General features: G+C 72.8%; 74 protein-coding genes, 1 tRNA gene, 1 rRNA gene, 2 pseudogenes and 1 riboswitch. Of the genes and pseudogenes, 55 read left to right on the forward strand and 23 right to left on the reverse strand.

Going from position 1 to position 94,325, the window contains the following annotated elements:
- Positions 1-9 precede the first annotated feature (9 nt).
- The 3 genes from rrf to D7193_RS32165 all read left to right on the forward strand — a co-directional run bounded on the left by rrf (position 10) and on the right by D7193_RS32165 (position 3,710).
- Positions 10-126: ribosomal RNA gene (gene rrf, locus D7193_RS32150) — 5S ribosomal RNA — on the forward strand.
- A gap of 1,485 nt (positions 127-1,611) precedes the next feature.
- Entirely contained in the window at positions 1,612-2,691 is a 1,080-nt protein-coding gene (locus D7193_RS34475; RefSeq protein WP_377456385.1) for a tetratricopeptide repeat protein, read from the forward strand.
- The gene (locus D7193_RS32165; RefSeq protein ID WP_120783448.1) at positions 2,688-3,710 is read left to right on the forward strand and encodes an HAD-IIA family hydrolase; all 1,023 of its coding nucleotides are present in this window, start codon (positions 2,688-2,690) and stop codon (positions 3,708-3,710) included. Before D7193_RS34475 ends, D7193_RS32165 begins: the two co-directional genes overlap by 4 nt.
- Before the next feature lie 69 nt (positions 3,711-3,779).
- On the opposite strand, the gene D7193_RS32170 is transcribed toward D7193_RS32165, so the two are convergent.
- Positions 3,780-4,118: an SCP2 sterol-binding domain-containing protein gene (locus tag D7193_RS32170; RefSeq protein ID WP_120783449.1), complete on the reverse strand. Its 339-nt coding sequence runs from the start codon at positions 4,116-4,118 to the stop codon at positions 3,780-3,782.
- A gap of 113 nt (positions 4,119-4,231) precedes the next feature.
- On the opposite strand from D7193_RS32170, the gene D7193_RS32175 reads away from it, so the two are divergent.
- The 5 genes from D7193_RS32175 to D7193_RS32195 all read left to right on the forward strand — a co-directional run bounded on the left by D7193_RS32175 (position 4,232) and on the right by D7193_RS32195 (position 11,179).
- Positions 4,232-4,999 carry a phasin family protein gene (locus D7193_RS32175; RefSeq protein ID WP_120783450.1) on the forward strand — a complete coding sequence of 256 codons (768 nt, stop codon included), beginning with the start codon at positions 4,232-4,234 and terminating at the stop codon, positions 4,997-4,999.
- A 121-nt stretch (positions 5,000-5,120) separates the two neighbouring features.
- A complete protein-coding gene (locus D7193_RS34780) occupies positions 5,121-5,387 on the forward strand; it encodes a hypothetical protein (RefSeq protein ID WP_377456384.1) in 267 nt (88 codons plus the stop codon).
- Between the two features lie 13 nt (positions 5,388-5,400).
- Entirely contained in the window at positions 5,401-6,255 is an 855-nt protein-coding gene (locus D7193_RS32185) for a TlyA family RNA methyltransferase (RefSeq protein WP_120783451.1), read from the forward strand.
- Positions 6,256-6,316: 61 nt separating this feature from the next.
- Entirely contained in the window at positions 6,317-7,201 is an 885-nt protein-coding gene (locus D7193_RS32190; RefSeq protein WP_120783452.1) for an NAD kinase, read from the forward strand.
- Positions 7,202-7,447: 246 nt separating this feature from the next.
- Positions 7,448-11,179, forward strand: coding sequence for a S8 family peptidase (locus tag D7193_RS32195; RefSeq protein WP_120783453.1), 3,732 nt, complete (start codon positions 7,448-7,450; stop codon positions 11,177-11,179).
- A gap of 60 nt (positions 11,180-11,239) precedes the next feature.
- On the opposite strand, the gene D7193_RS32200 is transcribed toward D7193_RS32195, so the two are convergent.
- A complete protein-coding gene (locus D7193_RS32200) occupies positions 11,240-12,226 on the reverse strand; it encodes a helix-turn-helix domain-containing protein (RefSeq protein ID WP_120783454.1) in 987 nt (328 codons plus the stop codon).
- A 79-nt stretch (positions 12,227-12,305) separates the two neighbouring features.
- On the opposite strand from D7193_RS32200, the gene recN reads away from it, so the two are divergent.
- The 9 genes from recN to D7193_RS32245 all read left to right on the forward strand — a co-directional run bounded on the left by recN (position 12,306) and on the right by D7193_RS32245 (position 25,111).
- Positions 12,306-14,063 (forward strand): DNA repair protein RecN, encoded by a 1,758-nt coding sequence (recN, locus tag D7193_RS32205; RefSeq protein WP_120783455.1) that lies wholly within the window; start codon positions 12,306-12,308, stop codon positions 14,061-14,063.
- A gap of 119 nt (positions 14,064-14,182) precedes the next feature.
- On the forward strand, positions 14,183-15,361 hold the full coding sequence (steA, locus tag D7193_RS32210) for a putative cytokinetic ring protein SteA (protein WP_120783456.1): 1,179 nt from the start codon (positions 14,183-14,185) through the stop codon (positions 15,359-15,361).
- 25 nt (positions 15,362-15,386) lie between these two features.
- A complete protein-coding gene (locus D7193_RS32215) occupies positions 15,387-16,325 on the forward strand; it encodes a copper transporter (protein ID WP_120783457.1) in 939 nt (312 codons plus the stop codon).
- 49 nt (positions 16,326-16,374) lie between these two features.
- Entirely contained in the window at positions 16,375-17,241 is an 867-nt protein-coding gene (locus tag D7193_RS32220) for a hypothetical protein (RefSeq protein WP_120783458.1), read from the forward strand.
- 1 nt (position 17,242) lies between these two features.
- Positions 17,243-18,937: a murein biosynthesis integral membrane protein MurJ gene (gene murJ / locus D7193_RS32225; protein WP_120783512.1), complete on the forward strand. Its 1,695-nt coding sequence runs from the start codon at positions 17,243-17,245 to the stop codon at positions 18,935-18,937.
- Positions 18,934-20,103 (forward strand): glycosyltransferase family 4 protein, encoded by a 1,170-nt coding sequence (locus tag D7193_RS32230; protein ID WP_120783459.1) that lies wholly within the window; start codon positions 18,934-18,936, stop codon positions 20,101-20,103. Before murJ ends, D7193_RS32230 begins: the two co-directional genes overlap by 4 nt.
- Complete coding sequence (locus D7193_RS32235; RefSeq protein WP_241563710.1) at positions 20,103-22,607, forward strand: hypothetical protein; 2,505 nt, start codon at positions 20,103-20,105, stop codon at positions 22,605-22,607. Before D7193_RS32230 ends, D7193_RS32235 begins: the two co-directional genes overlap by 1 nt.
- 159 nt (positions 22,608-22,766) lie before the next feature.
- A complete protein-coding gene (locus tag D7193_RS32240; RefSeq protein WP_120783460.1) occupies positions 22,767-24,506 on the forward strand; it encodes a CTP synthase in 1,740 nt (579 codons plus the stop codon).
- Positions 24,503-25,111, forward strand: a complete 609-nt coding sequence (locus tag D7193_RS32245; protein ID WP_120783461.1) for an NUDIX domain-containing protein — start codon at positions 24,503-24,505, stop codon at positions 25,109-25,111. Before D7193_RS32240 ends, D7193_RS32245 begins: the two co-directional genes overlap by 4 nt.
- 62 nt (positions 25,112-25,173) lie before the next feature.
- Here D7193_RS32245 and D7193_RS32250 read toward each other — a convergent pair whose 3' ends face one another.
- Positions 25,174-25,491 carry a TM2 domain-containing protein gene (locus D7193_RS32250; RefSeq protein ID WP_338324153.1) on the reverse strand — a complete coding sequence of 106 codons (318 nt, stop codon included), beginning with the start codon at positions 25,489-25,491 and terminating at the stop codon, positions 25,174-25,176.
- A gap of 239 nt (positions 25,492-25,730) precedes the next feature.
- On the opposite strand from D7193_RS32250, the gene ald reads away from it, so the two are divergent.
- From ald to D7193_RS32295, 9 genes are all read left to right on the forward strand, one after another.
- The gene (gene ald, locus D7193_RS32255) at positions 25,731-26,846 is read left to right on the forward strand and encodes an alanine dehydrogenase (protein WP_120783463.1); all 1,116 of its coding nucleotides are present in this window, start codon (positions 25,731-25,733) and stop codon (positions 26,844-26,846) included.
- A 9-nt stretch (positions 26,847-26,855) separates the two neighbouring features.
- The gene (locus D7193_RS32260) at positions 26,856-27,848 is read left to right on the forward strand and encodes a site-specific tyrosine recombinase XerD (RefSeq protein ID WP_120783464.1); all 993 of its coding nucleotides are present in this window, start codon (positions 26,856-26,858) and stop codon (positions 27,846-27,848) included.
- Positions 27,849-28,064: 216 nt separating this feature from the next.
- Positions 28,065-28,988 (forward strand): ParA family protein, encoded by a 924-nt coding sequence (locus D7193_RS32265; RefSeq protein ID WP_120783465.1) that lies wholly within the window; start codon positions 28,065-28,067, stop codon positions 28,986-28,988.
- A 35-nt stretch (positions 28,989-29,023) separates the two neighbouring features.
- Complete coding sequence (locus D7193_RS32270; protein WP_377456383.1) at positions 29,024-30,037, forward strand: segregation and condensation protein A; 1,014 nt, start codon at positions 29,024-29,026, stop codon at positions 30,035-30,037.
- A gap of 341 nt (positions 30,038-30,378) precedes the next feature.
- Positions 30,379-31,128, forward strand: a complete 750-nt coding sequence (gene scpB / locus D7193_RS32275) for an SMC-Scp complex subunit ScpB (protein ID WP_120783513.1) — start codon at positions 30,379-30,381, stop codon at positions 31,126-31,128.
- Positions 31,115-31,885, forward strand: a complete 771-nt coding sequence (locus tag D7193_RS32280) for a pseudouridine synthase (protein ID WP_120783466.1) — start codon at positions 31,115-31,117, stop codon at positions 31,883-31,885. The genes scpB and D7193_RS32280 overlap by 14 nt, the downstream gene beginning before the upstream one ends.
- A 189-nt stretch (positions 31,886-32,074) precedes the next feature.
- Positions 32,075-32,755: a (d)CMP kinase gene (gene cmk, locus D7193_RS32285; protein ID WP_120783467.1), complete on the forward strand. Its 681-nt coding sequence runs from the start codon at positions 32,075-32,077 to the stop codon at positions 32,753-32,755.
- 76 nt (positions 32,756-32,831) lie between these two features.
- Positions 32,832-34,235, forward strand: a complete 1,404-nt coding sequence (der, locus tag D7193_RS32290; protein WP_120783468.1) for a ribosome biogenesis GTPase Der — start codon at positions 32,832-32,834, stop codon at positions 34,233-34,235.
- A gap of 294 nt (positions 34,236-34,529) precedes the next feature.
- A tRNA-Pro gene (locus D7193_RS32295) sits at positions 34,530-34,603 on the forward strand.
- A gap of 75 nt (positions 34,604-34,678) precedes the next feature.
- On the opposite strand, the pseudogene D7193_RS32300 reads toward D7193_RS32295, so the two are convergent.
- From D7193_RS32300 to D7193_RS34480, 3 genes and pseudogenes are all read right to left on the reverse strand, one after another.
- A pseudogene (locus D7193_RS32300) lies at positions 34,679-35,325 on the reverse strand (tyrosine-type recombinase/integrase); the annotation flags it as partial.
- Positions 35,326-35,362: 37 nt separating this feature from the next.
- Positions 35,363-36,040: an SUKH-4 family immunity protein gene (locus D7193_RS33610; RefSeq protein WP_277749937.1), complete on the reverse strand. Its 678-nt coding sequence runs from the start codon at positions 36,038-36,040 to the stop codon at positions 35,363-35,365.
- A pseudogene (locus tag D7193_RS34480) lies at positions 36,026-36,587 on the reverse strand (site-specific integrase); the annotation flags it as partial. The pseudogene D7193_RS34480 and the gene D7193_RS33610, both read right to left, overlap by 15 nt.
- A gap of 145 nt (positions 36,588-36,732) precedes the next feature.
- On the opposite strand from D7193_RS34480, the gene D7193_RS34485 reads away from it, so the two are divergent.
- The 3 genes from D7193_RS34485 to D7193_RS32325 all read left to right on the forward strand — a co-directional run bounded on the left by D7193_RS34485 (position 36,733) and on the right by D7193_RS32325 (position 38,476).
- The gene (locus D7193_RS34485; protein ID WP_241563714.1) at positions 36,733-37,161 is read left to right on the forward strand and encodes a hypothetical protein; all 429 of its coding nucleotides are present in this window, start codon (positions 36,733-36,735) and stop codon (positions 37,159-37,161) included.
- A gap of 253 nt (positions 37,162-37,414) precedes the next feature.
- Entirely contained in the window at positions 37,415-37,978 is a 564-nt protein-coding gene (locus D7193_RS32315) for a hypothetical protein (protein ID WP_120783469.1), read from the forward strand.
- 54 nt (positions 37,979-38,032) lie between these two features.
- Entirely contained in the window at positions 38,033-38,476 is a 444-nt protein-coding gene (locus D7193_RS32325; RefSeq protein WP_158674896.1) for a hypothetical protein, read from the forward strand.
- A 29-nt stretch (positions 38,477-38,505) separates the two neighbouring features.
- On the opposite strand, the gene yidD is transcribed toward D7193_RS32325, so the two are convergent.
- Positions 38,506-38,727, reverse strand: coding sequence for a membrane protein insertion efficiency factor YidD (yidD, locus tag D7193_RS32330; RefSeq protein ID WP_120783471.1), 222 nt, complete (start codon positions 38,725-38,727; stop codon positions 38,506-38,508).
- Between the two features lie 543 nt (positions 38,728-39,270).
- Positions 39,271-40,113, reverse strand: coding sequence for an IclR family transcriptional regulator (locus tag D7193_RS32335; protein WP_158674897.1), 843 nt, complete (start codon positions 40,111-40,113; stop codon positions 39,271-39,273).
- A 165-nt stretch (positions 40,114-40,278) separates the two neighbouring features.
- On the opposite strand from D7193_RS32335, the gene D7193_RS32340 reads away from it, so the two are divergent.
- The 7 genes from D7193_RS32340 to D7193_RS32370 all read left to right on the forward strand — a co-directional run bounded on the left by D7193_RS32340 (position 40,279) and on the right by D7193_RS32370 (position 49,202).
- Positions 40,279-41,526 carry an ABC transporter substrate-binding protein gene (locus D7193_RS32340; protein WP_158674898.1) on the forward strand — a complete coding sequence of 416 codons (1,248 nt, stop codon included), beginning with the start codon at positions 40,279-40,281 and terminating at the stop codon, positions 41,524-41,526.
- A 75-nt stretch (positions 41,527-41,601) separates the two neighbouring features.
- Complete coding sequence (locus D7193_RS32345) at positions 41,602-42,555, forward strand: carbohydrate ABC transporter permease (protein ID WP_120783474.1); 954 nt, start codon at positions 41,602-41,604, stop codon at positions 42,553-42,555.
- Positions 42,552-43,382 (forward strand): carbohydrate ABC transporter permease, encoded by an 831-nt coding sequence (locus tag D7193_RS32350; RefSeq protein WP_120783475.1) that lies wholly within the window; start codon positions 42,552-42,554, stop codon positions 43,380-43,382. The genes D7193_RS32345 and D7193_RS32350 overlap by 4 nt, the downstream gene beginning before the upstream one ends.
- Before the next feature lie 8 nt (positions 43,383-43,390).
- The gene (locus D7193_RS32355) at positions 43,391-44,572 is read left to right on the forward strand and encodes a mandelate racemase/muconate lactonizing enzyme family protein (protein WP_120783476.1); all 1,182 of its coding nucleotides are present in this window, start codon (positions 43,391-43,393) and stop codon (positions 44,570-44,572) included.
- Positions 44,569-45,780, forward strand: a complete 1,212-nt coding sequence (locus D7193_RS32360; protein ID WP_120783477.1) for a fumarylacetoacetate hydrolase family protein — start codon at positions 44,569-44,571, stop codon at positions 45,778-45,780. Before D7193_RS32355 ends, D7193_RS32360 begins: the two co-directional genes overlap by 4 nt.
- Positions 45,777-47,306: an aldehyde dehydrogenase family protein gene (locus D7193_RS32365; protein ID WP_120783478.1), complete on the forward strand. Its 1,530-nt coding sequence runs from the start codon at positions 45,777-45,779 to the stop codon at positions 47,304-47,306. Before D7193_RS32360 ends, D7193_RS32365 begins: the two co-directional genes overlap by 4 nt.
- A gap of 318 nt (positions 47,307-47,624) precedes the next feature.
- Entirely contained in the window at positions 47,625-49,202 is a 1,578-nt protein-coding gene (locus D7193_RS32370; protein WP_147434486.1) for an alpha/beta hydrolase-fold protein, read from the forward strand.
- A gap of 313 nt (positions 49,203-49,515) precedes the next feature.
- Here the strand turns inward: D7193_RS32370 and D7193_RS32375 are convergent, their stop codons facing one another.
- The 5 genes from D7193_RS32375 to D7193_RS32390 form a co-directional block, all read right to left on the reverse strand.
- Positions 49,516-55,701, reverse strand: a complete 6,186-nt coding sequence (locus D7193_RS32375) for a S8 family serine peptidase (protein ID WP_120783480.1) — start codon at positions 55,699-55,701, stop codon at positions 49,516-49,518.
- A gap of 15 nt (positions 55,702-55,716) precedes the next feature.
- Positions 55,717-55,878: a hypothetical protein gene (locus D7193_RS33615; RefSeq protein ID WP_158674899.1), complete on the reverse strand. Its 162-nt coding sequence runs from the start codon at positions 55,876-55,878 to the stop codon at positions 55,717-55,719.
- 81 nt (positions 55,879-55,959) lie between these two features.
- The gene (locus D7193_RS32380) at positions 55,960-58,914 is read right to left on the reverse strand and encodes an ATP-binding protein (protein WP_120783481.1); all 2,955 of its coding nucleotides are present in this window, start codon (positions 58,912-58,914) and stop codon (positions 55,960-55,962) included.
- A 100-nt stretch (positions 58,915-59,014) separates the two neighbouring features.
- Positions 59,015-59,338 (reverse strand): DMT family transporter, encoded by a 324-nt coding sequence (locus tag D7193_RS32385; protein ID WP_120783482.1) that lies wholly within the window; start codon positions 59,336-59,338, stop codon positions 59,015-59,017.
- The gene (locus D7193_RS32390; RefSeq protein ID WP_120783483.1) at positions 59,335-60,006 is read right to left on the reverse strand and encodes an FMN-dependent NADH-azoreductase; all 672 of its coding nucleotides are present in this window, start codon (positions 60,004-60,006) and stop codon (positions 59,335-59,337) included. Before D7193_RS32390 ends, D7193_RS32385 begins: the two co-directional genes overlap by 4 nt.
- 94 nt (positions 60,007-60,100) lie before the next feature.
- Here D7193_RS32390 and D7193_RS32395 point away from each other — a divergent pair, with 94 nt between their 5' ends.
- The 3 genes from D7193_RS32395 (at position 60,101) to D7193_RS32405 (ending at position 62,746) form a co-directional block, all read left to right on the forward strand.
- Positions 60,101-60,679: a TetR/AcrR family transcriptional regulator gene (locus D7193_RS32395; RefSeq protein ID WP_241563716.1), complete on the forward strand. Its 579-nt coding sequence runs from the start codon at positions 60,101-60,103 to the stop codon at positions 60,677-60,679.
- 108 nt (positions 60,680-60,787) lie between these two features.
- Positions 60,788-62,191 (forward strand): MocR-like pyridoxine biosynthesis transcription factor PdxR, encoded by a 1,404-nt coding sequence (pdxR, locus tag D7193_RS32400; protein ID WP_120783485.1) that lies wholly within the window; start codon positions 60,788-60,790, stop codon positions 62,189-62,191.
- Positions 62,192-62,254: 63 nt separating this feature from the next.
- Entirely contained in the window at positions 62,255-62,746 is a 492-nt protein-coding gene (locus D7193_RS32405; protein ID WP_120783486.1) for a carboxymuconolactone decarboxylase family protein, read from the forward strand.
- A 120-nt stretch (positions 62,747-62,866) separates the two neighbouring features.
- Here the strand turns inward: D7193_RS32405 and D7193_RS32410 are convergent, their stop codons facing one another.
- Both D7193_RS32410 and D7193_RS32415 read right to left on the reverse strand, forming a co-directional pair.
- A complete protein-coding gene (locus D7193_RS32410; protein ID WP_206612051.1) occupies positions 62,867-63,817 on the reverse strand; it encodes an NADP-dependent oxidoreductase in 951 nt (316 codons plus the stop codon).
- 269 nt (positions 63,818-64,086) lie between these two features.
- On the reverse strand, positions 64,087-64,995 hold the full coding sequence (locus D7193_RS32415; protein ID WP_120783487.1) for a ferritin-like domain-containing protein: 909 nt from the start codon (positions 64,993-64,995) through the stop codon (positions 64,087-64,089).
- An 828-nt stretch (positions 64,996-65,823) separates the two neighbouring features.
- On the opposite strand from D7193_RS32415, the gene D7193_RS32420 reads away from it, so the two are divergent.
- Both D7193_RS32420 and D7193_RS32425 read left to right on the forward strand, forming a co-directional pair.
- Positions 65,824-67,497 carry a M14 family zinc carboxypeptidase gene (locus tag D7193_RS32420; protein ID WP_158674900.1) on the forward strand — a complete coding sequence of 558 codons (1,674 nt, stop codon included), beginning with the start codon at positions 65,824-65,826 and terminating at the stop codon, positions 67,495-67,497.
- Between the two features lie 474 nt (positions 67,498-67,971).
- Positions 67,972-70,098 (forward strand): Xaa-Pro dipeptidyl-peptidase, encoded by a 2,127-nt coding sequence (locus tag D7193_RS32425; RefSeq protein WP_120783489.1) that lies wholly within the window; start codon positions 67,972-67,974, stop codon positions 70,096-70,098.
- 156 nt (positions 70,099-70,254) lie between these two features.
- On the opposite strand, the gene D7193_RS32430 is transcribed toward D7193_RS32425, so the two are convergent.
- Both D7193_RS32430 and D7193_RS32435 read right to left on the reverse strand, forming a co-directional pair.
- Positions 70,255-70,923, reverse strand: coding sequence for an ATP-dependent endonuclease (locus D7193_RS32430; RefSeq protein WP_241563718.1), 669 nt, complete (start codon positions 70,921-70,923; stop codon positions 70,255-70,257).
- Between the two features lie 112 nt (positions 70,924-71,035).
- Positions 71,036-71,539 (reverse strand): O-acetyl-ADP-ribose deacetylase, encoded by a 504-nt coding sequence (locus tag D7193_RS32435; protein ID WP_120783490.1) that lies wholly within the window; start codon positions 71,537-71,539, stop codon positions 71,036-71,038.
- Between the two features lie 148 nt (positions 71,540-71,687).
- On the opposite strand from D7193_RS32435, the gene D7193_RS32440 reads away from it, so the two are divergent.
- The 3 genes from D7193_RS32440 to D7193_RS32450 are packed head-to-tail and all read left to right on the forward strand — an operon-like array spanning position 71,688 to position 72,534.
- Positions 71,688-72,146, forward strand: a complete 459-nt coding sequence (locus D7193_RS32440; RefSeq protein WP_241563720.1) for a DUF2975 domain-containing protein — start codon at positions 71,688-71,690, stop codon at positions 72,144-72,146.
- A complete protein-coding gene (locus D7193_RS32445; protein WP_120783492.1) occupies positions 72,146-72,352 on the forward strand; it encodes a helix-turn-helix domain-containing protein in 207 nt (68 codons plus the stop codon). The genes D7193_RS32440 and D7193_RS32445 overlap by 1 nt, the downstream gene beginning before the upstream one ends.
- Entirely contained in the window at positions 72,349-72,534 is a 186-nt protein-coding gene (locus D7193_RS32450; protein ID WP_120783493.1) for a hypothetical protein, read from the forward strand. Before D7193_RS32445 ends, D7193_RS32450 begins: the two co-directional genes overlap by 4 nt.
- Before the next feature lie 96 nt (positions 72,535-72,630).
- Here D7193_RS32450 and D7193_RS32455 read toward each other — a convergent pair whose 3' ends face one another.
- Entirely contained in the window at positions 72,631-73,857 is a 1,227-nt protein-coding gene (locus tag D7193_RS32455; protein ID WP_120783494.1) for an epoxide hydrolase family protein, read from the reverse strand.
- Between the two features lie 251 nt (positions 73,858-74,108).
- Here D7193_RS32455 and D7193_RS32460 point away from each other — a divergent pair, with 251 nt between their 5' ends.
- From D7193_RS32460 to D7193_RS32480, 5 genes are all read left to right on the forward strand, one after another.
- Positions 74,109-74,900, forward strand: a complete 792-nt coding sequence (locus tag D7193_RS32460; RefSeq protein ID WP_120783495.1) for an alpha/beta fold hydrolase — start codon at positions 74,109-74,111, stop codon at positions 74,898-74,900.
- 36 nt (positions 74,901-74,936) lie between these two features.
- A riboswitch (ZMP/ZTP riboswitch) is annotated at positions 74,937-75,016 on the forward strand.
- 22 nt (positions 75,017-75,038) lie between these two features.
- The gene (locus tag D7193_RS32465; RefSeq protein ID WP_120783496.1) at positions 75,039-75,878 is read left to right on the forward strand and encodes a bifunctional 5,10-methylenetetrahydrofolate dehydrogenase/5,10-methenyltetrahydrofolate cyclohydrolase; all 840 of its coding nucleotides are present in this window, start codon (positions 75,039-75,041) and stop codon (positions 75,876-75,878) included.
- Between the two features lie 166 nt (positions 75,879-76,044).
- On the forward strand, positions 76,045-76,797 hold the full coding sequence (locus D7193_RS32470; protein ID WP_120783497.1) for a dienelactone hydrolase family protein: 753 nt from the start codon (positions 76,045-76,047) through the stop codon (positions 76,795-76,797).
- Between the two features lie 139 nt (positions 76,798-76,936).
- Positions 76,937-78,085, forward strand: a complete 1,149-nt coding sequence (gene hflX / locus D7193_RS32475; protein WP_120783498.1) for a GTPase HflX — start codon at positions 76,937-76,939, stop codon at positions 78,083-78,085.
- 158 nt (positions 78,086-78,243) lie between these two features.
- Positions 78,244-80,055 (forward strand): acyl-CoA dehydrogenase, encoded by a 1,812-nt coding sequence (locus D7193_RS32480; protein ID WP_120783499.1) that lies wholly within the window; start codon positions 78,244-78,246, stop codon positions 80,053-80,055.
- A gap of 43 nt (positions 80,056-80,098) precedes the next feature.
- On the opposite strand, the gene D7193_RS32485 is transcribed toward D7193_RS32480, so the two are convergent.
- A complete protein-coding gene (locus D7193_RS32485) occupies positions 80,099-80,815 on the reverse strand; it encodes a polyamine aminopropyltransferase (protein WP_120783500.1) in 717 nt (238 codons plus the stop codon).
- Positions 80,816-80,978: 163 nt separating this feature from the next.
- On the opposite strand from D7193_RS32485, the gene D7193_RS32490 reads away from it, so the two are divergent.
- Both D7193_RS32490 and eccB read left to right on the forward strand, forming a co-directional pair.
- On the forward strand, positions 80,979-81,983 hold the full coding sequence (locus D7193_RS32490) for a zinc-binding dehydrogenase (RefSeq protein WP_206612052.1): 1,005 nt from the start codon (positions 80,979-80,981) through the stop codon (positions 81,981-81,983).
- Positions 81,984-82,082: 99 nt separating this feature from the next.
- Complete coding sequence (gene eccB, locus D7193_RS32495) at positions 82,083-83,471, forward strand: type VII secretion protein EccB (protein ID WP_120783502.1); 1,389 nt, start codon at positions 82,083-82,085, stop codon at positions 83,469-83,471.
- Between the two features lie 15 nt (positions 83,472-83,486).
- Here the strand turns inward: eccB and D7193_RS32500 are convergent, their stop codons facing one another.
- The 4 genes from D7193_RS32500 to D7193_RS32515 all read right to left on the reverse strand — a co-directional run bounded on the left by D7193_RS32500 (position 83,487) and on the right by D7193_RS32515 (position 87,528).
- Positions 83,487-84,101 (reverse strand): methyltransferase domain-containing protein, encoded by a 615-nt coding sequence (locus tag D7193_RS32500; RefSeq protein WP_174242800.1) that lies wholly within the window; start codon positions 84,099-84,101, stop codon positions 83,487-83,489.
- 213 nt (positions 84,102-84,314) lie between these two features.
- Positions 84,315-85,181: a carbohydrate ABC transporter permease gene (locus D7193_RS32505; RefSeq protein ID WP_120783504.1), complete on the reverse strand. Its 867-nt coding sequence runs from the start codon at positions 85,179-85,181 to the stop codon at positions 84,315-84,317.
- The gene (locus tag D7193_RS32510; RefSeq protein WP_120783505.1) at positions 85,181-86,137 is read right to left on the reverse strand and encodes a carbohydrate ABC transporter permease; all 957 of its coding nucleotides are present in this window, start codon (positions 86,135-86,137) and stop codon (positions 85,181-85,183) included. The genes D7193_RS32505 and D7193_RS32510 overlap by 1 nt, the downstream gene beginning before the upstream one ends.
- On the reverse strand, positions 86,134-87,528 hold the full coding sequence (locus D7193_RS32515; protein WP_120783506.1) for an ABC transporter substrate-binding protein: 1,395 nt from the start codon (positions 87,526-87,528) through the stop codon (positions 86,134-86,136). Before D7193_RS32515 ends, D7193_RS32510 begins: the two co-directional genes overlap by 4 nt.
- 117 nt (positions 87,529-87,645) lie before the next feature.
- On the opposite strand from D7193_RS32515, the gene D7193_RS32520 reads away from it, so the two are divergent.
- The 4 genes from D7193_RS32520 to D7193_RS32540 form a co-directional block, all read left to right on the forward strand.
- Positions 87,646-88,686, forward strand: a complete 1,041-nt coding sequence (locus D7193_RS32520) for a zinc-binding dehydrogenase (protein WP_120783507.1) — start codon at positions 87,646-87,648, stop codon at positions 88,684-88,686.
- Positions 88,683-89,501 (forward strand): sugar phosphate isomerase/epimerase family protein, encoded by an 819-nt coding sequence (locus D7193_RS32525; protein WP_120783508.1) that lies wholly within the window; start codon positions 88,683-88,685, stop codon positions 89,499-89,501. The genes D7193_RS32520 and D7193_RS32525 overlap by 4 nt, the downstream gene beginning before the upstream one ends.
- 122 nt (positions 89,502-89,623) lie before the next feature.
- Entirely contained in the window at positions 89,624-90,937 is a 1,314-nt protein-coding gene (locus D7193_RS32530) for an MGH1-like glycoside hydrolase domain-containing protein (protein WP_120783518.1), read from the forward strand.
- Positions 90,938-91,490: 553 nt separating this feature from the next.
- Positions 91,491-94,325, forward strand: a 2,835-nt coding sequence (locus tag D7193_RS32540) for an ATP-binding protein (RefSeq protein ID WP_421930411.1), incomplete at its 3' end; no start/stop codon positions are given.

The raw sequence follows: 94,325 nt of genomic DNA on the forward strand, positions 1-94,325 counted from the left end.
CGATAGAGTTACGGCGGTCATGGCGGAGGGGAAACGCCCGGTCACATTCCGAACCCGGAAGCTAAGCCCTCCAGCGCCGATGGTACTGCACTCGTGAGGGTGTGGGAGAGTAGGACACCGCCGGACAATCTTCCAGTCGAGGGCCGCCCCAGCAGGGTCGGCCCTCGACTGCGTAGCGCCACAGATGGCGCAATCAGGAAGGATGTACCCGTGAGTTCAGGACCGCAGGGCGGCGACCGCCCCCGTCGTTACGACGACCGCACCGATCGGTCGGGCGAGCGTGACCGCGCGCCGCGGCGTGACGACCGCGACCGGGCGCCGTACCGCGGCGACCGGGACGACCGCGGCGGCCCGCGCGGGTACGACCGTCGGGGCGGCGACCGCCGTGAGGGCGGCTTCCGTGGCGGCGACCGCCGTGAGGGTGGTTTCCGTGGCGGTGACCGCGAGCAGGGCTTCCGCGGGGGTGACCGCCGCGAGGGTGGCTTCCAGGGTGGTGACCGTCGTGAGGGCGGTTTCCGTGGCGGTGACCGCCGTGAGGGTGGTTTCCGCGGTGGCGACCGTGACCGTGAGGGCTTCCGGGGCGGCGAGCGCCGCGAGGGTGGCTTCCGGGGCGGCGAGCGTCGCGAGGGTGGCTTCCGTGGCGGCGACCGCCGTGAGGGTGGTTTCCGTGGCGGTGAGCGCGAGCAGGGCTTCCGGGGCGGCGAGCGTCGCGAGGGCGGTTTCCGCGGTGGTGACCGTGAGGGCTTCCGTGGCGGTGAGCGCCGCGAGGGTGGCTTCCGGGGCGGTGACCGCGAGCAGGGCTTCCGCGGTGGTGACCGTGACCGTGAGGGCTTCCGCGGCGGTGAGCGTCGCGAGGGCGGCTTCCGTGGTGGCGACCGAGAGGGCTTCCGGGGCGGCGACCGCCGCGAGGGTGGCTTCCGGGGCGGTGAGCGTCGCGAGGGCGGCTTCCGGGGCGGTGAGCGTCGCGAGGGCGGCTTCCGCGGCGGTGACCGTCGCGAGGGCGGCTTCCGCGGCGGTGAGCGCCGCGAGGGCGGTTTCCGTGGTGGCGACCGTGACCGAGAGGGCTTCCGGGGCGGCGAGCGTCGCGAGGGCGGCTTCCGCGGCGGCGAGCGCCGCGAGGGCGGCTTCCGCGGCGGTGAGCGTCGCGAGGGCGGCTTCCGCGGCGGTGACCGCCGCGAGGGCGGTTTCCGCGGCGGTGAGCGCCGCGAGGGCGGTTTCCGTGGTGGCGACCGTGACCGAGAGGGCTTCCGGGGCGGCGAGCGTCGCGAGGGCGGCTTCCGCGGCGGCGAGCGCCGCGAGGGCGGTTTCCGCGGTGGCGACCGTGACCGAGAGGGCTTCCGGGGCGGCGAGCGTCGCGAGGGCGGCTTCCGCGGCGGCGAGCGCCGCGAGGGCGGTTTCCGCGGCGGTGACCGTGACCGAGAGGGCTTCCGGGGCGGCGAGCGCCGTGAGGGTGGCTTCCGTGGTGGTGACCGGGAGCAGGGCTTCCGCGGCGGCCGCCGCGAGGGCGACGACCGGCGTACCGAGGGGGGACCGGGCCAGGAGCGGGTCGCGGCGCCGGCGCTGCCGGACGAGATCGTCGCGACCGACCTGGACAAGGACGTCCGCGCCGAGCTGCTCTCGCTGGCCAAGCCGGTCGCCGAGACGGTCGCCCGGCACCTGGTCGCGACCGGCCAGCTGATCGACGACGACCCGGCCCAGGCGCTGGCGCACGCGCTGGCCGCCCGCCGGCTGGCGTCGCGGATCGCGGCCGTTCGGGAGGCGGTCGGCCTGGCCGCGTACCACGCTGGTGAGTGGCAGACCGCGATCGCCGAGCTGCGCACGTACCACCGGATGACCGGCCTGCAGAGCCACCTGGCCGTGCTGGCCGACTGCGAGCGCGCGCTGGGCCGTCCGGAGCGGGCCATCGACCTGTACCGCGGCGCGGACCGGAACACGCTCGACCCGGCCACCGCCATCGAGCTGCTGATCGTGGCGGCGGGTGCCCGCGGCGACCTGGGCCAGAAGGACGCGGCCGTCGCCATGCTCCAGGTGCGTGAGCTGACCAGCGAGGCGACCGAGCCGTGGGCCGCGAGGCTCCGCTACGCGTACGCGGACGCGCTGCTGGCGGTCGGCCGGCGCGAGGAGGCCCGGGAGTGGTTCTCCCGTGCCGCCGAGGTGGACACCGAGGGCGAGACGGACGCCGCGGAGCGGCTGCTGGAACTCGACGGCGTGACCATTGAGGGCGACGACGAGGACGAGGAGTCGGCCGACGACATCGCGGCCGGCCCGGGCGCGCCCGGCGCCGTGCCGGCCCGGCCGGATGCCGACCTCGCGGGCACGGACGACGACGAGGACGACGACCAGGACGTCGACGACGACGAGTCGGACGACGAGGACGACGACTACGACGAGGACGACGACGACTACGACGCGTCCGACGACGACGACCGGGACGACGACGACCGGGACGACGACGACTACGACGACGACCGGGACGAGGACGAGTCCGACGACGAGGACTACGACCAGGACGAGGACGCGGACGACGAGCCGGCGGCGACCGGAGCGGACGACGCGCCCCGGACGACCGGCGGCGGCCCGGTGACCGACGAGGACGCGGCCGGCCGGGGCGGACCCGACGACCCCGACCTGGCGGCGCGTGCCGGAGCGGAGGCTCCGGTCGACGACGAGACCGGCCCGGCGGTCCGGTGACGGTGGACGCCGGGGCGCGGCTGGTCGACGGGTACGCCCAGGTCGTCTTCGACCTGGACGGCGTGATCTACCTGATCGACCGGCCGATCCCCGGCGCCGTCGAGGCGGTCGGCCGGCTGCACGGCGAGGGGCGTGCGGTCGCGTACGCCACGAACAACGCCTCCCGCCGGTCGAGCGAGGTCGCCGACCTGCTCACCGGCATGGGTGTGCCGGCGCGGCCGGAGGAGGTCCTGACCAGCGCCGCGGCCGCCGCCGAGTTGCTGCGCGACCGGCTTCCCGCCGGCGCCCCGGTGCTCGTGGTCGGCGCGGAGGCGCTGCGCGCGGAGATCGCCGCGGCGGGCCTCAGCCCGGTCGACCGGGCCGACGAGGGGCCGCGCGCGGTGGTGCAGGGGTACGGGCCGCAGGTCGGCTGGGCCGACCTGGCCGAGGCGACCGTGGCGGTGCGGGCCGGCGCCATCTGGGTCGCCACCAACACCGACCGCACCCTGCCCAGCGGGCGTGGCCCGTTGCCGGGCAACGGCGCCCTCGTGGCGGTGCTGCGTACGGCGCTCGGGCGGGACCCGGACGTCGTGGTGGGCAAGCCCGAGTCGGCGCTGTTCGCCACCGCCGCCCGCCGCGTCGACGGGGGCCGCACGCTGGTGGTGGGCGACCGGCTCGACACCGACATCGAGGGCGCCCGGCGGGCCGGGCTGGACAGCCTGCTCGTGCTGACCGGCGTGAGCGACGTCCCGGAGCTGCTCGCGGCGGAACCGGCGCGGCGCCCCACGTACGTGTCCCGGGACCTCGCGGGACTGTTCGACCCGGCGGCCGTCGTGCGGGTGCCGGGCACCCCGGAGGCCGGCGGCTGGTCCGTGGTCGTAAGGGACGGCGCTCTCGACCTCAGCGGCGCGGGACGGCCCTTGGACGCCCTCGCCGCGCTCTGTGCCGCGGCCTGGGCCTCGGCACCGCAGGTGGCGACGGTCCGCGCCGGGTCACCGGACGCCACCGACGCGCTGGCCACGCTCGGCCTCCCGGCCTGAGCGTTGCCGAGGTAGCCGCCGAAGCGGCCGACGAGAGGACCGCGGGCCCGGCGGGACACGTCGCCCGGCTCAGAGCATCTTGCGCAGCTTCATGAGGTCGAACGGGTTGGCCTTGATCGAGACCCGGCGGGAGGCCACCGCGCGGGCGATGTCGAGGTCGCCGCGGACGAGCGCGACCAGGTCGTCGCTGCTGATGCTCAGTGCGATCTTGGCCTTCGGGTCGTCACCGTCGGTCAGGTCGACCAGGCGTCCGTCGGTCAGCCGGCCGTGGAACGCCGTCTCGAGGTCCGTGATCCGGCAGGCGAGTGTCCGGTCCAGGTCGACGCGTTCCCGCACCGCCTCGGCGTTGCGGTCCAGCCGGGCGGCGAGCTCCTGCAACGCCTGCCGACACTCGTCCACGCTGGCCACCCGCCGCCTCCTCACGCACGCCACGCCGTCCCCGGCACCGTACCGCACAGGGCGGTCCGGGGTGCCCGGTAGCGTGACACCTGCACACTGCCGCCCCGCGGAAGGACTCAGGCATGCAGGACGCGTGGCGCGCCTACCTCGAGCTGGCCATGGGCCTGACGGAGGCGCCCCGGAAGAAGGCTCAGGACGTGGTGCGTCGTGTCGTCGGCTCAGGAGGCGCGACCGCCTCCCAGCTGCAGGCGCTCGGCGAGGAACTCGTCTCCACCGGCATGGCGAACCGTGACGCGCTGACCAAGCTCGTCCGCTTCGAGGTCGACCGGGCGCTCGGCGCCGTCGGGCTCGCCACCGCCGAGGAGGTCGCCGACCTGACCCGTCGCGTACACGAGCTGGAGCGGCAGCTGCGCGAGGCGCGCGCGGCCGGCACCGCGGGCACCGGAACGGCCCCGGGCGCGACCGCGCGGCAGCCGTCCGCGGCCCCGGCCGCGCCCCCGCGCGCGCCCGCCCCGGTCACCGCCGCGCAGAGCGGTCCCGAGCCGTCGACCCAGGGCGGCCCCGCACCGTCGGCCCAGGGCGGCCCCGCACCGTCGGCCCAGCGCGGCCCGGAACCGGCCCCCGAGCCGGGGGTGCCGCCGGCGCCCGGCCCGGTCCCGTCCACCGGGTCGCTGTCCGCGCCGGTGTCGCAGCCGCCCGCGAAGAAGGCGGTCGCGAAGAAGGTCGCCAAGAAGGCCGTCGCGAAGAAGGCCGTGGCCAAGAAGGCCGAACCGGGCAAGGCCGTGGCCCGCCGGACGCCGGGCACGGTCAGCACCACCGACGGCGAGGCCGAGCCGGCCCGGCCGCCGAAGAAGGTCGCCCGCAAGCCGGAGCCGGGCGGTGCCGCATGACCCGTCCGAGCCCGCGGAGCCGGTCGTGACCGGCCCCTACCGCCCGGGGCCGCCGCCCGGCGCCCGCCCCGGCCCGCCGCCCGCCGGTGTGCCGGCCCGTCCCGGTCCGCCGCCCGGCGGTGTGCCGGCCCGCCCCGGCCCGCCGCCCGCCGGTGTGCCGGCCCGTCCCGGTCCGCCGCCCGGCGGTGTGCCGGCCCGTCCCGGCCCGCCGCCCGCGCGCCCGACCGCCGTCGACGACGATCCGGACGAGCGGGGGCACCCCGCGGTCGACGCGGCCGTCCAGGCGATGATCAACGCCTCCTCGCTCGCGCCGGCCGACCAGATCGCGCAGTACGAGGCCGCCTACGAGACGCTGCGCGAGACCCTCGCGAGCATCGACCAGGCCTGAGACCGGAGAACCGATGGCACGACGCAACCGGCTGGACGCCGAGCTCGTCCGCCGTGGCCTGGCGCGCTCCCGGGAACAGGCCGCCGCGCTGGTGGAGGCCGGCCGGGTCCAGCTGCGCGGGGTGCCGGCCCGCAAGCCCGCCGCGATGGTCGACCCGGCCGACCCGCTGCTCGTCACCGGCGAGGACCCGGTCTCGGAGTACGTGTCGCGGGGCGGCCACAAGCTGGCCGGCGCGCTGGCCGCGTTCGGCGGGCTGCCGGTCACCGGCCGGCGGTGCCTGGACGCGGGGGCGTCGACCGGCGGCTTCACCGACGTGCTGCTGCGTGCCGGCGCCGCCGAGGTGGTCGCCGTGGACGTCGGCTACGGCCAGCTCGCGTGGCCGCTGCGCACCGACGAGCGGGTACGGGTCTTCGAGCGGACCAACGTCCGGTCCCTCACCCCGGAGGAGATCGGCGGGCCCGTCGACCTGACCGTGGCGGACCTGTCGTTCATCTCGCTGCGGCTCGTGCTGCCGGCCCTGGCCGGGTGTACCCGTCCTGACGGCGACCTCGCGTTGATGGTCAAACCGCAGTTCGAGGTCGGCAAGGAACGCGTCGGCGCGGGCGGGGTGGTCCGCGACCCGGAGTTGCGCGCCGAGGCGGTGCTCGACGTGGCGGTCGCCGCCGCGCAGCTCGGGCTGGGCCTGGCCGACGTGGCCGCCAGCCCCCTGCCGGGGCCGAGCGGCAACGTGGAGTTCTTCGTATGGTTACGCCGGGACGCGCCACCGGCCGACCCGCAGCGGGTGCGGGCGGTGGTCGCGGCCGGGCCGCAGGGGCCCGGCACACCCGGCGACGTGCCGGGCACGGCGACGGAGGAGGTCGCAGGGTGAACGCGAGCAGCGGGCGTGGCGCCGCGGGCCGGACGGCCCGGACGGGCGGGAGGCGGGCGCGGTGAGCCGGACGGCCCTGCTGGTCACCCACACCGGCCGTCGGCGCAGCACCGAGCACGCCCGGGCGGTCGCCGCCGACCTCATCGCCGCGGGCTTCGAGGTCCGCGTCGTGGCCGAGGAGGCCGAGGACCTGGACCTGCCGGGCGTCGTACCGGTCACCGGGCCGCACGCCGCCGAGGGCGCCGAGATCGTCTTCGCGCTGGGCGGCGACGGGACGTTCCTGCGTGCGGCGGAACTGGCCCGTCCGGCCAAGGCGCCGCTGCTCGGCATCAACCTCGGCAAGGTCGGCTTCCTCGCCGAGGCCGAGATCGGCGACCTGGACAGCGCCGTCCGCGACGTGGTCGGGCGCAACTACACCGTCGACGAGCGGCTCACCCTCGACGTCACCGCCGAGTTCGAGGGCGGGCCGACCATCGAGTCCTGGGCGCTCAACGAGATCAGCGTCGAGAAGGGGGAGCGGGCCCAGATGCTCGAACTCCTGGTCGACGTGGACGGCCGGCCGCTGTCGCGGTACGGCTGCGACGGCGTGGTGTGCGCCACCCCCACCGGCTCCACGGCGTACGCCTTCTCCGGCGGCGGGCCGGTGGTCTGGCCGGAGGTGGAGGCGCTGCTGCTGGTGCCGATCAGCGCGCACGCCCTGTTCAGCCGGCCGTTGGTCACCGCGCCCACCTCGACGTTCGCGATCACCGTCGACCCGTTCACCACCCTCGCGGTGATGAGCTGCGACGGGCGGAGGGTGTACGACCTGCCCCCGGGCGCCCGTGTGACGGTGCGCCGCGGCGCGCTGCCGGTACGCATCGTGCGCCTGCGGGACCGCCCGTTCACCGACCGGCTGGTGGCCAAGTTCGGCCTGCCCGTGCAGGGCTGGCGCGGCTCGCGCAGCTGACCGGCCGGCGTCCACCGGCAGGCCGCCCCGACCTCCGGGGTGGCCCGTGGCGTCGCGTTCCTCCAGGCCCGACGGTCGGTCATCCGCCGGTCACCCGGGCGTACGGTCGCCGTCGCCCGCGTGTCCACCTGGCGACATGTCGCCGGTGCGGCGAGCCGCGGCTAGTGACCGCGAGGTGATCTCCGTCGCAGACTCCGATCGGTCGCCCCTGACGGGTGCCGATCCTGGAGTAGAGGAGCGCATCGCATGCACTGGCCTTCCCGCTGGCTCGCCGCCGGCGCGGTCGGGGCGTTGGTGGTCGGGCTCGCCGCACCGGCGTCCGCCGACCCGCCCGCCCGGCCCGCCGGTCCCGACCCGGCACCGCCCGCCCCGGGCGCCGCGTCCGCCCGGATCACCCTCATCACGGGCGACCGGGTCGACCTCGTCCAGGCCGCGCCCGGTCGCGTCGCGGCCACCGTCCACCCCGGACCGGGCCGCGAACGGGTCACCTTCCACACCGTGTCGGCCGACGGCGGGCTGCGGGTGCTGCCCAGCGACGTCGTGCCGTACGTCTCGGCCGGCGTGCTCGACGCCGACCTGTTCGACGTGGAGGAACTCGTCGCGCAGGGGTACGGCGACACCGCGCAGGGCAGCCTGCCGCTGATCGTCCGCTACCAGGAGCCGGCCGCCGGTCGGGTCCGGCCGCTGGCCGGCGCCACCGGCGCGACGCCGCTGGAGAGCATCAACGGCGCCGCCCTGCGGGTCGGCAAGGACGACCTCGGCGGGCTGTGGAGCGCCCTGCGGGCCGCGCCGGCGGCGCGTACGACCGCGGGCGCGCCGGTCCGGCTCGGCGCCGGCATCGCCCGCGTCTGGCTCGACGGGCGGGTCCACCCGGCGCTGGAGCACAGCGTGCCGCAGATCGGCGCGCCGGCGGCCTGGGCGGCCGGCCGGGACGGCAGCGGCGTCCGGGTCGCGGTGCTCGACACGGGCGTCGACGACACGCACCCCGACCTGGCCGGGCGGATCGCCGAGGAGCAGGACTTCAGCGGCACCGGAAGCGCGAGGGACGGGCACGGCCACGGCACCCACGTGGCGGCCACCATCGCGGGCAGCGGGGCCGCCTCCGGCGGGCTGCGCAAGGGCGTGGCGCCCGGCGCGAAGCTGCTCATCGGCAAGGTGCTCGACGACTCGGGCTCCGGCTACGACTCGTCGATCATCGCCGGCATGGAGTGGGCCGCCCACTCCGGCGCGAAGGTCGTGAGCATGAGCCTCGGCGGTGCGCCGACCGACGGCACCGACCCGATGAGCCAGGCCGTCAACGACCTCACGGCCGAGACGGGCGCGCTCTTCGTGATCGCCGCCGGCAACGAGGGCGCCGCGCGGACCGTGGGCTCACCGGGCGCAGCCACCGCGGCGCTCACCGTCGGCGCGGTCGACCGGAACGACGACCTGGCCGACTTCTCCAGCCGCGGCCCCCGGGTCGGCGACAACGGCCTGAAGCCGGAGATCACCGCGCCGGGCGTGGGGATCGTGGCGGCCCGCGCCGCGGGCACCACCATGGGTACGCCGGTGGGTGAGGCGTACACGACGGCGTCCGGCACGTCGATGGCCACCCCGCACGTCGCGGGCGCCGCCGCCATCGTCGCGCAGGAGCACCCCGACTGGCCCGCCGGCCGGCTCAAGGACGCGCTGGTCAGCACCGCGAAGAACAACCCGGAGCTGACGGTCTTCGAGCAGGGCGCCGGCCGCGTCGACGTGGCCCGGGCGTTGAGCCAGCGGGTGTACGGCTCGGCCACCGCCGACTTCGGCCGGCTCGCCACCGGTGCCGCGGCTGCCGAGCGGACCGTCACGTACACCAACGGGACCGGTGCGGCGCAGACCCTGCGCCTCGCGCTGGAGCTGCGAAACCTGGACAGCGGCGCCGCGGAGACCGACGGGGTGTCGGTCGGTGCCACCGAGGTGACCGTGCCGGCCGGCGGCAGCGTGGCTGTCCCGCTGCGGGCCGACCCGGCGAAGCTGGACCGCGGCCCGCACGGCGGGTGGCTGGTGGCCACCGGCGCGGACGGCGTCGCCGTGCGCACCGCCGTGGGGCTCACCCTCAGCGGCCCGATCCACACCGTCACCCTGCGGGCGCTGGACATGGCCGGCGAGCCCGGCGTGGCGCCGGTGCTCACCCTGTTCGGCGAGCATCCCGAGTCGGACCACCTCGGCTGGATCCCGGGCGAGGCGCAGGTGCAGGTCGAGGAGGGCCCGTACCTGCTGGAGGGCCTCATCGAGCACGGCGCGCCGCTCGACGAGCAGGTCACCCTGGTCACCGACCCGGAGCTGATGGTGGACCGGGACCTCACCGTGGTCCTCGACCCCCGCAAGGGCACCCCGATCCACATCGAGACGCCGAAGCCGGCCGAGCAGCGGGCGGCGATCAGCTTCTACGAGCACCGCGTCTTCGGCAACGGCCGGCAGATCGACCACGGCGTGATGACGTTCAGCACGGTCCAGCAGGTCAACGTCACGCCGACGCGACCGGTGCGCCAGGGCGAGTTCGAGTTCTCCTCCCGCTGGCAGCTGGTGGCGCCCATGGTGGACGCCCAGGTCAGCAAGGTCACCGGGCCGCTGGACATCAACCTGCTGCACCAGTCTCCGGCGCCTGCCGGCCGGCGGAAGCTGCCGCTGGTCTGGGCGGGCGACGGCACCCCGGCCGAGCTGGCCCGGGCCGGGGTCCGGGGGAAGGCGGCGCTGGTCGCCGGCAGCTACGACCGCGCCGAGGAGGACCAGATCGCCGACGCCGCGGCCGCGGGCGCCGCGACGCTGCTCATCGTCCGTCCGTCGGACAGCAGCGCGTGGACGGTGTGGCGGCCCGACGGCGAGCGCCTGCCGATCCCGTCGCTCGTCGTCGCGTACGACGACGGGCAGCGGATGATCCCGGCCGCGAAGAGCGGCCGCGCGACCCTGGACCTGACGCTGACCGTGGACAGCCCCTACCTGTACGACGTGTGGCAGGTGTCGAAGGGGCGGGTGCCGGACCGGATCGTGCACCGGGTGACCGCGGCGAACACGGCCGAGGTGACGGCCCACTACGGCGAGACCGGCGGGCTGGACTGGGCCACCGAGCAGCGCTTCGGCTGGCGGCCGTGGCAGGAGTACTCCTGGAACGACGACCAGCGGATGGTGCGTACCGGCACCACCCGGCAGGAACTCGTGAGCGCCGGTGACTCCTGGTGGCAGCAGCGGGTGCTGCACCGGCTCACCTGGTCCTGGGGGCCGCTGCTCGGCGGGCTGACCGAGCAGCCCCGACGGTACGACGCCGACGACCGGGTCACCGAGACCTGGCACGCGCCGGTGGTGCGCCCCGCGGTGCCGGCCGGCGGCGGGGTGCCGGTGCCCACGCGCACCGGGGACGTCCTCGACGTGCCGGTGGCCGAGTTCGTCGACGCCGCGGGCCACTACGCCCCGGCCGGCGGCGCCGAGGAGCAGGACACCGTGGTACGCCGGCTGAGCCGGGACGGGCAGCAGATCGCCGACCTCTCCGGCGGCTGGGCGCCCGTGCCGACCACCCCGGGCTCGGCCCGCTACCGGCTGGACGTCACCACGCAGCGGTCCTCCGACGAGTGGCGCCGGGCCACCCGCACGGAGACGGCCTGGCAGTTCACCTCCGCCACCCCGGCGAAGGACACCGCCCAGCCGCTGCCGCTGCTCCAGGTCGACTACCAGGTCCCCGCGGACCTGCGCGGCGAGGTGCGCGGCAACCGGCCGCACCAGCTGGGGCTCACCCTGCGCCAGCCGGCCGGCGTGCCGACGCCGGAGGGCACCGGCGTGCGGGTCGAGGTCTCGTTCGACGGCGGGACGACCTGGCGGGCGGCGCCCGTGAAGGGGTCGGGTACCCGGTTCACGGCGACGGTGCCCGCCGGGCACGGCACCGTGTCGCTGCGGGTGCACGCCGCCGACCGCGCCGGCAACAGCGTCGACCAGACCGTGGTCGACGCGTACGGGCTGCGCTGACGCGCACGGGGGTGGTACGGCCGCGGCCGTACCACCCCCGCCCGGCCCTGCCCGGATCCCTCAGATCCAGCCCCGCCGGGAGGCCTGGAAGGCCAGGCCGGGCCGGGTGTCCACGCCGGCGGCCGCCATGAGGTCGGCCAGCCGCCGCTGCACGGTGCGGCGGCTCACCCCGAGCTGGGAGGCGATGGACTTGTCCGGCACGCCGGCCACGAAGAGCGACAGCAACCGGGCCTCGTCGGCGTCCGGGCGGTAGCCGTCCGCGGCCCGTTCCTGGGCGGCCGCGGTGGACGAGCGCAGCGGCGTGGCCATCATCCAGTGGCTCTCGAACAGGGCCAGCAACGCGTCGAGCAGTTGGCTGCGGCCGATCACGGCGGCGCTCGGCTCGCCGCTGTCGCGGTCCGGCACCAGCGGGCAGACGGCCGTCCGGCCGTCCACGATGGCCAGCCGGACCGGCAGGCGGTCGAGCACGCGGGCCTGCTCGCCGGCGCGTACGCCCTGCTCGACGTCCTCCAGCGCGCCGGGTTCGAGGAGCATCTCGCGCTCGTAGATGGCCCGGTAGCGGACACCGCGGGCCAGCGCATCGAACTCCTCGAGGTTGTCCTGCCCCGGCATGGCCAGGGGGTTGGCCCGGCAGAACCAGAGCACCTCGGCGCGCGCGCCGTTCTGCAGGTCGCGCAGGCGTTCCCGCAGCGCGCCGGCGCCGGTGATCACTTCGACCAGGTGAGCGGCGTCGTGCCGCCGTACCCCGGCCCGGTACTCGTCGGTCAGCTGGTTGACCGCCGCGCGGGCGGCCTCCAGGGACTCCTGCTTGCGCAGCAGGGCCGCGCCGAGCGGCACGTCGGGCGCCAGTGGCCGCAGCGGGGCGTCCGGATCCGGGTCGGCCGGCGGCACGAGCCCCTTGCGGCGCAGGCCGTCCAGCCGTGCCTCGATCTCGGCCCGTGGCCGGCGCAGCCGCTCGACCAGCTCGTCGATCCGCGCCACGGTGAGCTGCACCAGGCAGCGGTAGACCTCCTCCTCGCCCGGGGGCAGGCCGATCACCTCCAACACGGGGCAGAACTGTACGGCGCGGCCGACGCGGCCTCGCCGGCTGGTCAACTGTCGGGGACCGCGTCTACTGTCGGTTGCTGTGCTGGAAGAGCTGCGCATCACCGGACTGGGCGTCATCGAGGACACCACGCTGCCGTTGACCGGCGGCATGAACGTCATCACCGGCGAGACCGGTGCGGGCAAGACGATGGTCGTGACCGGCCTCGGGCTGCTCTTCGGTGGCCGGGCCGACGCCGGGCGGGTGCGGGCCGAGCCGGGCCGCGCCGTGGTGGAGGGGCGGCTGCGCCTGACCGGCCGGGTGGCCGAGACCGTGCACGCCCGGATCACCGACGCCGGCGGCGAGCCGGACGAGGACGGCACGCTGCTGCTGAGCCGCACGGTCACGGTCGAGGGTCGCTCCCGTGCCCACCTGGGCGGTCGCAGCATGCCGGTGTCGATGCTCGGCGAGGTCGGCGAGCAGGTGGTGGCCGTGCACGGGCAGTCCGACCAGCTGCGGCTGCTGCGCCCGGCCGAGCAGCGGGCCGCGCTCGACCGGTTCGCCGGCCCGGAGCACGAGAAGCTGCTCGACGCGCTGCGCGAGGCGTACACCGGGTGGCGGCGGGTGGTTGACGACCTGGCCGACCGGCGGCGCAACGCCCGGGAGCGCAACCAGGAGGCCGACCTGCTGCGGCTCGGCCTCGACGAGATCAGCCGGGTCGACCCCCAGCCCGGCGAGGACGACGAGTTGAAGGCCGAGGCGCAGCGGCTGGAGCACGCCGAGGGGCTGCGCACCGCGGCGCAGCTCGCCCAGCAGTGCGTGGCCGGCGGCGCGGAGGCCGCCGACGACACCCCGGACGCGACGACGCTGCTCGGCACCGCGCGGCGCACGCTGGAGGCGCAGACGGGCACCGACCCGGCGCTGGGCGAGCTGGCGGCCCGCCTGGAGGAGGCGGCGACCCTCGTCACCGACGTCTCCGCCGAGCTGTCGGCCTACCTCGCGGCGCTCGACGCCGACCCGGCCCGCCTCCAGGCCGTCTACGAGCGGCGCGCCGCGCTGCGCGGGCTCACCCGCAAGTACGCCGACGACGTCGACGGGGTGATCGCCTGGGCCGAGCGGGCCCGCACCCGACTGTCCGAGCTGGACACCTCCGACGAGCTGCTCGACGAGCTGGAGCGCGAGGGGCAGCGGCTCGCCGCCGAGGTGGCCGACCTGGCCGGCCGCGTGTCGGCGTCCCGACAGGAGGCGGCCGTCCGCTTCGCCGAGCAGGTCACCGTCGAGCTGGCCGGGCTGGCCATGCCGCACGCCCGGATCGAGGTGGCGGTGCTGCCGCGGCCGGCCGGCCGGTCGGAGCCGGCGCTGACCGTGGGCGGGGTCGAGGTCGGCATCGGCCCGGACGGCGGCGACGAGGTGGAGCTGCGGCTGCTCGCCCACCCGGGCGCCCCGGCGCTGCCGTTGCAGAGGGGCGCCTCCGGCGGCGAGCTGTCCCGGGTGATGCTCGCCATCGAGGTGGTCTTCGCCGGTTCCGGCGGCCCGCCGACCCTGGTGTTCGACGAGGTCGACGCCGGTGTGGGCGGCCGGGCGGCGGTGGAGATCGGCCGCCGGCTGGCCCGGCTGGCCCGCAGCCACCAGGTGCTGGTCGTCACCCACCTGCCGCAGGTCGCCGCGTTCGCCGACCGGCACCTCGTGGTGGCCAAGGACACCGGCGGCGCCGTGACCACGAGCGGGGTGCGGGTGGTGGAGGACACCGAGCGGGCCCGGGAGCTCGCCCGGATGCTCGCCGGTTTGCCGGACTCGGATCTGGGTATCGCACACGCGGAGGAGCTTCTGGCCGTGGCGGCCAAGGAAAGGCGGCCGTGACCGCCGGTATTGTGAGCGCAAGCACACCGGGCCGCGCTCCGGTGTGCTTCCCTGGGTAGGCGGCCCTGCTCAGGCATGTCGCGACAGAAAAGCCTGCCCCACATGCCAGGATGGTCACGATGCGTCTACCCACGTTGCGCCGGACCCGGACCACGGAACCGGGCGTCGTCTGCGGCACCGCGCGCCTCGACCGGCGTACGAAGCGGCTGGTCGGCCGGCTGCGCCCCGGCGACATCGCGGTGATCGACCATGTCGATCTCGACCGGGTGGCCGCCGACTCCCTCGTCGCCGTGGGCGTCGCGGCGGTGCTCAACGCCAAGCCGTCGGTGTCCGGCCGCTACCCGAACCTCGGCCCCGAGGTGCTGATCGGCGCCGGCATCCCGCTCCTGGACGACCTGGGTGAGGGCATCTTCGAGCAGGTCCGCGAGGGCGACGCCGTGCGGATCGAGGGCAACACGGTCTACGTCCGCGACGAGCCGGTGGCGCACGGCACCCTCCAGGACGCCGAGACGGTGGCCAAGGCGATGGCCGACGCCCGGGAGGGGCTGTCGGTCCAGTTGGAGGCGTTCGCCGCCAACACCATGGACTACCTCAAGCAGGAGCGCGACCTGCTGCTCGACGGCGTCGGTGTGCCGGAGATCCAGACGCAGATCCAGGGGCGGCACTGCCTCATCGTGGTCCGCGGCTACGACTACAAGGCCGACCTGGACGTGCTGCGCCCCTACATCCGCGAGTTCAAGCCGGTGCTGATCGGTGTCGACGGCGGCGCGGACGCGCTGGTCGAGGCGGGCTACACCCCCGACATGATCATCGGTGACATGGACTCGGTCACCGACGACGTGCTGCGGTGCGGCGCCGAGGTGATCGTGCACGCCTACCCGGACGGGCGGGCACCGGGGTTGCCCCGGGTCACCGCGCTCGGCGTCCCGGCCGTGACGTTCCCGGCCGCGGCCACCAGCGAGGACCTGGCCATGCTGCTGGCCGACGAGAAGGGCGCCTCGCTGCTGGTCGCCGTCGGCACCCACGCCACCCTCGTCGAGTTCCTCGACAAGGGCCGCGGGGGTATGGCCTCGACGTTCCTCACCCGGCTGAAGGTGGGCGGCAAGCTGGTCGACGCCAAGGGCGTGAGCCGGCTCTACCGGCAGAGCATCTCCGGCTCGTCCCTGCTGCTTCTCGTCCTCTCGGCGATCGCCGCGATGGCCTCCGCGGTGGCCGTGTCCACGGTCGGCAAGGCGTACCTGGGCGTGGTCTCCGAGTGGTGGGACAATTTCGTGTTCCAGCTGGGCCAGTTCTTCTAGCTCCGACGATCAAGAGGCTGCAAGCGTGATCAACTTCCGGTACCACGTGGTGTCGCTCACCGCGGTGTTCCTGGCGCTGGCCATCGGCCTGGTCGTCGGCACCGCCGCCCTGAACGGCCCGGTGGCCGATTCCCTGAAGGAGCAGGTCACGGCGCTGCGCAAGGACAACCAGCAGATGCGCCAGACGGTCAACAACATGGAGAAGGAGCTGGAGTCCGAGGAGGGCTTCGCGGCGGAGATGTCGCAGGTCGTCCTTCCCGGCAAGCTCACCGGCCGCCGGGTGCTGGTGGTCAGCCTCCCGACCGGGCGGGAGCACACCGAGGGCGTGCTGAAGATGCTCCAGCTGGCCGGCGCCAACGTCACCGGGCGGGTCGACCTGCAGGACAAGTTCATCAACCCGGACAACAACAACAACCTGCTCGAACTCGCGGTCACCGCCGCCCGCCCAACCAGCGCGCAGACCAGCGGTCTGCCCGGCAACGGGCACGGCGTGGAGACCTCCAGCGCGCTGCTGGCCAGCGTGCTGCTCGACCGGGCGGGCACCGCTCCGGTCAGCGACGCCGACCGCAAGGCGGTGCTGGCCGCGTACACCAACAACGGCTACCTGACCACGGAGGACCCCGTCAGCGGTCCCGCCGAGGCGGTCGTGCTGGTCAGCGGCCAGCCGTACGTGGACAAGGACTCCGCGAAGAAGGACGAATCGGTCGTCAAGGTCGCCGAGCAGTTCGACCGGACGGGCGCGATCGTCGTGGGCGGCAACGGCTCGGCCGGCGGCAACCTGGTGGCGATCGTGCGCGGCGACCCGGTGCTCTCCCAGTCGATTTCGAGCGTCGACAACGCGAACACCATCCAGGGGCAGTTGGTGACCACCCTCGCGCTGGTGCAGCAGCTCGTCGAGAAGAAGGCCGGCCAGTACGGCGTCGGCGACAACGCCGCGTCGCTGCTGCCTAAACTGCCCCAGTGAGCGAACCGCGTACCCGGATGTCCGTCGACGAGCCGAGCGGGGTGACCGCGTGAGCATGCTGGGCCGACTGCTGACCGCTGGCGCCGGGGCGGTCGCCGCCCGGTACGTGCTGGGCGGGGTGCGCACCTCCCCGGCCGCGCCCGCGCTGGAGCGGACCAACTTCCGTGGCCGTACGGTCACCCTCGCGGCCGGGCCGGCCCTCGCCGCCGGTGCCACCGGCGCCGCCGCCCTGGGCGCGACCAGCGGGGCGTCCGGCGCCGCCGCCCTGGTCGCCGGCCTCGGCGCGGGCGCCGTGGGCCTCTACGACGACGTGGTGGGTGCCCGGCCGGAGCAGAAGGCGGCCAAGGGGTTCGCGGGCCACCTCGCCGCGCTGCGCGAGGGGCGGGTGACCGCCGGGCTCGTCAAGATCGTCGGGGTGGGCGCGGCCGGGCTGGGCGCGGCCGCCCTGCTCGCCGCCGACCCCCGGGTCGCCGGGCACCGGCGCCGGCAGCGGCAGGGGGCGTTCGGTCGCGGCGTCGACGTGCTGCTGGGCGCCGGGGTGGTCGCCGGCACCGCCAACCTGCTCAACCTGCTCGACCTGCGTCCCGGCCGGGCACTCAAGTCCGGCGTGCTGCTCGGCGCGCCGCTGGCCGGCGGCCCGCACGGCGGGATCGCCGCCGGCGCGGCCGGCGCGGCCGCGGGCTTGCTCCCCGACGACCTCGGCGAGGAGGTGATGCTGGGCGACAGCGGCGCGAACGCGCTCGGCGCGCTGCTCGGCGTCGCGCTCGCCGCGCGCACCGGCCCGCTCGGCCGGGCCGGGGTCCTCGCCGTCCTGGCCGGCCTGACCGCCGCCAGCGAGAAGGTCAGCTTCACGCAGGTGATCCAGCGGACCCCGGGGTTGCGTGAACTCGACGCGCTGGGCCGGCTCGCCGACTGACGTGACCAGACCGGCACCCCTCGCCGGCGCCGGCCGGGTGGCCGGAGCGGCCGCGCTCATCGCCGTCCTCACCGTGGCCAGCCGACTGGCGGGCTTCGGCCGGACCGCCGTGTTCACCTGGACGCTGGCGCGCACCGACCTCGGCGGCACGTACGTGGTGGCGAACAACCTGCCGAACTTCATCTTCGAGATCGTGGCCGGCGGGGCGCTGGCCAGTCTCGTCGTACCGCTGCTGGCCGGCGCCGTCGAGGCGGGTGACCGGCGCGGCGTGGCCGCCACCACCGGCGCCCTGCTCACCTGGACGGTGAGCCTGCTCGTGCCGCTCGCGCTCGTCCTGGCCCTGCTCGCTGACCCGCTGATCGGCCTGCTCGGCCCCGGGCTCAGCCCGGAGCAGCAGCAGGCCGGCGCCCGGATGCTGCTGCTCTTCGCCCCCCAGCTTCCGCTGTACGGGGTGGGCATCGTGCTCACCGGGGTGCTCCAGGCGCACCGGCGGTTCGCCTGGCCGGTGATCGCCCCGCTGCTGTCCAGCGTCACCGTCATCGCCGTCTACCTCGGTTTCACCGCCTGGCAGGGACGGCTCGCCACGGTCGGCTCGGTGAGCCCCGGCGGCGAACTGCTGCTGGCCGGCGGCACCACGCTCGGTGTGGTGGTGCTGTCGCTGTCCCTGCTGATCCCGCTGCGCCGGCTCGGGCTGCGCGTACGGCCCGGCTACCGGTTCCCCGGCGACCTGCGGGCGCGCGCCGGGCGCCTCGCCGTCGCCGGGGTGGTGACCGTCACCGCCCAGCAGATCGCCCTGATCGTGGCCCTCAACCAGGTCACCTACGGGGCCACCGCCAACCCGGGCGTCTACAACATCGCGCAGACCATCTACTTCCTGCCGTGGGCGGTGCTCGCCGTGCCGCTCGCGGTGGCCGCGTACCCGACGCTGGCAGCGGCCCGGGCGGCCGGGGACGAGCGGGCCTACCGGGAGACCCTCGCGCCGGCGGTGCGGGGCGTGGTGCTGTTCAGCCTGCTCGGCGCGGCGGCGCTGGTCGGCACCGCGGAGCCGGTGGCGCACTTCTTCTTCGACTCCCCGCAGGTCGCCGCGACCGCCGCGGCGGCCATCGCCGGCTTCGCCCCCGGCCTGCTGGGCTACGGCCTGTTCGCCGTCCTCACCCGGGCCCTCTACGCGCGCGGCGAGACGCGGGCGGCGACGGTCGCCACCGCGGTCGGCTGGCTGACCGTGCCGCTGCTCGCCGTGCTGTTCGGGCACCTGATGCCGGTGGCCGACCGGGTGTTGGCGGTGGCCCTGGCCACCTCGGCGGGCATGCTGGTCCTCGGCGGCCTGCTGATCGCGGCGGTGTTCCGGTCGGCCGGCCGTCACGCCCTGGCGGGCGTGGGTCGGGCCGGAGCCGCCGGTCTCCTCGCGGCCGTGGTCGCGGGGCTCGCCGGCGCGGCGACAGCCCGCGGGCTCGCCGACCTCGCCGGCGGGACCCCGACGACATCCGGGGCGCTCGTGCAGGGCATGCTGTCCGGTGTCGTGGTCGGCGCCCTGTTCCTCGCCGTCGCCTGGCTGACCGACGCGCGGGACGTGCGGCCGCTGCTCGCGGCGGTGGCCCGCCGGCTGGGCCGGCGGCGCACGCCGGCCGGCGCCGGCACGCACGAGGATCCGCGCCCCGGGGGACGCGGTGACGGGAAGGAGAGGGTGTCCGGGTGAGCGCGGCGACGGAACCGACACCCGGCTGGCCGGGCAGCGTGGCGCTGCTGCTCGCCTCCAGCACCGGCGGGGTGGGGCAGCACGTCCGGTCGGTGGCCCGGGGGCTCGCCGCCGCCGGCACCACGGTGCTGGTCTGCGGGCCGGCCGCCACCGAGGAGCAGTTCGACTTCACCGCCGCGGGCGCCCGGTTCCAGCCGGTCGAGATCCCCGCGAACCCGACCCCGGCCGACGCCCGCGCCGTCGCCGCGCTGCGCCGGGCGCTGGCCGCCAACCCGGTGGACGTGGTGCACGCGCACGGCCTCCGCGCCGGCCTGGTGGCGGTGCTCGCCCGGCCCGCCGCGCCGGTCGTCGTCACCTGGCACAACGCGGTGCTCGCCGGCGGGGTGCGCGGCGCCCTGTCCCGGCTCGTCGAACGCGTCGTGGCGCGGGGCGCCCGCGTCGCGCTCGGGGCCTCGGCGGACCTGGTCGACCGGGCCACGGCGCTCGGCGCGGCCGACGCCCGGCTGGCCCCGGTGGCCGCGCCGACGCTGCCCGCCCCGCGCCGCCGTCGCGCCGCGGTCCGCGCCGAGTTCGGCGTGCAGGGCGAGCAGCCGCTGGTCGTGTCGGTCGGCCGGCTGCACCCGCAGAAGCGCTACGACGTGCTGATCGACGCGGCGGCCCGCTGGCGGGCCCGCGTACCGCCCCCGGTCGTCGTGATCGCCGGCAGCGGTCCCGCGTACCTGCCGCTGGCCGCCCGGATCTCCGCCGCCCGGGCGCCGGTCACCCTGCTCGGCCACCGCACGGACGTGGCCGACCTGCTCGCCGGCGCCGACCTCGCGGTGGTGACCAGCGACTGGGAGGCCCGCCAACTCTTCGCCCAGGAGGCGCTGCGGGCCGGCGTACCGCTGGTGGCGACCGCGGTCGGCGGGCTGCCGGAGCTGGTCGGTGACGCGGCCGTGCTGGTGCCCCCCGGCGACGTGGACGCGGTCGACGCCGCGGTACGCGCGCTGCTCGACGACCCGCAGCGCCGGGCCGAGCTGGGCCGGCGGGGCGCCGCGCGCGCGGCCACGTGGCCCACCGAGGCGGACACGGTCGCCACGCTCGGCGCGCTCTACGCCGAACTGGCCCCGCGCGCCGCAGGCCCACCCGCCCCGGACGCCGGCACCTCCGCGACGGGGCAACGCTGATGGTGCGCCGCCTCGTTCCCGTCGTGCTGACCCTCCTGGTCGTGGTGCTGGGCGTCACGGCCCTCGCCGCCCGGCCCGAGCGCGGCACGCCGCAGCGCAGCGCCGACTTCGTGGTCATCGCCGGGGTGGCGGGGCTGCGCTGGGAGGACGTGGACCCGCAGACCACCCCCACGCTGTGGCGCATGGCGCAAAACGGCGCCATCGGCTCGCTGTCGGTCCGCTCCGCCCACCGGCCCACCTGCCCGGTGGACGGCTGGCTGACCCTCGGGGCCGGCGGGTTCGCCGCCTGGAACGGCAGCCGGGAGCCGGGCGGCTGCCCGCCGGCCCCGGTGACCGTGGAACAGCCCGACGGCATCGGCGCGAACCTGCCCGACCAGGAGGGTGTGGTCCACCACAACCAGGAGCAACTGCCGTGGGGCACCGTGCCCGGGTCGCTGTCCGAGTCGGTGCGCTGCTCGGTGGCGATCGGGCCGGGGGCCGCGGTGGCCGCCGCCCGGCCGTTCGGCCGCGTGGACCGGTACGCGCCGGCGCTGCCCGCCGACCCCGGCGACCTGCTCGGGTCCTGCGTGCTCAGCATCGTCGACCTGGGCACGGTCGACGGCACCACGCCGGATTCCCGCGCGGCGGCGGCCCGGACCGCGGACGCGCAACTGGCCCGGGTGCTCGCCGCGCGGCCGCCCAACTCGCTCGTGATGGTGGCCGGCGTCTCGGACACCAGCGCGCCGGCCCGCCTGCACGTGGCGGTCGCCGACGGCCCCGGCTGGAAGGGCTGGCTGACCTCGGCGAGCACCGGCCGGGACGGCTACCTCCAACTGGTCGACCTCGCGCCGACCGCGCTGGTCGCACTGGGCCGGCCCATGCCCGACCGGCTCTTCCTCGGCCGTCCGGCCGTCGCCGTCGACAACCGGCCCGCCGACCTGGCCGACGCGATCGCGCGGCCGGTGGACGCCGAGCGGGAGGCCGCCGCCCAGCGCGGCGTCGCCGGCTGGTTCTTCACCCTGCTCGCCGCCGCCCAGATGCTCCTGGCCGTCGCCGTCCTGCCCCTGCTGCGCCGGGCCCGCCGGCACGCCGGCCCGTACGGCCCGCAGCCGGTGCCGCGTCGCATCGTGGGGGCGGTGGAACTGCTGCTCGTGGCCGCCGCGCTCGCGGTGCCGGCCGCGCTGCTCGCCGACGCCGTGCCCTGGTGGCGGACGGCGGAGCCCGGCTGGGCCTTCGCCGGTACGACCGTCCTGCTGGTGCTGGCCGGCACGGCGCTGGTCCGGTTCGCCCCCGGGCACGGCAACACGCTCGGGCCGCTCGGCGCGGTCGCCGGCCTGGCCACCCTCGCGGTCGGCCTGGACGTGCTGACCGGCGCCCGGCTCCAACTGAACGGCGTGGTCGGCTACTCGGCGCAGGAGGGCGGCCGGTACGCCGGCCTGAGCACCGTGGGGCTGGGCGTGTTCCTGGCCGGCGCGTTGCTGAGCGCCGGCTGGCTCGCCCAGCGCCTGCCGAGGGGCTGGCGACCGGCGGCCATGGTGGCCGTCGGTGGCGTGGCCGTGGTGATCGTGGGCAGCCCGTACCTCGGGGCGGACCCGATCGGCGCGGTCGCGCTGACGGCCGGGCTGAGCGTCGCGGCGGCGATCAGCGCCGGCGGCTGGCTGTCGGCGAGCCGGCTGGCCTGGGCCGTGATGGCGGCGCTCGCGGTCGTCGTCGGCTACGCGGTGCTGGACGTACGCCGTCCGCCCGAGGAGCGGGGCAGCCTGGGCCGTTTCCTGGGCGCGCTCGGTGACGGCACGGGCGGGCTCGCCCTGCACCGCTCCAGCACGTCGAACTTCGACACCCTCGTGGGCAGCCCGCTGACCGTGCTGGCCCTGGCCGGCGCGCTCCTGGTGTGGTTCGCCCTGATGCAGCCCTGGGGCGGGCTGAAGCGGCTGTTCGGCATCTACCCGGCGGTGCGGGCCGCGATGGCGGGCACCGCCGTGGCGGCCGTCGTGGGCGGCCTGCTCGGCGGCGTGGCCCTGGACGTGGCCGGCGCCGCCGCCGCCCTCGTGGTGCCGATGGCCGCGCTGGCTTCGCTGCGGGTGCTGGACCACTCCACCGACCGGACCGTGCCCGCCGCCGGACGCCCGCAGCCCGACGGCGCGGGCGTGGCCGGCGAGGACGGCCCCGGCTCCGGCGGCGGGGGAGCCGGGGACGACGGCCCGTCGGGCGGGCCGCGCGGCGCGAGCGGGTCCGGGAACCGCGACGCCCGGCCGGACGATCCGGAGGCCACCGCTTCCGGCGGCCGGTCCGGGACGCCCGCGCCGGCCCCGTCGGAGGGCTCCGAGGCCACGCCGGCCGCGCCGGAGGGCTCAGGGTCCGTGCCGGCCACGCCGGAGGGCTCAGGGTCCGTGCCGGCCACGCCCGAGGGTCCGGGGTCCGTGCCGGCCGCGCCGGAGGGTCCGGACGGCGCTTCGGACGATCGGTCCGCCGTGCCGTCGCCGCGTCCGGCCGCCGGCTCGTCGCGCCCCGTGACCAGGCGCTGACGGTCCGTCGTGGCCGCGGCGGCGTGGCCGCGTGACCTCGGTGCGGCCTGCGTCCCGCCGCCGTCGAGGTGTTACCGTGGAATCCCGTGGATCGCGTGATCACTTTGCTGATCGGCTCGGCGGTCTGCACGACCGCTACGGACGACACGGGAGCAGGCCTTGGCCCCTTCAGCACGGACGACCAGGCACATCTTCGTCACCGGGGGGGTCGCCTCCTCGCTCGGTAAGGGGCTCACCGCCTCCAGCCTCGGCAACCTCCTCACCGCGCGGGGTCTCCGCGTGGTCATGCAGAAGCTCGACCCCTACCTCAACGTCGACCCCGGGACGATGAACCCGTTCCAGCACGGCGAGGTCTTCGTGACCGAGGACGGCGCCGAGACCGACCTCGACGTCGGGCACTACGAGCGGTTCCTCGACCGCGCGCTCTCCGGCAAGGCGAACGTCACCACCGGCCAGATCTACTCGGACGTGATCGCCAAGGAGCGGCGCGGCGAGTACCTCGGCGACACGGTCCAGGTGATCCCGCACATCACCAACGAGATCAAGTCGCGGATCCTCGGCATGGCCGACCCGGACGCCGACGGCCAGGTCCCCGACGTGGTGATCACCGAGGTGGGCGGCACGGTCGGCGACATCGAGTCCCTGCCGTTCCTCGAGGCGATCCGGCAGGTCCGGCACGACCTCGGCCGGGACAACTGCTTCTACCTGCACGTCTCGCTGGTGCCCTACCTGGCCCCGTCCGGCGAGCTGAAGACCAAGCCCACCCAGCACTCGGTGGCGCAGCTGCGCAGCATCGGTATCCAGCCCGACGCGCTGGTGCTGCGCTGCGACCGGGACATCCCGGACAAGGTCAAGCAGAAGCTGTCGCTCTACTGCGACGTGGACCGGGAGGCGGTCACCGCCGCGCCGGACGCGCCGAGCATCTACGACATCCCGAAGGTGCTGCACCGCGAGGGCCTCGACGCGTACGTGGTGCGCCGGCTCGGGCTCTCCTTCCGGGACGTGGACTGGAGCAGCTGGGACGACCTGCTGGACCGGGTGCACCAGCCCCGCCACACGGTGACCGTCGCGCTCGTCGGCAAGTACGTCGACCTGCCCGACGCGTACCTGTCGGTCAGCGAGGCGATCCGGGCGGCCGGGTTCGGCCACCGGGCCCGCGTGGAGCTGCGCTGGGTGCCCAGCGACGAGTGCGTCACCCCGTCCGGCGCGGCGGCCGCCCTCGCGGGCGTGGACGGCATCGTCATCCCGGGCGGCTTCGGCGTACGCGGCATCGAAGGCAAGATCGGCGCCTCCCGGTACGCCCGGGAGAACCGCATCCCGCTGCTCGGCCTCTGCCTCGGCCTGCAGTGCATGACCATCGACGTGGCCCGGCACCTGGCCGGCCTGGAGGGCGCCAACTCGCTGGAGTTCGACGAGGAGGCCCGGCACCCGGTCATCGCCACGATGGCCGACCAGGAGGACATCGTGGCCGGCAAGGGCGACCTGGGCGGCACCATGCGGCTCGGGGCGTACCCGGCGCGGCTCGCCGAGGGCTCGCTGGTCGCCGAGGCGTACGGCAGCACCGACGTCAGCGAGCGGCACCGGCACCGGTACGAGGTGAACAACGCCTACCGTGACGCGCTCACCAAGGCCGGCCTGCACATCTCGGGCACCTCGCCGGACGGGCGGCTCGTCGAGTTCGTGGAGCTGGACCGGAGCCTGCACCCGTTCTTCGCGGCCACCCAGGCGCACCCGGAGCTGAAGAGCCGGCCGACGCGGCCGCACCCGCTGTTCGCCTCGTTCGTGCGGGCCGCGATCACGTACTCCCAGGCCGACCAGCTCCCCGTGGACCTGGACGCGCCGGCCGCCGAGCAGGCGGCCCGCAACGGCGCCGCGGCGAAGGCGACCTCCGCGTCGTGAGCGCCGTCGAGCACCGCTACGAGGTCCGCTCCCGGGAGCAGCGCTGGTCCGGCCGGATCTTCGACGTGGTCACCGAGGAGGTGACCATGCCGGGGGGTGGCACCGGCCTGCGGGACATCGTCCGGCACGTCGGCGCGGTGGCGGTCGTGGCGCTCGACGACGCGGGGCAGGTGGTGCTGATCCGCCAGTACCGGCACCCGGTGGGCCGGCACCTGTGGGAACTGCCGGCCGGGCTGATGGACGTCTCCGGCGAGGACCTGCCCGCCGCGGCGGCGCGGGAACTGGCCGAGGAGGCGGACCTGACCGCCGGCCGGATGGACGTCCTGGTCGACCTGCACAGCTCGCCCGGCTTCACCAACGAGCTGGTCCGGGTGTTCCTGGCGCGCGACCTGGCCGAGGTGCCGCCGGAGCGGCGGCACGAGCGGCGCGACGAGGAGGCCGACCTCCAGGTCGTCCGGATCGACCTGGACGAGGCCGTCGGCATGGTGCTGGCCGGCGAGATCACGAACGCCTCGTGCGTGGCGGGGCTGCTCGCCGCGGCCCGGGCCCGTGACACCGGCTGGTCGGCGCTGCGCCGGGCGGAGGCGCCGTTGCCGCCCCGCTGACCCGGGTGACACGACAGGAAGGGCCGTGCGGCACGCCGCACGGCCCTTCGTCGCCTGCCCGGTCAGTCGCGCAGCGGGCGACCCTGCCCGTCGACGCCACCGTTCACGAGGATCAGGATGCCGTCGATGAAGCCCCAGATCCCGCCGATGCCGCAGGTGACGATCGTCACCACGAGCTGCAGCACGCCGGTCTTGGTGTGGCCCATGTAGAAGCGGCCGACGCCGAACGAGCCGAGCACGATGCCCAGGATGCCCGCGACGATCTTGCTCTTGTCCGAGACGCCCTGGGGGTGTCCGGGCTGATAAGGCTGATAAGGAGGAGTGGTCATGACGCGACACCATATAGATCCACTCGGGTCCTGTCCGCACCGGCATGCCAGAAGTGGGACGATGATGGATGAAACACTGTCCTGACGGCTGAGTCGGCGTCCGCCGCGGGCCGGGCCGACACCTGACAATCCGTCAGCGGCCACCGGCACCGGATGCCACTCTGCTGGCCCTCGCGAGGCCGCGGCGCGCCTAGACTGCCGCCGGCGGGACCGGTGGACCGCGGCGGCAAAGGGGCCGCCGCGCACCGCGCAGTCGGGGGAGAGCGGCCCCGAAGGAAGGTGTCTGCATCGTGAAGGTCGGAATCCCCCGCGAGGTCAAGAACCACGAGTACCGCGTGGCGATCACGCCCGCGGGCGTCAACGAGTTCACCCGCCACGGTCACGAGGTGTTCGTGGAGGCCGGCGCCGGGGTCGGCTCCAGCATCACCGACGACGAGTTCGCCGCCGCCGGCGCGAAGATCCTCGCCACCGCCGACGAGGTGTGGGACGCCGCCGAGCTCGTACTCAAGGTCAAGGAGCCCATCGCCGAGGAGTACCACCGGATGCGCGAGGGGCAGGTGCTCTTCACCTACCTGCACCTGGCGGCCTCGAAGGACTGCACCGACGCGCTGCTCGACCGCAAGGTGACCGGCATCGCCTACGAGACCGTCGAGCTGCCCGACCGCTCGCTGCCGCTGCTCGCCCCGATGTCCGAGGTGGCCGGCCGGCTCGCCCCGCAGGTGGGCGCGTTCTACATGATGCGCACCGGCGGCGGCCGGGGCGTGCTGCCCGGCGGTGTGTCCGGCGTGTACGCGGCCAAGACCGTGGTCATCGGCGCCGGCGTCTCCGGCATGAACGCCGCCGCGATCGCGCTCGGCCTGCAGTCCGAGGTGCTGCTGCTCGACAAGAACGTGGCCCGGTTGCGGCAGGCCGACGCCATCTACCGGGGGCACCTGCAGACCGTCGCCTCCAACGCGTACGAGATCGAGCGTGCCGTCCTCGACGCCGACCTGGTCATCGGCGCGGTGCTGGTGCCCGGCGCGAAGGCGCCGAAGCTGATCTCCAACGAGCTGGTCTCGAGGATGAAGCCGGGCAGCGTGCTCGTCGACATCGCCATCGACCAGGGCGGCTGCTTCGAGGACTCGCGCCCCACCACGCACGCCGACCCGGTCTACAAGGTCCACGAGTCGATCTTCTACTGCGTGGCGAACATGCCCGGCGCGGTCCCGAACACCAGCACCCACGCGCTGACCAACGTCACCCTGCCGTACGCGCTGGAACTCGCCAACCACGGCTGGCGCGAGGCGCTGCGCCGCGACCCGGCGCTGGCGCTGGGCCTCAACACCCACGACGGCCAGGTCACCTACGGCCCGGTCGCCGAGGCGCACGGCCTGGACGTCCTGCCGCTGGCCGACGTGCTGGGCTGAGGTGGCGGGCTGACCGGTACGACCGACAGGGCCGGCGCGGGCACGGCGCCCGCGCCGGCCCTGCGCCGTGCCGTGCGTGGCTACCTCGACCACCTCACCGTCGAACGCGGACTCTCCGCGAACACCCTCGCGTCGTACCGCCGGGACCTCGACCGCTACCTCACGACGCTCGCCGACGCCGGGGTCGACGACCTCGCCTCCGTGGGCACCGGCGTCGTCGAGTCGCACCTGGCCCGGCTGCGCACCGGCGACGACGAGCATCCACCGCTCGCCGTCTCCTCGGCGGCCCGGGCCGCCAGCGCGGTGCGCGGCCTGCACCGGTTCGCCGTCCGGGAAGGGCTCGCCGGGGCCGACCCGAGCCGGGACGTCCGACCGCCCACCCCGCCGCGCCGGCTGCCCCGCGCGCTGCCGGTGGACGACGTGGTCCGGCTGCTGGAGACCGCCGGCCCGGTCGCCGCGACCGGCGAGGGCGCGCCGCGCGCGCTGCGGGACCGGGCGCTGCTCGAGTTTCTGTACGGCACGGGGGCGCGCATCTCCGAGGCGGTCGGTGCCGCCGTCGACGACGTCGACCCGGACGAGGGGACGGTGCTGCTGCACGGCAAGGGCGGGCGCTCCCGGCTCGTGCCGATCGGCGGGTACGCCGTCGACGCGCTCCGCGCGTACCTGGTGCGGGCCCGGCCCGTACTGGCCGCCGCCGGCCGGGGCACCCCGGTGGTCTTCCTCAACGCGCGGGGCGGCGCGCTCTCCCGGCAGGGCGCCTGGACGATCCTGCGCCGGGCCGCCGAGCGGGCCGGCCTGCCGGTGGACGGCCCGACCGCGGTCTCACCGCACACACTGCGCCACTCGTACGCCACCCACCTGCTCGACGGCGGCGCCGACGTCCGCGTGGTGCAGGAGCTGCTGGGCCACGCCTCGGTGACCACCACGCAGGTCTACACCCTCGTCACCGTCGAGCGGCTGCGCGAGGTGTACGCCACCGCGCACCCGCGCGCCCGCGGCTGACGGCCCGACGCCGGACCGGTCCCGCCGGCCGTGACCGGCGGGGACGGGGCACCGCCCGACACGCCGAGCGGCTACTGAACGGCCTGCTGGTCGGTGGCGTACAGTCGGCTTCGGCGTGGATCCCCTGGAGCTGTCGGGCCGGGGAGCGCAGCGGCGCCGCGAGGGACGTCGGACGGCTCCGACGCCGGGTGGTCGTCGGGAGGGGGCAACGAGGACATGGCTGGCAACGAGGACCGTGCCGAGACGTGGACGTCGGAGCTCCGTGAGCAGCAGGCCGCGCTCGGTAACGACCTCGGCCCGGCCGACCCGGCCGCGTACACGATGCGCAAGCCGATCCCCGAACCCATGCCGACCGACCGGCACGGCCCGGCCCGCATCATCGCGATGGCCAACCAGAAGGGCGGCGTCGGCAAGACCACCACGACGATCAACCTGGGCGCCGCACTCGCCGAGTACGGCCGCCGGGTGCTGCTGGTCGACTTCGACCCGCAGGGCGCGCTGTCGGTGGGGCTGGGCGTCAACCCGCACAACCTCGACCTGTCGGTCTACAACCTGCTCATGCAGGACGACGTCACGGCCGAGGACGTCCTCATCAAGACCGACGTGGCCGGGCTGCACCTGCTGCCGGCCAACATCGACCTCTCCGCCGCCGAGATCCAGCTGGTCAACGAGGTCGCGCGGGAGATGGCCCTGGCGCGGGTGCTCCGGTCGGTCCGCAAGGAGTACGACTTCATCCTCATCGACTGCCAGCCGTCGCTCGGCCTGCTGGCGATCAACGCGCTGACCGTCGCGCACGGCGTGCTCATCCCGCTGGAGTGCGAGTTCTTCAGCCTGCGCGGTGTGGCGCTGTTGCTGGACACCATCGACAAGGTGCGTGAGCGGCTCAACTTCGACCTGGAGCTCGAGGGCATCCTCGCCACCATGTACGACAGCCGCACCACCCACTGCCGTCAGGTGCTCCAGCGGGTGGTGGAGGCGTTCGGCGACAAGGTCTACCAGACGGTCATCACCAAGACGGTCAAGTTCCCCGAGTCGACCGTCGCGGGTGCCCCCATCACCACGCTCGACCCCGCCTCGTCCGGCGCGCGCAACTACCGCCAGCTGGCCCGCGAGGTGATTGCGGCGCAGGCGGAGCGGTAGCCGGAACGCCGGGTGTCCGGGTCGTGGACTACGGTTTGCCGGTGACCGCACCGCCCCTCGACCCGCTCGCGCCGCACAGCGCCGCCGAGCCCGCGGCGGCCGCCGAGCTGGCCGCCGAGGTCGAGGGTGTCGTACCCGCCGACGAGGCCACCGTCGAGGAGGCGAGTGGCTTCACCGTCCGGCTCGCGAACTTCACCGGCCCGTTCGACCTGCTGCTCCAGCTGATCGGCAAGCACAAGCTGGACGTCACCGAGGTGGCCCTGCACCGGGTCACCGACGAGTTCATCGCCTACATCCGTGCCATGGGCGACCAGTGGGACCTGGACGAGGCGAGCGAGTTCCTGCTGATCGCCGCCACGCTGCTCGACCTGAAGGCGGCCCGGCTGCTACCCGCCGCCGAGGTCGAGGACGAGGACGACCTGGCCCTGCTGGAGGCGCGGGACCTGCTCTTCGCCCGGCTGTTGCAGTACAAGGCGTTCAAGGAGGCCGCCGCGCACCTCGCCGAGCGGGAGGCGATCGGCGGCCGGCGGTACCCGCGGGCGGTCGCCCTGGAGCCCCGCTACGCCGAGGCGCTGCCCGACCTGGTGCTCGGCATCGGCCCGGAGCGGCTGCGGACGCTCGCCGTCCGCGCGTTGACCCCGAAGCCGGTGCCCGAGGTGTCGATCGCCCACGTGCACATGGTCCGGGTGAGCGTCCGGGAACACGCGGCGATCATCACCGAGCGGCTGCGCCGGGCCGGCACCGCCAGCTTCTCGACGCTCTGCGCCGACTGCGAGGCCACCCTGGAGGTGGTGGCCCGCTTCCTGGCCCTGCTGGAGCTCTACCGGGAGGGGCTGGTGGCGTTCGTCCAGGAGCAGGCCCTGGAGGAGCTGACCGTCCGCTGGACCGGCCCTGCCGAGGGTGGGCCGGACCTCCAGATCGACGAGTACGCCGGCAGCCCGGCCGAGCCGGCCGCGGACCGGGCGACAGCGCCGGCCTCGGCGTCGGTCGGGGACGCGCCCGCGGTCGGGGACGCGCCCGCCGGGGACACGGGGACGAGCGAGGAGTGACCGCGATGAGCGACGAGGAACGCCGGGACTCCCTGGCCGACCAGGCCGCCGCCTGGATCCCACCGTGGGAGCGCCCGGCCCCGCCCACCCCGCGGACCCCCGACGAGGCCGCAGCCACCACGACGGGGGACCGCTCCGGCGACGCGTCCCCGGAGGCGCCGGAGGCCACCGGCACGTCCGACGAGCCGGAGGCCACCGGGGTCTCCGTCGAGCCGGAGGTCACCGGGGTCTCCGTCGAGCCGGAGGCCACCGGGGCCTCCGTCGAGCCGGAGGTCACCGGGGTCTCCGACGAGCCGGCTCCGGCCGCCGGGACGGCCGAGGCGCGCCCGGAAGAGCCGGCGCTGGACGCCCGCGGCGGGGAGCCGGAGACCGGGCCGGGGGAGCCGGTCCCGGACGCCGGAGCGGGGGCGCCCGCGGATCCCGGGTCCGCCGTCGACGCCCGACCGGCAGCCGGCGTGCCGGAGCAGCCGGCCGCGGGCGTACCGAAAAAGCAGTCGGCGGCCCGACGGCGGGCGAGCGTCGCCCCCGAGCCGGCGCCGCAGCTCGACGACGCGGAGCTGCGCGGGGCCCTGGAGGCGATCCTGCTCGTCGTGGACGAGCCGGTGAGCGAGGCGATCCTGGCCGAGGTGCTGGAGCAGCCGGCCGAGCGGATCGGGGCGATGCTGCGCGAGATCGCGGCCGGCTACACGGCGGGCGGCCACGGCTTCGAGCTGCGACGGGCGGCTGGCGGCTGGCGGCTGTACACCCGCCCGGAATACGCGACCTACGTCGAGCGGTTCGTGCTGGAGGGTCAGACGGTCCGGCTGACCCAGGCCGCGCTGGAGACCCTCGCGGTGATCGCCTACAAGCAGCCGGTGACCCGGTCGCGGATCTCCGCCATCCGGGGTGTCAACTGCGACGGGGTGATCCGTACGCTGGTGTCCCGGGGCCTGGTCGAGGAGTGCGGCACCGAAGCGGACAGCGGTGCCTTCCTCTACCGGACCACCACGATGTTCCTGGAGAAGCTGGGGTTGAACTCGGTGGACGACCTGCCGCCCCTGGCCCCCTTCCTCCCCGACGACGTAGAAGAGCTAACCGATGCGACGCGATAACCGTGCCCCGAAGCCCGACGCCCCCGTCTACGAGGGCGCCGAGCGCCTGCAGAAGGTGCTCGCCGCCGCGGGGGTGGGTTCGCGGCGTGCCTGCGAGGACCTGATCTTCCGGCGCCGGGTCACCGTCAACGGCCGCGTGGCCCAGCTCGGCGACAAGGCGGACCCGGCGCACGACGTCATCCACGTCGACGGCGAGCGGCTCCAGGCCGACGTCCGCCTGGTCTACGTGGCGATGAACAAGCCGCGCGGGGTGGTCACCACCATGGCCGACGAGAAGGGCCGCACCGAACTCGCCGACTTCATCGGCGCGCGGCTGGAGCAGCGGGTCTACCACGTCGGGCGGCTCGACGCCGACAGCGAGGGGCTGCTCCTGCTCACCAACGACGGCAACCTCGCTCACAAGCTCATGCACCCGTCGTACGAGGTGCTCAAGACCTACCTCGCCGAGGTGGCCGGGCCGATCCCGCGCAACCTGGGCAAGCGGCTGACGGCCGGCGTCGAGCTGGAGGACGGGCCGGTGCAGGTCGACTCCTTCAGAGTGGTGGGCACCCTGGGCAAAACCGCCCAGGTGGAGCTGACCCTGCACGAGGGGCGCAAGCACATCGTCCGGCGCCTGATGGCCGAGGTGGGACACCCGGTGTCCCGGCTGATCCGCACCTCGATCGGCCCGATCAAGCTCGGCGACCTGCGCACCGGGCGGCTGCGCCGACTGACCAACGCCGAGGTCGCCGCGCTGTTCAAGGCGGTGGGTGACTGACCCCGCCGCACGGGGTACGGCTGCCGGTAGGCTCCGTGGCGGCCGGGTGACGGCCGCGCGGTGGCGCGGGTCGCGCCCGGCGGCGTCCCGCGCGCTCCGGTCGGGAACGGCGGGCATCATGGGATCGGGACATCCGCTCGCGGCGCCGAACAGCGGCGATCCGTGAGGTACGGGCTGAGGAGGACGACGGTGGAGGAAAACGTGCGGGCCGGGCGATGCGTGGTCGCTGTGGACGGGCCGTCCGGTTCGGGAAAGTCCACCGTCTCCCGGCGGCTCGCCGCCGGTATCGGTGCCCGGTACCTGGACACCGGTGCGATGTACCGGGCGATCACCTGGGCGGTGCTGCGCTCCGGCGTCGACCTCACCGACGCCGAGGCCGTGGCGAAGGTCGCCGGTGAGGTGGACCTGCGCATCGGCACCGACCCCCAGGGGTACGGCGTGACCGCCGACGGTGTGAGCGTCGACAAGGAGATCCGCGGGCCCGAGGTGACCGCGTCGGTCTCCGCCGTGGCCGCCGTGCCGGCCGTGCGGGCGCTGCTGGTCGCCCGGCAGCAGGAGATGATCGCCAACGCGGGCCGGATCGTCATCGAGGGCCGGGACATCGGCGCCGTCGTGGCGCCCGACGCCGACCTGAAGGTGTACCTGACCGCCTCCGAGGAGGCCCGCGCCGCGCGGCGCAGCGCCGAGGACGCCACCGACGCGGTGGCCACCGCGGCCGACCTGGCCCGCCGGGACCGGCTCGACTCGACCCGCAAGACGTCGCCGCTGCAGCAGGCCCCGGACGCGGTCGTGCTGGACACCACCGCACTCGGCATCGACGAGGTCGTTCAGCGGCTGCGTGACCTGCTCAGCGAGCGGGGAGTGGCATGAGCGAGCGTAGCGAGCGAATCATCTGGCACGGTGCGGTCGAGCCTCGTGCCGGCGCCGACCGAAGGGAGGCGACGGCATGAGCGAGAGTGCTGGTTGGGTGGAGCTGCGGGAGCCGGACCTCGACGTCGAGGAGCCGAGCGGCCCGCAGCCGGTGGTGGCCGTGGTCGGCCGGCCCAACGTGGGAAAGTCGACGCTGGTCAACCGGATCATCGGCCGCCGGCAGGCGGTCGTGGAGGACGTGCCCGGGGTGACCCGGGACCGCGTTCCGTACGACGCCCAGTGGGCCGGGCGGGCGTTCACCGTGGTGGACACCGGCGGCTGGGAGCCGGACGCGCGCGACCGGGCGGCGGCGATCGCCGCGCAGGCCGAGGCCGCGGTGGCGACGGCCGACGTGGTGCTGTTCGTGGTCGACGCGATGGTCGGTTCGACCGATGTGGACGAGGCCGCCGTGAAGATGCTGCGGCGCAGCGCCAAGCCGGTGATCCTGGTGGCCAACAAGGCCGACAACGCCGCGATCGAGATGGAGGCGACCTCCCTCTGGTCGCTGGGTCTGGGCGAGCCGCACGCGGTGTCCGCGTTGCACGGCCGCGGGTCGGGCGAACTGCTCGACGCGATCATGGACGCGCTGCCGGAAGCGCCGCCCATCGTGGAGCACCGGCCGCGTGGGCCGCGCCGGGTGGCGCTGGTCGGCCGGCCGAACGTGGGCAAGTCCAGCCTGCTCAACCGGTTCTCCGGGGAGGAGCGGGCGGTCGTCGACTCGGTCGCCGGCACCACCGTCGACCCCGTGGACAGCCTGGTGCAGATCGGCGGCGAGACCTGGCACCTCGTCGACACCGCGGGCCTGCGCAAGCGGGTCGGCAAGGCCAGCGGCACCGAGTACTACGCGAGCCTGCGTACCGCCTCGGCGATCGAGGCGGCCGAGGTGGCGGTGGTGCTGCTCGACGCGAGCGAGCCGATCAGCGAGCAGGACCAGCGGATCCTCTCCATGGTCACCGACGCGGGCCGGGCGCTGGTGATCGCGTTCAACAAGTGGGACCTGGTCGACGCCGACCGGCGCTACTACCTGGACAAGGAGATCGACCGGGAGCTGCGCCGGATCCCATGGGCCATCCGCCTCAACCTGTCGGCGGCGACCGGCCGGGCCGTGGACAAGCTCGCCCCGGCGCTGCGCAAGGCCTTGGCGAGCTGGGAGACCCGGATCCCGACGGCCCGGCTCAACCAGTGGCTCACCGCGCTGGTGCAGGCCACGCCGCACCCGGTGCGCGGTGGTCGGGCGCCGCGGGTGCTCTTCGCGACCCAGGCCGGGGTGGCGCCGCCGCGTTTCGTGCTCTTCACCACGGGCCCGATCGACGCCGGCTACCAGCGGTTCGTCGAGCGCAAGCTGCGCGAGGAGTTCGGCTTCGAGGGCAGCCCAATCGAGATCTCGGTACGCCCCCGCAAGAAGGTGGGCCCGGGCGGCCGGGGCAAGGCGCACGGCTGAGGGCCGGCAGGCCGGGCGGCCTTGGGCCTCGCGCCTTGCCCACCCTCCTAGGATGCTTTAGGCGGGGTGCCGGCGGTCACGCGGCCTGACTGACACGAGTTCGCCGAAGTGGCGGTGTCCGGACGCCTCGGACACCGCTACTTCAGCGAAATGGAGTGGATCTCCGCCGCCTCGCGGCTGCGGGCGACGGGACTCGGCGGCCAGCGGGATGTTGCGGGTGGGGCCTGTGCGGACCGGCGCGCGAACCTGCGCTAAGCTGTACCGGCTGCCGCAGGGGAGACCTCGCGGGAGCATCGGGACGTGGCGCAGTTTGGTAGCGCACTTGACTGGGGGTCAAGGGGTCGTCGGTTCAAATCCGGCCGTCCCGACGCAGGTCAAAGGCCATCTGGAATCTTCCAGGTGGCCTTTTCTGATCTTGTATAGCAGGGAAGTACAGCAACGGCTCATTGATCGAGGCTCTCGCCGAGCTTCCGCAGGGCTTCCCGGGTGGCCTTGGACGAGACCTGGCTGTAGATCTCCACCGTGATCGAGAAGTCAGCGTGTCTGAGGATCGCCATCGCGATCCGGGGATGCACGTCCAGGTCGACCAGGAGCGAACAGCAGGTGCGTCGGGCGTCGTGGACGGTGATCTTCGGGACGCCGGCGCGGGTGATGCGGCTGTCGTAGGACCGGTTGACGTTCCGCGGCTCGACGGGAAGGCCGTAGCGGGTCGTGAAGATCATGCCGGTGTCGTGCCAGGCCTCGCCGTCCCTCTCCCTGGCCGCCTCCTGTTGCCGGTAGCGGTGCCGTAGCGCGGTGACGCAGATGGCCGGCAATGGTAGGGGAGCGTCGGACTCCTCGGTCTTGGTGGACCGGTGCAGCAGCCGGCCCGCGTACCCGCTGGAGTTGCTTTCGATGACCAGGCTGATGTCGTGGTTATCGCGGCAGTGCTCACAGAAATCCTCGCCGTGTGGGGTGCAGGGCTTGTCCCAGCCGTCCCACTCGATGTGGTCCCAGTTGAGACCGAGGACTTCTCCCTTGCGCAGGCCGAGCACGAGGACCAGGACTAGGCGGCGTACAGGTAGTCGTCGTCAGCGCGGGACGACTCGAGGCGCGCGGTCAGCGACAGAAGAGCATGTCTGCATCCATCAGTAGAGCCACCGGTCGAGCACTGCGGGCCAGAAGTGGGTTGTATGGTCGCCGTCCCCGAACGCGGGCGGGTCAAGGGCCGTGATCCGCTCCAACAGGTCGGCAAGCTCCGCGAGTGCTTGCTCTTCGGCCTGTTCGTCTTCGTCCCAGCGGTCGATGACGGTTGAGCTGGTCAGCCAGCTACCAACCAGGTGCAGCGAACACAGCCAGTGGATGATTGTTGAGTTGACGAACCAGGTGCTGCCGTCCGACAACCATGCCTGCACCTCACCGGTCCCCGGCGCGGCACCGTACCCCCAGTCCAGGTCGTCGGCGCTCGCCAACCGGTACATCGTCGGCTCCGCGTGGAATGACACCGCACTCACGAGGTCATCGATCAGCGGTACGCCACAGGAAACCAGCGCGGCCTTCTGCGGCTCGGGAAGCCGCCACGTCGCCACGTCTGGCTCGGTAGCACGCACTACCCGCCCAGTACCAGCCCAGGCCGTGACCGCTTCGGATGCGGGAGGCAACGGAAGATCATCATCGGGCACGCCAATGAGGGTAGTCCGGGCAAGATTCCAAGCACCCAGGGGTCGTGTAGCGGCCAGGCATCCGATCTTCGGCAGAAGTGGATGCGCCAAGCCTCTCGGCCGCTTCGCGGCAGTGGGTAGCAAACGAGTCTGCTCGATGCTCATGCCGCTGTCGGACAGCAGGGATACGAAGCTGTGCCGCAGCTCGCGGGGAGTTCGGTCGCGCGGGTCGAGGCCCGCTTTGGCGACGACGGGGCGGAAGGTCCGCCGCACGTTGTGCCGGTCGAGGGCCGTGCCGGTAGCGGAGGGGAAGACGAGGTGGTCGGCGGCGCGGCCGGCCCTGGCGCTCGCGATGGGTGGTGAGCGCGGTGTCGCGCCGGGCCGGCAGGGCCAGGGTGCGACGCGACTTCTTGGTCTTGGCGTACCCGTCGGCGTGAACCGAGCGCCAGACCTGGATGGACGGTGGCGCGGGTGGGTCGTTGCCCGGCTTGCCGGTGAGGTCGACGTGTGCCCAGGTAAGGGCGCGCAGTTCTTCGGTGCGCGCGCCGGTCAGCAGAGAGACCACGATGAAGGCGTGCAACGAGCTGTCTTCGGCAGCGTGCAGGAGCGTCAGGGCCTGATCGAAGGTCAGTGACTTGGACGGCCGCCCGGTGCGGCCGGACGGGACTGCGCAGAGTGCTACGACGTTGCGCTTGACCTTGTCCCGGGACACTGTAGGAGCAGGCGTCGGACGCTGTTGCCTCTGGTAGGTGCGCCGCGGGTCTCTTGGTTCCGCTACAACTCACCTGCGTCGAACCGTCGCCCGGCCTCTTTGCCGTGCCCGTCTCGTCAGGTGAGGAGCGGTTAGCTTCTAGGTCGTGAAGACGACGGGTTGGCTGCGGGCGTTGCTGGATCGGGGTACGAGGGATCGTCGCGAGGAGGCCGCTGACGCCAAGCCCTTCGCACCGGAGTGCATGTCGCTGCTCGAGTTGGCCCGGTTGCTGGCTGGTCGAAGGTACAGCGAGAGAGTTGCCAGTGCGTATGTCGAGGTAGTGACGTTCGCGTCGGCTGACGAGATCGTGGCGATGCTGGACGTGATGCTGGAGGAGGACTGGATGGGTCTTCCGGTCTGGGCGCGAAACCTCGCGTTCCGGCTGGCCTGCCTCCAACGGCCGGAGGATGTCGAGTTGTTGCGTGTGGCGGCTTGCGACCTCCATGCCTTCGGTCCTGACTGGGACGCCATAGCTGCGGAACTTCACCGTCGAGCAGACCGATTGGAGGCCGGGCAGGACGTGAGCCTTCCCTGACTCTTCTGCTCCTGAGCGGTTGCCCCTGGCTGTCGACAGCAACGGCGACGGCACCAGGGCCAGACGGGGATGGGTGCGGGCGGACAGCCGCGGATTGCCGCCCCGAGGTCAGAGAGAGACGCGGACCGGCCCGGACGGAGCGTCCAGACCTTACAAACGAGGGATCGAGTCGCCTGGAGGCGTCGGACTGATCGTCATCGGCCCGTGGCCGGACCGAGGTCGTGGGGTTACCCGAGGCCGCGACTGTCGGAGGATGGCCCTTCAATCGCTCGTGAGGTCACAGCGGGTCGTCGCTGCGCTGGCCGCCGCCCTTCTCGTACTAGCCGGTCTGACCTCTTGCTCGCCGGTAAGGAAGGGAATCACCGGCCTGACCGTGGACGTTGACGGCACACCGCTCGCGGCGGTGGCCTGGTGCGCGGAGCGGCCACCGGACGTCGTGGCGCTCTTGACCGAACCGGGCGCGGTCTCGCCGGCCTCATCCGGCATCGCAACGCCGTCCCCGATCTGGACTTCCGCGCTGCTGGTGCACCGAAGCTATGCCGTGCCACGCGAGGCGACCTCGCCCACCACGGTGCCCTTGGTTGACTTCCCGCGCCAGTCGGCCACCGACCCGGACGCCGCCTTCCGGATGTACGCAGCCGCTGAAGACAACAGCTTCACCTCAGTCCCGGTGTACTTCCGGCTCGGTGAGCTGGCCGTCCTCAAACCCGGATCGGTCATCATTACCGCGTGGAACAACGGCGACCAGGTCCAGCAGAGCATCACTCTCGAGGAGCTCGCGCGCCGCGTCCATGACTTGGGCGAATGTGCGCCGTGAGAGCCGGCCAACGAGCGGGCAGCGCAGGGCAGGATCCGGCCATACGATGCGCCGGTGATCCAGCAGACGAAGCGCCGCCCGCCGCGTCCGGTGATGGCGGCGCTGGCGGTCCTGATCGTGGGCTACGCCACCGTCATCGCTTATGGCCCGTGGACCGACGCCGCGAGCATCGTCGCCAGCCTGATCGCCACAGCCATCGCCGTAGGGTTGATCTATGGCCTGTGGCGGGGTAGCCCGCTGGCCCAGGGCATCGTCGTCCTGGCGATGGTCGGCAACCTGATATTCGGCTGCCTTGAGCACGCCAGGGTCGGCTGGTTGCGGGCAGCCAACATGGCGGCAGCCCTGGTCATCGCCCTATTGCTGCTGGTGCCTCAGTCGTCACGGCAATGGTTTGCTGCCCCTTCTGCGGACTCCGCCCCAGACCCCGTCCCTGCCAGCGACAAGGTGATTGACACCGAAGCGCTGTGGGAGGAAACGGACGCCAGCGAGCGTCGGTAGTCGCGCCTCCTCTACGACCAGCCGCGTTTTCATGCGCGCCCGGCTGGCAGCGGCACCGGGTCGGGGGTGCCAAACGCGACGATTGGCCGGCATCGGATCAGCCGGCGATGGACCATCCGGCAACCTCGCAGGACGCCGTATTGCTCGATAGCCGCCAACCCATACGCGCTGCACGTTGGCACGAACCTGCACCGCGCCGCCGTGCGCGACGAGATGTGCTGCCGATACCCCTTGACCAGCCCGATAGCCAGCCGGGTAGGGACGCTCGCAGACGGCGACCATTCCGCCGAGGGGGCTGGCCATTACCCCCCACACCGCACGGACGATTACCTCCGGCAACGATAACCAGGCAGCCAAGTCAGCCCTGCCGTCGGTGCAGGCGTAGCAGCACGCGCCACATGGTGGCTCCGCAACCGGCATGTCCCACCTCCGTGCCTCAACGACCATAGGTGATCATGCAGAACGGAGCGCGTCAAGGCTGTTCGGCTGAGCCTGGCGATACTGCCGCCGGGCACCTGAGGCTTGAGGTCTCCTCGATGAGTTACCAACTGAGTGACGACGGGCGCATGCGGCGGCGGACGTCGACGGACCCTAGTGGACTGAGGCGCTCAACCGGCCGGGAGCGCGGCTCAGCGCCGATGGCCCGGGCCCGGTGCGGGGACGACATAGCCCAGGCCGTGGCAGGTCGGCTCACCGAGACGGTGGCGCGCGGCCGAGTGACCTCGGCTGCTCCCGCGGACAGCGCGCCGTCGGCGGATCCGGCCGTACCGACGGCGCGAGCCTCGCGACAGCCGTCAGGCGGGGCTCCGGTCCGCGGACGGGTCCCGATCCCGTCCGCCCTGCTCACTCGACCGGGCGTCAGCCGCTTTGTCCTCGTGGTCGGTGGGCGGTGGGGTGTAGCCGAGTTCGTACGAGATCTCGTTGGCGGTCTCCATGAGGAGCGGAAGGTTGCTCTTCAACTGGTCGAGGCTCGCGATGACCTCGATCGCCGTGATCGAGGCGGCGGCTATGACGCGACCCCGTGAGTCCCGGATCGGTGCCGCCACGCACATGACGTATGCGTCGTGCTCGCCATTGTCGGTGGCCCAGCCTTGCTCGCGGATGTGGACGAGTTCGGCTTCGAGGGACTCGCGGTTGGCGAACGTGGTGTCGGTGAACCGTTCGAAGACGACGTGGGACAGCAGCCGGTCGCGTTCCTCGGGAGGCAGGTACGCCAGGATGATCTTGCCGACGGCGCTCGCGTAGATCGATACCGCTCGCCCCACCCGCGACGGCAGCTTGACGGCGTCGAACGCCGGGCTGTCGACCTTGTCGATGTAGACGATCTCATCGCCGGTCAGCTGCGCCAGGTGCACGGTGTGGCCGGTCTCGCGTTGCAGCGCACGCAGGTGTGCGGCGGCGAACTGGCGTAGGTCCATCGAGCCGAGCGCGAGTTCCGACAGTTCGATGAGCCCGCTGCCGAGCACGTAGGTCCCGGCGCCTGTCCGGCGTACGAATCGTGCCGATTCGAGCGTCTGCAGGATCCGCAGCGCGGTGGACTTGTGGACGCCCAGCACGTCCGCTGCCTCGGTGAGGGACAGCGGGTGCTCCGCGGATCGACGGATGAGGTCGATCGCGCGGCGAATCGATTGGGACAAGGCGATGTCTCCCCTCATGCGGCGGCTTCCGCCGTCGCTGGCATTGCATCATGTGCAATCGTAGTGCGTTCCACGTGCAACCGCCACTTGACACCGTTGCGTATGACGCTACGATCGTTGCAAATTTTCATCTGGACGACTCTGACCTGTTACAGGGGAGTAACGATGAGCAAGAAGCCCTCCCGCCTTGGCGTCGTCGGGGCGGCATGCGCCCTCGGCCTGGTCGCCACGCTCCTGACCGGCTGCGGCTCCGACAGTGGCTCCGGTGACGGCGTCACCAAACTGACCTTCGCCGCCTCGACATTCGGCGACCCGGGCCGAGGCCCCAAACTGACCGCGTGGCTCGATGAGTTCAACAAGAGCCAGGACAAGGTGCAGGTCTCGGCCGCCGCGGTGCCGTACCCGACCTTCGGTCAGACGGTGCTCACTCAGATGGGCAGCGGCAAGGGGCCGGACCTGGTCCGGTTCGACATGCCCGAGTTCGAGTCCGCCGCGGACGCCGGCCTCATCGCGCCGCTGGACAAGCTGATCGATGTCAGCAAGTACGAACTCATCAAGCAGCCCGACCAGTTCATGGTCCACGACGGCACCCGGCACGGGATCATCTTCGAAGCGTCCAACTACGCGATGTTCTACAACGCGGACCTGATCCCGACTCCGCCGACCACCTACGAGCAGTTCGCCTCCACGGCGAAGTCGCTGACCAAGGGCGACGTCTACGGCCTGGCGTTCCGGCAGACGGAGGCCGAGGAGGCCGGCGTCTGGCAGGACATCTTCAACTACGTCTACGGCTTCGGCGGCGCGTGGTCTGACGGCAAGAACCTGACGATCAACTCGCCGGAGAACCTCAAGGGACTGCAGGCGTACAAGGACCTGTACGACGCGAACGTCATCCCGCGCGGCGCGGACGCTGCCACGTTCCGGCGGATGTTCGCCGAGGGCAAGGTCGGGATGGAACTCAACAACGGGGGGTACGTGACCGCCACGCGCGGCCAGAACCCGAACTTGAAGTTCAGCGTCGCGCCCATCCCGTTCCCGGTGCGCAAGCAGGGCGCCATCCTCGCACCGATCGTGATCAACGAGGCGAGCCCGGCCAAGGAGGAGGCGGCGACCTTCATCCGCTGGGCGCTCGAGCCGCAGAACCAGGTCAAGCTGCAGGAGATCCTCGGCGCGAGCAGCGTCGCCACCACCACGGAGCGTAGCGCCGAGTCACTCAAGGAGACCCCGTTCCTGACCGTCTTCGACGAGCTCACCGAGAGCAGCCTGCCGCAGATCGTGTTGGGCTTCGAGGCCAAGACGCCGGACATCCGCAAGGTGGTCGTGCAGAACGTCATCGCGGCGCTGCAGGGCAAGGCGGACCTCAAGTCCGCGCTGGATCGCGCTCAGCAGCAGGCGACCGAACTGGTCGGCTGACAGCTCGACACGGCGACGCTGCCGGCGCGACGGTCCGTGCGCCGGCGGCGTCCTACCTCAGAAGGATCGAACCCGATGACTGTGCTCGAGCAGACCGGAGCACCGAAGACAATCCGCCGATCCGGGGGACGGCACCGACCGAGCCCGCTGGGCAGCAAGTGGACCCCGTATCTGTTCCTGGCCCCCGCCGCGCTGTTCATCCTCGTCTTCCAGGCGGTGCCCCTCGCCCAGGAGGTCTACCTCAGCTTCACGCGGACGACACTTCTCAACCCCACCCGTAGCGAGTGGGTGGGGCTCGACAACTTCAACCGGATCTTCGGCGACCCCGACTTCCACCGCACCTTGCTGATCACCTTCGTCTACGTGATCGCGTGTGTCGTCGGTGCGGTCGGCACCGGGCTGGTCGTCGCGCTCCTGCTCAACAAGGGCTTCCGGGGTCGCGGCGTGGCGCGGGCGCTCGTGACCGTTCCCTGGGCCGCCCCCGGCATCGCGGTCGCGCTCATCGCGACGTGGATGCTCAACGCGCAGTACGGGATCGTGAACCGGCTTCTCAACGCGATCGGTCTCGGCGTCCCGGGCGGTGCGATCCTGGACAGCCCGCGCTACGCGCTGCCGGCGGTGCTCGCGACGACCATCTGGCAACTGTTCCCGTTCACCTCCGTGGTGCTGCTCTCCGCGTTGCAGGCCGTTCCGCAGGACCTCCACGAGGCCGCCACGGTGGACGGCGCGGGACGGTGGGCGACCTTCCGTGCCGTCACCTGGCAGGTCATCAAGCCGACCGTGGGACTGCTGGCGCTGCTCATGACGATCTGGTCGTTGCGGCGGTTCGAGCTCATCTGGCTCATGACCAAGGGTGGGCCGGTCGGCGCCACCGAGACGCTCGTCATCGATCTCTACTCGCAGGCCTTCGACTCGAAGGAACTCGGTTCGGCGGCGGCCATCGGGATGGTCGGCGTCGTCATCTCGCTCATCGTCATCACCGGCAGCCGGCTGGTCGCCCGTGCCGTGGAGAAGGAGGACGTCCGATGAGGCGGTTCCGTCTCGGTCTCACCGCGCGGATCGTCGCCGTGCTCGTCGTGCTGGGCGTCGCCGTCTTTCCCCTGTACTGGATGCTCGTCACGGCGTTGTCGAGCAACGGCGACCTGTTCGCGGAGCGGCCCCGGCTCACCCCGGACATCGGCCGGTTCGGGGTGTTCGTCGAGGCGCTGGCCGAGGGCAAGGCGGCCGGTTGGCTGCTCAACAGCCTGGTCATCGCCGTGGGCACCATGGTGCTCTCCGTCGGTCTGGGTATCCCGCTCGGTTACGCCCTCTCTCGGTTCTCGTTCCGGGGCAAGGCCGTGCTGACCGTCGTGCTGCTGTTCACGCAGATGCTCCCCGAGGCGCTGATGGTCGTACCGCTGTTCGCGCTGTTTCGCCGCTTCGACCTGCTCGACTCGCTGACCGGGCTCGTGCTCGTGAACTCGGCCTTCGTCCTGCCGATCGTCGCGCTGATCCTCAAGGGCGCGATCGACGGCATCCCCAGAGAACTGGAGGAGGCGGGGCGTGCCGACGGGGCACGGCCGTTCACCGTTCTGACTCGTATCAACCTGCCGCTGATCGCCCCGTCGATCGCGGCGACGGCGGTCATCGCCTTCTTCCACGCGTGGAACGAGTACGTGTTCGCGGTCACGTTCATCTTCGATCCCGAGCTGCAGCCGGCCTCCGTCGGCATCGCGAACTTCATCGGCGAGCTGGGCACGCCGATCCAGACGGTGATGGCCGTCGCCTTCCTGTTCACGCTGCCGGCCGTGGCCTTCTACCTGTTGGCACAGAAGTACGTCGTCTCCGGCATGACCGCCGGTGCCGTGAAGGGTTGACCCGAAGAATGAAGATCGTCTCCGTCGAGACACTGGTCGTCGACTTCTACCGCACGAACCTCGTCATCGTGCGCGTCCACACCGACGAGGGAATCGTCGGGCTCGGTGAGGCCACTCTGGAGGGCAAGGAGCGCGCCGTCCAGGGGGCGATCGCCGAGGTCGCCGAAGCGGTCGAGGGCCTGGACCCGACCCGGATCTCAAAGATTCTCTACGAACTCGCGCGGGACTGGTACTGGCGTGGCGGACCGGTCATCATGACCGCGCTGAGCGCGCTGGAGATGGCGCTGTGGGACATCTCGGCCCGGGATCTCGGCGTTCCGGTCTCGCGGCTGCTCGGCGGTGCGACCCGCGACCGCGTGCGGGCGTACGCGAACGGCTGGTTCTCCGGGGCCGTCACGCCGGAGGACTACGCGGCCGCCGCGCGCAAGACGGTGGAGACGGGCTTCCGCGGCCTCAAGTGGGACCCGTTCGAAAACTACGACCTCACCATCACGACCCAGCAGCTTGACCGGGTGCTCGCCCAGGTGGACGCCGTCCGTGGCGCGGTGGGTCGCGACGTCGAGCTGTTCATCGAGGGGCACGGGCGGTTCGACGTCCGCCACGCGATCAAGATCGCCAAGGAGATCGCACAGTTCGACCCGGTGTGGTTCGAGGAGCCCTGCCCGCCGGACAACCTCGACGCGCTGGTCGACGTCCGTCGTGCGTCGCCCGTCCCCATCGCGGCGGGAGAGCGGTGGTTCGGGCGGCAGGGCTTCGCGCCGGCGCTCGCACGCCAGGCGGTCGACTTCGTCCAGCCGGATGTGACCCACGCCGGAGGGATCGCGGAACTCGTCTTCATCTCGACGCTCGCGGCCACGAACTATGTGGGATTCGCGCCGCACAACCCGAGTGGTCCGCTGAGCACGGCCGCGACGCTCCAGCTCGGGGCGACGCTGCCCAACTTCCGGTACCTCGAGATCATGGCGACCGACGTGCCGTGGCGTCCGGAAATCACCAACGAACGGCTGGTCCTGACAGACGACGGCGACGTGCTCATCCCGTCCGGCGTCGGGCTGGGCATCGAGGTGGACCTCGCGGCGATCGAGCGCCACCCGTTCACACCGCACCCGATGCGCATGTTCCAGGACGCCGTCTACGACATCCGTCCCCGCGACGAGCGGTCCTTCTTCAACCTGGAGAGCGGTTCATGACGGTGCCACCTCCACGGGCGGTGGACGGCGGGCCGCGCTGGTTCGGGACCGCCGCCGAGGCGCTTCCCGACGACGCCGAGCACAGCGTGCTCATCGGCCGGATCTGGGACCCGTCCGTCGACGGACCGTCACCCGTGGTCGTCCGGGACGGCGAGGTAATCGACCTCAGCCGTCACTTCCCGACCGTACGGGACATCTGTGAGCTGCCCGACCCTGCCGCCGCGGTGGCCGGGATCGACGGGCCGCGGGTGGGTCGCTTCGGGGAGATCCTGGCCAACACGGGTGCCGAGACCCGCGACTGGAATCGTCCCTGGTTGCTCGCCCCGGTCGACCTGCAGGCGCTCAAGGCCGCCGGCGTGACCTTCCCCGTGTCGATGATCGAGCGCGTCATCGAGGAACGGGCCCGGGGAGATCTCTCGCTCGCGGCGGACATCCGTAGCCGGATGCTCGCCGACATCGGTGCTGACCTGCACAGCCTCGCTCCCGGATCGGCGGAGGCGGAGCGACTCAAGAATCTGCTCGTCGCCGAGGGTGTCTGGAGCCAGTACCTGGAGGTGGGGATCGGACCGGACGCCGAGATCTTCACCAAGGGGCAGATCCTCTCCGCCGTCGGCACCGCCGTCCCGGTCGGTGTGCTCGCCGCGTCGACCTGGAACAACCCCGAACCCGAGGTCGCGCTCATCGTCCAGTCCAGCGGCCGGATCGTCGGCGCCACACTCGGCAACGACGTGAACCTGCGGGATGTCGAGGGGCGCTCGGCGCTCCTGCTTCCCCGTGCCAAGGACAACAACGCCTCGTGTGCGTTGGGTCCCCTGATCCGGCTCTTCGACGAGCGGTTCGGCCTGGAGCGGGTGCGTGAGCTCGAGGTGTGCCTGCAGGTCCGCGGAGTGGACGGCTTCCAGCTGGAGGCGATCTCGGAGATGACCCGGATGTCGCGGCACCCGGAGGCGCTGGTGCGGCAGCTGATCGGCCCGCACCACCACTATCCCGACGGGGCCGTCCTGATGCTCGGGACCATGTTCGCGCCCATTCAGGACCGGGACCACCCCGGTGAGGGGTTCACCCACAAGGTCGACGACGTGGTGCGGATCAGCTGCCCGGCGCTCGGCACCCTGGTCAACCGGGTGCGGCACGCGGAGGAGTGCGAGCCCTGGCAGTTCGGCGTCCGCGATCTCATGGGCAACCTGGTCAGGAGGGGACTGTTGTGAACGTGGTCACCACGGTCGATCCGCGCGACGGCCGGATTCGCTCGACCAATCTCGCGGAGACGGACGAGTCGCGGCTGGCGGCGATCGCCACCGCGGCTTCCCGGGCGGCGCAGTGGCTGGCCGGCCTGGGCAGACTCGGCAGAGCCCGGATGCTGGACGCCATCGCCGAGTCACTGGAGTTCCGACGCGTGGACCTGGTCGCGGCCGCGGCGGCGGAGACGGGACTGAGCCACGCGCGACTCGACCAGGAGCTCACCCGGGCCGCGGTCCAGTTCCGGATGTTCGGGGACGTGCTGCGCGATGGCGGCTACCTCGAGGCGGCCATCGATCACGCCGCCGACACACCGCTCGGGCGCGGCCCGGACCTGCGGAGGATGCTCGTCCCCCTCGGGCCGGTCGCGGTCTTCGGGGCCAGCAACTTTCCGTTCGCCTTCTCGGTCGCCGGCGGCGACACCGCCTCTGCTCTCGCCGCCGGCTCTCCGGTGATCGTGAAGGCCCATCCCTCCCATCCGCTGACGTCGCACACCTCCGGCGAGGCGATCGCGTCGGCCATCCGCGCCGCGGGTGGACCCGACGGTGTGATCGCCCTCGTGTACGGGGAAGCGGCCGGTCTCTGGCTGGTACGCCACCCCGCGGTCCGCGCGGCCGCCCTGACGGGATCCGTCGGCGCCGCGCGGGCCATCCAGGCGGCGATCGACGAACGACCCGATCCCATCCCTCTCTATGCCGAACTGAGCAGCGTGAACCCGATCGTGATCATGCCCGCGGCGGCTGCCGATCGGGCAGACCAGATCGCCGACGGTTTGTTCGCGTCCTTCACCGGGTCCGGGGGCCAGCTGTGCACGAAGCCAGGGCTGGCGTTCGTTCCGTCGGATCCGGGCGGCGACCGCCTCGTCGACGGCTTGCGGGCGAGAGTGGGCTCCGCAGGTGGCTCGGTCCTCTTGAACGAGCGCATCCGGGACGCGTTCGAGATTCGTGCCGCGGCGTTCGAGCGCGCCGGCGCTCGCGTGTCGGCGCGGCCGCGGGTGCAGCCCTGTGCGGGATTCACGGTCCCGCCGACGCTCCTGGAGGTCGGGCTGCCGGAGCTCACCGGCGAGATCACCGACGAGTGCTTCGGCCCGCTCATGGTCGTCGTCCGGTACCGCGAGGCCGCCGAGCTCGACGCCGCGCTCGCAACCGTGCCGCCGTCGCTGACCGGTTCCATCCACAGCGGATCGACCGACGATGTCGTCGTGGTGCGCAGGCTGGTCGACGCGCTGTCCGCCCGGTCGGGCCGCATCGTCTTCGACGGATATCCCACCGGGGTCCGCGTCTCGTGGGCCCAGCACCACGGTGGGCCCTGGCCGTCGACCAATTCGCTGCACACGTCGGTGGGTGCCACGTCGATCCGCCGATTCCTTCGCCCGCTGGCGTGGCAGGACGCTCCGGAATGGATTCTGCCGGAGGAACTGCGAGACGAGTTCACGGCCATCCCTCGGCGAGTCGATGGGAGGTTGGAGCCAGGGGTGGAAATCTCGCGGCCGTAGCGCCGCTGGTCACATGTGATCCGTAGTCGTGGCGATTCGTTATCGCTTTGGGAGCTGACCCCAGACAGATTCCTGCGCCAGAAACTGCTGGCGCCGCTCAATCCTGCCAAAAACTGTTTCGACTGCGATTATTCAAATATATCTGCAGCCGCGCCTTGACCCTCATAGAAATTCATGGTTCCATTTTCGACAGGGAGCGATGTTAACGCTCACAATGCGACAGCATCGCTCATTGCTGGTATCCGTTCACCTCACCATCGAATGGTCGGTCGGACCGCTCGATTCGGTCTGACCACGTGCCGAAGAGGGAGCAGGAACATGCCTGTTGCAATTCCCCGTCCCCAGCTGATGCCGGCGCCGAGGCGGCGGCTGATGCTCGCACTGCTGGCTGCCGCCACCGTTGCGGTCGGAGCGACCGCGACCCCGGCGGCCTCGGCCGCTCCGCCCGCGCCTCTGGGCCCGACCGTCATCCGCACCGACCAGCCGCCGACGGGGTACTCGGTCACCTTCCGGTACCGGGCACCCGAGGACGTCCAGCAGGTCCACATCTACGGCGACTGGTTCTACTCGCGGCCCGAGAACATCCCGTGCCAGGACTGCGGCGACGCCCGGCCGCCCGCCCAGTGGCAGCCCGGCGACGTCGCGGCGACGCCGTGGCACATCCAGGCCATGCAGAAGGGCTCCGACGGTGTGTGGACGTTCACCACACCGCTGCCCGCGGGCACCTTCCGCTACGCGTTCACCCACGACTGCACCAACGAGCTCGCCACCGGCTGCACTCTGCACGACGATCCGGCGAACCCCTGGCAGATCCAGCCGCAGTACCCGGGCGCCCCCGGCGCGGTCCGCAGCACGATCTACGTACCGACCAGCAACAAGTTCCCGACGTACGACACCGGCTACCAGGCGCCGGTCGCCAAGCTCGGCACGCTCGAGTCCCGGCGGTACCCCTCGCCGCTGTCGACCAACCCGCCGGGCGTGCACGACATCGTCGTCTACCTGCCGCACGGCTACGACCCCGACCGGGCCAAGCCGTACCCGACCCTGTACCTGAGCCACGGCAGCGGTGACCACTCGACCGCCTGGACCATGCAGGGCGTGGCGCACCTCATCCTGGAGAACGCGATCAGGGATCGGGCCGTGGAGCCCATGGTGATCGTGTCCACGGACTTCAACGGCCTGCCGGGCGGCAACGAGGGCTACGTCAACGAGCTGCGGAACAACATCTTCCCGTTCGTCGAACAGAACTACCACGTCTCGACCCGGCCGGAGGACCGCGCCTTCGGCGGCTTCTCCGCCGGTGGCAGCCGGGCGTACACCATCATGTACAACCACACCGATCTGTTCGGCTACCACGCCGCCTGGAGCGCGGGCGGACCGAACGCCACCCAGGCGCAGATCGACCGCATGAAGGCGGTCGCCGGCGGCATCATGATCGGCACCGGGCTCCAGGACCGCCTGGGCAACATCGCCGAGAACTCGCAACGCAACGCCGCCGCTCTGCGTGCGTCCGGCGTCGACCTCGACGAGTACAACGTGCCCGGCGTGCACACCTGGCACGTCTGGCGTCCGCTGCTGAACCACTACCTGCGTGCCCTGGCGTTCCGCGCCACCACCACCGGTCTCGGCGTGGAGACCGCGCCGGCGGGCACCTCGCACAACAGCAAGGTCATCGCGACCGCGACGGTAGGCTCGGTCAGCACCAGCATGTCCGCTCCGTCCGGCACGGTTGACTTCTACGCCGGCGACACGCACCTCGGGTCCGCCCCGTTGCACGACGGGGTCGCCCGGCTGAAGACGACCGTCCACGGCGAACTCGTCGGCCCGGTCGTCGCCCACTACCGTGGCGACAATCTGTTCAACGGTTCGCAGAGCCCGGCTGTCGACGCCCAGTGAGACCTGAGTCGACGCCGCCTCGCTAGGTGCGGAGGCGCCGGCCGCCCACTCCCGGTGACACTCCGGGAGCGGGCGGCCGGGGCGGCTCCACCTCGACAGTTGTCGCTGGTGAAGTCAGGCTCGCTCGTTCGTAGCGGTCAAGACGAGCTGGAAGAACAGGTTCGCGGCTTCGACCTCGAACGGGTAGTACCCGACCTGACATCACGTGCGCGAGTACGGGCTGGCCGCAAGCTCGGTAATCGTGGTCAGAGCCTCCCCGGCAATCCTTCTCCGAGGAGGCTCTGACCGCTGCTGGCTTACCGGTTCGGCTATCTCACAGGCGCGGGTCCTGCTGGACCTTCAGGGCGTTGAGGATCGGGTCGCGCTCGCCGATCTCGCTGCGGAGCTCGACCTTCAGATCGCCATCGGCGTGCTCGGCGGTCACCGTGTTCATGTCCGCGGTCAGCGCACCCGCCTTCGCCTGCACGTCGTGGTCGTGGAGGACGGCCTTGCCGTCGACCAGGACGTCGAACGTCCGCATGCCGGCCTTGACCTTCTCGATCTCCGCGAAGTCGAGGCCGATCTGGTACGTCCCGGCGGGCGCGTTCTTGAACACGTAGGTGAACGTCTTGCCGGTCCGCTGGGTGCGGAACAGCGCGTCGTCCTCGGTGCCGGCGATGTCGGCCGTGGTGGCACGTGCCGTGCCGCCGACGTAGCCCCACGGGCCGGAGCCGAACTCCTGGTCGGGCGACCAGACGAAGCCGTCGGCACCGACGTGCCCGGACCCGCCGACGTCGACGCCCTGCCAGTAGGCCGAGGTCGCCAGGCGGACGGGCGTGTACTGGGTCTCGCCCTTGCCGGCGTTCGACGCCACGAGCAGGTCCCCGACGAGCACGCCGGGCTCGACGTCGGCGTTGTCGGCGGTCGCCGTGACCGTGGTGGACTCGCCGACCGCGAGCGTGACCGTGCCGGTCGCGGCCGCGCCCGTGAGGGTCAGCCACGGAAGGTCGGCGGCCTCGTGCCCGCCGCTGGTGCGTTTCTGCTCGCTGAGCCGCACCTCGAGCGGGGCGGAGCCGGTGTTGGTCACGGTCACGTCGGCCGTCGCCTTCTGGTCCGGGCCGAGGAACCAGTCGAGGTCACCTCCGGTGACGGTCGCGACGCCCGTGGTCAGCGCCGTGTCGAGCACCTCGGCCTGGTCCTTCCTGGCGATGGTCACCGGGCGGCTGGCCGTGACGTAGTTCGGCGCCCAGACCTCCACGGTGTTCTCGCCGACCAGCGCCTGGGCCTTCCACCGGCCCTTCGCGTCGGCCGTGATGACCCGGTCACCGCTCGGCCCCCTGAGCGTGACGATCGCGCCCGCGATCGGCTTGCTGTCGTTCGCGTCGGTGACCGTGCCCTCGATCGTGCCCGCGGCCGGGAGGGTGTACTCGAGCCCCAGGCCGGCCGTGAGGACGGGCTGGTTGAAGGAGTACTGGCTCGCGGGGTTGCGCGTCAGGCTCTCCACGCCGACGGTCGCCGACGATCCGCGGGTGACGGGGTTGTCGCCGCCAATGCCGTCGCCGTACCCGATCTGGATGCGGCCGTCCGCGATCAGGGTGACCGAGAAGCTCACCCGGGCCGCACTGTCGCTGTAGAAGGTGGCGTTGCGCCACTCGATGACCTCAGCGGCCAGGCCGTCCACCTCGGTGGTGCCGAAGTAGATGCCCGCCTGGTCGTCGACGACCAGGTCGTCCCAGAACGGATAGATCGCGTCGAACTCGTACGGCGACGGCAGCGCCGTGTTGTTCCCCACGGCGCTGGCCTGGTCGAAGATCAGCTGGCCGTTCGTCGTCACGCACACGCCGTCCCAGGCCGTGTCGTAGAACGGGAACAGGAAGCTGGAGTCGAACCACAGCACGCCGCAGACGTCGTCGCCGTGCCACCCGGACTCCTCCGCGCCCTGGCGGTAGAGCCCGTCGGTCACCTTCATCGAGTACGAGCGACCGGCGGGGGCCACCGGCACGGGGCCCGGCTCCGGCTGCTCGGGCTGGGGCTCCGGCTCCGCCTTGTCGCCGCGCGGGTCGCGCGTCACCCGCAGCGCGGCGATGGTCGGAGCCCGTAGGCCCCTCGAACCCCGCAGCTCCACGGTCAACGGACCGCCCTCGTGCGTCACGACGGCGGTGCGCCAGTCGGCGGCGTTCGGCCCCACGGCCGCGGCCGCGTCGTACGCGTACTCCGTCAGCTCGTCGTCGACGAGGACGTCGAACACCCGCTTGCCCCGGTCCACCTGCGCGATCTCCGCGAACCCAAGGTCGACGGCGTAGGTGCCCTTCGGCGCGTCGGGGAACGTGTAGACCAGGTCCTTGCCCGGCGTGGTGCGCTGGGACTGGAACAGGGCGTCGTCCTCGGTGCCCCCGATCGCGGAGCCCGTGGAGACCGTCTTGTCCTTCCCGGCGTAGCCCCACGCCCCGTCACGGGCCGCCTGGTCGCCCGACCACGTGAAGCCGGAGGCGTCGGTGAACGAGGACCCGCCGGCGTTGACGCCGACCTGGTACGTCGTGGTCGTGAGCGTCACTGGGACGTACGTCTTGGACTGGCGTCCGGAGTCGGACCGCACCACGATGTTCGCGCCGAGGACCCCTGGCTTGGCGTCCTTCGAGGAGATCGAGACCTTGACCGTGGTCGACTCGCCCGGGGCAAGGGTGCCGCCGTTCGAGGAGAGCGACAGCCAGGGCAGGTCGGTGAGCAGGTCGTCCTCGACGTCGACGAGCACGATGTCGTCGGCGATCTGGTCCGCCGCCCACAGCGCCCCGGTCGAGTCGGTCTCGAGGCCGCCGCCCTGGCCCGCCTTCTGGCCGGGGAACCACCACGCGTTGACCAGCGAGCAGTCGTCGGGGTCGACCTGCAGCAGGCGGGTGGGCCTGTTCGAGGTGAGGTCGGTGTACCAGATGGTGTCGGACGCCTGGTTGTAGGCCAGGCCCATCACCTCGGGCAGCGGCGGGGCGCAGAAGGACAGCAGCGCACCCGCGTTGTCGTGCGACGTCCCGGCGACGGTCCCGATCATGCCGTTCGCCCGGCCGCCGACGTAGAACACGTCCTCCGTCGGGTTGTAGGCGAGCCCGGTCAGCTGCAGCGTGGACCAGTCACCCTTGATCTGCCGGGTCTCCTTTCCGGTCTTCCGGTCGAAGCAGTGGATGTAGCTGGCCGGGCTGTCCTCCATCTGGCACATGTCACCGGTCTTGGTGTCGAGCGCCATGTCGAACGCCCGGTACGTGGGGTTCCACGACGCGTCGAAGACCTTGCCGGTCGGCTTGCCCGTCACCGTGTAGGCGGTGTTGGTCCGCGCGTTGTAGTCGTGGACCCAGACGTCACCGTCGTACCCGATGCCGCTGGGCTCCTTCTCGGCGATCGTGCCGGGGATGGCGATCCGGGTGATGACGTCACCGCCGGAGGTCGTGCCGACCTTGCCGGCCGCCTCTGCTTCCGCGGCGCTCGCCGTCGCAGCCTTGCCGTCGACGTTCGACGGCTTCATGCCGCTCGCACCGGTCTTCCACGCGGTGAGGTCGATCGTGCTGTCCGCACCCGTCCCGGTGCGCGTGGTGGCGCCGACGGCGTCGAGCTCGGGGTGACGCGCGGCCTCGCCCAGGTTGTACGTGAGTGGGGCGGAACCGTTGTTGGTCAGCGTCAGCGTGCCCAGACCGTTCTGGTCGGTACCCAACACCGCGTCGAGGCCGTCGGCCTTCAGACCGGCGACACCCGTGGTCAGGCGCGCGTCGACCGTGGCGTTCGCATAGAGCTTGTCGAGGGAGAAGGGGTATGCCGCGGTCGTGTAGTTCGGCGCGTCGACCGTCATGGTGTAGTCGCCGACCGGAAGCTGGCGGTGCACGACGCCCGTCCCGTTGGTCGTGACGGTCTCGACGAGCCCGTTCTTGGTCGCGAAGGAGACCTTGGCTCCGGCCACCGGCAGCCCGTCGTTCTTGTCGACGACGGTCGCGTCGAGGTAGCCCCAGTCGGGGAGGTCGTAGGTGACGATCATCCCGTCGTGGAGCACCGGGGCGTTGTCGGAGAACCGGATGCCGTCCACGCCGGCCCAGCCCTGGATGCCGGTTGTGGTCTTGGCGCCGCCGGTCACCGGGTCGTCGGTGCCGATGCCGTCGCCGTACCCGAAGATCACCTTGCCCGAGCGGGTGAGCGTGGCCGAGAAGTTGACTGGCTCCGTGTACTCGGACCGGATCGGGTAGGCCCAGATCTTGGCGTTGCGGAACTCGACGACGAAGGCGTCCTCGCCGTCGACCTTGGTGGCCGCCGTGAAGACTCCTCCGCCGGGGGCGAACTCGACGGGGGTCTGCACCCAGAACGGGAAGACGCCCGCGCCGCCGCTGCCGGGACCGGTGGAGGTGTCCGGGGAGATCACCCCGCGCAGGCTGATGCCGAGCGAGTCGTGGCTCCCGTTGTAGAGCGCGATCGGGAACGGCAGCTTCACCGTCGCCCACACGCCGCTCGGGAACGCGACCGGGTCGGTGCCGCGCAGGTACTCGCCTTCGGAGACGGCGCAGCTGTAGCCGCCCTCGTCGACGACGAGCCCGACCGGGATCTCCGGCGACTCGTTCTGCGCGCCGACGGTCAGCGGGATGGTCGTGGGCGAGAAGCAGGCGTTGGGCTTGACGTTCAGCGTGTACCCGCCCTCGGGGACAGCGCTGATCGTGAACGCGCCGTTGGCGTCCGTGCGTACGGGCTTCAGCGGCGTGTCCTTGACGGCGACGTCGGCGTTCGGGACGGGCTGCTTCTTGTCGTCGACGACCCTGCCGCTGATGTCGTGCCTCGCGGCAGCCGTGAGCGGCAGCGTGACGGAGGTGTCCCGACCGAGGGAGATCGTGGCGTTGGCGGTCGCGGTCAGGTAGCCGAAGACCTTGGTGCTGAGCTGGTAGTCGCCGACCGGGAGGTTCGTCGTGAACCGGCCGTCCTCGTCGGTCCCGATCGACCGGCTGAACGGTCCGCTGATCGTCACCTCGGCGGCGGGGACCGGGGCGCCGTTGGCGGTGACGACACCGGTGAGGGTGCCGCCCTCCCGGGGCGCGAGCTCGAGCAGGCGGACGAGGTCGAGCCGGCCTTCGCCGTACTTGTTGTTGACGTCGGCGGTGCCGCCGCACTCGGTGTCGTCGACGTCGACGGCCGACTCGGCGAGCAGCCGGCGGGTCTCCTCGACCTGCCCGATGAGGGTCGGGTCGTAGCTCCACAGCGCCGCGACGGCGCCGGCGACGTGGGGAGCCGCCATCGACGTGCCGGACATCTCGGTGTAGCTGTTGTTCGGGTAGGACGACCGGACGGCGACGCCCGGAGCGGAGATCTCCGGCTTGATCCGGCCACCTTCACCCTCGCCCTTGCGGGAGAACGACGCGAGCGTGCCGCTGGAGTCGTACGCGCCGACGGAGTAGGCGCTCTCGGCGGAGCCGGGCGAGGAGACGGTGTCGCAGGCCGCGTACGGGGTGGTGTTGCCGGATGACCAGACGCTGAAGATGCCCGCGGCGCTCCAGGCCTCGTCGATGGCCCGGAAGAAGTCGTTGAAGTTGTGCTCGGCGTCCTGGCCCCACGAGTTGTTGATGACGTGGGGGCGCTTGGACGGGTCGGGGTTGTTCCCGTGGACGTCGGTCGGGGCGAGCAGCCACCAGCCGGACTCGAGCAGCGACTCAGGGCCGTTCGACGCGCAGCAGCCGTCCGTCGCGATCCACTGCGCGTCCGGGGCGACGCCGACGTGGTTGGTGCCGTCGTCGCCGACCATGGTGCCCATGGTGTGCGTGCCGTGGCCGTTGTCGTCGCACGGCACGCCCGTGCACGTGCCCCGGGTGGCCATCCAGTTGTAGTTGTGGTCGAACGTGCCGTCGGGCTTCGTGCCGCGGTACTGGTTCACCAGGGCGGGGTGGTCGAACTGGACGCCCGAGTCGAGGTTGGACACGGTGATGCCCGCACCGGTGGCGCCCATCGCCCACGCCTGCGGGGCGTGGATGGCGTCCAGACCCCACGAGACGGTGCCTGCCTCGGCGGCGGCCTTCGGCGCGGCGGGGCGGGCAGCCTGGTCAGCTGGAATCTTCTCGTCCACGGGCTCGACCAGCGCGACCTGCGGCGTCGCGTGAACCTCGGCGACCTGCCCGATCGAGGCCACGTTGAGGGCGAGGTTCTCGGTGCCCCCCTTGACGAGCACCGTGTTGGCGATCGGGTAGGAGGTGTACTTGACGCCTGCCCGGTCGAGTTCGGTGGAGACGGATGCCAGGGAGTCCTTCGCCGCTGCGGTCAGTGCGTCGTAGACGAACTGACCGCGAGCGGTCCAGTCGGCGATCTTCTTCGCCGGCGCGAGGTCGGCCTTGGTGCCGAACGTGATCCAGAAATCGGAGACCGGCTCCGTGCGGAAGCGGTCCTTCAGGTTCGACGCGATCTTCTTGGCGGCCGCGCCGGGATCCGGCTCGGCGGCGGACGCGGGTGGTGCCTGGATCATGCTCAGGCCGACCGCTACGGCCAGCGAAGCCGCGAGGGCTTTGAGTCTCATGTGGGGTCCTTCGGCCTACAGGGGCTGGTAGGGGTCGTGGCTCGTGTGGTCGTCGGCACCGCTGGCACCGTCGGCGTCGCGGACGTCGCGGGCGCTGACGTGCGGCTCGCGGGACAGCTCGGGTGGTGGCTGGTGCTCGCTGGTGGAGTCGTCACGCGCGACGGGTCGCTCAGGCATGCATTGGCCCAGGGCTATGGATCATGGGAGTCATGCTCGGGCGGACGAGCGACCTTCGCTATCCAGCGGATACGTCAATTTTCACGACGCGCCGTCGAGGGAGTCCTCTTCTGCGAACACTCCGGCCTCCACAGCCTTGACCGCGAGCGCGGTCCGGGAGGTCACCTTCAACTTGCGCATCGCCGCACGCAGCTGTTGGTCCACCGTGGCCGGCGACTTGGCCAGGATCCGGCTGATCTCCCGGTTCGTCTTGCCGGCGACCACGAGTTGGACCACGTCGAGCTCACGAGGTGAGAGCCGGTCACCGTACCCCCGTCGACCGCCGCGCCACAGTCGCGGAACCTCGGCGCCGTGTTCGCGAAGCCTCTGTGCGAGACGATCTGCATCGCCGCGGGCTCCGAGCCTGAACAGGTGCTCGTACTGTGCGGCCAGCAGCTCTCGGCCCTGTTCGACACGGCCCTGCGCCATGAGCGCCTCGGCTTGACGCTCGCGGGCGAGCATGGCGTCGTAGGGGCGCGGCAACGCGCTCCAGGCGCGCGCCGCCCGACCGTATGCCGTCGCCGCGCGGGCGTGGTCTCCGGCGGCGGCGAGCAGCAGCGCCCGGCATACGGTGAGGGCGGCGCGAGGCGCGGGCGCCGTACGGCCACGCAGTCCTCTGGCGAACTGGTCGCCCAGGCGTGTCGCGGTCTTGAGGTCGCCCGCGGCGAGGTGCGCCTCGATCCGGGCGGGGACGAGGTCCGTCGCCCAGACCCAGGTGCCTTTTCTCCGGACCGTGTCCACCGGCTCGTCCGTGATCTGCAGCGCCCGGCCGCTGTTTCCGTCCGTCAGCCACAGTCTGGCCAGCGCGGCGGCGGCCTCCATCGTGTCGTCGGCCGCGCCGAGACGGGCAGACTCCTCGAGGACCAGCCGGAACTGCTCCTCCGCAGCGCGCCGCCGTCCGGCCGCGGCTGCCAGCCGGGCCGCGAGCCGAACGCTGCCGAGGTAGTGCGCCGGCCGGTCCCGGTCGGCATCGGCGAGTGCCGCGCTCCGCTCCGCGAGACCCTCCCACCGGCCGGTGAGCCACGCCAGGTTGGCCTGTTCGAGGCGGACGTTGTACTGCAACCGGGACGCCTGCTCGGCCTCGGCAAGGCGCATGGCCACGGCGAGGTGTTTCTCCGCGTCGGCGTACCGACCCCAGATCAGTGCCCCGGTGCCGACATTCGCGTGGATGCGGGCCACGTCGAGACGCTCCGACGACGTCGCGCCGTCGACGGGCAGGCCAGCGACGACGTCCCAGGCCTCCTCCTCGCCGAGCATGAGCAACGCAGCGGCGCGGTTGCCGGCCAGGTTCAGCCGTTCCGCCGGAGAATCGAATTCGGCGGTGAGCTCAGCGGCGCGATCCAGCCAACGCCGATGGGTCGACGCCGGCCACGGTCCGGCATAGGCCCATCCGAGATACGTCATGGCCCGAGCCGCCTCGACCGGGTCATGGTCGAGGTTGGCCACCGCCTGCTCCAGCTCGCTGAGTGCGGCCTGCGCCTCACCCCCCGTGATCAGGAGCCGACCCAGGGGATTGCGGATCTCGGCCTGCTGGCGGGCGGAGAGACCGGGGGTCTCCAGCACCGAGCGCAAGGTACGGATCACGCGGTGGTAGACCTCGTCGACCGGTTCACGACGGCCGAGTGCGGCCACTCCGGCGATGCGCGCGACTCGTGCCCGATCGGCCGGCGGCAGCTCGGACCACGACAACAGATCGACCAGCAGGTCGACCGCCCTGGTGTGGTCACCCGAGGCCATGGCCAGCTCGGCGCCCTGCTCGGCGTACCGCGCCCAGGACTGCGTCTCGCCCGCCTCACGGAAGTGACGGGCGAGGCGCGCGACAGGCGGCGGATGGACGTCCTCCAAGGCCCGGCCGGCCAGCAGGTGGAAGTGTCTGCGGTCGGTCAACGGGATCGCTTCGTAGACAGCCGTGGCGGCCAGCACGTGTCGGAATCGCCACTGGTCACGGTCGTCTCCGTCCAGGACGCCGGCGTTGGCCGCCTCCGCGATGGCGCCTCGACACGCAGCTGGCGACAGACCGGCGGTCATCGCGATCGTGGCCACCGAGGACCGCTCAGCCAACGTGGCCGCGGCTCGCAACGCCTGCTGCGCCGTCGGCGACAGACGGCCCACGCGCTCCCGGGTGGAGTCGCGCACCGTTGGCGGCACCTGTAGCTCGCGCAGCTTCAGCCGGACCCACTGCCCGTTGCGGAAGACGAGGTCGGCACGGTCGCACATGAGGCGAACCGACTCCTCCAGCGCCAGAGGGACGCCGCCGGTCCGCTCGTGCATGAACGTCGTGAACTCCTGCGACAGGGGGTTGCCGTCCAGCATCGAGGACACCAGTGCTGCCGTGTCGTCGGGTCGCATCGGCGCCAGGGCGATCCTCAGTTGGGTCACGCCAACAGGCAACCGGGACGTCAGCCGCAGCAACAGCGAGCCGACGTCCACCTCCTCGGGCCGATAGGAGATCACGAGGCTTGGCCCGTCCGACTGCTGTCGGGAGGTGACGAACAGCAGGAACTCCAAGGTCACCTCGTCGGCCCAGTGAGCGTCCTCGAGCACGAGAACGTCGACACGCAGAGCCCGGAGCAGCTCGTCCAGGGCGCGGAACAGGCGATGCCGTGCCGCCTTCGCATCGTCCAAGGGCGGCAACGCGGGAGGCAGGTCCGAGGACCATTCGGGGAACAGGGGCCGTAACGCACCCGCGAGCTCGGTGAGCCGCAATCGCGACACCGGTCGGTCGATCCCACGGAACGCGTCGACGATCGGCCCCAACGTCAGCGACTCGCGAAGCGGTGGGCACACCGAGACGAGGGCAGTGCGTTGGTGTGGTGCGGCCAACCACTCTCGCAGCAGTCGGCTCTTCCCGATCCCCGCCTCGCCCTCTACCAGCACGATCGCCGGTGGCCGGGCCAAGGCGCCCCGGAGCGCCGCCATCTCCCGATCACGGCCCACGAAATGCGGCGTAGAAACCTTTGGTGAATTTTCGTCGTCCTCGGGGGAGGGGTCGAGCATGCGTGATGATCTCGCTTCTCGCTGCTCGGGCGCAAGTACCGTCGCGACGTCGTCGTCGCCTCGCGTCCGTGGAGGCCGCACCGACCCGACGCCCCGGGCCTCACGCCTCGGTCGTCACGCGGGCGAGGACGACACCGGCCAGGATGAGCGCGAGCGCGGCGATCCTTCCGATCGACACCGGGTCGCCGAAGAGGACGACGCCGAGCACGATCGCCCCGAGAGCGCCGATGCCGGTGAAGACGGCGTACGCCGTGCCGACGGGAAGCGACTCCATGGCCCGGGAGAGCAGGTACACCGCCGACACACCCAGCACGACGCAGAGCGCGGTGGGGCCGGGCCGCGTGAAGTGGTGGGTGGGCTTGATGCTCTGCGACCAGGCGATCTCGAACAGGCCGGCGAGGATGAGGAGCGGCCAGCCGGTCATGACACGGCCTCCACCTCGGCCGCCAGCTCGTCGGCGACCGCCTCGATCCGGGCCAGCGCAGCCGTCACGGACGCCGCGTGCCTGTCCCGCAGGTGCGCCAGGCCCGGGTCGAGTCGTGCGTTGGTCAGCTCCGCGTGGACGAACCGGACGTCCTGCACCGCGAAGTGCCCGACGATGAAGTCTCGCAGGTAGCGTTCCTGGTGGTCGTAGGGAGCGCGCGGAGCGCCCTCGACGTACGAGCCGCCGCGCGCCCCGGCCACGACGAACCGCTTTCCGGCGAGGTTCATCCGCGGGAAGGTCACCTGGTCGATCCAGGCCTTGAGGGACGCGGGGACCGAGAAGTTGTACATCGGGACGCCGATCAGGACGACGTCGGCCGCGAGCAGCTCGTCGAGGAGCGGCTGCACCACCGCCCAGGCGCGGCGCTGGGCCGGCGTGCGTACCGCTTCGCGGTATCGCCCGGGATCGGTGATCTGCTCGGCGAGCATCGTGTCGCAGATCTGCGTCCACGCCTCGCCGATCGGCGGGATCGGCTCCCGCGTCAGGTCGCGGTGGGTGTACCCGCCGTTCGGGTACGCCTCACGCCAGCGACGCGCGAAGCGTGCGCCGAGGTCGCGTGAGAACGACGCGGTCCGCGCGCTGGAGTCCAGGTGGAGCAGATTCGGCATGTCTGGCCCTCCTCGAAGTAACCGGACGCGATGTCCAATTATGGATCGTACGGAGAACTGGACGTCGTGTCCAGATACTCCTAGGCTCGATCCTGTGACGCGTCAGTCGGTGGAGCACCCGCACAACGAGCGCGCCGACGCGGCCCGTAACCGTCGGCTCATCCTCGAGGCGGCTGACCGGCTCTACGTCGAGAGGGGCGCCGCGCACGTGACGATGGACGACATCGCGCGTGCCGCAGGCGTCGGCCGGGGCACGCTGTACCGCAGGTATCCGGACCGTGCGTCGATCGCGCTGGCGCTGCTCGATGCGCACGAGCGCGACCTCCAGGAGGCGCTCCTGCGGGGAGAACCTCCACTGGGTCCGGGTGCGGCGCCGGCCGAGCGACTGGCCGCCTTCTACGCCGCGATGGTCGCTCTGCTCGACCGGCACGTCCACCTGGCGCTCGGCGCCGAGGTCGGCCGTTCCCGGTTCGAGGCCGGCGCCTACGGGTTCTGGCGAGCACACGTCCGCGCCCTGGTGGCCGAGGCGGGCCACGAGGATCCCGACGCGATGGTCGAGCCGCTCCTGGCCCCGCTCGCGCCCGACGTCTTCGCCCGGCAGCGGGAGATCGGCATCGACGCCGACCGCATCGTGGCCGCCCTGGAACGCCTCGCCCGCGCCGTGCTCGGGTGAGCGCGGGGGCCGCCTGAACCCACCCGTCGGCTCCACCGCGGCCGCCGATCGACCCAGATGACTGCGCCCGTCCTGTCGCGTTCAAGTGGGGCAATCTAGGGTCTCCTCGTGAGCCTCGGCCTGGACCTGCACCTCGACCTCTCACCCGTCCGGCCCGGACGGTCGTTGGAGGCGGCTCTGCGCGCCGCCATCCTCGACGGCCGGCTCAGCCCGGACACCCGGTTGCCCGCGGCCCGGACACTCGCCGCCGACCTCGGCATCAGCCGCAACACCGTGGCCGACGTGTACGCGCAGCTCGCCGCCGAGGGCTGGCTGGAATCGAGGGTCGGCGCGGGAACCTGGGTCTCCGCCCAGACGCCCTCGTACGTGCAGGCGGGTCCGCGCCAGCGGGCGGTCCGGCGTCGCTGGATCGACCTGCGGGGCGGGATACCGGACGCCGCCGGGTTCGCGCGCCGGGAGTGGGCGTCAGCGGCACGCCAGGCGACCCTGGACGTCACCACCGCCGAACTCGGCTATCCCGACCCCGCCGGCACCACGCGGCTGCGCGGCGCGCTGTCGTCGTACCTGGCCCGCACCCGCGGCGTCGCCGTCGAACGTGAACGCGTCGTGGTCGGCCAGGGATTCGGTGAGCTGCTCGTGCTCCTGTGCCGGGCCCTGCGCCAACGCGGCGCGACACGGATCGCCGTCGAGGAGTACGGCCACGACACGCACCGACGGTTGATCGCCTCGACCGGGATAACGCCCGTACCGGTGGCGGTCGACGGGGACGGTGCCGACGTCCAGGTCCTGGAGAAGCTGGACGTGTCGGCGGTGCTTCTCACACCCGCCCACCAGTTCCCCGTCGGCGTACCTCTCGCCGCCGACCGGCGCCGCTGGCTCGTCGGCTGGGCGGAGCGGCGCGACGCCCTCGTCATCGAGGACGACTACGACGGCGAGTTCCGCTACGACCGGAGGGCGATCGGCGCGCTCCAGTCCCTGGCGCCCGAACGGGTCGCGTACCTGGGCACCGCCAGCAAGGCGGTGGCGCCGGCCGTCGGCCTGGCGTGGGGAGTGCTGCCCACGTGGCTGCTGCCCGACGTGCTGGAGCAGCGTGCGCTCTCCGGCGGGCAGCCGGCCGCGCTGCATCAACTGGCGCTCGCCAGGTTCGTCGAGGCCCACGACTACGACCGCACCGTCCGGCGGCTGCGCGCCACCTACCGGTCGCGTCGCCAGCGCCTGGAGGAAATCGTCGCGGACCGGCTTCCCGGCTGCGAGGTGACCGGTCTCGCCGCCGGCCTCCAATGCCTGGTCACCCTGCCCGCCGGGACTGCCGAGGAGGTGGTCGAGCAGGAAGCCGCCGCGCGCGGGCTGCGGTTGGAGGGCCTGGGCTGCTTCCGCTTCGGCCCGGGGCGGAAACCACACGGGCCCGCCCTGGTGATCGGGTACGGCGGCCCGGCACCGGGGCAGTACGAGACAGCGCTCGCGCTTGTCGTGGAGAGCATCCGGGGGAGCGCCCGAGGGCGAGCAGATTGACCCAGGGCGGAGCCGGCGGATTGCCCCAGGAAGCCGGTGCGATCGAGCCTTAGCGTCCTCGGCATGACAGCGACTGACTACGTCCCGATCCCCGCGCGTCTCGACTTCGACGCACTCGTGCCCGCTTTCGCCCGCGCCGTGAACGACCTGGACGAGGCCGCCACGGCGGAGCTGGACCGGGTTGGCATCGACCCGGCGCTGCGCGAGCTGGTGCGGCTGCGCGCCTCCCAGCTCAACGGCTGCGCCTACTGCGTCGACATGCACGGCCGCGCCGCCCGCCGGGCCGGTGTCACGCCGCAACGCGTCGACGCCGTCGCCATCTGGTCCGACTCCAACCTCTTCACCGCCGCCGAGCGCGCCGCCCTCCACTTCGCGGAGGACGTCACCCTGCTCGCCAGCACGAAGGTGCCCGCGTCGACCGTCCAAGCCGTCGTCGCGACCTACGGGGAGGAGGGCGCCGCAGCCCTGCTCACCCTCGTCATCGCGATCAACACCTGGAACACGATCGGCGTGACCACGCGCTGTTGGCCGACCGCCATCCGGCGTCGCGACTAGGGCGTGTCTTCAAAGGATCTTGGTGTCGGATCATGTAGCGCGTGGGTCGTCGCTACGAGGTGTCTGGCGGCCACGGTGCCGCTGGGGGCAGGTGTGGCCCGCTGATCGCGCCGGCAGTGACTAGTCAGCGACGTGGATGACGATCTTGCCGCGGCGTTTGGCAGTCTCGAGTGCCTCGTAACCTGAGCGCGTCTCAGTGAGGGGCAGCACGCGGTCCAGCACCGGCCTCAACCGGCCGTTGTCGACGAGCTCGGCGATGGAACGCAACGCGTTCTGGTCGGGCTCGACGACGAAGAACACGCCGCGGGCGCCGTGCCGGGCTGCTTCCTGCTGGTCGGGTGGACTGACGAGGCTGACCAGCACACCGCCCGGTTTCAGGACCGACCAGGACCGCGACTGCGTGGCTCCTCCGACAAGATCAACGACCACGTCCAGGTCGCGAACGTGATCCTCGAAGCGGTCGTGCGCGTAGTCGATGACCTGCTCGGCACCCAGACCCTTGACGAATTCCAGATCGGCCGCCGCCGCCGTGGCGCTCACGCGAGCACCGAGACCGGCCGCGAGCTGCACCACGTAGATCCCCACGCCGCCGGCGCCGCCCTGCACCAGCACGTGCTGGCCGGCCTGCAGGTCAGCGTGGTCTACCAGTGCCTGCCAGGCGGTCAGCGCAGCCAGTGGGAGCGCCGCGGCGTGGTCGTGGTCGACTGTGACGGGTTTGGCCGCCAGGACGGCCGCGGGCAGGGCGACGAACTCGGCCGCCGCGCCGTCACGGGTGAAGGGGATCAACCCGTAGACGGCCTCCCCCTCCGCGGGGCCTTCCACCCCCGCCCCGCGGGCCGCGACCACTCCGGAGAACTCGTGCGACGGGATGATCGGGGTGCGCTCGGGTCCTGTCCCGTCCATGCTGTGCGTCCAGGTCGCCGACCAGCTGAGCTCGGTGGGTGTCATGGAAGCGGCCTTGACGGCCACCAACACCTCACCAGGCCCCGGCTCGGGCCGTGGCGCCTCCTCGTACACAAGTTGCTCCGGCCCGCCCCTGGTGTGAGCTCTCACGGCGTGCATCGTGCTCATCCGACGGCTGCTCCTTCCGACCGCATTCGATCAGCCCACCGGCCCACCCCTGGGGGTGAGCCAAGGGCTGACTCCCGCATTATCTGACGGTTCGGCGGCCGCCGGCCGGACTTCCGCAACCCCTTGCCCCCTCGGCGCCCAGAACGGAGAAATGGGGGTCGAGGCCCCACGCGTGGGCGGCTGGCCATGTGCCGGGCGTATGGGCCGTCGGTACGGGTCTGGGAACACGCACCGCAGTGCGCGCCGGGACCGCGGCGATGGCCAGGTGATCAGCTGGCGGCCCCGCCGCTCATCGCGAGGTCGCCGTTGAGGCCGGAGGGATAGAAGCCGCCGGAGTTCGTCGGGCCCGCGTTGAGGTACACGATATTCAGGACCGACTGGGCCGAGCGGCCGTAGGCGATGCCGTCGGCGTCCGTGGGAACGAGGTTCGCCTCGGCGCTGGTGCCGATACCCTGGTCGTCGTCGACCGGCCCGTCGAGACTGTTGCGGGCGTCGGAGAGCTTCTGCACGCCCGCGAAGACGGCATCGTCGATCATGCCTTCGTTGTAGAGCGCAGAGCGGACGATCCCGGCATGGTACGCCTCCGTGGCGAGCAGACCCGCGGCAGCGTCCAGGTACGTCTTGTTGGACAGCAGCGGTGCCGCTCCTTTGAAGGCGGAGACGCCGACGTCCTCGAACAGGAACGCGGCGAACAGGAAGTTGAGATCGTTGGCATACGGGTCGAAGATCTCGCCCGGCTTGATGAGCCCGGCCGCGGTGGCCGCCGCGGTGAAGCTCGTGTCCAGAGAGATCGCCGGACGGGAAACGGCGTGCTCCCCGAGGGCGGACCGCAGGAAGGCCACATGCTGCCGCTCGTCCGAGGCGATCTCGCGTGCGAACGTGCGTACCACCGGGTTGCTGAAGTTGACCATGCCCCCACCGGTCACCTCACCCCGGGTGCCGGTACCGGTGGTCATCTCGTCCGGCAGTCCCTGCCCCGTGGTGGCGCGAAGGTAGAACTCGGCTTCGAGGTATTCGAGGTTGAGTGCGAAGTTCAGGATCGTCGCGTCACTCGGCCCGGAGCCGTCCGGCGATTGCGCGCCGGGATTCGTCGGATCCGTCATCGACGTGAGCTTCCGTCCATCGTCATCCGACTCTGCGCTGCGCGATACCGCCTCTTTGATGAATTTCTTGACCATGGAAGCCGGCCCCCGTTCCGGTCCACGGCACACCGAGTACTCCATCGATATGTCACCGGTGCGCCACGCGCTACTGCCGTCGGCGCTCACGCTAGTGCGTGGCTGTCTCGGCCGTACTCCTTTCCCGAACCTTCGCCTCCGGGCGGCGGGGATGGCCGCACGACGGCGGAGGCCAACCAACAGCGATGACAGATGGAACCGAAGACGATCCACACCCACGCGGTTTCAGATCCGACCGTCCCGACGGGTCGACCAGGGCTGGTCACCGGCCCACCCGAGCGCAGCGGCGCGGTCGGTGAGCGCGAACAAGGCGTCCGCCCGACGCGGCAGACACCGGCAGAAGCCCCGACGAAACCCGGCCAGCCCCGCAGCGGAGCCTCAGCCGACCCGGCACCGACGTGTTCGGCCTGGGCGTGTCGGGCAAACGAGGCCACCCAGGTCGTGGCCGGTCCGTGCCCACCCGACACACCCGAGTTCACATAGGACCAGCGCGGCATGCGGGCGTCGATGGTGTGAAAAGAGCGGGCGGGGACCCGGCAGTTTGCCGGTAGGGCGATCACCGCTTTTCGCCGGGCGGCATTGACGGAGACCACATCGAAACGGATGATCTTCACGGTGACGTCCTACGGCGGCTGCCTCCGTTCGAGTTCCGCCGTCCGTCTACTGCGGTGACGGATTGCCCAGGTCGGATCCGGAAGCCCGCACGACCGACAGGAGTGCCCGTTGAAGTCGATCATTCCCCCCGCCCGCCACCCGAGAACGGCCGCCATCACCTCGTTGAGTCCTCGATGGCCAAGACGGGCGGGCGCCCTCGGTATGGCGGTCGTCATGTCCGTCGGGCTGGCGACGGCCGCCGCCGCGGCCCCCGATCCACAGCAGAGCGCTGCCGTGATCGGGTTGGCCATCGCAAAGGTCAAGGCGACCACCAACGCCGAACGTCAGAAGCTGGTGGACCTTGGTCTGGACGTGATCGACTTCAGCGGCACGCATGCCGAGGTGCTGCTGCACGGCCCGGCTGACCGCGCGCGACTCGCCGGTGGAAACTGGCAGGTGGAGGTGTCCGACGCGGCGGACCAACTCGCCGCCATGACAGCCGAGCGGATGGTCGAGGCGCAGCGGGAAGCTGCGCGGCAGGCGGACCCCACGCTCGCCTCCGGCCTGCCGAGCGGCCGCGTGTCGTACCGGACGCTGGACGAGGCCGAACGCGAGATGCGGGAGCTCGAGCGCCGCTACCCCGACAAGGTGAAGGTGTTCGCGCTCTCCCGGAAGTCCCTGCTGGGGCACACGATTCTGGGCATGGAGATCAGCAGCGACGTGCAGACCGACTCCGGTGAGCCGGTCTTCCTGACGACCGGCCTGCATCACGCCCGCGAGTGGCCGACGCTGGAATTCACCATGGAGTTCGCCCGGGACGTCCTGCAGAGCTACGCCACGGACAGCCACATCAGAAAGCTCGTCGACTCCTCCCGGTTGGTCATCGTGCCGGCCGTGAACCCGGACGGCTACACGATGTCGCGGGACCTCATCAATGAGATGAAGCGCAAGAACTGTCGGGTTGCGGCCGGTCAGGTGCCGACCTGGGAGCAGTGCGCCGCCGCGGACAGCCGGCAGCTCGGCGTGGACCTGAACCGCAACTACGGAGCGTTCTGGGGAGGCCCGGGATCGAGCGCCTCCCCGACCGCCGAGAACCACCACGGCGCGGCCCCGTACTCCGAGCCGGAGATCGCGGCCATGACCGACCTGCTGAACAGCCACCAGGTCGTGGTCGCGGTGAACAACCACACGCCGGATGCCCGGTTGCTGCGTGCCCCGGCGTCACCGCTGGAGCCCGTACCGGCCGAGGTGGCCCTCTACGACGGCCTGGCGCAGCAACTCGGCGCGGCCCTCGGTGGCTGGCCGACCGGGCCCTGGCCCGACGTCTACTACGTCGCCAGCGGCGTGGCGGAGCAGGAGGGCCTGTACGCGAACGGCACCCTCGGCTTCACGCCGGAGCTGACGCCGGGGCACAGCGGTCTCGAACGGTTCCACCCGCAGTACCAGTACGTCATCGACCAGTACCGCGGAACCGGGTTCTACGCGGGGTCGAGCATCCGCGACGCGCTCCTCATCGCCTGGGATGCCGCCAACGATCCGCGTACGCACTCCATCCTCACCGGGTCGGCGCCGCGGGGCATCGAACTCACCATCAGCAAGGACGTCTCGGTTGACTCCTCGCCGGTCGAACGCGACGGCGAGATGGTCGTGCTGCCGTCCGACCTGCGCATCGAGAGCACGATGCGGGTGCCCGACAACGGGCGGTTCGAGTGGCATGTCCTGCCGTCCCTGCGGCAGAGCCAGCAAAGCTCCACCCTGCTGCGGGAGAGCTGGGTGGTGTCGTGCCGGAACCCCGCGGGCAAGATCCACCGTTCGGTCCGGGTCACGATCGGCCGTGGCGAGACCAAGGCTATCGACATGAGCGGCTGCCCGGCCGGGCCGAAGAAGCCGATCGGCTCCGGGCGCTGACGTCGACGGAGAGCGTCGCCTGGCGGCTCGGCCCGCCAGGCGACGCTCTCTCCCGGAAGCCGCGTTCGGCATGATTCGCCAGTCTTCCGGGCAAGCTCGACGTCGCCGCCGCATCTCCTCAACACCGGCCCCTGGACCGCGCCTCGTGCCGCCCCCGTGCGCCGGCGGTCGCTCGACCAGATCGTGATCGTCGACTTGCGACGTTGGATGGCCGGAACGCTATCGAACGCCGTCGAAGTTGCGTCAGCTGTCTGGTGCCCCTCCGTGAGCCGGTCGCTACGGTCAGGTGACCGGCAGTGAGGCCGGTGAATGTAGCCAGCTGAGACGACCGCCTACCGGCAGACGGCCTGTGGTCCGGGCGATGCCGTCGCGGTGGTCCCGGCCCGGGGACGGCACGAGCCGGTTGCGTCGTCGACCGTACCCGGCCGTGTGCCGCCAGGTGGGGTCGCCGGCCGACGACGGAAGGGGACTTCGATGGTGCGACGAGAGCTGCGCCAGCGGGCTGTCGGCCTCACGGCTGCCTCCTGCGCGGCGGCGTTGACTCTTGCGCTGGGCTTCACCAGCCCGGCGGCGGCCAGCCCGGACGAGGTTGGGCCGGTCTTCGTGGACGGTCAGGCCCAGATCGTCCCCGAGTTCGCGAACTCCAGCGGTTGGATCCGGCAACAGCTGTGGGTGGAGACCGAGTTCGACTCCGACGGCGACGGCGAGCTCGACCGCATGCACGTGGACGTCACCCGGCCCGGGCAGACCGCGCAGGGGTTGAAGGTACCGGTCGTCTACGAGAGCAGCCCCTACTACGCGGGGACGGCATCCAGCCAGCCGCAGTACTTCTGGAACGTGCGACACGAACTCGGTGAGCAGCCGCCGGCTCGAATCTCGCCGCCGTCGATCGCCCACCAGCCGGGCCGGACCTCGGTGTCCAGCAGCGAGATCAACACCTGGGTGCCGCGAGGCTTCGCCGTGGTGCACTCCGACTCCCCGGGCACCGGCCTCTCGCAGGGCTGTCCGACGGTCGGTGGGAGCAACGAGTCGCTGGCGCCGAAGGCGGTGATCGACTGGTTGAACGGCCGCGCGAAGGGATACGCCAGCGTCAACGGGGATCAGGAGGTCTCGGCGACGAGCTGGGCGACCGGCAAGGTCGGTATGACGGGCACGTCGTACAACGGGACCCTGCCGCTCGCCGCCGCGACCACCGGCGTTGACGGCCTTGAGGCGATCATCCCGATCGCACCGAACACCTCGTACTACCACTACTACCGCTCGAACGGGCTGGTGCGGAATCCCGGCGGCTGGGTCGGTGAGGACATCGACTACCTGTTCGACTACATCAACAGCGGCTATCCGGAGCGTCGGGCGTACTGCATCGAGACGGTCCGCGTCGGCGAGATGAACCGCCACCAGGACCGCGCGAGCGGCGACTACAACGACTTCTGGGCGGGCCGGGATTACCTGCACGCCGTCGGCGGCGTCAAGGCCGCCACCCTGATGGCGCACGCGTTCAACGACTGGAACGTGGTGCCCGAGCACAGCGTGCGGATCCTCGACGCGCTGAAGGCGCAGGGCACACCGGTGCAGGCGTACTACCACCAGGGCGGGCACGGCGGCGCACCGCCGCTGGACATGCGCAACCGGTGGTTCACCCGCTACCTGTACGGGGTCCGGAACGGCGTCGAGAACGACGCGCGGGCCTGGGTGGTGCGCAACGAGACCGGCGCGAGCCAGCTCACCCCGTACGCGGACTACCCCAACCCGGCCGCGGCGCCGGTCACCATGGTGCCGGAGCCCGGTGGTGACACCACCGGTGGACTGACCTCGTTGGCGCGGCCCGGCGAGGGCGTCGAGTCGCTGGTCGACGCCGGCAACACCGCCTGCAACGCCGGCATGCTGGCGACGAGCGTGTCCGAGCACCGGCTGCTCTACGTGACGCCGGAACTCACCGCGCCGGTGCACATCTCCGGTACGGCGGAGGTGACGCTGCGGATGAGCGCGAGCACGTCGGCGGCCAACCTGTCGGTGGCCCTCGTGCGGTTGCCGTGGACCGGCGGATCGGGCTGCGAGTCCAGCACCCGGGGCGCCGCGACGAGCATCATCACCCGTGGCTGGGCGGACCCGCAGAACCGCCACTCGCTCACCCGGAGCGAGCCGCTGGTGCCCGGCGAGTTCGTTGACCTGACCGTGCCGCTGCAGCCGGATGACCAGGTAGTCCCGGCCGGCTACCGGATCGGCCTGATGGTCTTCTCCACCGACCACGAGTTCACCCTGCACCCCGCTCCGGGCACCGTGCTCAACGTCGACCTGGCCGCGACGGCTCTGCGGTTGCCGGTGGTCGGCGGGCCGCTGGCGATGCCGATCTGCGCGAGCGCCGACACCCGGGCGACGGTCGTGGTCGGCGGCGTCGACAGCGGGGTGGCCAACCGCCCGCTGGCCGGCACCTGCACGATCAACGACCACATCCTCGATGGGGAGCAGTGGCCGACCCACGGCCAGTTCGTCACCCACGTGAACCAGGTGGCGGACCAGATGGTGACGGCGGGGGTGCTCACGTCGGCACAGCGTGGCTCCATCGTCTCGGCGGCCGCCCGGTCCAGAGTCGGCACGTGACGAGGGACCCGGTGGGCGCCGCCGTCGCGATGGTGAGCGGCGGGGCGCCTGCGGCGGTTCCGCAGGCTGATGCGGACGGTGAGGTGGACCGCCGGTGAGATGTCGCGTTGGACACCGCCTGGCCGTACCGGGTACGCCGGCGACCAGGCGTGCGCCTCACACGCCCGCGAGGAGCGCGTCGAGCGGTCGCGGCAGCGTGTCGCGGTCGACCGCCGCCTCGACGAGCAGCCGCGCGTACCGCTGATTGCGCCGTGAGCTGCTGCGCAGGAACCGCCACAGCTGCGCCTCGGGCTGCCGGCCGCGCCACGCGGGTTGGCTCTGGAACGACCGGAACGATCGCAGGTCGCCCTGCGCGTCGAAGAGTTCTTCGACCTGTGCGGTGCCCAGCGCCCGGATCAGCTCGTCCTCCAGGTCCTTGACGCAGACGTGGAACCCGAGGTGCTCCATCTCGGCGCGCGTACGGGGTGAGCCGACCCCGCCGACGTGCAGGCCGCGCCGGAACACCTCCTCCTCGCGTACGTCGCAGAGGCCGGCACGTCGTACCCGGGAACCCAGCGGCGCCAACGTCGTGAGGAAGTGACCGATCGCGTGCGCCCCGCCGATCGGCACGATCACGACCCGCTCCGCTTCGAGGTCCCGGCCGCGGCCGGCGGCGGCCGTTTCGAGGGCGAGCTGGTCGCTGATGCCCTCGACGAGCACCACGGCCCGGGCCGACCCGACCTTCGCCAGGGCCTGGGTGGTGGCCCGGATCGACGCGGCGTTGCCGCCCAACCGGCCGTCGATCGCGCCGGCGGTGGACGTGTCGGCTCGTCCGGTCATCGCCATGACCGCCATCATCGGTGATACGCCCGCCGGCCGACCAGAGGTTTACCGCTGGCGGCCGCGATCCGGCAGGGCGGCTACACGTTCCACCAGATCGGTGTCCGGGGAGCCGGGCTCAGCCGTGCAGCGCCGCCACCAGCAGGTCGTGCGTGGCGGCGTCGAAGGCGACGAGGCGGACGTGCGCGACGCTCGTGGGTGTCGCCCGGATGGTCGAGACCGCGATCTGCGCCGCCCGGTCGGCCGGGAAGCCGTACACGCCGGTGGCGATGGCCGGGAAGGCGACGGTGCGGGCGCCGATCTCGTCGGCCACCTCCAGGCTGCGCCGGTAGCACGACGACAGGGTGTCGACCTCCCCGTGACCACCGCCCTCCCAGATCGGCCCGACGGCGTGGATGACGTGGCGAACGGGCGGGTCGAGATCGAACGCGGGCGTGGCGACGGCCTCGCCGGGCTCGCAGGGCGCGAGGGCCGCGCCGGCGCGGGCCAGTCTCGGGCCCGCCGCGCGGTGGATCGCCCCGTCGACACCGCCGCCACCCATCAGCGACTCGTTCGCCGCGGTCACGATGGCGTCGACGTCCTCGGCGGTGATGTCACCGCGCACCACGTCGATCACAGGCATGGGTCGATCGTCCCATGCCGGCCCCGCGAGCGCCCGACGCCGGTGGACCGGCGGCGCGAGCGACGTCGCAGCCGCGGAAGCCAGCAGACCTATTGACATTCGATAGGTAACGAGCGATAGTCGATGCATGGTGACAGAACATCGGGCGGTGGCCGCTCTCCGTGTCTTCCTCGTGCTGCTGTTCGGGATCCTGGTCGTGTTCCAGACCCTCTCGCTGCCCGGGCAGTTCGCGCACATGGCCAAGGAGTCGCCGGACATGGCGTATCTGCGGTGGCCGGCGACCGCCGTGACGGTGTTCTGGGTGCTGTGCGTCCAGGTGGTCATCGTCTGCACCTGGAAGCTGCTCGGCATGGTCAAGGCCGACCGCATCTTCAGCCCGGCGTCACTGGCGTGGGTGGACGGTATCGTGTGGTCCATCGCGGCGGCGTGGGTGGTGCTCCTCGGTGTGTTCCTCTACGTCGGCTTCAACGCCGACGATCCCGGTCTGCCGCTCCTGCTGTTCCTGCTGGTGGTGGGCGTCGCGGTGGTGGGGTTGCTGATGGTGGTGATGCGTGCCCTGCTGCGGCAGGCCACCACGCTGCGCACCGACATGGAAGCGGTGATCTGATGCCCATCGTCGTGCGCATCGACGTCGAGCTGGCCAAGCGCAAGATGAGCGTCGGTGAGTTCGCCGAACGGGTCGGGCTCACCCCGGCGAACGTCGCGGTGCTGAAGAACGGGCGGGCCAAGGCCGTCCGGTTCAGCACCCTGGAAGCGATGTGCCGGGTGCTGGAATGCCAGCCCGGCGACCTGCTCGAGTGGGTCGACGAATGAGCCGGGGGCACACGGCGGGAAGCCCCGCGACGTACGTCCTGCTGGTCGCCGCCGTCGCGCTCGGCGTCGCCGGGATCGTGTACGGGGAGGGCGACGACTCTCCCGGCCTGCAGGTCCTCGGCGGCGTGCTCGTCGTCGGCTCCGTCGTGCTCGGGGTGCGCGCCCTCCGGCGCGGCAGGTAGCCACCGAAGCGTGCCCGTAGCCACGGAAGGCGTGCCCGCGCGTCCGGTCGCGCGAGCACGCCCCCACGTCATGAGCTCCCGGTCACGGTGCCGGTGTCACCGCAGCGGCCGGAAGCCGGCACGGATCTCCTCCGAGAGGAGCTGCGGCTGTTCCCAGGCCGCGAAGTGTCCGCCCCGGTCGAGCCGGTTGTAGTGGACGAGGTTCGGGTAGGCCCGCTCCGCCCAGCTCCGGGGCGCCTGGTAGAGCTCGTCGGGGAAGACGCTCAGGGCGGCCGGGACGGTGACGCCCTTGGCGGAGAAGAAGGAGTACGGGTTCTCCGCGTAGAGGCGGGACGCGGAGACGCCGGTGTTCGTCAACCAGAAGAGCGTGATGTTGTCGAGGACGTCGTCCCGCGACAGGCCACCCGGGTTGCCCGCGAACGCGCGCGAGATCAGCGCCAGGCTGGCCGCGTCGTGGTCGAGGAGGAAGGCCGCCAGGCCGACGGGCGAATCCGCGAGCCCGGTCAGCGTCTGCGGGCGGGTGCCCATCATGAGGGCGTAGGCGGCGTGTTTCCACAGGAAGTCCAGCTGCTCGCACGCCTGCCGCTCGTCCGCGGACAGGTCCGACGGCAGCGAGCCGAGCGCGTCGTACGCCCCGCTGATACCGGCCTGGAGCGTGCGGTCGATGTCGGGCGGGACGGTGCCGGGCATGTTGGTGTGGATGCCCACCAGTTCCGGGGGCGCCTGCACACCCATCAGGTCCGTGACGATCGCGCCCCAGTCCCCGCCCTGCGCCACGAACCGCGTGTAGCCGAGGCGCCTCATCAGATCCGTCCAGGCCCGGGCGATGCGGTCGGGACCCCAGCCGGGCTCGGTCGGCTTGCCCGAGAACCCGTAGCCGGGCATGGAGGGAATCACCAGGTGGAAGGCGTCCGAGGCGTTGCCGCCGTGCGCCGTGGGGTTGGTGAGCGGGTCGATGATCTTCAGCTGTTCGATCACCGAGCCGGGCCACCCGTGCGTGACGATCAGCGGCAACGCGTCGTCGTGCGGCGAGCGGACGTGGATGAAGTGGATGTCCAGCCCGTCGATCTCGGTGATGAACTGCGGCAGGGAGTTGAGCCTGGCCTCGACCGGACGCCAGTCGTACTCCTTCTCCCAGTAGCGGGCGAGCGCCTGGCTCGTCGCGAGCGGCACACCCTGCGACTGGTCCGGGACGGTCTCCTTCTCCGGCCAGCGGGTGGCCGCGATACGCGCACGCAGATCCTCGAGCTGCGCGTCCGGGATCTCCACCGTGAACGGCCGGATCGCTGCCGCGACCGGTGGCGCCTCAGTCTTGACGGCCATTGCGTGTCACCCTTTCCGTTCCGGGCTCGTCGAGCGGAACCACGCGCTTACCCGCTGCTCGCGGTCATAACGAGTGCGGTGCCTCGCGTCCGGAGTCGGCGACGGGCGTCCGTTCGTACGGTCCGGGGCCCGCTCGGGGCGATTGGCCCCCGATGTCCGTGCTGGCCCGCGGCGGAGTTCGAATGGGCCTACGCTGACACGCGGTTGGACGCCGCGACGGGCGACGCCCAGGACGGAAGGGGTTGACCGACATGACAGAGACCGTCACGTCCAAGGACGGCACCGCCCTCGCCGTCGACGTCGTCGGCCAGGGCGCGCCGGTGATCCTCGTCGGTGGCGCGTTCAACGACCGGTCGACAGTGGCCGCGCTGGGCGCCGAGCTGTCCTCGGCCTACACGGTGGTGACCTACGACCGGCGCGGCCGGGGCGCCAGCGACGACCGGGGCGAGGGCTACCGCGTCGCCAACGAGGTCGACGACCTGGCCGCGGTCATCGCGCACGCGGGTGGCCGGGCATCGCTGTTCGGCCACTCCTCAGGGGCCGTGCTCGTGCTGGAGGCGGCCATGAGCGGGCTGCCGATCGAGCGGGCCGCCGTCTACGAGCCGTCGTACCGTGCCGACGAGAGTCAGCCCGCGCCTCCCGCCGACGTCTACGAGCGGCTCACGGCCGCGGTCGCGGCGGGGGACCGCGACGGCGCCGCGGAGCTGTTCCTCGGTGAGGTGGTCGGCGTCCCCGCCGGGGCGGTCGCCGGGATGAGGGCCGGCGAGGCGTGGTCGTTCCTGGCCGACAAGGCGCCGAGCCTGCCGTACGACGTGCTGCTCAGCACCCCGTGGCGGCTGATGCCGTTCGAGCGGCTCGCCCGGATCGACGTGCCGGTGCTCGCGGTGTACGGCGACCAGACCGCACCCGGTCTGGCGGCGGCCACGCGCGCGGTGGCCACCACTGTGCCCGGAGCCGAGCTGAGCGTGATGGCCGGGGAGGACCACGCGGTGCTGCAGCGGCCGGCGGCGCTGGCGCGGATCCTCGCGGCGTACCTCGGCTGAACCGCCGGTCCGGTCCGCCGGCCGCCGGTGGTAGCGTGCGAAGCGCGCGACTGGCGAGGGTGGGTGACCACCGGGGAGCGCTGTCAGCTGGAGCATCGTCCGCCTGGGTGCTCCTCGCCGCGAGGTGAGGAGCCGGGCATGACCGCGACGTTGATGGACGGGCGGGCGGAGTCCCGCCGGCTGCTGGACGAGACGGCGGTTCGCGCCGCGACGTTCGCCCGTACGCGGGGGCGGCGGCCCTGCCTGGCCACGGTGCTGGTGGGTGACGATCCCGCCTCCCGCACGTACGTGCGCATGAAGGTCACCCGCTGTGCGGCGACGGGGATCGAGTCCCGCCGGGTCGACCTGCCCGCGGAGACCACCACCGAGCAGCTGGTACGCGTGCTGCGGGACCTGTCCGCCGACCCGCTGGTGGACGGCATCCTGTTGCAGCACCCGACGCCCGCCCACATCGACGAGCGGGCCGCGTTCGAAGCGATCGCCGCGGACAAGGACGTCGACGGTGTGACGGGCGCGTCGTTCGCCGCGATGGCGTTCGGCGGGCCCGGCTTCGCGTCGTGCACGCCGGCGGGCATCCTGCGCCTGCTCGACGCCTACGAGGTGCCGCTGCGGGGGCGGCGGGCGGTCGTCGTGGGGCGCAGCGCGATCCTCGGCAAGCCCGTGGGGATGCTGCTGCTGGCCCGGGACGCGACCGTCACGTACTGCCACTCCCGCACGCTCGACCTGGCCGCGCACGTCGCGGAGGCGGACGTGGTGGTGGCCGCCGTCGGCCGTCCCGAACTCGTCCGCGGCGACTGGATCAAGCCGGGTGCCGTGGTGATCGACGCCGGCTACAACCCGGGGAACGTCGGTGACGTCGAGTTCGAGGCCGCGGCGGCCCGCGCCGGCCTCATCACCCCCGTCCCGGGTGGGGTGGGGCCGATGACGATCGCCGTGCTGCTGTCGCAGACCGTCGAGGCCGCGCACCACCACGGATAGGCCGACCCCGCTCGCCGGTCCCGGCGGCTTCGGTGATCAAGAGGTTCGCGTCAGGAAACGCGCCCAGCACTACGCGAACCTCTTGATCAACCCGGGGTGGGGCGGTGGCGGCCCGCCGGGGGAGTAGCGTCAGCCGGCGGGTACCGATGGGGCGAGGAGGCTGCGGGTGCAGACGACGACGGTGGACGTCACGACCAGCGACGGGACGGCCGACGCGTACCTCGCGCGGCCGGACGGGGACGGGCCGTTCCCGGCCGTCCTGGTGTTCATGGACGCGTTCGGGCTGCGTCGCCGGATGGCCGAGATGGCCGAGCGGATCGCCGAGCGCGGCTACGTGGTGCTCGTGCCGAACCTTTTCTACCGGGCCGGCCGGGCGCCGCTGTTCGACCTCTCCCTGCTCGGCGACCCGCAGCAGCGCGGGGCCATCTTCGAGCGGATCGGGCCGTACGTGGCCGCGCTGACCCCCGAGGTGGTCGCCCGGGACACCGGCGCGTACCTGGACTTCCTGGCCGCGCGCGACGACGTGGCGGCCGGGCCGGTCGCCGCCGTCGGCTACTGCATGGGCGGGATGAACGCGCTGCGGGCCATCGAGGCGTACCCGGACCGGATCGCCGCCCTCGCCAGCTTCCACGCCGGCCGCGTGGTCACCGACGCCCCCGACAGCCCGCACCGGGGGGTCGGCTCGGTCACCGGCGAGCTGTACTTTGCCCACGCCGACCAGGACGGGTCGATGACCGCCGAGCAGATCGCCACGCTAGAGCGGACCCTCGACGACGCCGGGGTGCGCTACCGGTCGGAGGTGTACGAGGGCGCGACCCACGGGTTCACCATGGCCGACACCGCCGCCTACGACGAGAAGGCCACCGAGCGGCACTGGGCCGCCCTGTTCGACCTGCTCGACCGCACCTTCGGCCGCTGACCGGCCGACCCGGTCGGCCCCGACGCGGCCACCGACGCCCCGCCGGTCGGACGCGCGGACGACACCGGCGTCCCGCCGCCGGCATGGGGGCCACGCAGCGGGGTAGGTCGGTCGCCAGGCGTACGAGGTGAGGTGACCGATGGCCGGATCGTGGTTGCTGGGGGCCGGGGTGGGCGAGCCGGGCCGGCGGCCCACGGCGCTGCTCGTGGGCGTGCACGGGGAGGACGGCGGCGACACCGACTCGTCGACCGCGACCTCCCTCGCGGAGCTGCGCCGGTTGGCCGACACCGACGGCCTCGCGGTGGCCGACGCCGTGGTGCAGAACCGGCCCCGGCCCGACCCGGCCACGTACCTCGGCTCCGGAAAGGTCGACGAACTGGCCGTGCTGGCCGAACGCACGCAGGCGGACCTCGTGATCGCGGACGGGGAGCTGTCCCCGGGGCAGGTCCGCAACCTGGAGGAACGGGTCGGGGTGCGGGTGGTGGACCGCACCGCCCTGATCCTGGACATCTTCGCCGAACATGCACGCACCGGAGAGGGCCGGTTGCAGGTGGAGCTGGCGCAGATCGCGTACCAGCTGCCGCGGCTGCGCGGCGACGGCCGGTCGCTGTCCCGGGTGGGTGGCGGGCGTACGGCCGGCGGCGCCGGCATGGGTGTGCGCGGCCCGGGTGAGATGCGGCTGGAGACCCAGCGCCGGCGGCTGCGGCAGCGGGCGACTCGGCTGCGCCGCAACGCCGCCGAGCTGGCACGGCGGCGGGAGCGCACCCGCAACCGGCGGGCCCGCAACCAGGTGCCCTCGGTATCCATCACGGGGTACACCAACGCGGGCAAGTCGGCGCTGCTCAACCGGCTGACGGGCGCGGACGCCCAGGTGCAGGACGTGCTGTTCGCGACCCTGGACCCCACGGTCCGGCGGTTGACCGCGGGCGGCCTGACCTTCACCGTCACCGACACGGTGGGCTTCGTCCGGCACCTCCCGCACCAGCTCGTGGACGCGTTCCGCTCGACGCTGGAGGAGGTCGGCGGCAGCGACCTGGCGCTGCACGTGGTCGACGCGTCCGCGCCCGACGCGCTCGACCAGATCACCACGGTGCACGGGGTGCTGCACGAGATCGGCGCCGGCGACGTGCCGGAGCTGCTCGTGCTCAACAAGATCGACATCGCGCCGACCGACTGGGTGGACTGCCTGTGCCGCGCCCACCCGCAGGCCGTGCCCGTGTCCGCGCTCACCGGACAGGGGATCGCCGACCTGCGGACGACGCTGGCCACGCGGCTACAGCGGCGCTGACCCCGGCGGCCGCGGCGACGCCGACCACCGCGGACGGTGGGACGGGTGCTGCGTGCGTCCGGCCCATCGGTCAGGATGGCTTGCGGGGGCGGCCGCCGCGCGCGTCGGCCGCCTCCCGGCCCCGCCGGCCGTCGGGGCGACGCCGTGGAAGGAGACCCGTGTCGTCCACCCTGCTCTCCCGCCGGGACCTGACCTTCCTGCTCCACGACTGGCTCGACGTGACCCGGTTGACGGAACGCCCCCGGTACGCCGAGCACTCCCGGGAGACCTTCGACGCGGTGCTGGACCTCGCCGAACGGGTGGCCACAGAGCACTTCGCCCCGCACAACCGGGCCGCCGACCTCCACGAACCCACCGTCGACGGGCAGCGGGTACGCCTGATCCCCGAGGTCAAGGCCGCGCTGGACGTGTTCGCCGGCACCGGGCTGCTCGCGTCCACCCTGGACGAGTCGGTCGGCGGCCTGCAACTGCCGCACACCGTCGCCGCCGCCTGCTTCGCCTGGTTCCAGGCGGCCAACGTGGCCACCTCGGCGTACCCGATGCTCACCCTCGGCAACGCCAACCTGCTGCTCGCGTACGGCAGCGCCGAGCAGGTCGACACGTGGGTGCGCCCCATGGTGGAGGGCCGCTACTTCGGCACCATGTGCCTGTCCGAGCCGCACGCGGGCAGCTCACTCGCGGACATCACGACGCGCGCGGAGCCGCAGGACGACGGCACGTACCGCCTCCATGGCACCAAGATGTGGATCTCCGGCGGCGACCACGAGCTCGCCGAGAACATCGTCCACCTGGTGCTGGCCCGCATCCCCGGCGGCCCGCCCGGCGTGAAGGGCATCTCGCTGTTCGTGGTGCCGAAGGTGCTCGTCGACCCGGACGGCACGCCCGCCGCCCGCAACGACGTCGTGCTCGTCGGCCTCAACCACAAGATGGGCTACCGCGGCACCACCAACACGTTGCTGAGCTTCGGCGACGGCGGGCACCAGCCGGGCGGCCGGCCCGGCGCCGTCGGCTACCTGGTGGGCGAGCCGCACCAGGGGCTCGCGCAGATGTTCCACATGATGAACGAGGCCCGGATCGGGGTGGGCGCCGGCGCGACCGCCCTCGGCTACACCGGCTACCTCAAGTCCCTGGCGTACGCCCGCGACCGGCCGCAGGGCCGCCCGCTCACCGCCAAGGACCCCGCCACGCCGCAGGTGCCGATCGCGTCCCACCCGGACGTGCGGCGGATGCTGCTCGCGCAGAAGAGCTACGTGGAGGGCGCGCTGGCGCTGGTCCTCTACTGCGGGCGGCTGCTCGACGAGCAGAGGACCGCGCCGGCGCCGGCCGACCGGAACCGCGCGGGCCTGCTGCTCGACGTGCTCACCCCGATTGTCAAGAGCTGGCCGTCGCAGTGGTGCCTGGCCGCCAACGACCTGGCGATCCAGGTGCTCGGGGGCGCCGGCTACACCCGCGACCACGACGTGGAGCAGCACTGGCGCGACAACCGGCTCAACCCGATCCACGAGGGCACCCACGGCATCCAGGCGCTCGACCTGCTGGGCCGCAAGGTGACCATGCGCGGCGGCGCGGGTCTCGCGGCGCTCGCCGCGACGATCGGCGCGACCGTGGGCCGGGCCCGCGGGGCCGGTGGCGAGGCCGCCGACCTGGCCGGGCGGCTCGCCGCCGCGATGGACCGGGTCACGGCCGTCACCCGACGGCTGTGGGACACCGGCGACCCGGAGGTGGCGCTCGCGAACGCGAGCCTCTACCTGGAGGCGGTCGGCCACGTGGTGATCGCCTGGATGTGGCTGGAGCAACTGCTCGCCGCCGACGCGGCGGCCGCCGCCCGCCCCGACGACGAGCTGTACGCCGGCAAGCGGCAGGCGGCACGCTTCTTCTTCCGGTACGAGCTGCCCCGCACCGGGCCGCAGTTCGACCTGCTGGCGAGCCTTGACCGGACCACGCTGGAGATGCGCGACTCCTGGTTCTGACCGGCCGGTCGCCGGTCGCCGGGCGCGCCCGTGGCGCCGGGCGTCAGCCGTCGAGCCGGGCCACGTAGACGGTGTTGGCCGACTCGCCCCCGGTGAGCGGGTTGGGGAACGGCACGACGTGCGCCCGGACGTCGGCGAACACGGTGGCGAGGGCGGCCTCCACGTCCGGGTCGGGTGGGTCGTCGGACCAGAGCGCGAACACCCCGCCCGGGTGCAGGTGGTCGGCGAGCCGGCGCAGCCCGGCGGGCGTGTAGAACGGGGCGTGCCGCGGGTGCAGCAGGTGGCGCGGGGAGTGGTCGATGTCGAGCAGGACGGCGTGGAACCGGCGGCCCGGCCGGTCCGGGTCGAACCCGTCGCCGGCCGCGGCCGCGAAGAAGTCGGCCCGCACGAGACGGGTACGCGGGTCGTCGGCCAGCCCCGCGGCGAACGGCAGCAGACCCCGGCGGTGCCAGTCGATGACGTCCTCGATCGCCTCCACCACGAGCAGCGACCGCACGCGGTCGTCGGCGAGCGCGGTCCGGGCCGTGTAGCCGAGGCCGAGCCCGCCGACCACCACGTCGAGGTCGGCGCCGGCCAGCGCGGCCAGTCCCAACCGGGCCAGCTCGATCTCCGCGACCGGGAAGAGGCTGGACATCAGGAATGCGTCGTCGAGCTTGACCTCGTACACGTCGACCTGAAGGGTGGGGTCGCGGCGCCGACGCAGGCTGATCTCACCGATCGGCGTCTCCCGCCAGGCCAGTTCCTCGAAGCGCGCGCTCACGTGGTGCCCTCTCCCCGCCGGTTCCCGGCCGGATGCTACCGGCCGGCCGGGCCGGCGCCGGTGGGGCCACGCGGGAGCGGCCGGCAGGCATCGGTCCGCCGCGGGCGGGTAAGCGTGCCCGTCGAGGGTCGTCGAGGAGCGGGGAGTACGGACCGTGGCGGAGATGCTGGCCGGGCGGCTGCACCTGACGGACCGGGCGCTGCGGATGGAGACGGTTCCCGTCCCCGAACCCGGGCACGGGCAGGTGCGGATCAGGGTCGAGGCGGCCGGCGTGTGCCTGTCCGACGTGCACCTGATCGACGGCACGCTCACCCCGCTCTACCTGCCCGACGACGCGGTGACACTCGGCCACGAGGTGGCCGGCGTGGTCGACGCACCCGGCGAGGGCGTCGACGGGTGGCAGCCCGGCCAGCGGGTGCTGCTCCAGGCGGGGGAGAAGGACCGCCGCGGCACCGTGTTCACGCGCGGGGTCGACTACGACGGCGGCTGGGCCGAGTACGCGGTGGCCAGCCAGGAGACGCTGGTGCCCATCCCCGACGACCTGCCGTTCGAGCAGGCCTGCATCATCCCGGACGCGGTCTCCACGCCGTGGGCGGCCGTCACCGACACCGGCCGGACCCGACCGGGGGAGGCCGTGGCCGTCTGGGGCGTGGGTGGTCTCGGTGCGCACGCCGTGCAGCTGCTGCGGCTGGTCGGGGCGGCGCCGGTCATCGCGCTGGACCCGCTGCCGGCCGCCCGGGACCGGGCACTCACCCTCGGCGCCGACCTGGCGCTCGACCCCGGCGACGTCGCCCTGCGGGACACCGTGCTCGCGGTCACCGGCGGGCGCGGCCTCGACGTGGCGTTCGACTTCGCCGGCGTCACGCCGGTGCGCGAGCAGGCGCTGACCCTGCTGGGCCGGCGCGGGCGGCTGGTGCTCGCCGGCATCGCCAACAAGCCGGTGACCATCGCCTCGGACAGCCCGTTCACCTACCTCCAGCAGGCGGTGCTGGGGCACTACGGCTCGGAGGCGGAGCACGTGGTGCAGCTGGTGTCGCTGGCCGCGCAGGGACGGCTGGACCTGGCGGCATCGGTGAGCGACGTGCTGCCGCTCGCCGAGGCGCCGGAGGCGGTCCGGCGGGTGCAGAGCAAGCAGGGCGATCCCATCCGGCTCATCCTGCGGCCCTGACCGACCCGCGCGGACGGGCGACGGACCGACACGGAGGGTCCACGAAGGATCGACGCAGCGCATATCCTGTCCGCCGACCGATCCACCGGAAGGGACGTCATGCCGTCGCGGCAGGACCAGTTGCACTCGTACCAGTTCGCGGTCCAGCGGGCGGTCGCCGCGCTGGTCATGCGGGAGACCGACCCGGCGCAGTCCCCGTTGCGGCGGCTCGCCGGGGCCGCGCTGGCGAGCGTCCTGGTGGCGGCGATCGGCCTCGGCGGCTTCGCGCTCTACGGCCTCTTCGCCAGCGGCGGCAGCGGCTGGCGGGACGCGGGCGCGGTGATCGTCGAGAAGGAGTCGGGCGCCCGGTACGTCTACCGCGAGCAGAAACTGCACCCGGTGCTCAACTACGCCTCGGCGCTGCTCATCGTCGGCGCCGAGCAGGCGCGGACGGTGCTGGTCTCCCGCCGGTCCATCGAGGGTGTGCCGCGCGGGCTGCCGTTGGGCATCGCCGACGCTCCGGACTCGCTGCCCGCGCCGGCCCGGCTCACGACCGCGCCGTGGACCGTCTGCTCGGTCGCGTCCGGCGACGCCGGCCGTTCCGGCCCCCGCTCGGCGGTGCTCGTGGGCGCGAGCGGTGGTGGTGGCCGGCCGCTCGGCGACGAGGGGCTGCTGCTGCGCCACCCCGACGGCGGCCTGCACCTGGTGTGGCACCAGCGCCGCCACCTCGTCCGCGACCCCACCCGGGTGCTGGCCGCCCTGGCCACCACCCGCGCCCGGGCCGTGCCGGCCGCGCCGGCGCTGCTCAACACCCTGCCGGCCGGCGCCGATCTGGCGCCGCTGGCCCTGCCGGGCCTCGGCGAGCGGTCGCCCCGGGTACCGGGCGCCGAGATCGGCGACGTCTACCTGGTGCGCAACTCCGGCGGCGGGCGGCAGTACGCGGTGGCCGTGCGCGACGGCCTGGCCGGGATCACCGAGTTGCAGGCCGGACTGCTGCTGGCGCGTACCGGTCAGGGCGAGCCCGAGCCGATCTCCCTGGGCCGGTTCGCCGCGCTGCCCGCCGCGCCCGACCTGGCCCCGTCCGGGCCGGCCGCGCCGCCCCCGGCACCGCCGCGTCTCGCGGCCGTCGACGGTGCGGCGGTGTGCGCGGCGGTGGCCGACGACACCGGCGTGGCGGAGGTCCGCACCGGTGTGCGCCTGCCGGACCTGGCGGCGGCGCCCGGAGGCGCGGGCCGGGCCGGCGGCGGGGTGCGCGCCGACCATGTGCTCGTGGAGCCGGGCCGGGGAGCCGTTGTGGAGGCGGTTGCCGCACCCGGCGCCTCCGGGGGAGCGGTCTCCGTGATCACCGACCTGGGCCGCCGGCACGTGGTGGCCGGCCCGGACGTGCTCGGCACCCTCGGGTACCGGAACGTGCGGCCGGCGCGGCTGCCGGCCGGCGTGGTCAGCCTCGTGCCCGCCGGCGTCACCCTCGACCCGGCGGCGGCGCGGGCCGTGGCCGTACCGGGCTGACCCCTGCCCCCCGGCTCAGGGCAGCCGCGCCACCGTGACGAACTCGTTGTAGGTGAAGATCCTGCCGGCGGCACGCGGGAGCGGGAACGAGTACTGCCGCACCACGGTCAGGCCGAGGTCCCGGCAGGTTTCGGCCGCCTCGGGAAAGCCCACGAAACGGACGTGCGAGGCGTCGCTGCGGTAGCCGCGCTCCTGGGGCGTGATGAACACCGCGGTGCCGCCGGACCGGACGAACGGCAGGTACGAGCGGATCACGTCGGTGGCGCTGTCGGCCGGCAGGTGTTCGAGCAGGTGCGCGGCGAGCAGCGAGTCGAACGCGTCGGGGCGGGCGTGCGCGGAGCGGAAGAACTCCTCGTCCGTGTACGCCTCGAACCCGGCGGCGCGGGTGTGCGCCACCGAGGTGGGGTTGTGGTCCACGCCCACGGCGTTGCCGCCGAGGTTCGCGAGGTTGCGGCCCAGGCCCGAACCGACGTCGAGCGTGTGGCCGAGGCGCAGCCGGCGCAGGTTCCACCGGTAGGGCGCCTGGACGTCGAGGAGGCGCTTCCAGCGGGCGCCGCCGAGCCGTTGCAGCCGGCGGGTGTACGCCTCGCCCGCGGTCTCCGTCGGGTCGTTGTGGTCCGCCTGCCTCACTGTCCCCGGCTCCTTCGCGCGCACGGACCGGCGCGAGCGGCGCGCACCGCGTCGAGCGCCGGACCCGGGCAGCCTTATCCGCCGCTACCCTCCGAAAACGGGCCCGCCTCGATGCTACGGGCCGGGCCCGTGGTCGGCATCTTTTACGGGCGCATGTCGCGTGCCGCGACAGCGGGGTGGGCGGAGCGTCACCGGCCCCGCCCACCCCGCCGGTCAACCCTTCTCGGCACCGCTGGTCAGGCCCTCGGTGAGCAGTCGTTCGCCGGCGAAGAACAGGGCCACGATCGGCAACGTGAGGATCACCGAGCCGGCCATCAGCACCGTCTTGGGCACCTCCACGCCGTCGGCGAGTTGCGCCAACCCCAGCGACACGGTCCACCGGTGCGGCTTGTCGACCAGGAACAGCAGGGCGAAGAGGAACTCGTTCCACGCGATCATGAAGTCGTAGAGGGCGACCGCCATGATCGACGGGGCGGCGAGCGGCAGGCTGATCCGGCGGATGACGCCGAGCTGCCCGGCGCCGTCGATCGCGGCGGACTCCTCCAGGCTCAGCGGGATGGTCTCGAAGTAGTTCTTCAGCATGTAGACGGAGACCGGCAGGGTCTGGGAGATGTAGACCAGCACCAGGCCGACGAGGGAGCCGCGCAGCCCGGCCCGTGTGAAGACCACGAACAGCGGGATCGCGATCACGATGGACGGGAAGAGGTAGACCGCCAGGAACAGGAAGTCCACCTGCCGGCGGCCGAAGAAGCGCAGCCGGGCCACCGCGTACGCGCCGGGGATGGCCACGACCAGGGTGAGCAGCGTCGCGGCGAGGGCGACCAGGCCGCTGTTGCGGATGAACGTGAGGAAACCCTGGCCGCCGTCGTCGGTGGCCTTGAGCACCTCGGCGTACGTGGCGACGGTCAACTCGCCGAGGCCGACCACCAGCGCGCCCGGGTCGAGCAGCAGCCGCTCGATGGGGCGTACCGAGAGCAGCAGCATGTAGTAGAACGGGAAGACGGTGACCAGCAGGAACGCCGCGATCAGCACCCGGCGCAGCCAGCGCAGGCCCACCGTCTCGATCCGGTCGCGGTCCATCAGTCCACCCTCCGGGCGAAGAAGCGCAGGTAGATCAGGACGAACACGATGAGGACGACGGCCAGCACGACCGCCTGGGCCGCGGCGGCGCCGATGTCGGTGCGCGCCGTGAGGAACTCGTAGACGCGGACGCTGACCACCTCGGTGCCGGCGGCGCCCCCGGTGAGCAGGTAGACGTCGTCGAACTTGTTGAAGGTCATGATGAACCGCAGCACGCCGAGCAGCGCGATCACCGGCATGAGCTGCGGCAGCAGGATGTGCCGGAACCGTTGCGTGGGCGTCGCGCCGTCGACCCGCGCGGCCTCCTCCAAGTCGCCGGGCACCGCCTGGAGGCGCGCGAGCAGGAACAGGAACGCGAACGGGAAGTAGCGCCACGACTCGAAGGCGATCACCGTGGCGAGCGCCGTGGAGTCCTGCGAGAGGAACGGGACGGGCGCGTCCCAGCCGAGCAGGCGCTGCCCCCAGTGGTTGACGATGCCCAGCTGCGGGTCGAGCATCACCTGCCAGACGAAGGTCATGGCGACCACCGGCGCCACGTACGGCAGCAGCATCGACGCCCGGACCAGGGTGCGGCCCCGGAACGGCGCGCGGACGACCAGCGCCGCCACCAGGCCGACGACGATCGAGCCCGCGGTGCTGCCGACGCTGTAGATGAGGGTGGTGACCAGCGAGTCGGCGAAGCCGGGGGTGTGCAGGACCCGGTCGAGGTTGTCCAGCGTGAACTCGCCGAAGAGGCCGGTGCGGCGCAGCGTGGCGAGCCGGACCCGCTGGAAGGCCAGCACCACCGTCCAGACGATGGGGATGCCGATCACCGCGAGCACGACGAGCAGCGTCGGCGCGACCAGCGCGAGCCCGGCCCGGGACTCGCGACGGCGCAGGGTCAGCGGTCGGCGCCGCGGGGGCACCGGCCGCTCCCGGTGGGGGGAGCGGCCGGTGCCCGGCGCGGTGGTGGTCAATTGACGCCCGCCTTGATCGCCTCGACGTCCTTCTTCGCCCGGCCGGCTGCCGCCGCGGCGTCGGACTTCCCGGCGATCACGTCGTTCAGCGCCTTGGGCACGGGCAGCTCGCCGAGGATCGCGCCGACCAGCTTGCCCTGCCCCTGGGTCAGGCCCCACCGCTGGAACGTGTCCGGGCTGGTCCGCAGGCCGTCGAGGACCTGCTCGCCGTACACCTCGGCGAGCGGCTTCTTGGCGTCCACGCCGGCCTGGCTGGTGTTCCAGGCGGTGAGGAACTTCTCCGGATCGTCGGGGGTGCCCTTGCGGACCGGGAACCGGCCCTCGGGGGACATGCCGAACCAGCGCGGATAGGCGTCGCCGAGCAGGTACTCGACGAAGCTCTTCGCCGGGTCGGCGGCGGCGCCGTCCAGCACGGCCCACGAGCTGATCTCGCCGTACTGGGCGGGCGTGGTCCCGTTCGGACCCTTGATCGCGGTGACGAACCCGCTGTTCTTCGCGAGGAAGGCGGGGTCGGCCGCGCACTGCGGGCAGGTCGGCTTCGCGTCGTTCCGCAATCCGGCCAGCTCGTCGAGGATGAACGGCGACCAGATCAGCATGGCGGCCTTGCCGGCGAAGTAGGTGGCCCGGGTCGTGTCCACGTCCTGCGCGCCCCGCACCGACGCCGTACGCATCAGCTCGCCGTAGAACCGGAACGCCTCGACGCACTCGGGCGAATCGAGCGTCACGGCGCCGGAGCCGTCGGTGAGCTGGCAGTTGTTGGCCAGCGCGAGGTGTTCGAAGGTCTGCTGGGTGAAGACGTCGCCGGGCGCGGTGGCCGCGGTGATACCGACGACACCGCCGGTGTGGAGCCGGGCCGCGGCGGTGGCGATGCGCTCGTAGGTGTCGGGCGCCGGGAGGCCGGCGGCGTCGAAGAGGTCCTTGCGGTAGACGAGCAGCTGACCCCAGCCGTCGCTGGGGACGGCGAGCTGCCGGCCGGAGTCGGCGGTCAGCTCCAGGGCGCGGGCGGAGAAGGTCTGCCGGCCGAGCCGTTCCACGATCTCGCCGTTGGCGTCGGGGTGCAGCAGCTCGTTGCCGGCGAGGGTGCGGACGCCGGCCAGGGAGACGGAGCCGACCACGTCGGGTAGCTCCCCGGCGGCGGCGCTGGACGCGATGAGGGACGGGAACTGGTCCTCGTTGACGGTGACCAGCTCGACCTGGATGCCGGTCTTCGCGGTGAAGTCGCTGACGATCGCCTTGGTGGCGGTCACCCGGTCGGCGACGTCCTCCAGGCTCCACACGGTGATCTTCTTGTCGTTGCTTCCGGACTCGTCGTCGCCGCAGGCCAGCAGGGTCGACCCGGCGAGTGCCAGGATCAGGGTGGCCGCGAGGGTCCGCATCGGAGTGAATGACATCGACGGCACTCCTCTCGAAGGGTACATGACGGATTCAACCTCTTCGATTGATCAATCACAAGACATATGCCCATTTTTTGTTCTACGATGGAACCCGGCGCTACCGGGATGTGACTCATGGTCAACTGGGTTGTCTCTCTCGCCGGGCCCCGAAGGATCAGCCTCGAGCCCTGCCCCGCAGACCCGCTCGGCCCGGGCCAGGTACGCGTCCGCACCTGCTACTCCGGCATCTCCGCCGGCACCGAGCTGACCCTCTACCGGGGCAGCAATCCCCGCCTGAGCAAGGACTGGGACGACGCCGCCCGGATGTTCGTGCCGCGGCAGACCCCGGTGCCGTACCCGCTGGTCGGCTTCGGCTACGAGGAGGTCGGCGAGATCGTCGAGGTGGCGCCCGGCGTCACCGACCGGCATCCCGGGCAGGTCGTCTGGGGCATCTGGGGGCACCGCGCCGAGGCCGTGCTGCCCGCCGACGCCGTCCGGCCCCTGGCACCCGGGCTCGACCCGTTCGCCGCCGTCTTCGCCCGCCCCGGCGCCATCGCGCTCACCGCGGTCCTCGCCGGCGACCTGCACCTCGGCGACTGGGTCGGCGTCTTCGGCCAGGGCGTGATCGGGCTGCTCGCCACCCGGCTCGCGGTCCTCTCCGGCGCCCGCGTGGTGGCGGTGGACCGGGTCGCCGGCCGGCTCGACCACGCCGCCCGCTACGGCGCCCGGGTGACCGTCGACGCGGGCGTCGAATCGGCCGCCAGCGTGCTGCGCGGCGCCACCGGTGGCCGGGGCGCCGACGTCTGCCTCGAACTGTCCGGGGCCTACCCGGCCCTGCACGAGGCGATCCGGGCCACCACCCACGCCGGCCGCGTCGTGGCCGCCGGCTTCTACCAGGGGCAGGCCGACGGCCTCGGCCTCGGCGAGGAGTTCCACCACAACCGGATCCAGCTGGTGGCGGCCCAGATCTCCGGGCCGACCCCGGCGCCCGGCATGGCCGGCCGGTGGACCGGGGCCCGGGTCGCGCAGACCTTCATGGATCTGGTGGCCGAGGGCAGTGTGGACCCGCTGCCGCTGGTGAGTCACGTCGTCGACGCCGGCGCGGTGGCCGATGCCCTGGCGTTGCTCGACCGCGGTGACGGTGACGTCCTCCAAGTGGTGCTGAGGTTCCCATGACCATTCCGATCGCCTGCCAGGAGCAGCTCCTGCCGGGCACCGACCTGATCCAGAAGTACGCGCTGGCCACGGCGCTCGGCTACGACGGGATCGAGCTGCGCGGGCGCGGCGACCTGGCGTTCGCCCGCCGGCTGCCCGAGCTGCGGCGTGCCCGCGCCGCCGGCGTGGTGATGCCCACCGTCTGCGTCGAGATGGACCACTTCATCGGCGACTTCGACCCCGTACGCTCCGCCGACGCCGTCCGGAACCTGCGCTCCCAACTCTCGGTCGTCGCCGAACTGGGCGGGGTGGGCGTCATGACGCCGGCCGCGTGGGGCATGTTCTCCCGGCGGCTGCCGCCGTTCGAACCGCCCCGGCCCCCGGCGGGCGACCGGCGGGTGCTCGTCGACGCCCTCGGGGCCCTCGGCGAACACGCCCGCGCCGAGGGTGTCACGCTCTTCCTGGAACCGCTCAACCGGTACGAGGACCACATGGTCAACCGGCTCGACGAGGCCGTCGCGCTGTGCGCCGCCGTGGGGCTGCCCAACGTGCGGGTGGTCGCCGACACGTTCCACATGAACATCGAGGAGGACGACGTGCACCGGGCGCTGCGCGCCGCCGCGCCGTACCTCGGGCACGTGCAGGTCAGCGACTCCAACCGGTACCAGCCGGGTGCGGGCCACCTCGACTGGCCGGCGCTGGTGCGTACGCTGCTCGAGATCGGTTACCCGGGGTGGCTGGCCCTGGAATGCCGGCTGCGCGGCGACCCGGTCCGGGCGCTGCAGCAGGCCGCCACGGTGCTGCGGCACGCCGAGCCCCGGCGGGCGGTCGCGTGAGCGCCGGTGCCGCGGGCCCGCGCGGGGCCACCGACGAGGCGGCCGGTGACCGCACCGACGGGCCCGCCGGTGCCGGGCCGAAGGGGCCGGCCGCGACGGGCGGCCCGGGCGGTGACCCGGAGCTGCTGCGCCGGCTCGCGGTGGCCACCCTCGACGCCAACTGGGAGCACGACCACACCGTCCCCTCGCGCACCCTCTACCCGCACCAGTGGAGCTGGGACTCGGCGTTCGTCGCCGTCGGCCTGGCCCACGTCCGCCCGGAGCGCGCCTGGCGGGAGTTGGAGAGCCTGTTCCGCGCCCAGTGGGCCGACGGCCGCGTGCCGCACATCGTGTTCAACCCGCGGCTGCCGGTCGGCGCGTACTTCCCCGGGCCGGAGTTCTGGGCGTCGGAACGGGCCGCCGACGCGCCGGCCGCCCTCACCTCCGCGATCGTCCAGCCACCCGTGCACGCCCTCGCCGCCTGGCTCGCGTACCTCCGGGTGCCGTCGGACGCGGCCCACGCCGCCCTGCGCCGGCTCTACCCCCGCCTCGTGGCCCAGCAGCGCTACCTCGCCACGCGGCGGGACGTGGGCGGCGGCGGCCTCGCCTGCGTGGTGCATCCGTGGGAGTCCGGGCTGGACAACAGCCCCGCCTGGGACAAGCCGATGGCGGTGGTGCCGGCCGACGCGGCGGTGATGCGGGCGTACCGGCGGCACGACACCGCGCACGCTCCCGCCGCGCACCGCCCCACGGACCTGGACTACGCGCGGTACGTGGCGATCGTCGCCTCCTACCGGGACGCCGCCTACCGCGACGACGACCTGGCGGGTCGGCACCCGTTCCTCGTGGAGTGCCCGCTGTTCAACGCGGCGGCCGGCGTCGCCGAGCACGCCCTGGCGCGGATCGCGCCGCTGGTCGGGGCCGACCCGGGCCCGCACCGGGAGCGGGCGGCCCGGATCACCGACGCCCTCGTACGCCGGCTGTACGACCCGGCCACCCGGACGTTCCAGCCCCGCGACCTGCGCACCGGGCGGCTGCTGCCGGCCCGTACGGTGCTGGGGCTGGCGCCGCTGATCCTGCCCGACCTGCCGGCGCCGCAGGTGGAGGCGGTGGTGGCGGAGGCCCGCTCGGCCCGGTTCGGGCTGGCCGCGCGGATGGACCGGCCGCTGCCCAGCCACGACCGGACCGCGCCGGACTTCGAGCCGCTGCGCTACTGGCGCGGCCCCAGTTGGATGAACATCAACTGGCTGGTCCGTCGGGGCCTTCTCACCCACGGCCGGGCGGACCTCGCCGCCGGTCTGGCCCGGTCGATGGTCGGGCTGGTCGCCGGCGCCGGCTGTCACGAGTACTTCCACCCGGACACCGGCGCGGGCCTCGGCTCGCCGGCGTTCGGCTGGACCGCCGCGCTCCTGCTCGACCTGCTGGCCGACGGGCGCGACCCGGACGCGGGAGGCTGAGCGGCGCGTACCGGGCGGGCGAGGGCCCCCAGCGCCCCTGCCCGCCCGGCCGTCCTCCCGCGGGCGCGCGGCGCGGCCCGGGGTACGGGAACGAGCATCGATCAGACGCGGGCCCCGGTGGGCGTACGACGGCGGCGTCTGTGCGCCGTGGCGCACAGTGGCCACGGCGCGACGGCGGGCGGCCGGACCGGTACCGTGACGCCGGACGCCCGGACGGGCGGGGTCACCCACCGTGTCCGGCCGCCCACCGCGGCGCGGCGAGCCCGGTCCGTCGTCGTGACGCCGCGTGTCCGCTCGGGCACCGAGACGCCGCGTGTCCGGCCGGCGTCGTGACACGGAACACGGCGTGACCCGTCGGCGGCCCGCGAGTTGGCGGGTGTCCACAAAACTCGCCGCCGGCAGGTGGAGGGTCCGGCGGTTTCCGTACCGGCCGTAGCGGAGAAGGATGGTCCCGGGGACCCCTGACCGAGGGAGTCCCCGTTCTGTTGTGAACCTCTGGGAGGCTTACTCGGTGTTCAGCCGCATCGCTATCGTCAACCGGGGAGAGGCCGCCATGCGGCTGATCCACGCCGTCCGCGAGCTCAACGCCGAGACCGGTGCCCGGCCGATCGAGACCATCGCGCTCTACACCGAGGCCGAGCGCACCGCCACCTTCGTCCGGGAGGCCGACGACAGCTACTGCCTGGGGCCGGCGTCGGCGCGCCCGTACCTCGACCACCGCGTCCTCGAGCGCGCGCTGGTCGAGACGCGGGCGGACGCGGCGTGGGTGGGCTGGGGATTCGTGGCCGAGGACCCGGCCTTCGCCGAACTGTGCGAGAAGGTCGGCGTCACCTTCATCGGCCCGAGCGCCGAAGCGATGCGCACGCTCGGCGACAAGATCGGTGCGAAGCTCATCGCCGAGGAGGTCGGCGTCCCCGTGGCGCCGTGGAGCCGCGGCGCGGTCGCGAGCCTGGACGCTGCCAAGCGCGCGGCCGCCGAGATCGGCTACCCGCTGATGCTGAAGGCGACCGCGGGCGGCGGCGGCCGGGGCATCCGCGTCGTGCGCAGCGACGACGAGCTCACCGAGGCGTACGAGCGCACGAGCCTGGAGGCCGAGCGCGCGTTCGGCAGCGGCGTCGTGTTCCTGGAGCGCCTGGTCACCGGCGCGCGGCACGTCGAGGTGCAGGTGATCGCCGACGGTCAGGGCACCGCGTGGGCGCTGGGCGTCCGGGACTGCTCGGTGCAGCGGCGCAACCAGAAGGTCATCGAGGAGTCCGCGTCGCCGGTGCTCGCGCCCGAGCAGACCCGCGAGCTGAAGGCGGCGGCCGAGCGGCTGGCGCTGGCCGTGAACTACCAGGGCGCCGCCACCGTCGAGTTCCTCTACCACCCCGGCGAGAAGCTGCTGGCCTTCCTGGAGGTCAACACCCGGCTCCAGGTCGAGCACCCCATCACCGAGGCCACCACCGACTTCGACCTGGTCAAGGCCCAGATCCACGTGGCCTCCGGCGGCCGGCTCGGCGAGCTGGTCCCGGCCGAGGCCGGGCACGCCGTCGAGGCGCGGCTCAACGCCGAGGACCCGGACCGCGACTTCGCGCCCTCGCCCGGCCGGATCGTCCGGCTCGTGCTGCCCAGCGGCCCGGGCATCCGGGTGGACACCGGGGTCAGCGAGGGCGACGTGATCCCGGCCGACTTCGACTCGATGATCGCCAAGATCATCGCCTACGGCCGTACCCGCGACGAGGCGCTCGGCCGGCTGCGCCGCGCGGTCGCCGAGACCACCGTCATCATCGAGGGCGGCGCCACCAACAAGAGCTTCCTGCTCGACCTGCTCGACGCGCCCGAGGTGATCGACGCCAGCGCCGACACGGGCTGGATCGACCGGGTCCGCGCCCAGGGCCGCCTGGTCTCCACCCGGCACTCCGGCGTCGCGCTGGCCGCGGCCGCCATCGAGGCGTACGAGGACGAGGCGCTCGTCGAGCGGCAGCGCCTGCTGTCCACGGCGCACGGTGGCCGCCCGCAGGTCCAGCACGCCAGCGGCCGGCCGATCGACCTCAAGCTGCGCGGCGCGAGCTACCGGGTGAGCGTCGCGCAGACCGGGCCGCACCGGTTCCGGGTCGGCATCGGGTCCGCGCCCTGCGTGGACGTCGAACTCGACCGGTTCGACGAGCACACCGGCCGGATCCTGGTCAACGGCCGGCGTTTCCGGCTCGTCACCGACACGCACGGGCCCATCCACCTCGTCGAGGTGGACGGCGTCACGCACCGCGTGAGCCGGGACGAGGGCGGCGTGCTGCGGTCTCCCGCTCCCGCGCTGGTCGTCGCCACGCCGCTCGAGGTGGGCGACGAGGTCGAGGCGGGCGCGCCCGTGCTCGTCCTCGAGAGCATGAAGATGGAGACGGTGCTGCGCGCGCCGTTCACGGCGAAGGTACGGGAGAGCCTGGTCGCCGTCGGCAGCCAGGTGGAGACCGGCGCGCCGCTGCTGCGCCTGGAACCGGTCGGTGACGACGCCGCGGGCGAGGCCACCGAGACCGAGACCGTCGACCTGGAGCTGCCGCCCGAGCCGACCGGGCTGTCCGCCGAGGCCCGGGTCGCGCGCGGCATCGCCGACCTGCGCAGCCTGCTGCTCGGCTACGACCTCGACCCCCGCGACGAGCGGCGCGCGCTGTCCACCTACCTCGCGGCGCGGGCCGAGCTCGACCGCCGTCCGCTGGCGGAGGAGGTCGAGCTGCTGCAGGTGTTCGCGGACCTCTCCGAGCTGAGCCGCAACCGGCCGGCTGGTGAGGAGGGCCGGGCCGACACCCGGGTGCACAGCCCGCGCGAGTACTTCCACACGTACCTGCAGAGCCTCGACGTCGAGCGGGCCGGCCTGTCGGACACGTTCCGCAACCGGCTCGCGCGGGTGCTCGCCCACTACGGCGTGCACGACTTCGAGCGGACGCCCGCGCTGGAAGAGGCCGTGTTCCGGATCTTCCTGGCGCAGCAGCGGGCCTCGGCCGACGTGTCGGTGATCGTCACGTTCCTCCAGCGGTGGCTCACCGAGCCGGTGCCCGCCGACGGGCTGCGCGAGCTGGTCGGCCAGGCGCTGGAGCACCTGATCTTCGCCACCCAGCTCCGGTTCCCGGTGGTCGGCGACCTGGCCCGCGGCGTCGTGTTCCGCTGGGCCGCCCAGCCGATGCTGCGCCGCAAGCGCGCCGAGGTGTACGCGGGCGTGCGTGGCCACCTCCGGTACCTCGACCGGAACCCGGCGGCGCCCGACCGCGCCGAGCGGATCGCGAAGATGGCCGCCTCGCCCGAGCCGCTGGTCCGGCTGCTCGGCCAGCGGATCGGCAAGCCGGGCGTCGACCACGGCCCGATGCTCGAAGTCCTGAGCCGCCGCTACTACGGCAACCGGGGCGCGAGCGACGCGCGC

It is taken from the genome of Micromonospora costi (genome assembly GCF_003626655.1).
GTDB lineage: Bacteria > Actinomycetota > Actinomycetes > Mycobacteriales > Micromonosporaceae > Micromonospora > Micromonospora costi.

Excerpts from the sequence above, each read along its gene's own strand:
- D7193_RS32175 (WP_120783450.1), top strand. The coding sequence starts at position 4,232 with ATGCAGGACGCGTGGCGCGCCTACCTCGAGCTGGCCATGGGCCTGACG.
- D7193_RS32185 (WP_120783451.1), top strand. The coding sequence starts at position 5,401 with ATGGCACGACGCAACCGGCTGGACGCCGAGCTCGTCCGCCGTGGCCTG.
- D7193_RS32195 (WP_120783453.1), top strand. The coding sequence starts at position 7,448 with ATGCACTGGCCTTCCCGCTGGCTCGCCGCCGGCGCGGTCGGGGCGTTG.
- steA (WP_120783456.1), top strand. The coding sequence starts at position 14,183 with ATGCGTCTACCCACGTTGCGCCGGACCCGGACCACGGAACCGGGCGTC.
- D7193_RS32235 (WP_241563710.1), top strand. The coding sequence starts at position 20,103 with ATGGTGCGCCGCCTCGTTCCCGTCGTGCTGACCCTCCTGGTCGTGGTG.
- D7193_RS32265 (WP_120783465.1), top strand. The coding sequence starts at position 28,065 with ATGGCTGGCAACGAGGACCGTGCCGAGACGTGGACGTCGGAGCTCCGT.
- D7193_RS32280 (WP_120783466.1), top strand. The coding sequence starts at position 31,115 with ATGCGACGCGATAACCGTGCCCCGAAGCCCGACGCCCCCGTCTACGAG.
- der (WP_120783468.1), top strand. The coding sequence starts at position 32,832 with ATGAGCGAGAGTGCTGGTTGGGTGGAGCTGCGGGAGCCGGACCTCGAC.
- D7193_RS33610 (WP_277749937.1), bottom strand. The coding sequence starts at position 36,040 with ATGAGCATCGAGCAGACTCGTTTGCTACCCACTGCCGCGAAGCGGCCG.
- D7193_RS32315 (WP_120783469.1), top strand. The coding sequence starts at position 37,415 with ATGGCCCTTCAATCGCTCGTGAGGTCACAGCGGGTCGTCGCTGCGCTG.
- D7193_RS32340 (WP_158674898.1), top strand. The coding sequence starts at position 40,279 with ATGAGCAAGAAGCCCTCCCGCCTTGGCGTCGTCGGGGCGGCATGCGCC.
- D7193_RS32345 (WP_120783474.1), top strand. The coding sequence starts at position 41,602 with ATGACTGTGCTCGAGCAGACCGGAGCACCGAAGACAATCCGCCGATCC.
- D7193_RS32350 (WP_120783475.1), top strand. The coding sequence starts at position 42,552 with ATGAGGCGGTTCCGTCTCGGTCTCACCGCGCGGATCGTCGCCGTGCTC.
- D7193_RS32355 (WP_120783476.1), top strand. The coding sequence starts at position 43,391 with ATGAAGATCGTCTCCGTCGAGACACTGGTCGTCGACTTCTACCGCACG.
- D7193_RS32360 (WP_120783477.1), top strand. The coding sequence starts at position 44,569 with ATGACGGTGCCACCTCCACGGGCGGTGGACGGCGGGCCGCGCTGGTTC.
- D7193_RS32370 (WP_147434486.1), top strand. The coding sequence starts at position 47,625 with ATGCCTGTTGCAATTCCCCGTCCCCAGCTGATGCCGGCGCCGAGGCGG.
- D7193_RS32375 (WP_120783480.1), bottom strand. The coding sequence starts at position 55,701 with ATGAGACTCAAAGCCCTCGCGGCTTCGCTGGCCGTAGCGGTCGGCCTG.
- D7193_RS33615 (WP_158674899.1), bottom strand. The coding sequence starts at position 55,878 with ATGCCTGAGCGACCCGTCGCGCGTGACGACTCCACCAGCGAGCACCAG.
- D7193_RS32380 (WP_120783481.1), bottom strand. The coding sequence starts at position 58,914 with ATGCTCGACCCCTCCCCCGAGGACGACGAAAATTCACCAAAGGTTTCT.
- D7193_RS32385 (WP_120783482.1), bottom strand. The coding sequence starts at position 59,338 with ATGACCGGCTGGCCGCTCCTCATCCTCGCCGGCCTGTTCGAGATCGCC.
- D7193_RS32390 (WP_120783483.1), bottom strand. The coding sequence starts at position 60,006 with ATGCCGAATCTGCTCCACCTGGACTCCAGCGCGCGGACCGCGTCGTTC.
- D7193_RS32405 (WP_120783486.1), top strand. The coding sequence starts at position 62,255 with ATGACAGCGACTGACTACGTCCCGATCCCCGCGCGTCTCGACTTCGAC.
- D7193_RS32410 (WP_206612051.1), bottom strand. The coding sequence starts at position 63,817 with ATGAGCACGATGCACGCCGTGAGAGCTCACACCAGGGGCGGGCCGGAG.
- D7193_RS32415 (WP_120783487.1), bottom strand. The coding sequence starts at position 64,995 with ATGGTCAAGAAATTCATCAAAGAGGCGGTATCGCGCAGCGCAGAGTCG.
- D7193_RS32420 (WP_158674900.1), top strand. The coding sequence starts at position 65,824 with ATGTCCGTCGGGCTGGCGACGGCCGCCGCCGCGGCCCCCGATCCACAG.
- D7193_RS32425 (WP_120783489.1), top strand. The coding sequence starts at position 67,972 with ATGGTGCGACGAGAGCTGCGCCAGCGGGCTGTCGGCCTCACGGCTGCC.
- D7193_RS32430 (WP_241563718.1), bottom strand. The coding sequence starts at position 70,923 with ATGGCGATGACCGGACGAGCCGACACGTCCACCGCCGGCGCGATCGAC.
- D7193_RS32435 (WP_120783490.1), bottom strand. The coding sequence starts at position 71,539 with ATGCCTGTGATCGACGTGGTGCGCGGTGACATCACCGCCGAGGACGTC.
- D7193_RS32445 (WP_120783492.1), top strand. The coding sequence starts at position 72,146 with ATGCCCATCGTCGTGCGCATCGACGTCGAGCTGGCCAAGCGCAAGATG.
- D7193_RS32450 (WP_120783493.1), top strand. The coding sequence starts at position 72,349 with ATGAGCCGGGGGCACACGGCGGGAAGCCCCGCGACGTACGTCCTGCTG.
- D7193_RS32455 (WP_120783494.1), bottom strand. The coding sequence starts at position 73,857 with ATGGCCGTCAAGACTGAGGCGCCACCGGTCGCGGCAGCGATCCGGCCG.
- D7193_RS32460 (WP_120783495.1), top strand. The coding sequence starts at position 74,109 with ATGACAGAGACCGTCACGTCCAAGGACGGCACCGCCCTCGCCGTCGAC.
- D7193_RS32465 (WP_120783496.1), top strand. The coding sequence starts at position 75,039 with ATGACCGCGACGTTGATGGACGGGCGGGCGGAGTCCCGCCGGCTGCTG.
- hflX (WP_120783498.1), top strand. The coding sequence starts at position 76,937 with ATGGCCGGATCGTGGTTGCTGGGGGCCGGGGTGGGCGAGCCGGGCCGG.
- D7193_RS32490 (WP_206612052.1), top strand. The coding sequence starts at position 80,979 with ATGCTGGCCGGGCGGCTGCACCTGACGGACCGGGCGCTGCGGATGGAG.
- eccB (WP_120783502.1), top strand. The coding sequence starts at position 82,083 with ATGCCGTCGCGGCAGGACCAGTTGCACTCGTACCAGTTCGCGGTCCAG.
- D7193_RS32505 (WP_120783504.1), bottom strand. The coding sequence starts at position 85,181 with ATGGACCGCGACCGGATCGAGACGGTGGGCCTGCGCTGGCTGCGCCGG.
- D7193_RS32515 (WP_120783506.1), bottom strand. The coding sequence starts at position 87,528 with ATGTCATTCACTCCGATGCGGACCCTCGCGGCCACCCTGATCCTGGCA.
- D7193_RS32520 (WP_120783507.1), top strand. The coding sequence starts at position 87,646 with ATGGTCAACTGGGTTGTCTCTCTCGCCGGGCCCCGAAGGATCAGCCTC.
- D7193_RS32525 (WP_120783508.1), top strand. The coding sequence starts at position 88,683 with ATGACCATTCCGATCGCCTGCCAGGAGCAGCTCCTGCCGGGCACCGAC.